This window comes from Paraburkholderia nemoris, assembly GCF_905221015.1.
Lineage (GTDB): Bacteria > Pseudomonadota > Gammaproteobacteria > Burkholderiales > Burkholderiaceae > Paraburkholderia > Paraburkholderia nemoris.
The window spans coordinates 1-105,857 of the sequence record NZ_CAJNBO010000030.1; the positions used below are offsets into that span (position 1 = coordinate 1).

The 105,857-nt window shown below is 62.1% G+C and carries 101 protein-coding genes; 45 read left to right on the forward strand and 56 right to left on the reverse strand.

Going from position 1 to position 105,857, the window contains the following annotated elements; translation table 11 throughout:
- Nucleotides 1-197: 197 nt before the first annotated feature.
- The 3 genes from KHO33_RS33635 to KHO33_RS33645 form a co-directional block, all read right to left on the reverse strand.
- On the reverse strand, nt 198-1,400 hold the full coding sequence (locus tag KHO33_RS33635; RefSeq protein ID WP_054041515.1) for a porin: 1,203 nt from the start codon (nt 1,398-1,400) through the stop codon (nt 198-200).
- Nucleotides 1,401-1,539: 139 nt separating this feature from the next.
- Entirely contained in the window at nt 1,540-3,003 is a 1,464-nt protein-coding gene (locus KHO33_RS33640; protein WP_200567116.1) for an amidase family protein, read from the reverse strand.
- A 43-nt stretch (nt 3,004-3,046) separates the two neighbouring features.
- Nucleotides 3,047-4,360 carry an MFS transporter gene (locus tag KHO33_RS33645; RefSeq protein ID WP_200567115.1) on the reverse strand — a complete coding sequence of 438 codons (1,314 nt, stop codon included), beginning with the start codon at nt 4,358-4,360 and terminating at the stop codon, nt 3,047-3,049.
- A gap of 364 nt (nt 4,361-4,724) precedes the next feature.
- On the opposite strand from KHO33_RS33645, the gene KHO33_RS33650 reads away from it, so the two are divergent.
- On the forward strand, nt 4,725-5,657 hold the full coding sequence (locus KHO33_RS33650) for a LysR substrate-binding domain-containing protein (protein ID WP_200567114.1): 933 nt from the start codon (nt 4,725-4,727) through the stop codon (nt 5,655-5,657).
- A 43-nt stretch (nt 5,658-5,700) separates the two neighbouring features.
- Here KHO33_RS33650 and hpaC read toward each other — a convergent pair whose 3' ends face one another.
- Nucleotides 5,701-6,249: a 4-hydroxyphenylacetate 3-monooxygenase, reductase component gene (gene hpaC, locus KHO33_RS33655; protein WP_200567113.1), complete on the reverse strand. Its 549-nt coding sequence runs from the start codon at nt 6,247-6,249 to the stop codon at nt 5,701-5,703.
- Between the two features lie 270 nt (nt 6,250-6,519).
- Between hpaC and KHO33_RS33660 the strand changes: the two genes are divergently transcribed.
- Entirely contained in the window at nt 6,520-7,182 is a 663-nt protein-coding gene (locus tag KHO33_RS33660; protein WP_200567112.1) for a response regulator transcription factor, read from the forward strand.
- On the opposite strand, the gene KHO33_RS33665 is transcribed toward KHO33_RS33660, so the two are convergent.
- Genes KHO33_RS33665 through KHO33_RS33685 form a run of 5 tightly spaced genes read right to left on the reverse strand, consistent with a single transcriptional unit; the run spans nt 7,172 to nt 11,192 of the window.
- The gene (locus tag KHO33_RS33665; RefSeq protein ID WP_200567111.1) at nt 7,172-7,915 is read right to left on the reverse strand and encodes an SDR family NAD(P)-dependent oxidoreductase; all 744 of its coding nucleotides are present in this window, start codon (nt 7,913-7,915) and stop codon (nt 7,172-7,174) included. The two genes, KHO33_RS33660 and KHO33_RS33665, sit on opposite strands and share 11 nt — an antisense overlap.
- A gap of 6 nt (nt 7,916-7,921) precedes the next feature.
- The gene (locus KHO33_RS33670) at nt 7,922-9,052 is read right to left on the reverse strand and encodes an amidase (protein WP_200567110.1); all 1,131 of its coding nucleotides are present in this window, start codon (nt 9,050-9,052) and stop codon (nt 7,922-7,924) included.
- A complete protein-coding gene (locus tag KHO33_RS33675; protein WP_200567109.1) occupies nt 9,049-9,564 on the reverse strand; it encodes a nuclear transport factor 2 family protein in 516 nt (171 codons plus the stop codon). The genes KHO33_RS33670 and KHO33_RS33675 overlap by 4 nt, the downstream gene beginning before the upstream one ends.
- A gap of 20 nt (nt 9,565-9,584) precedes the next feature.
- Nucleotides 9,585-9,962 carry a hypothetical protein gene (locus KHO33_RS33680; RefSeq protein WP_200567108.1) on the reverse strand — a complete coding sequence of 126 codons (378 nt, stop codon included), beginning with the start codon at nt 9,960-9,962 and terminating at the stop codon, nt 9,585-9,587.
- 48 nt (nt 9,963-10,010) lie between these two features.
- A complete protein-coding gene (locus KHO33_RS33685; RefSeq protein WP_200567107.1) occupies nt 10,011-11,192 on the reverse strand; it encodes an acyl-CoA dehydrogenase family protein in 1,182 nt (393 codons plus the stop codon).
- Nucleotides 11,193-11,444: 252 nt separating this feature from the next.
- On the opposite strand from KHO33_RS33685, the gene KHO33_RS33690 reads away from it, so the two are divergent.
- On the forward strand, nt 11,445-12,935 hold the full coding sequence (locus KHO33_RS33690; RefSeq protein WP_200567106.1) for a PAS domain-containing sensor histidine kinase: 1,491 nt from the start codon (nt 11,445-11,447) through the stop codon (nt 12,933-12,935).
- Nucleotides 12,936-12,942: 7 nt separating this feature from the next.
- On the opposite strand, the gene KHO33_RS33695 is transcribed toward KHO33_RS33690, so the two are convergent.
- The 4 genes from KHO33_RS33695 to KHO33_RS33710 are packed head-to-tail and all read right to left on the reverse strand — an operon-like array spanning nt 12,943 to nt 16,499.
- A complete protein-coding gene (locus KHO33_RS33695) occupies nt 12,943-14,259 on the reverse strand; it encodes an MFS transporter (protein WP_200567105.1) in 1,317 nt (438 codons plus the stop codon).
- A gap of 38 nt (nt 14,260-14,297) precedes the next feature.
- The gene (locus KHO33_RS33700; RefSeq protein ID WP_200567104.1) at nt 14,298-14,690 is read right to left on the reverse strand and encodes a tautomerase family protein; all 393 of its coding nucleotides are present in this window, start codon (nt 14,688-14,690) and stop codon (nt 14,298-14,300) included.
- Between the two features lie 28 nt (nt 14,691-14,718).
- On the reverse strand, nt 14,719-15,219 hold the full coding sequence (locus tag KHO33_RS33705) for an aromatic-ring-hydroxylating dioxygenase subunit beta (protein ID WP_054041500.1): 501 nt from the start codon (nt 15,217-15,219) through the stop codon (nt 14,719-14,721).
- Complete coding sequence (locus KHO33_RS33710) at nt 15,216-16,499, reverse strand: aromatic ring-hydroxylating oxygenase subunit alpha (protein ID WP_200567103.1); 1,284 nt, start codon at nt 16,497-16,499, stop codon at nt 15,216-15,218. Before KHO33_RS33710 ends, KHO33_RS33705 begins: the two co-directional genes overlap by 4 nt.
- Before the next feature lie 104 nt (nt 16,500-16,603).
- Between KHO33_RS33710 and KHO33_RS33715 the strand changes: the two genes are divergently transcribed.
- On the forward strand, nt 16,604-17,524 hold the full coding sequence (locus tag KHO33_RS33715; protein WP_054041527.1) for a LysR family transcriptional regulator: 921 nt from the start codon (nt 16,604-16,606) through the stop codon (nt 17,522-17,524).
- Nucleotides 17,525-17,552: 28 nt separating this feature from the next.
- On the opposite strand, the gene KHO33_RS33720 is transcribed toward KHO33_RS33715, so the two are convergent.
- The 3 genes from KHO33_RS33720 to KHO33_RS33730 form a co-directional block, all read right to left on the reverse strand.
- Complete coding sequence (locus KHO33_RS33720) at nt 17,553-19,043, reverse strand: MmgE/PrpD family protein (protein ID WP_200567102.1); 1,491 nt, start codon at nt 19,041-19,043, stop codon at nt 17,553-17,555.
- Between the two features lie 97 nt (nt 19,044-19,140).
- Complete coding sequence (locus KHO33_RS33725) at nt 19,141-19,707, reverse strand: MmgE/PrpD family protein (protein ID WP_200567101.1); 567 nt, start codon at nt 19,705-19,707, stop codon at nt 19,141-19,143.
- Nucleotides 19,604-20,620: an MmgE/PrpD family protein gene (locus KHO33_RS33730; RefSeq protein ID WP_200567100.1), complete on the reverse strand. Its 1,017-nt coding sequence runs from the start codon at nt 20,618-20,620 to the stop codon at nt 19,604-19,606. Before KHO33_RS33730 ends, KHO33_RS33725 begins: the two co-directional genes overlap by 104 nt.
- A 226-nt stretch (nt 20,621-20,846) precedes the next feature.
- On the opposite strand from KHO33_RS33730, the gene KHO33_RS33735 reads away from it, so the two are divergent.
- Nucleotides 20,847-21,554, forward strand: a complete 708-nt coding sequence (locus tag KHO33_RS33735) for a GntR family transcriptional regulator (protein WP_093642792.1) — start codon at nt 20,847-20,849, stop codon at nt 21,552-21,554.
- A 32-nt stretch (nt 21,555-21,586) separates the two neighbouring features.
- Here KHO33_RS33735 and KHO33_RS33740 read toward each other — a convergent pair whose 3' ends face one another.
- The gene (locus KHO33_RS33740; RefSeq protein WP_093642789.1) at nt 21,587-22,504 is read right to left on the reverse strand and encodes an AraC family transcriptional regulator; all 918 of its coding nucleotides are present in this window, start codon (nt 22,502-22,504) and stop codon (nt 21,587-21,589) included.
- Nucleotides 22,505-22,707: 203 nt separating this feature from the next.
- On the opposite strand from KHO33_RS33740, the gene KHO33_RS33745 reads away from it, so the two are divergent.
- On the forward strand, nt 22,708-23,550 hold the full coding sequence (locus KHO33_RS33745; RefSeq protein WP_200567099.1) for an SDR family oxidoreductase: 843 nt from the start codon (nt 22,708-22,710) through the stop codon (nt 23,548-23,550).
- Nucleotides 23,551-23,978: 428 nt separating this feature from the next.
- Nucleotides 23,979-24,671: a CBS domain-containing protein gene (locus tag KHO33_RS33750; protein ID WP_093642786.1), complete on the forward strand. Its 693-nt coding sequence runs from the start codon at nt 23,979-23,981 to the stop codon at nt 24,669-24,671.
- 54 nt (nt 24,672-24,725) lie between these two features.
- Here KHO33_RS33750 and KHO33_RS33755 read toward each other — a convergent pair whose 3' ends face one another.
- The gene (locus tag KHO33_RS33755) at nt 24,726-25,613 is read right to left on the reverse strand and encodes a LysR family transcriptional regulator (RefSeq protein WP_093642783.1); all 888 of its coding nucleotides are present in this window, start codon (nt 25,611-25,613) and stop codon (nt 24,726-24,728) included.
- A gap of 102 nt (nt 25,614-25,715) precedes the next feature.
- On the opposite strand from KHO33_RS33755, the gene catB2 reads away from it, so the two are divergent.
- The 3 genes from catB2 to catC all read left to right on the forward strand — a co-directional run bounded on the left by catB2 (nt 25,716) and on the right by catC (nt 28,265).
- On the forward strand, nt 25,716-26,873 hold the full coding sequence (gene catB2 / locus KHO33_RS33760; RefSeq protein WP_200567098.1) for a muconate cycloisomerase CatB2: 1,158 nt from the start codon (nt 25,716-25,718) through the stop codon (nt 26,871-26,873).
- A 47-nt stretch (nt 26,874-26,920) separates the two neighbouring features.
- Nucleotides 26,921-27,829 (forward strand): catechol 1,2-dioxygenase, encoded by a 909-nt coding sequence (gene catA, locus KHO33_RS33765; protein ID WP_175052487.1) that lies wholly within the window; start codon nt 26,921-26,923, stop codon nt 27,827-27,829.
- 145 nt (nt 27,830-27,974) lie between these two features.
- Complete coding sequence (catC, locus tag KHO33_RS33770; protein ID WP_200567097.1) at nt 27,975-28,265, forward strand: muconolactone Delta-isomerase; 291 nt, start codon at nt 27,975-27,977, stop codon at nt 28,263-28,265.
- 54 nt (nt 28,266-28,319) lie between these two features.
- Here catC and KHO33_RS33775 read toward each other — a convergent pair whose 3' ends face one another.
- Nucleotides 28,320-29,297 (reverse strand): PDR/VanB family oxidoreductase, encoded by a 978-nt coding sequence (locus tag KHO33_RS33775; RefSeq protein ID WP_200567096.1) that lies wholly within the window; start codon nt 29,295-29,297, stop codon nt 28,320-28,322.
- Between the two features lie 167 nt (nt 29,298-29,464).
- A complete protein-coding gene (locus tag KHO33_RS33780) occupies nt 29,465-30,355 on the reverse strand; it encodes a LysR family transcriptional regulator (RefSeq protein WP_200567095.1) in 891 nt (296 codons plus the stop codon).
- Nucleotides 30,356-30,522: 167 nt separating this feature from the next.
- Here KHO33_RS33780 and KHO33_RS33785 point away from each other — a divergent pair, with 167 nt between their 5' ends.
- On the forward strand, nt 30,523-31,272 hold the full coding sequence (locus KHO33_RS33785) for a sulfite exporter TauE/SafE family protein (RefSeq protein WP_200567094.1): 750 nt from the start codon (nt 30,523-30,525) through the stop codon (nt 31,270-31,272).
- A gap of 153 nt (nt 31,273-31,425) precedes the next feature.
- On the opposite strand, the gene KHO33_RS33790 is transcribed toward KHO33_RS33785, so the two are convergent.
- Nucleotides 31,426-32,385: a LysR family transcriptional regulator gene (locus tag KHO33_RS33790; RefSeq protein WP_054041525.1), complete on the reverse strand. Its 960-nt coding sequence runs from the start codon at nt 32,383-32,385 to the stop codon at nt 31,426-31,428.
- Nucleotides 32,386-32,511: 126 nt separating this feature from the next.
- Here KHO33_RS33790 and KHO33_RS33795 point away from each other — a divergent pair, with 126 nt between their 5' ends.
- From KHO33_RS33795 to KHO33_RS33805, 3 genes are all read left to right on the forward strand, one after another.
- Nucleotides 32,512-33,828 carry an MFS transporter gene (locus KHO33_RS33795; protein WP_234480754.1) on the forward strand — a complete coding sequence of 439 codons (1,317 nt, stop codon included), beginning with the start codon at nt 32,512-32,514 and terminating at the stop codon, nt 33,826-33,828.
- Between the two features lie 79 nt (nt 33,829-33,907).
- Nucleotides 33,908-34,930: a histone deacetylase family protein gene (locus tag KHO33_RS33800; protein WP_128576746.1), complete on the forward strand. Its 1,023-nt coding sequence runs from the start codon at nt 33,908-33,910 to the stop codon at nt 34,928-34,930.
- A gap of 252 nt (nt 34,931-35,182) precedes the next feature.
- On the forward strand, nt 35,183-35,929 hold the full coding sequence (locus KHO33_RS33805) for a glucose 1-dehydrogenase (protein WP_200567092.1): 747 nt from the start codon (nt 35,183-35,185) through the stop codon (nt 35,927-35,929).
- A gap of 133 nt (nt 35,930-36,062) precedes the next feature.
- On the opposite strand, the gene KHO33_RS33810 is transcribed toward KHO33_RS33805, so the two are convergent.
- Complete coding sequence (locus KHO33_RS33810; RefSeq protein ID WP_200567091.1) at nt 36,063-36,944, reverse strand: LysR substrate-binding domain-containing protein; 882 nt, start codon at nt 36,942-36,944, stop codon at nt 36,063-36,065.
- A 118-nt stretch (nt 36,945-37,062) separates the two neighbouring features.
- On the opposite strand from KHO33_RS33810, the gene KHO33_RS33815 reads away from it, so the two are divergent.
- Entirely contained in the window at nt 37,063-38,292 is a 1,230-nt protein-coding gene (locus tag KHO33_RS33815; RefSeq protein ID WP_200567090.1) for a 2-aminoethylphosphonate--pyruvate transaminase, read from the forward strand.
- A 76-nt stretch (nt 38,293-38,368) separates the two neighbouring features.
- On the forward strand, nt 38,369-39,172 hold the full coding sequence (phnX, locus tag KHO33_RS33820; RefSeq protein ID WP_200567089.1) for a phosphonoacetaldehyde hydrolase: 804 nt from the start codon (nt 38,369-38,371) through the stop codon (nt 39,170-39,172).
- 18 nt (nt 39,173-39,190) lie between these two features.
- Here the strand turns inward: phnX and KHO33_RS33825 are convergent, their stop codons facing one another.
- From KHO33_RS33825 to KHO33_RS33835, 3 genes are all read right to left on the reverse strand, one after another.
- The gene (locus KHO33_RS33825; RefSeq protein WP_200567088.1) at nt 39,191-39,550 is read right to left on the reverse strand and encodes a type II toxin-antitoxin system HicB family antitoxin; all 360 of its coding nucleotides are present in this window, start codon (nt 39,548-39,550) and stop codon (nt 39,191-39,193) included.
- A 110-nt stretch (nt 39,551-39,660) separates the two neighbouring features.
- Complete coding sequence (locus KHO33_RS33830) at nt 39,661-39,969, reverse strand: hypothetical protein (protein ID WP_200567087.1); 309 nt, start codon at nt 39,967-39,969, stop codon at nt 39,661-39,663.
- A gap of 74 nt (nt 39,970-40,043) precedes the next feature.
- A complete protein-coding gene (locus KHO33_RS33835; RefSeq protein ID WP_200567086.1) occupies nt 40,044-40,430 on the reverse strand; it encodes a helix-turn-helix domain-containing protein in 387 nt (128 codons plus the stop codon).
- 432 nt (nt 40,431-40,862) lie between these two features.
- Here KHO33_RS33835 and KHO33_RS33840 point away from each other — a divergent pair, with 432 nt between their 5' ends.
- Nucleotides 40,863-41,894, forward strand: a complete 1,032-nt coding sequence (locus KHO33_RS33840) for a diguanylate cyclase (protein WP_236074749.1) — start codon at nt 40,863-40,865, stop codon at nt 41,892-41,894.
- 14 nt (nt 41,895-41,908) lie between these two features.
- Here KHO33_RS33840 and KHO33_RS33845 read toward each other — a convergent pair whose 3' ends face one another.
- The 4 genes from KHO33_RS33845 to KHO33_RS33860 all read right to left on the reverse strand — a co-directional run bounded on the left by KHO33_RS33845 (nt 41,909) and on the right by KHO33_RS33860 (nt 48,420).
- The gene (locus KHO33_RS33845; RefSeq protein ID WP_200567085.1) at nt 41,909-44,797 is read right to left on the reverse strand and encodes an Hsp70 family protein; all 2,889 of its coding nucleotides are present in this window, start codon (nt 44,795-44,797) and stop codon (nt 41,909-41,911) included.
- The gene (locus KHO33_RS33850; RefSeq protein ID WP_093642727.1) at nt 44,794-46,644 is read right to left on the reverse strand and encodes an Hsp70 family protein; all 1,851 of its coding nucleotides are present in this window, start codon (nt 46,642-46,644) and stop codon (nt 44,794-44,796) included. The genes KHO33_RS33845 and KHO33_RS33850 overlap by 4 nt, the downstream gene beginning before the upstream one ends.
- A complete protein-coding gene (locus tag KHO33_RS33855; protein ID WP_200567084.1) occupies nt 46,641-47,228 on the reverse strand; it encodes a DUF2760 domain-containing protein in 588 nt (195 codons plus the stop codon). The genes KHO33_RS33850 and KHO33_RS33855 overlap by 4 nt, the downstream gene beginning before the upstream one ends.
- 295 nt (nt 47,229-47,523) lie before the next feature.
- Nucleotides 47,524-48,420 (reverse strand): LysR family transcriptional regulator, encoded by an 897-nt coding sequence (locus KHO33_RS33860; RefSeq protein WP_200567083.1) that lies wholly within the window; start codon nt 48,418-48,420, stop codon nt 47,524-47,526.
- A gap of 133 nt (nt 48,421-48,553) precedes the next feature.
- Here KHO33_RS33860 and KHO33_RS33865 point away from each other — a divergent pair, with 133 nt between their 5' ends.
- Nucleotides 48,554-49,213, forward strand: a complete 660-nt coding sequence (locus tag KHO33_RS33865; protein ID WP_200567082.1) for an NADPH-dependent F420 reductase — start codon at nt 48,554-48,556, stop codon at nt 49,211-49,213.
- 285 nt (nt 49,214-49,498) lie between these two features.
- A complete protein-coding gene (locus KHO33_RS33870; protein WP_236074750.1) occupies nt 49,499-50,086 on the forward strand; it encodes an ATP phosphoribosyltransferase regulatory subunit in 588 nt (195 codons plus the stop codon).
- Nucleotides 50,087-50,100: 14 nt separating this feature from the next.
- Here KHO33_RS33870 and KHO33_RS33875 read toward each other — a convergent pair whose 3' ends face one another.
- Genes KHO33_RS33875 through KHO33_RS33890 form a run of 4 tightly spaced genes read right to left on the reverse strand, consistent with a single transcriptional unit; the run spans nt 50,101 to nt 53,586 of the window.
- Nucleotides 50,101-51,393 carry an NAD(P)/FAD-dependent oxidoreductase gene (locus KHO33_RS33875; protein ID WP_200567081.1) on the reverse strand — a complete coding sequence of 431 codons (1,293 nt, stop codon included), beginning with the start codon at nt 51,391-51,393 and terminating at the stop codon, nt 50,101-50,103.
- A complete protein-coding gene (locus tag KHO33_RS33880; protein WP_200567080.1) occupies nt 51,390-52,139 on the reverse strand; it encodes an amino acid ABC transporter ATP-binding protein in 750 nt (249 codons plus the stop codon). The genes KHO33_RS33875 and KHO33_RS33880 overlap by 4 nt, the downstream gene beginning before the upstream one ends.
- The gene (locus tag KHO33_RS33885) at nt 52,136-52,792 is read right to left on the reverse strand and encodes an amino acid ABC transporter permease (protein ID WP_200567079.1); all 657 of its coding nucleotides are present in this window, start codon (nt 52,790-52,792) and stop codon (nt 52,136-52,138) included. The genes KHO33_RS33880 and KHO33_RS33885 overlap by 4 nt, the downstream gene beginning before the upstream one ends.
- 29 nt (nt 52,793-52,821) lie before the next feature.
- Complete coding sequence (locus KHO33_RS33890; RefSeq protein ID WP_054041519.1) at nt 52,822-53,586, reverse strand: substrate-binding periplasmic protein; 765 nt, start codon at nt 53,584-53,586, stop codon at nt 52,822-52,824.
- A gap of 153 nt (nt 53,587-53,739) precedes the next feature.
- On the opposite strand from KHO33_RS33890, the gene KHO33_RS33895 reads away from it, so the two are divergent.
- Nucleotides 53,740-54,561, forward strand: a complete 822-nt coding sequence (locus KHO33_RS33895) for an IclR family transcriptional regulator (RefSeq protein WP_200567078.1) — start codon at nt 53,740-53,742, stop codon at nt 54,559-54,561.
- Nucleotides 54,562-55,784: 1,223 nt separating this feature from the next.
- Here KHO33_RS33895 and KHO33_RS33900 read toward each other — a convergent pair.
- The 4 genes from KHO33_RS33900 to KHO33_RS33915 all read right to left on the reverse strand — a co-directional run bounded on the left by KHO33_RS33900 (nt 55,785) and on the right by KHO33_RS33915 (nt 61,123).
- On the reverse strand, nt 55,785-56,510 hold the full coding sequence (locus KHO33_RS33900; protein WP_093642981.1) for an aspartate/glutamate racemase family protein: 726 nt from the start codon (nt 56,508-56,510) through the stop codon (nt 55,785-55,787).
- An 8-nt stretch (nt 56,511-56,518) separates the two neighbouring features.
- Entirely contained in the window at nt 56,519-57,736 is a 1,218-nt protein-coding gene (locus KHO33_RS33905) for a DUF917 domain-containing protein (protein ID WP_200567077.1), read from the reverse strand.
- Nucleotides 57,726-60,044, reverse strand: a complete 2,319-nt coding sequence (locus KHO33_RS33910) for a sigma-54 interaction domain-containing protein (protein WP_200567076.1) — start codon at nt 60,042-60,044, stop codon at nt 57,726-57,728. Before KHO33_RS33910 ends, KHO33_RS33905 begins: the two co-directional genes overlap by 11 nt.
- Before the next feature lie 386 nt (nt 60,045-60,430).
- Nucleotides 60,431-61,123 carry an NnrU family protein gene (locus tag KHO33_RS33915; protein ID WP_054041464.1) on the reverse strand — a complete coding sequence of 231 codons (693 nt, stop codon included), beginning with the start codon at nt 61,121-61,123 and terminating at the stop codon, nt 60,431-60,433.
- Nucleotides 61,124-61,295: 172 nt separating this feature from the next.
- On the opposite strand from KHO33_RS33915, the gene KHO33_RS33920 reads away from it, so the two are divergent.
- Nucleotides 61,296-61,670, forward strand: coding sequence for a VOC family protein (locus KHO33_RS33920; protein WP_054041462.1), 375 nt, complete (start codon nt 61,296-61,298; stop codon nt 61,668-61,670).
- Nucleotides 61,671-61,755: 85 nt separating this feature from the next.
- Here the strand turns inward: KHO33_RS33920 and KHO33_RS33925 are convergent, their stop codons facing one another.
- The 3 genes from KHO33_RS33925 to KHO33_RS33935 all read right to left on the reverse strand — a co-directional run bounded on the left by KHO33_RS33925 (nt 61,756) and on the right by KHO33_RS33935 (nt 64,250).
- Nucleotides 61,756-62,526 carry an SDR family oxidoreductase gene (locus tag KHO33_RS33925; RefSeq protein ID WP_200567075.1) on the reverse strand — a complete coding sequence of 257 codons (771 nt, stop codon included), beginning with the start codon at nt 62,524-62,526 and terminating at the stop codon, nt 61,756-61,758.
- A 90-nt stretch (nt 62,527-62,616) separates the two neighbouring features.
- Nucleotides 62,617-63,471 (reverse strand): alpha/beta fold hydrolase, encoded by an 855-nt coding sequence (locus tag KHO33_RS33930; RefSeq protein ID WP_054041460.1) that lies wholly within the window; start codon nt 63,469-63,471, stop codon nt 62,617-62,619.
- 83 nt (nt 63,472-63,554) lie between these two features.
- On the reverse strand, nt 63,555-64,250 hold the full coding sequence (locus tag KHO33_RS33935; RefSeq protein WP_200567074.1) for an alpha/beta fold hydrolase: 696 nt from the start codon (nt 64,248-64,250) through the stop codon (nt 63,555-63,557).
- Between the two features lie 178 nt (nt 64,251-64,428).
- Here KHO33_RS33935 and KHO33_RS33940 point away from each other — a divergent pair, with 178 nt between their 5' ends.
- The 3 genes from KHO33_RS33940 (at nt 64,429) to KHO33_RS42835 (ending at nt 67,751) form a co-directional block, all read left to right on the forward strand.
- Nucleotides 64,429-65,076, forward strand: a complete 648-nt coding sequence (locus KHO33_RS33940; protein ID WP_200567073.1) for a CGNR zinc finger domain-containing protein — start codon at nt 64,429-64,431, stop codon at nt 65,074-65,076.
- Between the two features lie 187 nt (nt 65,077-65,263).
- Nucleotides 65,264-66,238 (forward strand): response regulator, encoded by a 975-nt coding sequence (locus tag KHO33_RS33945; protein WP_200567117.1) that lies wholly within the window; start codon nt 65,264-65,266, stop codon nt 66,236-66,238.
- Nucleotides 66,239-66,311: 73 nt separating this feature from the next.
- Complete coding sequence (locus KHO33_RS42835; protein WP_200567072.1) at nt 66,312-67,751, forward strand: sensor histidine kinase; 1,440 nt, start codon at nt 66,312-66,314, stop codon at nt 67,749-67,751.
- 81 nt (nt 67,752-67,832) lie between these two features.
- On the opposite strand, the gene KHO33_RS33955 is transcribed toward KHO33_RS42835, so the two are convergent.
- From KHO33_RS33955 to KHO33_RS33965, 3 genes are all read right to left on the reverse strand, one after another.
- A complete protein-coding gene (locus KHO33_RS33955) occupies nt 67,833-68,330 on the reverse strand; it encodes an acyl-CoA thioesterase (protein ID WP_054041457.1) in 498 nt (165 codons plus the stop codon).
- Between the two features lie 158 nt (nt 68,331-68,488).
- Nucleotides 68,489-69,052, reverse strand: a complete 564-nt coding sequence (locus KHO33_RS33960; RefSeq protein ID WP_200567071.1) for a LysR substrate-binding domain-containing protein — start codon at nt 69,050-69,052, stop codon at nt 68,489-68,491.
- A complete protein-coding gene (locus KHO33_RS33965) occupies nt 69,040-69,375 on the reverse strand; it encodes a LysR family transcriptional regulator (RefSeq protein WP_200567070.1) in 336 nt (111 codons plus the stop codon). The genes KHO33_RS33960 and KHO33_RS33965 overlap by 13 nt, the downstream gene beginning before the upstream one ends.
- A gap of 320 nt (nt 69,376-69,695) precedes the next feature.
- Between KHO33_RS33965 and KHO33_RS33970 the strand changes: the two genes are divergently transcribed.
- The 4 genes from KHO33_RS33970 (at nt 69,696) to KHO33_RS33985 (ending at nt 73,816) form a co-directional block, all read left to right on the forward strand.
- On the forward strand, nt 69,696-70,583 hold the full coding sequence (locus tag KHO33_RS33970) for a polysaccharide deacetylase family protein (protein WP_200567069.1): 888 nt from the start codon (nt 69,696-69,698) through the stop codon (nt 70,581-70,583).
- Nucleotides 70,580-71,500, forward strand: a complete 921-nt coding sequence (locus tag KHO33_RS33975; RefSeq protein WP_200567068.1) for a polysaccharide deacetylase family protein — start codon at nt 70,580-70,582, stop codon at nt 71,498-71,500. Before KHO33_RS33970 ends, KHO33_RS33975 begins: the two co-directional genes overlap by 4 nt.
- Complete coding sequence (locus tag KHO33_RS33980) at nt 71,497-72,891, forward strand: MmgE/PrpD family protein (protein ID WP_200567067.1); 1,395 nt, start codon at nt 71,497-71,499, stop codon at nt 72,889-72,891. Before KHO33_RS33975 ends, KHO33_RS33980 begins: the two co-directional genes overlap by 4 nt.
- Nucleotides 72,892-72,961: 70 nt before the next feature.
- A complete protein-coding gene (locus KHO33_RS33985; protein ID WP_200567066.1) occupies nt 72,962-73,816 on the forward strand; it encodes an ABC transporter substrate-binding protein in 855 nt (284 codons plus the stop codon).
- Nucleotides 73,817-73,826: 10 nt separating this feature from the next.
- Here KHO33_RS33985 and KHO33_RS33990 read toward each other — a convergent pair whose 3' ends face one another.
- Complete coding sequence (locus tag KHO33_RS33990; RefSeq protein WP_200567065.1) at nt 73,827-74,705, reverse strand: LysR substrate-binding domain-containing protein; 879 nt, start codon at nt 74,703-74,705, stop codon at nt 73,827-73,829.
- 112 nt (nt 74,706-74,817) lie between these two features.
- On the opposite strand from KHO33_RS33990, the gene argH reads away from it, so the two are divergent.
- The 4 genes from argH to KHO33_RS34010 are packed head-to-tail and all read left to right on the forward strand — an operon-like array spanning nt 74,818 to nt 78,850.
- Entirely contained in the window at nt 74,818-76,251 is a 1,434-nt protein-coding gene (gene argH / locus KHO33_RS33995) for an argininosuccinate lyase (RefSeq protein WP_200567064.1), read from the forward strand.
- Nucleotides 76,252-76,298: 47 nt separating this feature from the next.
- The gene (locus KHO33_RS34000) at nt 76,299-77,153 is read left to right on the forward strand and encodes an amino acid ABC transporter permease (RefSeq protein WP_054042937.1); all 855 of its coding nucleotides are present in this window, start codon (nt 76,299-76,301) and stop codon (nt 77,151-77,153) included.
- A 32-nt stretch (nt 77,154-77,185) separates the two neighbouring features.
- Nucleotides 77,186-77,950, forward strand: a complete 765-nt coding sequence (locus tag KHO33_RS34005) for an amino acid ABC transporter ATP-binding protein (RefSeq protein WP_054042948.1) — start codon at nt 77,186-77,188, stop codon at nt 77,948-77,950.
- A gap of 60 nt (nt 77,951-78,010) precedes the next feature.
- Entirely contained in the window at nt 78,011-78,850 is an 840-nt protein-coding gene (locus KHO33_RS34010; RefSeq protein WP_200567063.1) for an ABC transporter substrate-binding protein, read from the forward strand.
- A 136-nt stretch (nt 78,851-78,986) separates the two neighbouring features.
- On the opposite strand, the gene KHO33_RS34015 is transcribed toward KHO33_RS34010, so the two are convergent.
- Nucleotides 78,987-79,907 (reverse strand): LysR family transcriptional regulator, encoded by a 921-nt coding sequence (locus tag KHO33_RS34015; RefSeq protein WP_200567062.1) that lies wholly within the window; start codon nt 79,905-79,907, stop codon nt 78,987-78,989.
- A gap of 130 nt (nt 79,908-80,037) precedes the next feature.
- Here KHO33_RS34015 and KHO33_RS34020 point away from each other — a divergent pair, with 130 nt between their 5' ends.
- From KHO33_RS34020 to KHO33_RS34035, 4 genes are all read left to right on the forward strand, one after another.
- Nucleotides 80,038-80,787, forward strand: a complete 750-nt coding sequence (locus KHO33_RS34020) for an SDR family NAD(P)-dependent oxidoreductase (protein ID WP_200567061.1) — start codon at nt 80,038-80,040, stop codon at nt 80,785-80,787.
- A 52-nt stretch (nt 80,788-80,839) separates the two neighbouring features.
- Entirely contained in the window at nt 80,840-81,379 is a 540-nt protein-coding gene (locus KHO33_RS34025) for a carboxymuconolactone decarboxylase family protein (protein WP_200567060.1), read from the forward strand.
- Nucleotides 81,380-81,560: 181 nt separating this feature from the next.
- Complete coding sequence (locus tag KHO33_RS34030) at nt 81,561-81,896, forward strand: YbjQ family protein (RefSeq protein ID WP_054042930.1); 336 nt, start codon at nt 81,561-81,563, stop codon at nt 81,894-81,896.
- Nucleotides 81,897-82,088: 192 nt separating this feature from the next.
- Nucleotides 82,089-82,940 (forward strand): hypothetical protein, encoded by an 852-nt coding sequence (locus KHO33_RS34035; RefSeq protein WP_328822818.1) that lies wholly within the window; start codon nt 82,089-82,091, stop codon nt 82,938-82,940.
- Here KHO33_RS34035 and KHO33_RS34040 read toward each other — a convergent pair.
- Nucleotides 82,937-83,851, reverse strand: coding sequence for a LysR substrate-binding domain-containing protein (locus tag KHO33_RS34040; RefSeq protein WP_200567058.1), 915 nt, complete (start codon nt 83,849-83,851; stop codon nt 82,937-82,939). The genes KHO33_RS34035 and KHO33_RS34040 overlap by 4 nt on opposite strands.
- A 139-nt stretch (nt 83,852-83,990) precedes the next feature.
- Between KHO33_RS34040 and KHO33_RS34045 the strand changes: the two genes are divergently transcribed.
- The 4 genes from KHO33_RS34045 to KHO33_RS34060 all read left to right on the forward strand — a co-directional run bounded on the left by KHO33_RS34045 (nt 83,991) and on the right by KHO33_RS34060 (nt 88,407).
- A complete protein-coding gene (locus KHO33_RS34045; protein ID WP_200567057.1) occupies nt 83,991-85,313 on the forward strand; it encodes an NAD(P)/FAD-dependent oxidoreductase in 1,323 nt (440 codons plus the stop codon).
- Between the two features lie 40 nt (nt 85,314-85,353).
- Nucleotides 85,354-86,172, forward strand: coding sequence for an ABC transporter substrate-binding protein (locus tag KHO33_RS34050; protein ID WP_200567056.1), 819 nt, complete (start codon nt 85,354-85,356; stop codon nt 86,170-86,172).
- Between the two features lie 64 nt (nt 86,173-86,236).
- Nucleotides 86,237-87,043, forward strand: a complete 807-nt coding sequence (locus KHO33_RS34055) for an amino acid ABC transporter permease (protein ID WP_200567055.1) — start codon at nt 86,237-86,239, stop codon at nt 87,041-87,043.
- A gap of 26 nt (nt 87,044-87,069) precedes the next feature.
- Complete coding sequence (locus KHO33_RS34060; RefSeq protein WP_200567054.1) at nt 87,070-88,407, forward strand: NAD(P)/FAD-dependent oxidoreductase; 1,338 nt, start codon at nt 87,070-87,072, stop codon at nt 88,405-88,407.
- Nucleotides 88,408-88,456: 49 nt separating this feature from the next.
- Here the strand turns inward: KHO33_RS34060 and KHO33_RS34065 are convergent, their stop codons facing one another.
- Together KHO33_RS34065 and KHO33_RS34070 are read right to left on the reverse strand one after the other, a co-directional pair.
- A complete protein-coding gene (locus tag KHO33_RS34065; protein ID WP_200567053.1) occupies nt 88,457-89,230 on the reverse strand; it encodes a transporter substrate-binding domain-containing protein in 774 nt (257 codons plus the stop codon).
- A gap of 44 nt (nt 89,231-89,274) precedes the next feature.
- Nucleotides 89,275-90,048, reverse strand: coding sequence for a sulfite exporter TauE/SafE family protein (locus KHO33_RS34070; RefSeq protein ID WP_200567052.1), 774 nt, complete (start codon nt 90,046-90,048; stop codon nt 89,275-89,277).
- Nucleotides 90,049-90,408: 360 nt separating this feature from the next.
- On the opposite strand from KHO33_RS34070, the gene KHO33_RS34075 reads away from it, so the two are divergent.
- On the forward strand, nt 90,409-91,467 hold the full coding sequence (locus tag KHO33_RS34075; protein WP_093642607.1) for an ABC transporter substrate-binding protein: 1,059 nt from the start codon (nt 90,409-90,411) through the stop codon (nt 91,465-91,467).
- Between the two features lie 99 nt (nt 91,468-91,566).
- Nucleotides 91,567-93,264, forward strand: coding sequence for a GMC family oxidoreductase (locus KHO33_RS34080; protein WP_200567051.1), 1,698 nt, complete (start codon nt 91,567-91,569; stop codon nt 93,262-93,264).
- 51 nt (nt 93,265-93,315) lie between these two features.
- On the opposite strand, the gene KHO33_RS34085 is transcribed toward KHO33_RS34080, so the two are convergent.
- The 6 genes from KHO33_RS34085 to KHO33_RS34110 form a co-directional block, all read right to left on the reverse strand.
- The gene (locus KHO33_RS34085) at nt 93,316-94,743 is read right to left on the reverse strand and encodes an aldehyde dehydrogenase family protein (RefSeq protein WP_200567050.1); all 1,428 of its coding nucleotides are present in this window, start codon (nt 94,741-94,743) and stop codon (nt 93,316-93,318) included.
- Nucleotides 94,744-94,765: 22 nt separating this feature from the next.
- On the reverse strand, nt 94,766-95,560 hold the full coding sequence (locus tag KHO33_RS34090; protein WP_200567049.1) for an ABC transporter permease: 795 nt from the start codon (nt 95,558-95,560) through the stop codon (nt 94,766-94,768).
- Nucleotides 95,557-96,423: an ABC transporter permease gene (locus KHO33_RS34095; RefSeq protein ID WP_234475157.1), complete on the reverse strand. Its 867-nt coding sequence runs from the start codon at nt 96,421-96,423 to the stop codon at nt 95,557-95,559. Before KHO33_RS34095 ends, KHO33_RS34090 begins: the two co-directional genes overlap by 4 nt.
- 38 nt (nt 96,424-96,461) lie before the next feature.
- Nucleotides 96,462-97,799, reverse strand: a complete 1,338-nt coding sequence (locus KHO33_RS34100; protein ID WP_200567048.1) for an NAD(P)/FAD-dependent oxidoreductase — start codon at nt 97,797-97,799, stop codon at nt 96,462-96,464.
- A 4-nt stretch (nt 97,800-97,803) separates the two neighbouring features.
- Nucleotides 97,804-98,517, reverse strand: coding sequence for an HAD-IA family hydrolase (locus KHO33_RS34105; RefSeq protein ID WP_054042905.1), 714 nt, complete (start codon nt 98,515-98,517; stop codon nt 97,804-97,806).
- A 78-nt stretch (nt 98,518-98,595) separates the two neighbouring features.
- Nucleotides 98,596-99,672 carry an ABC transporter ATP-binding protein gene (locus tag KHO33_RS34110; RefSeq protein WP_200567047.1) on the reverse strand — a complete coding sequence of 359 codons (1,077 nt, stop codon included), beginning with the start codon at nt 99,670-99,672 and terminating at the stop codon, nt 98,596-98,598.
- Between the two features lie 101 nt (nt 99,673-99,773).
- On the opposite strand from KHO33_RS34110, the gene KHO33_RS34115 reads away from it, so the two are divergent.
- A complete protein-coding gene (locus KHO33_RS34115; RefSeq protein ID WP_200567046.1) occupies nt 99,774-100,787 on the forward strand; it encodes a LysR family transcriptional regulator in 1,014 nt (337 codons plus the stop codon).
- Nucleotides 100,788-100,859: 72 nt separating this feature from the next.
- On the opposite strand, the gene KHO33_RS34120 is transcribed toward KHO33_RS34115, so the two are convergent.
- Nucleotides 100,860-102,134, reverse strand: coding sequence for an MFS transporter (locus tag KHO33_RS34120; protein WP_200567045.1), 1,275 nt, complete (start codon nt 102,132-102,134; stop codon nt 100,860-100,862).
- 61 nt (nt 102,135-102,195) lie between these two features.
- A complete protein-coding gene (locus tag KHO33_RS34125) occupies nt 102,196-103,386 on the reverse strand; it encodes a M20 aminoacylase family protein (protein WP_200567044.1) in 1,191 nt (396 codons plus the stop codon).
- Between the two features lie 113 nt (nt 103,387-103,499).
- On the opposite strand from KHO33_RS34125, the gene KHO33_RS34130 reads away from it, so the two are divergent.
- On the forward strand, nt 103,500-104,450 hold the full coding sequence (locus tag KHO33_RS34130; protein WP_200567043.1) for a LysR family transcriptional regulator: 951 nt from the start codon (nt 103,500-103,502) through the stop codon (nt 104,448-104,450).
- A 212-nt stretch (nt 104,451-104,662) separates the two neighbouring features.
- The gene (locus KHO33_RS34135) at nt 104,663-105,538 is read left to right on the forward strand and encodes a VOC family protein (protein ID WP_200567042.1); all 876 of its coding nucleotides are present in this window, start codon (nt 104,663-104,665) and stop codon (nt 105,536-105,538) included.
- Nucleotides 105,539-105,857: the final 319 nt, after the last annotated feature.

Genomic DNA, 105,857 nt, shown 5'->3' on the forward strand with positions numbered 1-105,857 from the left:
CCTTGAGCCGTTGTTCGCCGCTTGACTTCCAATACGGTTGCTTTTCTTTGCGGCGGCAAAGAAAAGTAGGTGCCGCCCCGCACAGGGGCAACGCTAATAGACCACTAACAATGCAAGGAAAGGCACCAAAGCCAGAACAAGGAAAGCCCAAAGCCCCAAGAACAAATACAAACAAGCGCCGCGCAGGCAAAAAAAACTCAAAACTTATGCCGCATCCCAACCCTCACAACAGCCTGTTTATCATCAGCCGCCGCCGAAGGCCCATTAACAGCAGCCACGGCCTGCCTGCCAGTCGAGTCCACCCCTGAGGCCTTCTGATAAACCCCAATCAGATACACATCAGTACGCTTCGACACGAAATAATCGATCCCTGAAGCGACCTGCTGATAGGTCGCCCCTGTCATGCCTCTAACCGAACTCCCCTTCGTATAGTCATACGCAACCCCACACAACAAATCAGCCGTGATCTGATACTTGAAGTTCACTTCAGCATTATTCAACGTAGCGTTGCCGCTCAGCCCAGCAGGATTCGGCCCCGACGACAGATCCCCAAGATCACGAAAACTCGTATTCGAATACGTCGCGCCGAACGTCGCCGCTCCGAAAAGATACGACGCTCCAGCCCCAATCACGTGCAGCGATTTTGCCGACGCATACCCGGAATACACAGGCGACACCATATTGCTGCCAGGCACGCCATTCACAGTAGCTGCCGGACTACCGGTACTGCCAAAGAACGAAGTGTTCGGATTGGCGACATCGAGATACCCCACACCAAGCGCCAACGGCCCATTCACATACCCCGCCGACACCGACCAGATCCGGTTGCGCGAGAAATTGCCCGCGACGCCGCCCAAGCTAACCATGCCTTCCACCGTCAAACCACCATACGTATTGCTGGTGAACTTGATCGCGTTGTTGGTGGAGTTGGTGTTGTTGATGTTGTCGAGATCGCCAGGATGCGCCGCCATATACCCACCCCATTGGTCGCCGACTTCGAAGGGGCCGAGGATATCGACGTTCGTGTCGTACTGGCGGCCAAGCGTCACCGTGCCGAACGGACCCGACACGCCCACCCAGGCTTTCTTGCCGAACAGCAGCCCGCCTTGCCCCAGCTTGCCAGTGCTGGCGTCGAAACCGTTCTCCAGCATGAAGATCGCCTTCATGCCGCCACCGAGATCCTCCGCGCCGCGCATGCCCCACCGGCTTTGCTGCATCACGCCGCTCAGCAGACGAACCGCGCTATGGCCCGAGACGCCGCCGTTAGCGTTGGCCGTCGCCGCATTGCTCGTGTAACTCAAACCTTCATCGATAATGCCGTATAGCGTGACGGCACTCTGTGCATGCACCACGGCCGGAGCGAGTGCGGCAAGGCTTACTGCCAGTAGCGTTTTTTTCATGTGGTTTGACGCTCAATTTGAAGAAAGTGGAAAGTGCGAAAAGTGACGGACGTGTTCGCTCCCGCGAGCCACGCGTTGCTTGTCTGCAAGCAGCCGGTGGCGAAACCGGCTACTGGAAGAACCTCGGAATTAGCGGTGTCTAACGGCGCCCGCTGATCAGCGGCGGCCGTATCGTGCGGCGGGCCGCGGCGGTCTCATAGGCGTGGCCGAACTGGAGCAGACTCCATTCGTCGCGAAAGCGTCCGGCGATCTGCAAGCCGATCGGCAAGCCGGAGTCGCTAAAGCCGCATGGCATAGCGAGCACCGGCGATTCAGTGGAAGACAGATACCAGCAGATGCGCATCCAGTCGATGTACGAGTCGTAGCGCGTACCCATGAATTCAGTGGGCCAGCGCAAATCGGCGTCGAAGGGCAGCATCTGCGTGGCGGGCAGCACGTAGTACGCGTGGTTGTCCATGAAGCGGCGCATGCGCTCGAACAAGGCCGTCTTGCGCGCGAACATATCGCCCAGGTCCGCCGCGGATAGCGAGCGATGCAGGCGGCACTCCGCTTCGATTTCCGGCTTCAGTTGCGCGCGTGCCTCGGCATCGAGCCGATCAACCAGGCTGCCGATCATCCAGGCGCGCTCGATGCGGAACACATCCTCGGCATCGCCGAGATCGGGGTCGGCGAATTCGACCTCGCAGCCCATCGACTCGAACACCGCCGCTTGGGCGTGCACGATCCGCTGAATCTCGGGGTCGACAGCAAGACCGGCAAGCTGGATCGACATGGCGACGCGTGTGCCACGAAAATCGCGTTGCAACGGTTGCGCGAAGCGCGATCCTGGTTCGGTGATTTCGGTCGCGGTTTCGCCTGAGGGGCCGGAGATCGCGCTGAGCAGCAAGGCGGTATCGGCGACGTTACGCGCCATCGGCCCATCTACGCCGAGTGTCCCCCAGCCGTTCGAATCCGGCGCGCGCGGCACGCGTCCCGGCGACGGACGCAAACCCACCACCGCATTCCACGCGGCCGGATTGCGCAGCGAACCGCCCATGTCGCTGCCGCACGCTAGCGGATTCATCCCGCACGCAACGGATGCCGCGGCGCCGCCGCTGCTCCCGCCAGCGGACTTGCTCAGGTCCCACGGATTGCGGGTCACGCCAAATACGTCGTTGAACGTGTGCGAACCGGCGCCGAATTCAGGGGTGTTCGATTTGCCGATCATCAGCGCACCTGCAGCGTCACAGCGGCGCGCGATCAGTGCGCTGTGCTCGGGTACGTGATGTTCGAAGGCCTTTGAGCCGAACGTCGTGCGCACGCCGCGCGTCGCGGTCAGGTCCTTCTGCGAAACGGGCAGGCCATGCAGAGGACCTTGCCAGACGCCGCGCGCCCATTGCGCATCGATTTCGGCGGCACGGTTGCGCAAGGCGGATTCATCGGCGATCGTCACCAGTGCGTTGACTTGCGGGTTGACGGCTTCGATGCGTGAGAGGTGGGCGTTCAGAATGTCGACGGCGCTCACTTCTTTCTTGCGTTGCAGATCAAGCAAGGTAAGGGCGGACAGATCGCAAAGATCGCTGCTCACAGCGAGCGGTGTATCGGCGTGAAGAGTATCTGACATGAGAATTTCGCGGTGTTGGAGAACGAATGATGTGTGTGACGGCCTAGATTTCCCGACGCGTGCGGTCTACCACGAACAGGAGCGCGATCAGCGAGAGCACCCCGCAAACGATCACGTACCAGGCGGGGGCGGCCGGATTGCCGGTTGCCTGAATCAGCCAGGTCACGATGAATTGCGCAAAGCCGCCGAAAATCGACACGCCCGCTGCATAGGCAAGGGAAAGTCCCGTTGCACGTGTGCTGCGCGGGAACATCTCCGGCAGCATTGAACCGGTCGCACCTGCGTTGATGGAGTGCAGCGCTGCGAGTGCGCAAACCACCAGATATAAAGTGCTGACCGAAGGCGAGTGCTGGATCAGGTAGAAGCCCGGCAGAATGAGCACGGTCAGCAGCACGCGCGAGATGAAGGTAACGCGTTTGCGGCCGAACGTATCGGACCAGATGCCGCCCACCGGCGACATCACCAGCATTACCGCGCCTGCGAGAATCCCGCACCAGAGGGCGGTATCCATTGGCAGATGCAATACCTTGATCGCATACGTCGACATGTAATAGATCACGATGAAATGCGCCGACGTACCGCCGACCACCAGAAAAAGAGCCACCAGCACGAGGCGCCAGTCGCGTTGCAGAACAGTCTTCAGCACGCCGGCAGAGTCCGGCGCGGAGTCGGCCGGCGCATCCGCTTCGCCGCCCAGCCGCGAACGCAGATAAAGGCCGAGCGGCGCGATCAGCACGCCCGCGAGAAATGGAATACGCCAACCCCAGGCTTCGAGCGAAGCCTTGTCGAGGTAATGCGACAGTAGAAAGCCCACCAGCGAACCGGCCAGCGCTGCCGCGCCCTGGCTCGCAAACTGCCAGCTCGTGATGTAGCCACGCCGCGAAGAAGACGCGCGTTCCGCGAGCAGTGTGGTTGCGACGCCGACTTCGCCGCCGGCGGAAAAGCCTTGCAGCAAGCGCGCAGCGACGATCGCGAGCGGTGCGGCGATGCCGATTTGCGCGTAGGTGGGCATCACACCGATCAGACCGGTGCCGACCGCCATCGTCACGAGCGTGAGATTCATCGCGGCGATACGGCCGAAGCGGTCCGCCAGCACGCCGAACAGCACGCCGCCGAGCGGACGCGCGATAAAACCAATGCCGAACGTGCCGACCGAGAGCAGGAGTTGCTGTTGCGACGAAGCGAGTGGGAAGAACAGTTTGCCGAGCAACACGGCAAAGAAACTGTAGACGGTGAGATCGAAGAATTCGAATGCGTTGCCGATCGTCGTCGCGACGATCAGCCCACGCGTCGATGGACCATGCCTTACGCTTTGACTGACATCGTTGAGCGATGAACTGAGTGAAGGTGACTTCATGAACGGGATCCCTCTGGAGGTGAATCAAGCCGTGATGCTTCGATATCGTTTCGAGCGCGCTTCACTATCGGTTTGAGCGCTTTGGTCGGGCAGAGCGCCTTCAATGAAGGCGACAGGAAAAGTCTAGGGAGTCAAAAAAGCATTCTGGATTTGCTTTTTCTTATTGTGATAACGCTGGGTTATCGCGCCCGGCCGGGCCGGGTTCGGGCGAGGGGCAGGGCTTATGCGGGCCGCACGGCAATGGGTATTTGGGAGCATGGCCAGGGGTTTTCCTGCGGTGTACCATCGATTCAAGCCATCAGCCGCCGGTTGATGCCGAGCGTGACTCCTCTTGCTCCAACGGTTCATCCGACCGCTCTAACCCGTGAAATACAACCAGTTGCGCGCTCTAGTGGCGATTGCCCAGCACGGCAGCATTCGCGCTGCGGCCAAAACGGTGTGTCTGTCCCAGCCCGCGTTGACCAAGGCGATTCGTGAGCTTGAGCAGGAGTTGGGCGTGCCGCTGGTGTCGCGCAGCGCGCGTGGCGCGCAACTCACGCAGTTCGGCCAGGCGGTGTGTGCACGCGCGAGGCTCATCCTGGCCGAGATGCAGCACGCGAAAGACGACGTGGTCCATCTATCCGGCCAGGCAGGCGGCACAGTGTCATGTGCGGTCACGCCGCTGGTGTCGCTGAAGTTTCTGTCGCGCGCCATTCACTCGTTCCGGCAGCGCATGCCGAAGACGCGGCTCTCGGTTCAGGAAGGCTTTCTGACGGCAGCATTGGCACGGCTGCGTGATGGCTCGCTCGACTTCGTGATCGCGATCGTCGACGAAAAGAAGCTGGCGCCGGAATTCATGTTCCGCTCGTTGCTCGAAGGGGAGTTGATCATTTCCGCACGCAAAGGGCACCCATTGGCTAATGCTGAATCGATTGCGGATCTGGAAGGCGCGGAATGGATGCTGAACACCACGCCCGAAAGCATCGGCCAGTCGTTACAGGATTTTTTCGTGCAGCATGGGGCGAGCGCGCCGAACGTGGTGGTGGAGTGCAGCTCGTTCAGTGCGAGCTTTTCGCTATCGGTGAATAGCAATCTGCTGTCGTGCTGTCCGAAGAGCTTTCTGGAAGCAGACTGGATTCGCGAGCGGCTCGTTTCAGTGCCGGTGCGTGAACCATTGCCGCGCGTGTCAGTAGGCATCATCTCGCGGCGTGACGCATTGAATACCTCGGCCTGCGATTATTTGATCGACTGTTTCGTTGAAGCGGTCGCGGCGGTGCCGCAGTTTCAGTTCGACACCGATAGCGCGGGCGTGGTTTAAGGGGCCACGCGTCGCTGCTGGTTTCAATTGCGCCCGTCGCGCGTCAATGCGACGCCGAGCGCTTGATGCGGTGGAAATTCCGATCGAAATAGATCAAGCCATCACCGTCCGTGCGCACGCTGATGCAGGTGGTTTTGACGAACATGACGGAGTGCGAACCCACTTCCTTCAGATCGACGATCTCGCCCTGCAGACTCGCGAGTGCGTCGCGCAAGACCGGCACGCCGTGCGTGCCGTCGTCCCAGATCGGCCAGCCGAAGCGTTCCTCCATCGGCACCTGCGTCATGCCGGCGAAGTGACGCGCGAGCAGTTCATGCTCGCCGGGCAGTACGTTGATGCAGACATGCCGGTTGCGTTCGAAAGTAGCGTGCATCGCGCTCGAACGGTTCAGGCAGACGAGCAGCGTGGGCGGCGTATCGGTAACGGAGCATACGGCGCTCGCCGTGACGCCGCAGCGTCCATGCGGACCGGCGGTCGTGATGACGTTCACGGCCGCGGATAGATGCGCCATGGCCTGACGGAATTGCTGCCTGGCTGTGAGCTCGGGGTCGACGGCGGGAGTCGCTTGCGTTACTTGTGAGGTCGGCGTCATGTTCTGGGCTCCTGGGGGCGCGGTAGGGATCTGGATTCAAGCGTAATCAATCCACGCGCGGAAAAAAATCAGCGCGAGCGGTGCGCGTAGAGGCCTCTTTCCCAGTCCGTCTAAAGGTTTCCCCAATGCCTGTCTGCATGGTGCATGCGTATGAGCGATGTTTATCTCCGCTACAGGGTAATTATCGCTTTGCAGCGCTTTTTCCACTGGTTATCATGAACCCGCAAGACGCTTCGAATTGCATCCATCCCGAACCGTTCCACAGACTCCATGTCCCAGCAGCCCCAGTCCGCTTTGTCCCTCGCACCGATCGTCTATATCGTCGACGACGACAACGGCATGCGTACCTCGCTCGCATGGCTGCTCGAGTCGGTCGGCGTGAAGTCGGCGGGCTTCGCCAACGCTAGTGAATTTCTGAGCGCGTTTGATCCGAATGTGCCGGCGTGTCTCGTGCTCGATGTGCGCATGCCGGAGCAAAGCGGCTTCGACGTGCAAGCCGAGTTGAACCGTCGAGGTGCGACGCTGCCGATCATTTTCGTCAGCGGTCATGGCGACATTCCGATGTCGGTGCGTGCTTTGCAGAACGGCGCGATCGATTTCGTCGAGAAGCCGTATAACTCGCAGCAGATGCTCGATCGCGTGCAGCGTGCGTTGAAACTTGCTTCGCAACGTCACGCCGCTGATCAGAAGCAGCGCGAGTTACGCAAGCGCCTGGCGTCGCTAACGGCGCGCGAGAAAGAAGTGCTGCGCGGTGTGATCGACGGCAAAGGCAGCAAGCGTATCGCCTCCGATCTGTCCATCAGTGTGAAGACCGTCGACGTGCATCGCGCAAGCATCAAAGACAAACTTGGCGCGGCGTCTATCGCGATGCTGGTGCGCGACGTAATGGCGGTGTGGGATCAGGAGGCGGCCGCGTCGGGCACTAACGCATGAACAAGCCGCCGTTCACATCCCAGCATGCGCCGTTTGCAAAGTAAGCGTTCTCGGCGGCCAGCATAACCGCGACATCGGCGACATAGTCCGCTGAGCCCAGACGTCCCGCCGGAATGTTGGCGATCACCGCCTTCAGTTTGTCGGCTGCGACGCTCTCGTGCACGATCGGCAGATCCATCGGTCCAGGCGAAATTGCATTGACGGTCACGCCCGCTGCGCCGAGGTCACGTGCGAACACCTTGGTCAATGTAATGACACCGCCTTTTGCTGCCGCATAGTGCGCGCCGGTGGCCGATCCGCCGTTTTGTCCCGCCAGCGAGGCGATATTGACGATGCGGCCTGCGCCGGCGTCGGCGAAATGCTGGCCGAACACCTGACAGCCGAACAGCACGCTGCGCAGGTTCACGTTGATCACCTGATCGAACTGCTCGGCGGTGATCTCCATCACGGATACGACTTTGGATGCACCCGCGTTGTTGATCAATGCGTCGATGCGGCCCCAGCGTTGCAGGATCGCATCGCGTGCGGATTCGAATGCGCTCTTCGAGGTGACGTCGAGATTCAGTGCGAAGGCGCTCGAGCCGTCCGCGCTCAGATCGCGGGCGAGGGCCTGTGCGGCATCGAACGCAATGTCGCCGATGGCGACCGCATAACCCGCTGCATGAAAGCGTGTGGCAATCGCGGCGCCAAGACCACGCGCGGCGCCGGTGACGAGTACGACTCTTTTCTGCATTGCTTTTTACTCCGAGATAAGAGCGGCTTCAAATCGCGCCGCAATCGCGCACACCTGCTCATCCGCCCCTTTGCGTCCGACGATCTGCAAGCCGGCCTTGAGCGGCGAGCCATCGATAGGCAAGGGCAAGCTCAGTGCCGGATGGCCACTCAGATTGAACGGCCGGATCAACGACGACATGGCGATGACGGAGGTGCCGCCGCGTGCCTCGTCGAGCGTGATCGGCAGCGCGGGAAGTGTGGGCAGAATCAACACATCGACGCTCTCAAGCGCGTGATCGACGGCGGCTGTGAATTGCCGACGCACCGACTCTGCCGCCTCGCATTGCGCCGCGGTTGTATTCGCAGCGGCGCGCAGCCGTGCGTCGAGATCGGCGCCGAGCTTGCCGCTTGCCACGAGGTGACCGAACGCATGAAAAGTTTCTACGTTGATGATCGCGAGGCCCGCTTTGAAGGCGGCGGCAAGCCCTGCGAGTTCCATCGTGCGAGCGGTGCAATCGGCCTGGTCCGCGGCGCGCGTGACGGCTTTAAGGATTTCCGGCGCTGCGTCGACCTGCACGATACCAACGTTCCATGCGCCGCTTCGTGCCGCCTGGGCCGCATGTGTGTCGAAATCGGCGGTGATCGCCTGCATCGCGGCGACGATCATTTGCATCTCGCGCGCGAACGGCCCGACGCAATCGAGCGTCGATTCACGCGGTGCGACGCCGCGTCGCGAGACGCGTCCAAAAGTCGGCTTCAAACCGATTACGCCGCAACACGCGGCGGGGCCGCGAATCGAACCACCGGTGTCCGTGCCAAGCGCGGCATCCGCAAGCTTCAAACCAACGGCCGCCGCCGATCCACTCGACGAGCCGCCAGGAATGCGCGAGGCGTCCTGGGGATTTTGCGGTGTGCCGGTGTAATCGTTGATACCCGTCATGCCGAACGCGAGCTCGTGCATATTCGCCTTGCCGACGATGTGCCAGCCGGCACCGAGCAAGCGCTCCACGACTTCCGCGTGCTGCTGCGCGGGTGGTGCGTCGGCCAACGCACGGCTCGCCGCCGTGGTCGCATAGCCGGCGATATCGATCGTGTCCTTGATCGCGATGCTGGGGCCTGTGCCGCCTAACGACAAAGTCTGGATAAACTCATTCATGGGTTCGGTTTCCTTGCGTTGACTTGCCAGGGCGCATCGAAAAGACGTTCGGTGCGAAAGTGCGTGATGAGCCAGTCGCGGCCATTGTCGGCGGGCGCGAAATCCACTTCGAGGCGCGCCGAGATCAATTCGGCTTGCGCGTCGACATAGCCGGACGCTTGCAGCATGATCCACCGGCCTTTCGCGCTTGCGCCCCGCACCTCGATAGTTTCCGACGTGAGGAAATGCACATTGACCGAGAAATGCGGTGACGGCGGCAAGTAGCGCGTGAGCATCGCGAGAATTTCCGCGTGACCTGTGAGGTGGCCGAACTTGCTCGCGTACTGCGGGCCGATGCCTTCCCAGATCGCGTCGGCAGCGAAGAGGGCCGCAAGCGTCTCGCCCTCGAGCGCCCCCGAGGGCACGTCGCAGAGCGCCATATAGCGCGCCATCGTGCGGCGCACGGCGGATTCGGCTTCGAGCGCGGCAAGCCGTTCGGTCAACTTGGCAAGCGTATCCGGGTTCTCGTTCATCGCATCGTGCTCCGGCGCGTTCAAGCCGCGTTGGCGTGTTGCGGCGGCACTTGCAGCGCGCGGCCAACGCGCGCTTCGATCTTGCCGTACCGCCACAGGTTGTATTCGCCGACCGGCGTGGTGCGATACAGATTGCACACCGCCACGGCGGTATCGAAGTCGCGCACGTCGGCCATGATGTAGAAGGTCCACGGCGAGTTGTCGGCATTGCCGACGGTCAGGCGGTCGTCGTCCATGATGCCGAGCACGTTGACGCTGTCCATCGATTCGACGGCAGCCAGCATCTTGCCGTAAGCCTGCCAGACTTCGCCGATTTTCTCGCGCGGCAAGTCGAAGAAATTCTGCGTCACGCCGCAGCAGAACAGAACGCGCAAGGGCAGCTTCGGGTTATCGGACATTGTGTGGTTCTCCATGAAATTGTTTGAACGGCAAAATCAGAAAATGGCTTACAGGTAGCCCGGAATCGGCGGCACGCCGACGAACACCGCACCGGCGCCGTCGAAGTTGCCTTCGCCGAGGAACGCGTGCTGGGTGACCACCATCGCGTCGCGCACCAGGCGCTGCAGCGGATGCGAGCGGTAGATCGCCATCGTGCCACCGAGCCGGTAAGCGCGCTGCACGACGTCGGCGCCTTCGCGGGCGATCTGCGTTGCGGCGAGCCGCAGCAGGCTGGTTTGCTCGGGTGTAACGGGGTTGCCGGCGAGGATCGATTGCCAGACGTCGTCGGTGGTGTCGTAGAAGAATGCGCGGGCCGAACGCAATTGCGCTTCGGCTTTCGCCAGTTCGATCCGGTAGTACGCGCGGTCGGCGAGTTGCGGCGCGCCGGTTGTCGTTTTGCGGCCGCCGGCCATGTGGTTGGCGACATCGAGCGCTGCACGTGCGAGGCCGAGGTTGACCACGGCCAGCACTTGCGCCGCGTAGGCGATGGTCGGATAGCGATACAGCGGTTCGTCCACGCACGGTTCGCCGCCGCGCACGAAGGTCCAGTCGTCAGTGACGAACTGATCGGTGACGCGCAGGTCGTGACTGCCGGTGCCTTGCATGCCGACCACATCCCAGTTCTCGACGATCTCGACCTGATGCGGACGGAACACGGCGGTGCGCGGTTTGCCGGGCGCGCCAGCGCTTGGGCCGGCCGCGCCAATCCCCACGCCAAGCCAATCCGCGCCCTTGCAGCCGCTCGCGAATTTCCACGTGCCGTTCACACGCCAGCCACCGTCGGCAGGCTGAGCGGCTTGCACCGGGAAGAGACCGCCAGCGAACACCTGATCTGGACCATCGGCGTAGATCTGCGCCTGAGTGGCCAGCGGCAAGGCCGCGAGATACACGTTCGCCGAGCCGAAGCTCGCGACCCAGGCGGCTGAGCCGTCCGCGACCGCGATACGTTCGATCATGTCGAGAAACGCGGTAGGCGCGAGCGCATCGCCACCGAAACGCTTAGGCGTTGCCGCACGATACACACCCGCGCGTTTGAGTTTGGCGATGACATCGCGCGGCACATGCGAGAGGCGATCGAACTCTTCTCGACGTGCGGCGATTTCGACGATGACGTCGGCGAGCGGCAAACGCGCTGCATCGCGACTGGCTTCTGCGACGGCGGCAACAGTGTCGATGGCGGTGTCTGACATGGCGGGGGCATCTCCTTGATTCGTTATCGGCTGGAATACGAGGCACGTTTCGGTCGCGGGCAAAGACGCCGGCGACGGCGCGTGCAGGGTGAAGCCAGTCTAGAAATGCAAAAAGAACGCTTCAATTGGGACGCAAGACGTGTTTTTAGGTACGGCGCCGGGGGTATCTAAAGAAATCTTCAGACGCGAATCATGCCGACTGGTGTTATGTTCCTCCACGTACGCGATCGAACTTTTGTGCAGCCTCGCCCGATGAATTTCCCCGCCGAAGAAGATTTCCACCGCCTGCTCGACGCGCTGACGCTGTGCGTGCTGCTGCACGACGCCGAAACGAAGGCGATCGTGTGGGCCAATCGCGCGGCTTGCGAGGCGCTCGGTTTCACGCTTGAGGAAATGCTGCCGCTCAAGGCGAAAGACATGACCCGCCCGGTGCCGAAGTACCGGCGCGAGATCGGCGTCGGGGCCATGGACCGTGCGATCACCGAGGGCCCGCAGGTCTACGAGTGGTGTTACCGTTCGCGCACGGGCGCCGATATGCTGTCCGAAGCCATTGCAACCTACGTGCCTTTGCAGGAGCGCGCGGTGGTGATGGTGCAATTCCGCGACATCAGCGTCGAGGACACGCTCAAGCAAACGCTTCGGCGCTACGAGTCGCGGCTGCGCGAGTTCATGCAGGACCTCGGTGAAGGCGTGGCCGTGCTGACGCCCGCTGGCGAAGTGGAATTCGTCAGCGAATCCGGACGGCGTGTGCTGGGCCTGGAAGAGGGCGCGCCGATGGGCGACGTGCTCGACTATTGCAGCGAGCCGGATCGCGACCGCCTGCTCGAACAGCTCGCCGCCGCACCGCGCATCCAGCCTTCGCCACCTCAGCGTTATCGCATCACGCGCCGCGACGGCACGCCGGGCTGGTTGCGCATCACGTGCAGACGAATCGAGATCGAAGACGACCTCAACGGCCGCCTGCTGCACTTTCGCGACATCACGGACGAAGTGGCTGTCGAAGAGGCGCGCCGTAACGAGGCGCGGCTGCTTGAATACGCGGGGCGCTACAACGCGATGGGCGAAATGGCGACCGCCATCGCGCACGAATTGAGTCAGCCGCTCGCCGCGGTGCGCAATTTCATCGAGGGCGCGATTCTGCGGCTCGGCCAACCCGGTCCCATCGACGATGCGTTGTGGGGCCTGCGCAGCGCCGATCGCCAAGCCGAGCATGCGGCGGTGATCATCAAGAGCGTGCGCGATTACATCGTCAAGCGGGAGCCGAGCGAGACCTATGCGGACTTGCGTGACGTTATCGCGGACGTCGCGTACTTCATCGAATTGCGCGCGAGAGACGCGGGGGTTGCGGTCACGATCGAGCAGGCACCCGAAGCCTTGCCGGTGTATTGCGAGCGCGTGCTGATCGGCCAGGTGGTGCTGAATCTGGCCTTCAATGCCATCGAGGCGCTGACGGAATGCACGAATGCCGCTGCACGACGCGGTGAATTGTGCCTTGTCACCAGCCTGCGCGGGAAATACGCGCTCGTGCAGGTCATCGACAACGGCCCGGGCGTGCCCGCCGAAGCGCACGGCCGCCTGTTCGACGGGTTCTCTTCGTCGAAGGCGGGCGGCAACGGCATTGGTTTGTCGCTGTGCAAAAACATCGTCACGCGGCACGGTGGCGAAATCTGGGCCAAACCGGCACGGCAGGGCGGCCTTCAATGCAGCTTTACGCTGCCGATTGTGGCCGTTGCCGCCGGCTGATCGCGTTTCAGTCATGCGCCGTGTTGATGTTCTTCGGAATGGTCACGAGCGTAATCGCGGTGATGAGACCGAAACCGATCAGCATCAATGCGACCGGCCACGGCGCATGGAACTTCGAATACAGCGCGATAGCAACTAGGGGCGCGAGTCCGCCGGAAAACACCGAAGCGATTTCATGGCCTAGCGCCATGCCCGAATAGCGGACCTCGGTGGGAAAGAGTTCACCCATCAGCGCAGGCTGTGTGCCGATCATCGCGGCGTGGCAGAACGGCAAACCTAATGCGAGCGACAGGAACACGAGCAGCGGTTCATGCGTATCGATCAGCCAGAACGCGGGAAACGCGATCACGACGAGGCCGAGCGCGCCGATCATATACACCGGCCGCCGTCCGATCACATCCGATAGCCGGCCCCACAGCACGATCGTGGCGAGTTCGAGCAGCATCGCGAGCATCACGCCGCCGAGCATCACCGAGACCGGCACACCGATCGTTTTGCCGTACACCAGCACGAACGAGAGGAAGATATACGTGCCGCCGTTTTCAGCGATACGCAGCCCCATGGCCTGCAATACCTGCTTCGGATGATTGCGCAGCACGGTCAGCACGGGCATGTGCTTCGGTTTGGCGGCGGTAAAGTCGCGGCTCTCAGGCAGGCTTCGGCGAATATAGACACCGACTCCGAAGATCAGCACGCTCGCGAGAAACGGCAGGCGCCAGCCCCAAGACATGAAGCTTTCCGTCGGCAGACGCTGCACCAGATAGAACGCGGCCGCCGACAGCACGAAGCCGCCCGCCACGCCCAACTGACTGAACGATGCGTAGTAACCACGGCGATTCGCCGGCGCGCTCTCGCTGATGAGCAGCACGCCACCGCCCCATTCGCCGCCGGATGCGATGCCTTGCACGACCCGCAAACAGATGAGCGCGATAGGCGCGAGGAAGCCGATCTGCGAGAACGTCGGCAACAGGCCGATGCCGAAGGTCGCCACGCCCATCATCATCAGCGTTACGACGAGCGCGCGTTTGCGGCCATGCCGGTCGCCGATGTGGCCGAATACGATACCGCCCAGCGGCCGCGCCAGGAAGCCGATCGCGAAGCCCGCAAACGCGGCGAGCGTGCCCATCAGCGGGTCGCCGTGCAGCGGGAAGAACAACGGCCCGAAGATCAGGGCCGCAGCCGTGCCATACAGAAAAAAGTCGTACCACTCGAGCGCATTGCCAATCACGGAGGCGACGATGATCCGCCGCAGTGTCCGCGAGGTCGCAGGCGCCGCCGGCGTGGCGGCTGATACGGCCGAGGGAGAAAGCGTGTCGTTTGGCATCGTCGTGCTCGCAGGTTCGCTTGTGGAGGGAAGGGAGGCTAGCGCCCGAGTGACTTCGCGGTCTGGCCGCCGATACCGAAGTCGGTATTCGGAATGTCTTTGATCATCACGCGGGCGGCGTCGAGCGGCGAGTCGAGCACAGAAGCACTCGTTTCACTGAGCATGGCGATCAGCGCGGTCTTTTGCGCGGGCGTGCGGCCTGCAATCAGGATCGCGACGATCACGAGCAGCGATGCGCGGCTGCCTGCACGATCCGCTGCGCTCGAGCCGCCGATGCCGAAATCGTGCGGCGGCAATTCGCTCAGCAGAATCCGCACCGATTCAGCGGGTGCGCCGATCGCGTCGACGGTGGCCTGCGTGAGGCCGGCAATCAGTTGCGCTTTACGCGCTTCTGCGTGACCGGCCGGTAGGTAAACCTCTAGTGTGGGCATTGTTTTGCTTCGCTTGCGTTTCCAGAGATCAAAGCAGGAACCCGATCGCGCTGAGCGCCTCGGTCGAATCGATCAGGCGGATCACCTTCTGCACGATGCGCGGCTCGCCGCTCGCGAAACTGATGCGATGCGTGAGATCGGCCGCGAACAGGGTTGACTTGCCGCGTTTGTACGCGACGATGACCTGCGCCGAACTCACCTCGACCTCGTCGCTCGCATCGCTCGTCAACGTGAAACGCGAGACCGTGCGCACTGTGCGGGCGGCGTCGCTCGCCGAGGCCGAATAGCCGGACGTCATGCGTTGCACGCGTTTTTCGCGCATGTCCTGATCGTCGTACGCGTAATTCAGCGTGGCGGCGAAGTCGGTGGTGTCGTGATCGATTGGTACCACGTAGAAGCCTGCCGGGTCCCACAGCGAAAGCCACGCGTGATAGTCCTTGCGGTCCAGCAATTCGGCTTCCCGCCAGATGAGTTCGATCGCGCCGGCAAAGGTCTTCTGCGAGAACAGCGTGTTCCTGTCATCCATCATGCTTGCTCCATCATCGTGCGCCATTGCGCGTACGCTTCGCGCATTCCGGTTTCGTCGGTAGCGTGTGCGGTCTTTTCGCCGTTCGGCGCGGTGCTCTCGCGATTCAGACCGCGGTTCACGAGGATCGGCAGATCGGGACCGGCATGCGAGCCGCGTTGCACGCGTTCCCATGCTTCGGCGTCGTCCGGGCTGCCGAAACCGAATGGGCCCTGGAAGTGTTCGTGAATGCGCAGACGCACGCGGTTCGCTTCGTCGGGGCCGCCGTCCATGGCCAGAGCGACGTGACGGATTTCCGTCTCGTTTGCGGAGATGGGCCGCAGCACGCGGAAAAACGCCATCGAGAGTGCGAGGTTCGGAAACAGATTCAGGTTGAAGCCGACGCCCATCAGCGAGCGCACGATGCGGCGCACTTCGTCGGGCGTATGCTTTTCGCCTAGCGTGGCGGCGAGTTCCTGGAAGCGCTCAGGAATCGGTGCGCCGTCGTCCTTGTCGAGATCGACGAGCTCCGGCACCAGCACGGCGAGGCTATGGCCGTTGCCGAGCGAGCGGCAGAAGGCATCGTCGCTCGTCATGAAGCTCGTGATTGCCGCGGCGGTTTCCTCGTCGATCGATTTCATCCACGACTTGTGGACGACCGGGAAGTGATACAGGTCGGTGGTGTTTTCGAGCTGGATCTTCCAGTTGCCGTTAAAGCGGAAGCGATGTTCGCCGTTGGCTTTGATCGGATAGCCTGCGCCTTGCTTCATGAACAGGTCGATCCACGGCTTGGCGCCGCCGAGGAAATCTTCGAGCGGCTCGATCTCCTGATTGAAGCTCGCGAAGATCAGACCTTGATAGATGCCCACGCGCAAACTGGCGAGCGGCAACTCGGTCTTGTCGATCACGCCTTCGTAGCCGTCGCCGTAGGGCAGTGCGCGCAATGCGCCGTCGAGGCCATACGTCCAGCTGTGATACGGGCAGGTGAAGCCTTTCGCGTTGCCCTTGTGCTGCTCGCAGACCGTCGCGCCGCGATGGCGGCAGCGGTTCTGCAGCACGTTGACGGCGCCGCTTTTGTCGCGCACCACGATCACCGGCTGGCGGCCGATCGTGGTGGTGCGGAAGTCGCCCGGATTCGGCAGTTCGCTTTCGTGTGCGACCCAGATCCACGTCTTGTAGAAAATGCGCTCAAGTTCGGTTTCGAAAACCGCCGGGTCGTAGTACAGCGAGGGGGCGACGCGGTCGGACTGCGCGCGCTGATACAAGGCGCTCGCGTCGACGGTCTGATATGAGGAATCGCTCATCGTGGTGTAGGTGGGGTGGTCGATGGAGCAAAGTCTCGCTGAGCGACTGATATGCGTCAAATTGATCTAAAATAAAATATAAAATCAATCTCATGGATATCTCGATGAATTCGCTAGACCACGTCGACCTTAATTTGCTGCGCGTTTTCCAGGCGATCGTCGAGGAGCGCAGCCTCACGCGGGCCGGTCAGCGGCTTGCGCTGTCGCAGCCGGCAATCAGTTACTCGCTGGGGCGTTTGCGAACCCTGTTCGACGATCCGCTGTTTATTCGCACGCGCGCCGGTATGCAGCCCACGCCGATCGCGCTCGAACTGTCGGGCATCGTCGCGCGGGCGCTGGATACGGTGCGTGAAGCGCTGCGTTATGCGGAGCACTTCGATCCCGCGGTGAGCACGCGCACGTTCCGCTTATCGCTGTCCGATGCGGGGGAGTTGGCGTATTTGCCGCCGATTTGCGAGGCGTTGCATCAGCAGGCGCCACGCGTGAAATTGCGCATCGAGCCGCTGCCGGTGGAAGAAATTGAAGATGCATTGCGCGGCAGCCGGCTCGATTTTGCAATCGGCAATCTGCCGACCTTGACCGCGCGCACGCGTCATCAGGCCTTGTTCGAAGAGACTTACGTTTGCATGACACGCAAACGGCGCGGCCTGCCACGCACGAAAGAACTGGCCATGAAGGCGTTTCTGGACGCGTCGCATGTGCAGATCACGTCGGTTGAGCACAGCCACTATGCACTCGACGATGCGTTTCGTGCCCAAGGTGTGGGTCGGCATATTGCGTTGGAGCTACCGCATTTCGTGGCCTTGCCGAGCGTGCTGGCCGTGACCGACCTGTTCGCAACGCTGCCGCGGCGTCTTGCGCAGATTTTCAATCGTGATGGCGGGTTTCAGCTCTACGAGTTGCCGGTTACGTTGCCGATGGCGGCCGTCACGATGCATTGGCACGAGCATTTCGATCAGGACGAAGGCAACGTGTGGTTGCGCAATCTGATGGGCGATATCGTGCGGCGTTTTGATGAGCGGTGAGACGGGCGCTTTTTGGCTGCCTTTTCAGCTACTGCGGTAGCGCGGACAGGGCGATTTCTCCGGCGCTGTTCAGCTGCTCGACTTGCCAGCACGTGTCGATCAGCTTGCGTGTTCGATCCGGCGAAAGAATGCCTTCGGTCAGATCCGAGAATTTCTTCTCGAGTTGCTGATCGGTCATCGGCACTTCGGTGCTGCCGATCGCGTGCTGGATGAATTTATGCAGCTTGCGCCCGTCTTTTAGCGTGATGGTCATGTCGACCTGCTCCGGTTTGACCGACGGGTCGATGATGGTATTTACCTTCTGACGCAGTGCCACCGTCATCGGGTCACGTACTTTCGCGTCGCTGAACTGCTTTTCACCCGCTGCTCCGTCGATCACGGCGATCGCCACCGCGTGATAGATGCTGAACTTGCCCTCGAGGCCGATCTGCGGGGTCTTCTTGCCGGTTAGTTCGATGACGAGAGGATTCACGCGCAAATCGATACGGTCGATCTGCTCAGCTTTCAGATGGTATTGATTGCGAAGCTGGATTGCTGCGTCGATCGCCGGGTGGATCACGATGCCGCACGCAAAAGGCTTGTAAGTGTTTAACGTCGACTCGTAATGGGAGCCTAAGCCCTCGGTGATTTCGCGGTAGTCCTGTTTGGTGCTGATGGTGTTCGCCCATCCCCGTTTCGCTTCGATCATGCCGTCCGAACTGGTGTAATCCTTGCCTGCCAGCAGCGCGGCGAAAATACCATCGGCGGCCGCGCGCCCTGGGTTGAAGCTCTTGTTCATCGAGCCGAAAGATTCCCGCAGCCCGACCGGCTGCGACGCGGCGAGGCCCAGTGCCCAGATCATTTGCTGAACGCTCAAGCCCATGAGTTTGCCGGTCGCCGCCGCCGCACCGAATACACCGCACGTGCCCGTGATATGCCAGCCGACATCGTAGTGGTTCGGATATACGGCATTGCCGATGCGCAATTCCGTTTCCACGCCGAGCACGAGCGCATTCAGAAAGTCTTTGCCCGACACCGGGCGATACTGTGAGTACGCCAGAATGGCGGATACGACTGGACCGGCCGGATGAATAATCGTCTTCAGATGGGTATCGTCATAATCGAAAATGTGACTGCTGACGCCGTTGATAAACGCCGCGTTCATGATGTCGAAGCGCTCGGTACGGCCAAGCAGGTTTGCCTGCGGCGGCCCGGAAAACGGTGTGAGCGCCGCCACCGCGCGATCCACGGTTTCGTCATGCGAACCACCGACAGCGACTCCGACCCAGTTCATCAATGTCCGCACGCCCTCCTTACGGACCTGAGCGGGCAGGTCCTGATAACCAGTCTTGACAATAAACTCCGCGAGGATGCGCGTGACTTTCGGCGGGTGTGCGGCGTCACCGTTGGTGGGCGCAGGCACGGGGGTCGCACTGGCTGCGTCCGGCGCTTGAGCGAATACCGCCTTGCTGGCGGCCGCCGATGCCAAGGCGCCCACAGCACCTGTTTTCAGAAAATGACGCCGGTCGATCGTAGACATGAAAATTGTCTCCTTCAGGTTCGATATTCGATAGCCTGGACGGCAGTTTTCACCTTCAAGGCTTGCTGGATGCTGGATGACCTCGCGCACGGACACGTCATGTCGTGATCAACGGCCTGAGTTCGCGAATGTCCTTAAGCGTCTCTAGGTGGTTGATCCTCTCGATCAGCCTGGCGGTTTTCGCCGCGCCGAGCACGGGCGCCATCAGATCGCGCGCTTTCGCGTTGACGGCCTCGGTGGACAGCGGGTTCTCCTTCGTGCCGGGCGGAAAGCGCGTGAAGTGGTCTACGGTGCGGCCATCCGTGAGCGTGACTTCTACTTTGGCGCCGCGCGGCGCGGCGGGGTCCATCAACGACTGGTCAGGTTGCACGGTGACTTTCGCGCGCTGCGCGACGATCACTGGATCGTGCATCAACGCGACATCGTGACTGTCGCGAAACGACACCGCGCCTTTGACCAGTGCGAGCGCCACCAGGTGCTGACAGTTGACGTCGGGCATCGCACTGTCGCCGACGATGCCTTCCGCGTCCGACGGAATCCGGACGACGATGCTGCGCACGTTATCCGGCGTCAGGCAGTACTGCTTGCGCAGGCTCAGCAACGCGTCGAGGGGCGACTGGATCGGATAACCGACCGAGTAAGTCTTGATGGCCGTTTCGGTCACATAGGGTGCCGAGTCCGTCGAGCATGGCTTGCGGGTTCGGCTTCGTCGATAGCGCGATGAACAGGTTGTGCGTGCCATCAAGCACATCGTAGACGCCGGTCATACCCGACCGAACCATGCCGACTGCCGTCACGCCGTTGCGTGCACCCATGCCGGCAAAATCGAAGGCCTTTTCGATGTGGTCCTTGTCCTTGACCCAGCTCCATAGTCCCGACACCTGTTGCGCCGAGTAGGAAAGTGCATAGCGCATCTGGGTTTCGTCGAGCCTCGCCATCGATGCCGCTGCACCGAGCGAGCCGAACGTCGAAGCGGTGCCCTCGGCACTCCGATGCGAGCCTCTCACGAGATCGGGCCCGAGTGCCATCAACAGCCGACAGGCGAGATCGTATCCGAGTGCCACAGCCCGGATCATTGCCTCGCCGCTTTGTGCCTGATGTTCGCCGACCGCGAGGGCCGCCGGCACCACCGAACTGCCGGGATGCGCCTTTGTCACCGGCTCGAAGTCATCGGTTTCGTCGGAGTGTGCGCACATGGCGTTGGCCAGCGCTGCGTTGACGGTCGTCGTGCGAAACGACGATCCAATCACCGATGCCTGCGGTTCGCCACCCAATTCGTGCACGTAGTTCGAGGCCATCATGCCGGGCCGCATCCGCGCGCCCGAAACCATTGCGCCGAACGTATCGAGGATGCGCTGCTTGCAGGCGACCATCGCCGGCTCGGGCAGCGGCGTATCGCGCGCCGACACCATGTAACGCGCGAGCTGGCCGGTGATATCGGCGCCTTTCGCGGCCTCATTGCCGTCCTCGTTTGCCGCGCTGGCGACGCGCAGCGGCATGATCGACAGCGCCGCCAGCGCGCCCGCCGATCGCAGCAGCCGGCGACGTGCCGATATGAAGTCTCCATCCATGAACATGGCGTCTCCGGGGCTTTTTATGGCATTGTGTCGAAACCTTAGTGTCGACACTTTTGGTGGTCTAGTCAAATATTACGCTGAATTTTGGCGAAACGTACGCCAACTGTGCTCACTTTGATGGAGATGAGAAAGACCTGCCGTCCTTGAGGCAGGGGGGCGAGTCAGCGCCGTTTGGTAGAGTTGGTTTGGTGGCACGGGAGCCATACCGATCGAATGAGGAATTGCGATGAGCCAGAATGTCGACAGAAGCAAGATCGAAGGGGACACCGAATCGCCGCCGGTCACGGAGATCGTCGACTGGGTGGCGCGCGGAATCATCGAGGGGCGATTGTTGCCCGGCGACGATCTGAACTCTGTCGATCTCGCGAAACGGTTCAACGTCAGTCGCACACCGGTGCGCGAGGCGCTGTTCGTCTTGAGCCGCGAAGGACTGGTCGACTGGTCGCCGCGCCACCGCCCGCGCGTGTCGGCAGTCAAGCTGAAGGACGTGCGCGAGATCTATCAATTGCGTGCGATTCTTTACGCACAGGTGTCGGCCGCGATTGTCGAACACGCGGCCGACGCCGACATCCAATCGCTCTGGGACGCTCATCGCCGTCTCGCCGAAGTTGCCGCGCGAGGCGATGTCGACGGCTATTTCTGGGCGAACGTCGCGTTTCGCGACGAGGAACTCCGGGTGTGCGGTAACGGCATTTTCAAGGAAGTACTGGACTCGATGCGCATGCGCACCAACCGGTTGCGTCGTTTGAGTACGTCGTTGCCGGGACGTTTGCAGCGCTCATGCGCCGATCATCAGCGACTTTGCGAGGCGTATTCGGAGCGCGATGGGGTGCTTGCAGCAGCGCTGAACCGGTCGATCGTGTTGAGCGCGCTCCAGGCAATCGAGCAGGCATGGGATCACGTGCCTGAAAGCGGCAATATCGCGACTCCGTAGACCGTATTAAAGCTGTCGCCGTTACGTGCGCATCACGACAGCCGCAGCCGCCTCACGTCCTGCTGGGGAGGCGCGCCGAACAGACGGCTGTACTCGCGGCTGAACTGCGAGGCGCTTTCGTAGCCGACCTGGATCGCGGCACTACCCGCGTCGATGCCAAGGTTGAGCATCAACTGCCGCGCCTCTTGCAGGCGCAACTGCTTCTGATATTGCAGAGGACTTGTTCCGGTGATGTTGCGGAAATGCTGACGGAACGTTGACGGACTCATGTGCGCGTGCGCGGCCAGGTCATCCACCCGGAGTCCCTTCGAGAAATTCTGCTTGAGCCATCTCACGGCCCTGGCAATCTGTTGGCTCGGCGATCCGTTGGCCGCAAGGTGCTGCAACTGCGGACTGTGGGGGCCAGCGAGAAGCCGCACGATGATTTCCTGCTGAAAGAGCGGCGCCAATTGCGGAGCCAATGCCGGTTGGTCCAGCAATTCGATCAGCCGGATCAGGACGCCGATCAGGGCATCGTCAAGGGTTTCGATCGTGATGGGCGTGAAGGCAGGTGTTCGAGGCGGAGCCGGCAACTGCATCTCCGCAGCTGTCTTCACGATGTCACGGCTGTCCAGTGTCAGCATCAGGCCCAGCATCGGTTCCTCAATACTCGCGCGCGTGACGTGCGAGATCACAGGCAGGTCGATGCTTGCCAGCATCGATTGGCCGGGGCCGTAGTTCACCACCTCTTTTCCTACCAACGCCTGCTTATGGCCCTGGGCAACGACGCCCAGCCCGAGGCTAAAGATGCAGTGCAACGGCTCGGTTGGCCCTTTCCGGCGATGAAGGGAAAGGGCTGGTATGGCTGTGGTGTAGTCGCCGTCAGACTGGGCAAAGCGGGCGATGGCTCGCGCGAGGCCGTGCGTGCGTGTGGCAGTCGTACTCATTGGCTCGGAAACCCGGTATTTCATGCGTAATCTCTAATGCCAGGACGGCGGAAACACTTTACTCCGGCAGAAGACCATTCGCGTGGTTTTAAGCACGCCTCGTCAGTTTAGGCAAGAAGTTCGGCGCTTTCGGCAACCTCCCCGGTGCCAATCGCGCGACACTGAAGCCAGTTAATTCATATCCGATGCTCGAATTTTGGGGCGTCAAGAACAGAGAGGACCCACGTATGAATAGCAAGAAAGTGTGGCTGATTACCGGCGCCGGCCGCGGCATGGGCGTGGATATCGCCAAGGCAGCATTGGCGGCCGGCCACGATGTTGTGGCGACCGGGCGTAATTCTGAAAAGGTCAGGAACGCCATCGGCGATCACGATAATCTTCTGGTCGTCCAGTTGGACGTGACCAGTCCCGCAGATGCCGAGGCCGCCGTCGAAACTGCCGTCCAGAGGTTTGGTCGCATTGACGTGCTGGTCAACAACGCGGGCAACTTCTATGGGGGCTTCTTCGAGGAGCTTAGCCCCGCCCAGGTGCGTAGCCAGCTCGAAACGCTTCTGTTCGGCCCGATGAATGTTGCCCGGGCTGTATTGCCGGTGATGCGCAAGCAGCACTCTGGCCTGTTAGTCACAATCTCATCGACGGCTGGCATTACTGCCGGTGTGTTTTGCAGTGCATATGCCGCTGCAAAGTTTGGCGTCGAAGGATGGATGGAGTCGCTTGCCCAGGAAATTGCTCCCTTTGGCATTCGCACCATGCTGGTAGAACCAGGTTTTTTCCGAACAGACCTTCTCAGCGCAGACTCAACGACCTACGCCGAACTATCCATTGATGACTATGCGTCCCGCACTCAGGAGACCGTGACTGCGTGGAAAGGTATGAACGGCAAGCAGGGTGGCGATCCGGCCAAACTTGCCGCCGCGCTAGTGGAGTTGACGGCACAGGAAGAGCCGCCCGCTCGCTTCGCCGCCGGCGCGGATGCAGTTGAGGCTTTTGAATCCAAAGCGAACACCTTGCTCGCTCAGGCGAATGCCCACCGCGAGTTGTCTTCGTCGCTTTCATACGCCCCAGAATAAAGACGGGCGCCGCCGGACAAGTGGCGACGCCCGCAAGTCGACTTAATAGGGCACTCCAAGAAGCAACGGCTGGGTTTTCTACGGAACCGCAGTCAGAATTCGCCTCGCTTTTGTCGGATATTTCTCTAGATGCAGCCTATGATCGTTGTCTCGACTGTGTTACCTCGATCGAGTCACCGACGATATTGCCTTTCATTCCCGAATAGACGGCCGTGTTGGTGGCCTTCCGTCTTTTTATCCATCAGAACCGCGAGAGTCCGAACAGCGTGCAGTCATCGCCGCATGCGCGACACTGGCGCGAGCGGCCGTTTGTTAAGCACTGGATTCAGGCGCCTCAGCACCGCGCGGCCCGCCGCCGGTGCGTCTGCTGAAATCGTGCGACGAGTGCAACAGATGGGGACCCGTCGCGACACGCTGAGGGAGCGACCATGCGCGCACTCGACATCATGACGCCGTCCGTCGTCACAGCCACACCGGACATGACAATCCACGACGCGGCACGACTGTTCGTCGATAATCGTATCAGCGGCATGCCGGTCGTCGACGCGAACGGACAGGTCGTCGGCATCGTTAGCCAGGGCGATCTGCTGCATCGCGTGGAGACTGGCACCTGCCACGGAAAGCGCTCGTGGTGGCTCGAACTGCTGTCGTCTTCGCCCCGCGGGGAGGCTGCGAGGTATGTGAAGGAGCACGGACATGTCGTCGGCGACGTGATGTGCGACCGGGTGATTTCGATTCCCGAGGACATGCCGTTCCAGCAGATCGCGGACCTCATGGAGCGCCGGCATCTCAAACGCGTGCCGGTACTGAAGGACGGCAAGCTGGTCGGAATCGTGAGCCGTTCGAACCTGATTCGCGCACTCGCGAGCGTCGCACCGGCCGTGGACTCGGCTTCGCACGACGATGTGAGCCTGCGCGAGGCAATAGTCATGGAAATGCACGGGCAGCGCTGGGGGTTGCCGAAACAAGGCGTGCTCGTCACGGACGGCGTCGCGCATCTGTGGGGCGTGATCGAGTCCGAGGAGGAAAAGCGCGCGATCCGAATCGCGGCCGAGGGCGTGCCCGGCGTCAAGCGCGTAGAGAGTCACCTGGTGTTTCCGAGCGTGATGCCGTCGCTATAGCGCAGCGCCGATCAAGAGGCGCTTGGAGCCCGCTTCAAGCGTCCTTCCGCGCCTTCAACCTCGCTTGAACAACTCCCGCGCCAGCGAACAGAGCAACGTGGTTGTCGGCGACTCATCCTGCAATCGTCGGCTCATGATGATCGGCGACGAGATATTGGCCGCCGGAACCGGCCGGTACACCACGCCATGCGCGCGCAAACCTTCGACGCTTTCCGGCACGAGACACACGCCAACCTGCGCCGCAACCAGCCCCAGCGCGGTTTGCAACTCCCTCACTTCATGAACCGCTTTCGGCTCCAACGCATGGTCGTGCATTGCCGATAGCTGCTGGTCCGCATAGCTCGGCCGCGGTGTGCTCGGATAAACGATCAGCGTTTCCTCAGCAAGCGCGGCAAGCGTCAGCGCCTTCTTCTGCCGCGCGAGCGGGTGATTTTGCGGCAATGCGGCAATCATCCGTTCTTCGACGAGCACTTCGCGCGCCAGTTGCGCATCGTCGAAGCGCAAGCGGCCGAAACCCACGTCGATACGGCCGCCTTTGAGGGCGCCGAGTTGCTCGATCGTGAACATTTCGATCAGCGACAACTCGATATGCGGCGCCGCCTCGCGAAACGCGCGGATCACCGCGGGCAGGGCACCATAGAGCGTGGACGGCACGAAGCCGATCACGATGCGCTCGGCCAGCTGCGCGAGGCGCCGCGTGAGCGGGGCGAGTTCGTCGGCATCGTCGACCAGACGCTTGGCCTGCGCATAGAAAATGCGGCCCGCTTCGGTCAGCCGCAGCGGCCGCGAGCCGCGCTCGAATAGCGCGAGGCCAACGCTTTCCTCGATCTGCTGGATCTGGCGGCTGAGCGGCGGCTGCGTCATATGCAGGCGATTGGCGGCCCGCGTGATGTTCATTTCTTCGGCGACCGCGATGAAATAGCGGAGTTGGCGAAGTTCCATGCATACCCCTAAGGTATGGAAGTAGTCGGAATCGGTGTTGGACTGCTTCGCGGGTTGTTTCTACTATGGGGCTCTCATGAAAGCAGTTCAGGAGAGCACCGAATGATAGCAACACCCGTGAAGATCGAGAGCGTGGAGACGATTCTCGTCGACGTACCGACGATTCGTCCGCACCGGCTTTCGGTTGCAACGATGAATTGCCAGACGCTCGTGCTGGTGCGCATCCGCTGCGCCGACGGCGTGGTCGGCGTGGGCGAGGGCACGACCATCGGCGGTCTCGCATACGGCGAGGAAAGCCCGGAAAGCATCAAGGTCAACATCGATACGTACTTCGCGCCGCTGCTCAAAGGCATGGACGCAACCCGTCCGGGCGCAGCGATGGCGAAGCTGCGCGCGCTGTTTCAGGGCAACCGTTTTGCGAAGTCCGCAGTTGAAACCGCTTTGTTCGATGCCCAGGCGCAGCGTCTCGGCGTGCCGCTGTCGGAGCTGTTCGGCGGCCGTGTACGCGATTCGGTGGATGTGGCGTGGACCCTTGCAAGCGGCGATACCACCCGCGATATCGACGAAGCCGAGCGCGTTTTCGAAACGAAGCGGCATCGCGTGTTCAAGCTGAAGATCGGCTCGCGTGCGTTGGCCGACGACGTCGCGCACGTCGTGGCAATTCAGAAAGCACTGGAAGGCCGGGGCGAAGTGCGTGTCGACGTGAACCAGGCATGGACCGAATCCGAAGCGATCTGGGCCGGCAAGCGCTTCGCCGATGCCGGCGTTGCGCTGATCGAGCAGCCGATTGCCGCGGAGAACCGTGCGGGCCTCAAACGCCTGACGGATCTCGCTCAGGTCCCGATCATGGCGGACGAAGCGCTGCACGGCCCGGCGGACGCATTCGCCATCGCCAGTGCGCGTGCGGCTGACGTCTTCGCCGTCAAGATCGCGCAATCGGGTGGTCTGACTGGCGCCGCACAGGTGGCGGCGATTGCGCTCGCCGCGAATATCGACCTGTACGGCGGGACGATGCTCGAAGGCGCGGTGGGCACGATCGCCTCGGCACAACTCTTCAGCACCTTCGCCGAACTGAAGTGGGGCACTGAACTCTTCGGGCCGCTGCTGCTGACCGAAGAGATTCTCACCGAGCCGCTGCGCTACGAAAACTTTGCGTTGCATCTTCCACAAGGACCCGGTCTCGGCATCACGCTCGACTGGGACAAGATCGACCGCCTCCGGCGCGATACGCGCAAAGGCGCAAGCGTTACCACGAACTGACGGTTCATCCGCTAACCGCCGAGAACATTAAACGAAGGAGATACCCCATGAACAAGCAAGCTATCGACGCACTGCTGCAGAAATTCAACGACAGCGCCACCAGCGAAGGCAATCCGCGCACAAAGCAGATTGTCCAACGCATCATCCAGGATCTGTTCTATACGATCGAAGACCTCGACGTGCAGCCGGCCGAGTTCTGGACCGCGCTGAATTATCTCGGCGACGCAGGCAAGAGCGGCGAGCTCGGTCTGCTGGCCGCGGGCCTCGGCTTCGAGCATTTTCTCGATCTGCGTATGGACGAAGCGGAAGCCAAGGCAGGTATTGAAGGCGGCACGCCGCGCACCATCGAAGGACCGCTGTATGTGGCGGGCGCACCGGTGTCCGACGGCCATGCACGGCTCGATGACGGCACCGATCCCGGTCAGACGTTGGTGATGCGTGGCCGCGTATTCGCTGAAGACGGCAAGCCGCTCGCGAACGCGCTGGTTGAAGTGTGGCACGCGAACCATCTGGGCAACTACTCGTACTTCGACAAGTCGCAGCCGGCGTTCAATCTGCGCCGCTCGATTCGCACGGATGCCGAAGGCAAGTACAGCTTCCGCAGTGTGGTGCCGGTCGGTTACTCGGTGCCGCCGCAAGGGCAGACGCAGTTGTTGCTCGATCAGCTGGGCCGTCATGGGCATCGTCCGGCGCATATCCACTTCTTCGTGTCGGCGCCGGGCTGCCGCAAGCTGACCACGCAGATCAACATCGACGGCGATCCGTATCTGTGGGATGACTTTGCGTTCGCCACGCGCGACGGTCTCGTGCCGGCGGTCAAGCAGGCCGAGGGCGCGGAAGGCAAGCCTTATGGCGTGGAAGGCCAGTTTGCGCTGATCGACTTCGACTTCACGCTGTTCAAGGAGCGCGACAACCTGCCGGGCGCCGAAATCGACCGGCTGCGCGCCGAAGCCTGAGGCTGCAACTGCGGCTGTGGCGCTCTAGCGCGCCGTTGCCTGAAAACGCATACACGTACCGCATGAATCAATCGACCCTGGCTGCGCGGCGGAGTATTCCGCGTAGTCGGGGTTTTTCATTACCGATCAGAGAAGGAGAGCCAGCATGCTGTTTCACGTTGAGATGACCGTCAACCTGCCGCCCGATATGGACGCCGAGCGCGCCGCGCGCTTGAAAGCCGATGAGAAAGCCATGTCGCAGAAGCTGCAGGAAGAGGGCGTATGGCGGCACTTGTGGCGCATCGCCGGGCGCTACGCCAACATCAGCGTGTTCGATGTGGAAAGCCCCGCGCATCTGCACGACGTGCTGAGCCAGTTGCCGCTGTTTCCGTACATGGATATCGAAGTGCGCGCACTGTGCCGGCATGCATCGTCGATTCGCGACGACGACCGGTAAGGGCGGAAGAAAGAAGGTGCTGCGAATGCAGCACCTGGCCTGCATCCAAGAGTCTTAAAGATCGAGCACCAGCAGCGGTGAAGTGGCGCGCGAGACGCAGCAGCAGATCACTTTGCCGCTTGCCCTTTCAGCTTTGCTCAGGCAATGGTCGCGATGCTCGGGCGTGCCGCTCACCACATCGACCATACAGGTCCCGCATACACCTTCGCCGCACGAGGTATCGACTTCGATACCGATCGACGCCAGCGCCGCGACGATGGTCGTATTTTTATCGACGTGGACGGTCGCGCCGCTGCTGGCGATCTGCACGTCGAATGCGTCGAGCACGTTCGCTTCGCTGCTAGCCGCCGAAACGGGCTCGGCGGCGAAGCGTTCAAGGTGAATTGCCTCCGAAGTCACGCGCGTTTCGCCGATCGCCACCACGCGCTCCATGAAGGGCCCCGGGCCGCAGGTATAAATGTGCGAACCCTCGCTCGCACTTGCTACGCAATCGGCCAGCACCGCATCGAGCTGTTCTTTTTCGACGCCGAAATGAGGCCGCACGAAATCACTGAACGGTGCGCGTGAGAGTAATGGTAAGAACGCCGCATGCTCCGCGCTGCGCGCGAAATAATGCAACACGAAGCGCTCGTTCCGCTTGAGCAGGCGATAGGCCATGCTCAACAGCGGCGTGACGCCAATGCCCGCCGCAATCAGAATGTGCTCGCTCGCGCCGGACGCGAGCTGGAACAGATTGCGCGGCGCGCCGATCGTCAATTCGCAACCGACCGTCACGTCGTCATGCAGCGAGCGCGAACCGCCACGCGACGCGTCTTCACGTTTGACGGCAAACAGATGCGCTTCACGATGATCGGGGTCGCCGCACAGGGAATATTGCCGCGTGATACCTGAGGGCACGGTGACGTCGATATGCGCGCCGGGCTCGTAATGGTCGAACGGTTGTCCGTCCAGACGCGAGACACTGAACGAGCGCACGCCGTGCGCTTCGTCACGCACGCTGTCGACGCGTACGCTAAAGGTGGTTCTTTCCATGATCTTGCTGGCCAAAGGACAGAGAGGGGCAGAGCGGACGCCGCATGCAATGCGCAGCGCCCAGTTGTGCGTCAAGGATAAGAAGTCGCCAACAATCAGGCAAATCGATTAAAAATCGGTTATGAAATAAATCCCATTGATAATATGGTGTCAGCCATGCATCCCCGTCATCCTTCGACACCCGCAAGATGCCGGACCAGCGCCTTTTCCGGCCGTTTCAGCGCGTTCAGGTCGCGCATGCAGATCAGCAACTGACGCGTGGCCCAACTGTCCGTCAGTTCGATCGTGCGAATGCCCGGCTTGCCGCGATAGCGTTTCGCGGCGGTGGCCGGCACGATGGCGATGCCCGCGCCCTGTTCGACCATGCAGCAGATGCTGTCGAAGGTTCGCATGTGCGCCCGGACGCTGAGCGGCTGTCCGGATAGCAGGGCGCGTTCGCCGAGGTACGCGTGCAATGCGCTGCTCGTACTCAAGCCGATAAATTCACGGTCGGCCACTTCCGCAAGCGTTACGCGGCGCCGCGCGCCCAGCGGGTCATTACGGCTCGTGACCAGCACGAGTTTGTCGACGGCGAAGGGCAGTGTTTGCAACGCGCCGTGTTCGACGGCATCGGAAATGATGCCGATCTCGGCCGCGCCGGTCAGCACCGCTTTCACGGTTTCGCTACTTTGCCGTTCCTTGAGATCGATCTGCACGTTGGGGTGATCGCGCAAAAAGAGCCCAACCGGGGCAGGCAAAAACTCGGTGATCGCAGCGGTATTGGTCCACAAGCGGATAAACGCTTTGCTCCCGGCCTGATGTTCGCCGAGCTCGCCTTGCATCCGGTCGATCTGGCCGAGCACGAGTCGCGCGTGATGCGCGAGCGTATCGCCCGTTGCCGTGGACTCCACGCCGCGCCGGCCGCGCTCCAGCAAGGGCACGCCCAATGCGTCTTCCATGCCGCGCAAACGCGCGCTGGCCGACGGCAGCGACATGTTCGCGCGCGCCGCGCCGTGCGTGATGCTGCCGGTGTCGAGAATGTTCAGGAAAAGGCGGAGATCGATCAGGTCGAAGCGCATGGGGTCGGATTTGAGTGGGTGTCGCAACTGTGACTGGCGTTGCGGTTGCAGGTGCAGTTGCGGTTTTAGCCTTAGCCCTAGCCTAAGTCACAGTACGTATCTTACGCATTGTGGACGGCGCTGCGGCAATCGAAAATCGCGGACATGACATCCAGAACCTCATCCCCATGACCTCTTCTTTTGCGCTGCATGCAAGCGTGATTGCCGTGACCTTCGTGCTGGCCGGCTTCGTCAAGGGCGTGACCGGCATGGGCCTGCCGACCGTCGCGATGGGCGTGCTCGGCACGCTGATGCTGCCGGCGCAGGCGGCCGCGATGCTGTTGCTGCCGTCGTTCGTCACGAACGTCTGGCAACTGTTCGCGGGGCCCAGCGTGCGGGAATTGCTCAGACGTTTGTGGCCGATGATGGTGGGCATCGTCGCGGGCACGCTCGCGGCTGCGTCCTTCATTGCCGGCGGCGGTGGCGAATGGGCCGTGGCCGGATTGGGCGCCGCGTTGACGCTCTATGCCGCGGCCGGGCTGATGGCGTGGCGCTTCGCGGTGCCGGCACGCCACGAGCGCTGGCTGTCGCCGACGGTCGGCGTGGTCACCGGCGCGATCACCGGAGGGACCGGCGTGTTCGTCGTGCCGGCGGTGCCTTATCTTCAGGGCTTAACGTTGAAGAAAGAGGATCTGGTTCAGGCGCTCGGTCTGTCGTTCACCGTTTCCACCATCGCGCTCGCTATCGGACTGACACGGGAGCATGCATTTGCGGTCGACGACCTGGGCACGTCGCTTTGCGCCGTAGTACCTGCCTTGCTCGGCATGTGGATCGGCCAGCGGGTGCGCGGCCACATTAGTCCGGCGAGCTTCCGCCGCTGGTTTTTTATTTGTCTGCTCTGCTTGGGTATTCAGTTACTGGCGCGGGCGTTCGTTTGATCAGGAAGTGAGGAGCGTGAAGCAGGAGGGCTGGATTGTGTGGTCGACTATTCTGGATACGTTAGGCGCGTTAGCTGTACTGGCAAGTGTGGCGGTGCAGATCGCGTTTATCCGCAAATGCGGAAATCGGTGAGCCATCAGACTTATCTTCGGTTAGCGCGGCGCAAGCCGCTCAGGTAGCGCATAGCGTTGCATCGTGCGCTCCATTCCATCGAGAAACGCCTGCTCGGCGGCATTCATCTTGCGTGCGCGCAGCCACAGCAGATCGATGTCGACATCGACCAGACCCTCTTCGGGTGGCAGACGCCACAAGCGTTGCTGTGCGAGATCGTCGCGCACGATGTGCTCCGGCAGACAGCCGATCCCATAACCCGCGAAGATCAGTCGCCGCACTTCGTCGAGGCTCGGCGAGGCCGCCACGATGCGTCCGGTAAAGCCGCGCTGATCGCGAAACACGGTTAGCGGCGAGAGGCTGTCGCCGATCTGGTCGCTGGTGAACGATACGAAGTTTTCCGCCAGCAATTGATCGATCGACAATGCATGCCGCCCGAACAACCGATGATGCCGCCCGCAGAAAAGCGCATACCGTTGCCGCAGAAAGCAGCGCTGCTCGAGTTTGTCGACGGGCGTGCGACACAAGCCGAGCCCGGCCGTGGCCGTCTTTTGCAGCAGCGACGAGATGATGTCCGACGAGCGCATCACTTCGATCTGCAAATCCACGCGCGGATAGGTCTTGTGGAATTCCGCGAGGAATTCGTCGTAGACGCCGGAGTCGATCCGGCTCACCGACAAGAGCCGGATCGACCCGGTGATGTCATCGCTGCGGTCGTCGAGTTCGGTTTCCAGCCGCGACATGTGGCCGTAAATATCGCTGGCGATGCGGTAAACCTCCTCGCCGGCGCGAGTCGGTTCGAAGTGCGGGCCGCGGCGCTGGATCAGATTGCGCCCGAGCGTGTCTTCGAGCCGTTTAAGCGCTTGGCTAACCGCCGGTTGCGTCAGATGCAAACGGGCTGCGGCACGGCTGACGCTGCGCTCCTGCATGATCACGAGGAAGGTGCGCAGCAAGTTCCAGTCGAGCCGGTCATTCAAAAACCGCGTGACGTCCGCGCGCAACTGAGTCATGGAATCACCTTCGACATTAGCCAGATTTATAGCCGGGATAATAAACCGAAATTTGACTAATATTTTATGGCTGGCGATAAAACACCTCACAAGATGGCCTGATATCAGGCATCGCGACTGAGGAGCCGCCATGAACGCTTCACCCCAAGCCACCCGTCAGCCTGTGCGAGCGCCGCTTTCATCGGCACGATGATCGAGTGGTATGACTTCTACATCTACGCCACGGCCGCCGCGCTCGTGTTCGGCGAGTTGTATTTCCCCTCGCATGATCCGTTTGTCAGCACGATGGCGTCGTTTGCGACCTTCGCGGTCGGCTTCTTTGCGCGGCCGTTGGGCGGCGTGATCTTCGGCCACCTGGGCGATCGCATCGGCCGCAAGAAGGCGCTGATGACCACGCTGATGATGATGGGGGTCGCCACCGTGTGCGTCGGCTTGCTGCCGGCTTATACGAAAGTGGGTGTGCTCGCGCCTGTGCTGCTCGTGTTGCTGCGCGTGGTGCAAGGCGTGGCGGTGGGCGGCGAGTGGGGCGGCGCCGTGCTGATGGCCGGCGAACATGCGCCGAAAGGGCGGCGCACATTCTTCGCTTCGTTCGCGCAACTGGGCAGCCCGGCCGGGCTGATTCTCTCGCTGATCGCATTTCGCGCGGTCACGTCGATGCCGCACGACGATTTCATCGCGTATGGCTGGCGTCTGCCGTTTCTGGCGAGCGCGGTGTTGCTCGTGGTGGGTATTTTCATTCGCCTCGGTGTGAACGAGTCGCCGGAATTCCAGCGCGAGAAAGAAGCGAAGCGTACTGTCGAGTTGCCGATTGCCGAAGTGTTCCGTTCTTCCGGTGCGCTCGTTGCGCTGTGCATCGGCGCGAACACGATCGGCATTGCGGGGGTGTACTTCACCAACACCTTCATGATTTCGTACACCACGCAAAACATCGGTGTGTCGAAATCGCTGATTCTCGATTGCCTGTTCGCGGTCGCAATCATCCAGTTTGTGTCGCAACCGCTCGCCGCATGGCTCGCTGAAAAGATCGGCGGTGCGCGCTTCCTCAAGCTGGCCGCGTTCGCCGCGATGCTCTCGCCGTATCCGATGTTCACGCTCGTGCAAAGCGGCAGCCGGCTGTCGATGATTGTCGGCATCGCGCTTGCCGTGGTGTGCATGGCGAGTTTCTATTCGGTGATCGCGGGCTTTGTCAGCGGCGTGTTTCCGGTGCGCGTGCGTTATTCGGCGATCTCGCTGTCGTACCAGGTGTGTGGCGCAATTGCAGGTGGTTTGACGCCGCTGGCGGGGACATGGCTCGCGCACAAATTCACCGGGCAATGGTGGCCGCTTGCTGTGTTTTACACGTGCCTCGCGGGCATCTCGTTGTCGTGCATCGTTGCACTAGATGCGCTGAAACACCGTCGTGCCGACGCACCCGAAGCACTGCCGGCACGCTGAATCAAATGAAATCGAAGACGTTGCCGGCGCGTGCGATGATGGCCGCACCGGCCTACGCCCGAAGCAAAGGAACTGGAATATGCAGACGTTTTTTCATCCGGCGCAGTTGAAGCATCATCCGCGCAGCTATCTGTCGCGTGGCCAGATGCGCACGCCGCAGGAAGTGCCCGAACGTGCGTTGCGACTCGTCGAGGCCGTGAAGAAGCTCGGTTTCGACGTGCAGGAACCGGGGGATTTCGGCGCCGCGCCGCTCGCCGCGGTGCATGGCATGAACTATCTGCGCTTCCTCGAAGAAGCGCATCGTGAATGGAAAAAGATTCCCGCGGAGTGGGGCGACGAAGTGATGTCGAACGTGTATATCCGCGAGAACAATCCGTTGCGCGGCGTGCTTGCACAAGCGGCACGCTATCTCGCCGATGGCAGTTGTCCGGTTGGCGCGGATACCTACGAATCCGCTTACTGGTCGGCACAGAGCGCGCTGGCCGGCGCGCACGCGATTCTCGACGGTGCGGGTGAGGCGTACGCGTTATGCCGTCCACCGGGTCATCACGCGCGTGCCGAAGCGGCAGGCGGTTTCTGCTATCTGAACAATGCGGCGGTTGCAGCGCAAGCGTTGCGGCAGAAGTACGGGCGTGTGGCGATTCTCGATACCGACATGCATCACGGCCAAGGCATTCAGGAGATTTTCTACGGCCGTGACGACGTGTTGTACGTGTCGATCCATGGCGATCCGACGAATTTCTATCCGGTAGTGGCCGGTTTCGAAGACGAACGCGGCGCAGAGAAAGGCGAGGGCTATAACGTCAATCTGCCGATGCCGCATGGTTCGTCGGAAGCCGTGTTCTTCGAGCAACTCGACGCGGCGCTGCGTGTTCTCGCGCGTTTTCAGCCGGACGTGCTGGTCGTTGCACTCGGCTTCGACATCTACAAGGACGATCCGCAATCGATGGTGGCGGTGACGACCGAAGGCTTCGGCCAACTCGGCGGCCAAATCGGTGCGCTGAAACTGCCGACATTGATCGTGCAGGAAGGCGGGTATCACATCGAAACACTCGATGCGAACGCACGGTCGTTCTTCGGCGGGTTTGCATCGAAGCGATGATGCCAGGCGGGTGTCGCGCCGGCGCCCGCCGCGCCTGTGTTTGACCTTACCTCGTGCGTTCCGCCCCCAACGTCTTTCCGATTGTTCGGCTCATCCGACGTATCTATTCGTTTCCAGCCGCTTTATCCATGCGGCCAGTGTGCCTACATTGTGTCCAGTGACAGCGCCACTGCATGTCTCGCTTCATCGGCGTCAGCCCGCGAATCTTCGCGGCAGCGACGCCGGCGCGAACTCCATCCAAAGGAAACGATCATGAGCAAACTCACAGGTAAGGTTGCGGTTGTAACGGGCGCATCGAAAGGTATCGGCGCAGCGATTGCGAAGGCATTGGCTGCACAAGGCGCGTCGGTAGTGGTGAACTATGCGTCCAGCAAGGCCGGCGCGGATGAGGTGGTCGCCGCAATCACCGCGGCGGGCGGCAAGGCTGTCGCCGTTGGCGGCGATGTGTCCAAGGCAGCGGACGCGAAGGGCATTATCGATTCGGCAGTTGAGACCTATGGCCGCCTCGACATTCTGGTCAACAATTCCGGCGTGTATGACTTGCTGCCGATCGACGACATCACCGAAGCGCACTTCCATAAGCACTTCAACGTGAACGTACTGGGTCTGCTGTTGGTCACGCAAGCAGCGGTGAAGCATCTGGGCGAAGGCGGCAGCGTTGTGAATGTCAGCTCGGTCGTCAGCCGCATCACGCCGCCGGGCAGCGCTGTCTACACCGCCACCAAGGGCGCGGTGGACGCCATCACCGGCGTGCTCGCACGTGAACTCGGCCCGCGCAAGATTCGTGTCAACTCCGTGAATCCCGGCATGGTGGAAACTGAAGGCACGCATACCGCCGGCTTCATCGGCTCGGACTTCCAGGCCTGGGCGGTGAGCACAACGCCGCTTGGCCGTATCGGTCAGCCTGACGATATCGCCGACGTCGCCGTGTTCCTCGCTTCCGACGATTCGCGCTGGTTGACCGGCGAAAGCCTGATTGCTAGCGGTGGTATGCGGTAACAGGATTGGCTGGCAGCGCGTTGTGATGGGTTCGTGTGGCGATGCCATGCATTGCCACGACACGCGACGCGCCCGCTGCGCCATGACCGCATGAAAACGCCGCCGGGCAATCGTTGCCCGGCGGCTTATTGTTTCATTGCGCCACTACAGTAGCGGCGCTTGTCAGCTCCACCGCAAACAACGCGTCCAGCAGATTCGACCCCGGCCTTTCAGCAAGCCGTGTGAGCGATTCGATCATCCGCACCTGGCAATCCTGGAGCGGAATCATCCTGATTCGCCGCGATTCCTTGAATTCTGCGCGCGCGATCACACCCACCCCCATGCCTTGCGCGACCGCTTCCTCCAACGCTTCACGCCCGTCCACATACATCACCGGTTCAACCTGCAACGACTCGCGCACCAGTTCGATCTCCAGCAACTGCTGTGTAACCGATTGCCGCTCGCGAAAAATCATCGGCTGTTGCACCAGTTCCGCGTAACTCAGCTTGCGTTTCTTTGCTACCGGATAGCTCGCCGGCACCATGGCCACCAGCGGATCGCGTCGCAGCACGCGCGACTCGAGCCGGCTATGCACCTGTGGAGCGGCGGTAATGGCGGCGTCGACCGCGCTCGACAACACGCGCTGCATGCAATCCGCGGCATTGGCGATCGAGAGCGTTACGACGATGCCCGGATGCAGCTTGCGAAACGCGCCGATCAACGCGACGGCCAGATCGGGCGCGTCCGCCGCCAGCGAGAGCGAGCCGGACTCGAGCCCACCCGCCGATTCGAGCAGTTGCCGCGCGTCGCGCTCGCAACTGAGCATCTGCCGCGTCACGGTGAAAAGACGCAGACCGAGTTCAGTGGTTTCGACGCCGCGCGGGCCGCGCTCGAACAATTTGACACCGTAATCCTGCTCGAGCCGTTTCACGTGGTCCGACACCGCCGGCTGGGTGAGCGACAGCGCCTGCGCCGCTTTGGAAAACCCGCCGTGTTCCGCGACCGCATGAAAGGCCCGCAATTGCGCGTATTGCACGTCTGCCTCGCCGATAGATAAGTTTTTGCGATACCTGCATCGATTATATCGATTTTACCGATGGACAGCCTTTCTGTACTGTGTCATGACCGCAACAGCGATATCGGAGATTCCGACCATGGAAAGCGTCATCGACAGCGCCCCGACAGTGTCCGCACTGCCTTCAACCGTGATGTGCGCCGCGCCGGCCCAGGGCGAGCCGTATCTGTTGACGCCGGGACCGCTGACCACGGCGTTCTCGACCAAGGAAGCGATGCTGCGCGACTGGGGTTCGTGGGACGGCGATTTCCGCGCAATGACCGCTCAACTGCGCCGCAGCTTGCTTGACATTGCCGGCGACACCGACGGCGAGTACGACTGCGTGCCGCTTCAGGGCAGCGGCAGCTATTGCGTCGAAGCCATGCTCGGCAGCCTGATTCCGCGCGACGGCCATGCATTGGTACTGGCTAACGGCGCCTACGGCAAGCGCATTGCGACCACCCTCGGTTATCTCGGCCGCGCCTGCACGGTGCTCGACAAGGGCGACTACCTGCCGCCGCGCGGCGCCGAAGTCGAAAGCATGCTGGACGCCGATCCGCGCATCACGCACGTGGTCGCGGTGCATTGTGAAACGAGTTCCGGGATTCTCAATCCGATCGAAGAAATCGCCACTGCCACCGCCAAAAAAGGCCGCAAGCTGCTGATCGACTCGATGAGCGCATTCGGCGCGGTGCCGCTCGATGTGCGTCAGATTCCGTGCGAGGCGTTTGTCTCGTCGGCGAACAAATGCATCGAGGGCGTGCCGGGTTTCGGTTTCGTGATCGCTCGCAAGAGTGCGTTGCAGGAGGCCAAGGGCCGCAGCCATTCGCTCTCGCTCGACGTGTACGACCAGTGGGACGTGATGAACCGCACGGGGCAATGGCGGTTCACGCCGCCGACGCATACCGTGGCCGCGTTTATCGAAGCATTGCGTCTGCACAAGCTCGAAGGCGGCCAGCCCGGGCGTCTCGCGCGTTACGCGAACAATCGCGACGTGCTGGTCGCGGGCATGCAGGAACTCGGCTTCGAGCCGTTGCTGAACGCGCGTTGGCGCTCGCCGATCATCGTGACGTTTTTTGCGCCGGCGCATCCGTCGTTCAAGTTCGAGCACTTCTATGAATTGATGAAGAAGCAGGGTTTCATCATCTATCCGGGCAAGCTGACGGTGGTGGACAGCTTCCGCATCGGTTGCATCGGCCAGGTGGATGAGCGTGTGATGCACCGCGTGGTGCGAGCCTGCGCGCAGTCGCTGCAAGCGATGGGCGTCGCGCATGCCGCACCGCCGGCGGCCGCGCTCGAAGAGCGCAAGACGCTCGCCGAAGCGGCCTGATCAACGCAGCTTGAATGCGGAATACAAATGCGCGGCACGTCGCGCGAGCCTTACAACCTCCAGAGAATCGAAGTACATGAAACACGTCAAAGCAGTGATTTTCGACTGGGCCGGCACGGTGGTCGATTATGGTTCGTTGGCCCCGATGGGCGCGTTTGTCGAGACGTTCGAGCAGTTCGGCGTGCCGATCACGATCGACGAAGCACGCGGCCCGATGGGCATGGCCAAGCGTCCGCATATCGCGGCGCTGATGGCCTTGCCGCGCGTGTCGCAAGCATGGGCCGACAAGTACGGCCACAAGCCGGGCGAAGCGGACATCGACGCCGTGTACGACGTCTTCGTGCCGAAGAACATCGCGGTGGCCGCGAGCTACAGTTCGGTGATTCCGGGCGTGGCGGAAGTGGCGAGCGCGCTGCGCAGCGACGACATCAGGATCGGTACGACCACCGGCTATACGCGCGAAATCATGGCCGAGATTGTGCCCGGTGCGGCGGCCCAGGGGTTTTCGCCGGATAGTATCGTGTGTACGGGCGACACGCCGGAAGGGCGTCCGTCGCCGTACATGATCTACAAGACGTTGCCGGAATTGGGCGTGTGGCGCGCGAAGGATGCGATCAAGGTCGACGACACGGAAGTCGGTATCGAGGAAGGGATCAACGGCGGCACGTGGGCGGTGGGTGTTGCCGTGAGCGGCAACGCTTTCGGCATGGCAGAGGACGATGTCAAGGCGCTGGCGCCGGATGAATTTGCATGGCGGCGCAAGGTGGCGATCCAGAAGTTGCAGGCCGCCGGCGCGCATTATGTGATCGATAGCGTGGCGGATCTGATGCCCGTGGTGCGTGATATCGATGCGCGGTTGGCGCGAGGTGAGCGGCCTTAAATTGTCGAAGCGCGGACGTTATGTCATGACTTCGTGCTTGATAGCCCGTTCGATGAGTTGGTTGAGACTGATCCCTTCGGCCGCAGCAGTTTCGACCGCGCGGGCATGAAGCTCGGGGTTGATGCGCACATTGAAGCGGCCGGAGAAGTGGCGAAGCGGATCAATGCCGTTCTCCTTGCAGACATCAAGGAAAGCCGCCAGGGACCTGGAGCCCTCGGCCTTGAGGGTGGGGATATCGCTGGCGTAGAATTCTGCGCTGCCGCTCAGGCCGAGGAATTCGCCGCGCAGCATGTCGGTGTCGGGGTCATAGCTGATGACCGCGCGATGGTTGTCGATGGTGAGGATGTTTATGGTTTGACTCCGTTCAATTTGAGCCATTTGCAACGCTGGTGACCGCGCCCTTGTCGGTCGGCAGGCCTTGAGGGACCTGCCTGGCCGAATAGCACAACTGCGATTCGAGACACCACGCGTATTTGGGGTGGACCGGCTCAGTCGATACGAAGGCCGCTGCGCTGTCTGATCTGCTTCTGCGTCATGGATCTTCCTGCGATCGTATAGTCGTGATCGAGAGAAATGGTGATCTTGCCGTACCGGTGGTCGACGCTGAGCATGACCTGCTGTCCGGGGCGGAAGCCGATGCGTTCGAGCAACGCATCAGTGACAAGCATCCACGGAAAGGCGATGCGCCTGGCCTGTTGCTGAGGGCTGTCTGTGGCAGGTGCCCGTTCAAGTGTTGCAGAAATGTTCGTTGGTGGTTCGGCGCCGGTGCGGCGTGGTTTAAGATTGGCAGTAGCCATGATCAACTCCTGTTCTGAGTTGGTTGTGGTCAGCGGGCCGTGAGTGTTGGTAGCACTCATGGCCCGCGCTTCGTTTACGGCAATACATCTCCTGCATTAGCCGTCCATCGGCGGCGGTTAACAACTTTCTGAACCTGCGCCTTCCGGACGAAGCTGTCGATCACCAGAATCAGCGCCTGCTGTTCGGCATCGGGCAGGCTGTCAACCTGTTGGTACAGATTCAATAACTTTTGATTGTGAATTCTGGGTTCGGCCGACATGGGTGCACGTCCGGCGAGTTCGTCAAGCGTGACCTGAAGAATATCGGCGATGCGCACGACGGTATCGAGCTGCGGCGTTGCGATGCCTCGTTCCCAGCGGTTATAGACGCGAGGGTTGATCTCAAGCAATTCAGCGAGGCGCACCTGAGTGATCTTTCTCGCAGAGCGCAGCAGGCGAAGCCGTCCGGCAAAGACTGACATATCGGAGCTTCTCAACATAAAAGAGGTGCCGTAATTTTAAATCTCCCGGTATCTCAGATTGCTGTTTATCCATCGTACAGTTGAGTTGACTATCCCGCGCTCAGACGCTGGAGTATGCGGATCAAACGCTTCGAAGGATTTACGACGATGGCCAGGGTCTACGCTGCTGTGTGAGAGCAGGGCAGGCGGTTAGCACGCACACAAGATTTATTTTGTCTGCGCCCCTGCCGAAGATATGCTCGATTCGTTCTAACAGAACAATTCCCCATTCAGATCGTTCGTGGAGCGCCAACCGATGACCTGCATCGCCCAGAGGATCGGGATTAAGCCAGGACGGGTTGCAATCATCTGTTGAATGAACCCGCTGCCCGCCGCTCAAGTTTCAGATGCAGATGCCGTTGACACGAGCTAGTCACTTCCGGGAACCCAGCCGTGCAACTCGCTTACAGTAACGACCGTCTGTCCAGCAGGATGTTGGTTGATTCGTCCGCCGTCGGCGAACCCGAGGTGGAATCGTCGGTCATCGAATGGTTGTTGCACGACGATCAGGTGATGCGCGAGTGCTTCACGCACGCGGCGGAAATTCTGAAGAGCGTGACCGGCGCGGCGATCACCGCGATCACGCTGCTCGACGAGGAGCATCAGCACTACCGGGCCGAAATCGGCATGGCGATGCCGCTCGTGACCCGCGCGCGCTCGCTGGCCGACTATGCAGTGCGCGACGCGGACCTGTTCGTCATCGAGGATGCCCACGACGACACCCGTTTCGGCGAATGCATGCTGGTGCAACGCCATCCCTTCGTGCGCTTTTACGCGGCGATTGCACTGCGCGCGCCGAACGGCGAGATCGTCGGCGCGCTCTGCGCGATGGACCCGGCGCCCGGCCGCCTCGATGCGTCGCAACGTGGCGTGTTTTACCACCTGCGCGCGATGATCGAAAATGATCTGAAAATGCGCACGGCCACCGCGATCGATCCGCTCACCCAGTTGTACAACCGCCGCTTCCTGCTGGAAAGCATCGCGCGCAAATGGAAAGACGCACGCGAGGGCGACGTGATGGGCTCGGTGGTGGTCGACGTCGACTGGTTCAAGCAGTACAACGACACCTACGGCCACCAGGCGGGCGACCATTGTTTGCGCAAGGTGGCTTCGGTGATGCAGGCGGCGTCCGACGGTGAGCGCATCATCGCCGGGCGCATGGGGGGCGAGGAGTTCGGCCTGCTGGTGCTGCGAGCAGAGCCGGTGACGCTTGAACGCACGCTCGAAGCGCTACGGCAGGGTGTCGAAGATCTGGCGATCGAACATCGCGCCTCACCGCTCGGCATGGTGACGGTGAGCGTCGGCGCCTCGCTGACGCGTATGACCGAGGGATCGCGGCTGGCGCATCGCGAGGGCTTCGCGAGCGCGGACCGGGCGCTGTACCGCTCGAAACACGAAGGCAGGAATCTGGTGACGATGGCCTAGGGTAGGCTGCGTCGCTACAGCGCTGCCGTTATCAGCTTCAACCCCGCAGGCAGCGATTCGCCGAACACACGGCCTTCGTCGGCGTCATCGAGTTCCACGGTCTCGCCGACCATCGTGATCCACGCGCGCGGCGCATTGGCTGCTTCGAGTTTGCGCACCACGGCCTGGCGCACGTCTTCGGGCAGGTCGCGCGAGCGGTCACCGGTCATGCGGGCAATCTGCACGGCGGCGAACGCTGCGGGTTCGACCTTCTTCCAGTCGAGCGCGAGGATCGTGTTCAGCCAAAGCGCCGCGACGTCCGGCGGCACGACGCTATGCGCGCTGCCATAGAACGGCCGCCGCGCACCGATGCGTCCGACCGCCCACCAACTTTGATGATTCTCCGCAGGCTTCTTCAAGCGCGTGAGCACGGACTCGCCGAGCTCGATCTTGCGTTCGACCGGAATGCGTTCGAGCGACGCGCTCAGCCGGACCATGTCGGTGAAGCCGGTTTTCGACACGTCGAAGGGCAGCTTGTGACGCGATTGCGCGGCCGTTTGCAGATAGGCCATCGCGTCGAGCACGCGCAGTTGCGCGCTTTCGTCGAGGCCGCCCGCCGCGCGGCGCCATAGCGTCCACCATTCCGACCAGACCTGGCCTTCGTTGACGTACTGGATGCCGTCGTCGAAGAGCGACCAGAGTTGCTCCACGCGCCATTCGTCGAGCGGATAGCCGAAGCCAGGCCGCACGCAATAGCCAGCAAGATTCAGCCACGAGCGTTCGTGATCCGCCGAGCGCCGCCGACGGCGCGCGCGTTCCCATAGCGCGCCGAACAGTTCGCGCAGCAGCGCGCTGTTCCACCCATCGCGCGGGCCGAGCAGCTGTTCGAGTTGCGAGCGCAGGCGTTTGATTTCTTTCGGGTCGACGTTTTGCGCGCGCGTGCCGAAGCAGCGGTCGATATGGTCGATTGCCTGGTCGAGCGCGGGGTGCCGGGCTTGTGCCGGGTCCGGCGCCAGGTTCACCTGGGCGTCTTCGCGGCGCAACTGGAATTCGAGCAGCCAGCGCTGCGCCGGATTGTCGAGCTCGATGCAGTGCACTTCCAGCGTGCCGACTTCGGTCAGCGAGGTTGCGATCTGTACCGCGGTTTCGCCGCGCGCCGTGCTTGCGCCGCGCGGTTGCACGATCGTTGCAATGGGTGGCAACCGAACGAAATCGCCTTGTGCGAGGTCGGCCATCTCGCCAGGTTGATAGATCGTATCCGCGCTTGAAGAGGCTAGGTGAAAGCGCACAGGGTGGCCGAGGCGCAGCGCGAATGTACGGTCTTCGATCCGGATTTCGTGACCTTCTTCGGTGCCGCGCGGCAGCAGACAGATACCGCGTTGCGTGGGTTCGGCGTCGCGTGCGCCATCGCCGGTTTCGTCCAGCACGAGGAAGTAACTGCGCGCCGAGCCGCCACCGATTTTCGGCGCCTGGCCCGCGCGCGCGAGGGCATAAGCGACCGCGCCGCGCGCCACGGCGACGTCGGGATTGTCGTTGTGCAGAACGTTGAGCGCTTCGCCGCGCCACGTGCCCAAAGTGCTGGACAGACGTTGCGCCAGCGCTTCAGCGCGGAATACGCCGCCGTTCAGTAACAGCGTGTCGGGCACCGGCAAAGGCTCGTCCTGAGCTTCGCCCGCATCGGAAGAAGGCGCGGCGGAATCAGGAGCGGAACCTAACGCCCTAAGCGACTGCGCCGCGAAGCGGTTCAGAAACGCCGCGATATGACGCGTGACCGCTGCGTCGGTGGCATAGGGCAGGCCGAACTCGACGATCGCGCCGCGCGGCCTGCCGGGCCGTTCGTTCGATGCCACCGCCGGAAAGAAGCCGTCGACGATGATCTGCTCGACTTCCTCGCGCGTGACCTGCGCCGTGCGTGCGCCGCCGATCAGTTTCGAGCCCGCGCCGAGCAGTGTGATCGAAGCTGACTCCGGCGCGTCCGGGCCGAGTAGTTGCTCTTTCGCGCCACGGCACCGCTCAACCAGTTGCGACAAGCTCGCCGCCGACAGACGCGTGCGCTCGTTGCCCGCTTGAGGCAAACGTGCCTCGACGCGATGCGCGAGTGCGAGATCCATGTTGTCGCCGCCGAGCATCAGATGGTTGCCCACGCCGATCCGCGTCAGCTCCGGCTCGCCGTCACGCATGCGGACTTCGATCAGCGTGAGGTCGGTGGTGCCGCCGCCCACGTCGCAGATCAGCACGAGTCGCGTGTCCGACAGTTCGGTCGCAAGGCTGTCGCGATGATGAAACAGCCAGTCGTAGAACGCGGCCTGCGGCTCTTCGAGCAGCCTTAATGTGGGCAGGCCCGCCATACGCGCTGCTTCCACCGTCAGCGCTCGCGCGCCTTCGTCGAAAGAAGCGGGCACCGTCAGCACGACGTCCTGCGCTTCGAGTGGCGCGTCGGGAAAGCGTTGATTCCAGGCCGCCCGCACGTGCGCCAGATAGCTCGCGCTGGCTTCGACCGGTGAGACCTTGCGGACATCGTCCGCGGCGCCCCACGGCAGGATCGGCGCGACCCGGTCCACCGACGCGTGCGACAGCCAGCTTTTCGCACTCGCCACCAGGCGCCCAGGAACCTGGCCGCCGAGCGCACGCGCGAGCCTGCCGATTACTACGGGTGGATCCTGCTGACTTTCGCCAGCACGATCGACCGCGTTGTCAGGCGTGCGCCACGGCAACTGCAAATCGCCCGCGCTCAGCTCACCCGGCGCCGCGTGATACCTCACTGAAGGCAGCAACGGCCGCGCCGCGACTTCGCCGAGACTCACCAACTGATCGATCTCGAAGACGCGAATTTCCTGCGAGCCCACCGCGGCATACGCCAGCACCGTGTTGCTGGTGCCGAGATCGATGCCGACGCTGTAGCGCTTCTGCTTCACTTCAGTCATGCATTGGCGTTGCCGCGCACGTCGAACTCGACCTTCCAACGTTCGTCGGTGCCGCGCGGCACGGCTTCGAGTTCGAGCGTGCCGGCTTCCGTCACGCGCGCATGCAGTTTCACCGGCACGACTTCACCGGCAGTGCGGCCGGCGGACGGCAACGTCGCCTGGATTTCCTCCAGTTCCTGCAACTCCTCGGGACCCCAGAAGTCGAGCAGCGTGCCGACCTGATCCTGACGACGCACCGACGATCCGAAGAAACGGAAGTGCACCGGCTCGCCCACGACCAGCCCGAATTCCTGCGCCGGCAATTCGGCGTCCGTGCCTTCCTCCATGCCGAACGGCGCGACGCACAGCGCCTGCACCGGCGGCTCGAGACCGGGGACGGCGGGCATCGCCGATTCGATCGCGATGTAGTACGCGCGTGCGGTGCCGCCACGAATACGCACGCCCTGGCCGCGTCGCACATAACCGTAATAAGCCGCGCCGCGCGCGACGGCGAGATCGAGATCCGCGCCTTCGAGCAGGCGTGCTTGCGGCGCACCTTCGGCACCGAGCCAGCCATTGAGCGTGCCCATGATCCGCTCGACCAGCAGCGGCGACTTGAACACACCGCCGTTGAAGAGCACCGCAGTGGGGTGCAGAAAAGTCGCGCCTTCCGTCGTGGCGATATCGCGCAAGCCTTCGAGTTCGGCCAGCGCGCCCACCTGCCGGCCAAGGAAGGCCGCCAGATGCCGCGTGATGCCCGCATCCTGCGCATACGGCAGGCCGAGTTGCGTCAGACCGGCACGCGCGCGGCTCACTGGACGCGCCGCGCTATCCACCTGCGGGAAGAAGCCTTCGAGGATCGTCTGGGTCAACTCCGCACGCGTGAGTTCGGTGCGGATCGAACCGCCGATCAGCTTCGAACCGCGGCTCGGCACGACGAGCGGCACGGTATCCGTCGACGGATCGCTGAGCAGCGTTTCCTTCGCCGAGCGGCACGCATAGGTGAGGGCGCGCAGTTGCCACGCGTCGGCCTGGGTACCCTGCGCGGCAAGTTTGCGCGCGACCACGTGGGCAAGCGCGAGGTCCATGTTGTCGCCGCCGAGCAGAATGTGTTCGCCGACCGCGACGCGATGCAGTTCGAGATTGCCTTCACGCTCGATCACCGCGATCAGCGAGAGGTCGGTCGTACCGCCGCCCACGTCGACCACGAGAATGATGTCGCCGACCTTGACCTGCTTGCGCCACTGGCCGCCGCTTTTTTGAATCCAGCTATACAGCGCGGCTTGCGGTTCTTCGAGCAGTGTCATGCGTCCATAGCCGGCGGCTTCCGCTGCTTCGGCGGTCAACTCGCGCGCGGCCGGATCGAACGACGCGGGAATCGTCACCGTAATGTCCTGCTGGCTGAACGGCGCGTCCGGATGCGCGTGGTCCCATGCTTCGCGGAGATGCGTCAGGTAGCGCACCGAGCTTTCGAGCGGCGACACGCGCGCGACTTCGGGCGGCGCGTCGTTCGGCAGAATCGCCGCGCGACGATCGACGCCCGGATGACACAGCCAGCTCTTGGCGCTCGACACGAGCCGGATCGGTGTGGCCGCGCCGCGACTGCGAGCGAACTCGCCGACCGCGAATTCGCGCTGGCCGGTCCACGGCAGGTACAGGTCGCCCGAGGCGAGTTCGTCCGGATGCGGCAGGTAGAGGAACGAGGGCAGCAGATCGAGATTATCGATCGCGCCGGGTCCGGTAAGTTGTGCGACCGGCAGCACGCCTTGAGTGGTCTTTTCACCATCGCTGGCCGTGGTGTCCACGTAGGACAGTGCGCAGTGCGTGGTGCCCAGATCGATACCGATTGAGAAGCGTGCGTCGCTCATAGCTCCACCTCGGCCGGTGCGATGACTTTGGCGTTGTGGCTGTCGGTCAGCTTCGGCAGACGCACGTCGTCGACGCGCCAGCCGCGGTGGCTGATGCTGCCGTTAAACGGCGCCTTGCCGACCACATTGCCGGTCAGGCGAATCGAGGTGGCGTCGAAACCTTCGGCCAGCGTCACGCGGCTGCCTTCGGCCTCGTCGCGTACCGGACGGATCGTGAAATGCTCGCGCAGCGTCGTGCGGCAGCCGTCGTGCACGAGGCGGGCGGCGGCGCCGATGTCGGCGTCGCTATAGGCCTTGATGTCTTCTTCGACGAAATCGATGAAGCGCGCGTCGCGTTGCAGCAGGCCGAGCAGTTGGAGGGCAGCGTCCGGGCTCGCTTCTTTCAGCGTGGGCGCCGGTTGCGGGGCGGGGGCCGGAGCCGCGGCGGGAGCGGGCGTGGGGGCAGGTGCAGGGCTCGCGGCAGCGGCGCCACCGTTACGCAGACGCAGCACGCCGGCGGCGAATTCACCATCGCCGAGGATGCTAAAAAACGTACTGACGGCAAGTGAAATCCTGCCGAGGAAAGACGGGTTCGAATCGGTCATGAATGCTCCTGAGGGGCTCTGTTAAAGGACGAGCTGTCCTGGCTGCGCCGCACGCGACGGGCCCGATGTGCCTGATTGGCGTGCTGGGCCGTCGTCATGCGTCATGGCGAGGGTCGGCGGCAAGCCTGCCGCCGAGGTCTGATTCATCCGGATTCGCGGCGCGTTTTGCGCGCGCAAAACCAGTATTTTGCCTTGTCGCGCGCCCGACGCGGGCAAAGGCGGCAATTCTAGCGGCTAATGGGTGGAGATTGGCGGGTGGCGGGGGCCGTCCTCCGGATGTGCGCGGCGGCCCATTTCACGCGGCGTGCGGCCCGAATTCGGCCACCACCTGATCGATAAACGCGCGCAATTTCGGGGTGGCGCGGCTCGCCGGAAACACCAGATGCATGGGTCGCGCGGGCGCTTCATAGCCGTTCAGCAGACGCACCAGCCGGCCCGCGGCGAGTTCGTCCTTCACCGCCACTTCGGGCGCGAGGATCACGCCGCCGCCATTGAGGGCCGCGGCCAGCAGCGCTTTCACGTCGTTGGCCTGAAAGCGACCTGAGATCGGCGCCACGTGTTCGCCCTGGGCATCGGCGAAACGCCATGCGGTGTCAACCGGCAGGCTCGTATAGACGAAGCTCAGGCACTCGTGCTGCGCCAGCGCTTGCGGCGTCTGCGGCTCGCCGCGCTCGGCCAGGTAGCCGGGCGACGCGCAGGCGACCAGCCGGTACGGCATCAACTGCCGCGCGATCAACGACGAATCCGACAGCGAGCCGAGACGGATCGCGGCTTCATAACCTTCGTCGATCAGATCGACGAAGCGGTCCGTCAGCGCCAGCTCGACCCGTACCTCGGGATTGGCCTTCAGGTAACGCGTGATCATCGGTGCGAGACAGCAGGCGCCGAAGGTCACCGGCGCCGTGATGCGCAAACGCCCGCGCGGCGAGGCAGACAGATCCTGCGCGACCGATTCGGCCGCGTCGGCATCCGCCAGCAGCGCCTTGCAGCGTTCGTAGAAAATCTGGCCGATCTCCGTGAGGCTCTGGCGGCGTGTGGTCCGGTTGAGCAAACGCGCGCCGACGCGTTCCTCCAGCGTGCTGACATGCTTGCCGGCCATCTGCGCGGAGATGCCGAAGGCGAGCGCGGCTGCAGCGAACGAGCCGCTGTCGGCCGTTTTCACGAACACGGCCATGCTGGTCAAACGATCCATGATTCACCACTACTGGTTTCGACAGCCATCAAACTACGCCCGTTTATCCGATTGAAGTTTTGAATCATAGTGCTTCTCACCGATGGACGGGCGCTCAGCCGAGCGATCCGCGGATAAACATGGAGTGTGAAACATGAAGATAGGCATTCTCGGCGCCGGTTTTCTCGGCCGCGCGATGGCGATCGTCGCGAAGAACCATGGTCACGAAGTGATGATCAGCAATTCCCGTGATCGGCGGACCTTGATCAGTACGGCCGCGGTGCTTGGCTGTGCGCTCGGCACGGCCGAAGAGGCGGCGAAGTTCGGCGATGTGGCGGTGGTGACCGTGCCCTTCAGCAACATTGGCGCGCTGCCGGTTGCGGCACTCGATGGCAAGATTGTGATCGACACGTGCAACTACTATCCCGACCGCGACGGCCACATCGAGGCGCTCGACAGTCGCTCGACAACCACTAGCCAGATGCTGGCCGCCGCGTTGCCCGGCGCGAAGGTGGTCAAAGCCTTCAACGCGATTCTGGCGAGGGACCTGGAAACGGACGGCAAGCCTGCGGATGCGCCGAACCGCCGGGCTTTGCCGTTCGCGAGCGATGACGAGCGGGCCAAACATGTCGTGCGTGAACTTGTCGATCAGTTCGGCTTCGATCCAGTCGATGCCGGCGCGCTCACCGACAGTTGGCGCTTCGAGCGTGCGAAGCCGGTCTATTGCATTCCTCTGGATCGCGCGGGCATCGTCGAAGGATTGGCGGCGGCGCAGCGGGACGTCGAGTTGGCGCATGGATCGTGGCGGCATTGAGTGGAGCGCGGCGATGTGTTCCCAAAATTAAATCGATATGCGACTATGCCCTCCATGGAATCCCGTAACGTACTGTTCAATGCTCACCACCATCACGGCCGCATGCTGTTGCGCCGTGGTTCGTTACGTCCATAGCAGGGAATCGGGACTTTACTGATCCCGTTTCATGCACCAACGACCAAGGCGCCCCCAGGGCGCCTTTTTTTATTTCTACGCACAAGAGACCAGATATGACCATGATCCGTGGAACCCGTTTTATCGTCGGAACTGAAGCCGCACAGATTCGTGCACTCGAAAACCGCTTCCGGAGCTACCTTCATTGAAGCCGGGGCAGAGGAGGCGATCGTTCCTGCGCTGTGGGGACAAGACACCTTCATCCAGAAAGCCGGTGGCAGTGAGGTCATCGGGCAGATGTGGGCTTTCCCGGACAAGAAAGGCAGACCTTGCTGTCTGATCCCGGAAGCGACAGCGCTTTTTCAGGAGCGCTGCAAGGAATTACTGGGACTGCAGACGGAGCGCATGCTGTTCTATGTCGCGCGGTGCTATCGGTATGAGCGGCCTCAGGCCGGCCGTTACCGCGAATTCTCGCAACTCGGTTTCGAATATCTTTGCCCGGATCCTCAACGGGCCAACCTGCGCAGCCAGGAGATCGTGACGGGCTTTCTGGATTCGATCGGACTGAGTTACGAGATCGACAGTTCGGCGCGACGCGGTCTTAGCTATTACCTGAACGGCATGGGCTTCGAGATGCGCTGCACCGAACTTGGCGCGCAACAACAGATCGTCGGTGGTGGGGCGTATCGCGAAGGCGCGGGGTTCGGCATCGGCGCAGAGCGGTTGCTGTTGGCGATGGTGGCTCAAGGTGTCGTGTAGAAGACACTTTGGATTCAACTCATCGCATCGAGCAATCCATACCACGCAACCCCAGCGCTGATATAAAAGCGCTGAAGCGCGTGCAGCGGGATCCGCCGGATCGATGTCGGCGGCAACGGCAGTCCACGCGCCGCGCCTGCCAGATGCGCGGCGAGGTGCTTGCCGAGCGTCGTGGCCATCGCGATCCCGCGGCCGTTGTAGCCTAACGCGATCGTCAATCCGGGTGCGGGCAGATGAACATGCGGCAGGAAATCCCGTGTGATGGCGATGCGTCCGGCCCAGCGATACTCGTACTCGACGTCCAACAGTTGCGGGTACAACAATCTGGCGGCGCGTTCGAGGTGCGCCCAGTCCGCCGCACCGCGTGGTTCGCGAAAAGGTCCGCGGCCGCCAATCAACAGGCGGCCTTCGCTGTCGCGCCGGAAGTACAGCAGCAAGCGCCGCGAATCGGACGCCACTTCACGCCCGGGCAGTATGCTTTCGCTGATCTTCGCGGCGAGCGGCTTCGTCGCCACGATGAAGCTGTTCGCCGCGATCACCGACTGCGCGATCCCCGGCCACAGCGAATCGCTGTATCCATTGGTTGCAAGCAGGACCTGACGCGCATCGATGGTCGGTCCGTGAGCCGTGTGAATGCGCCATCCATCGGCGCATTGTTCGAGGCGCCTCGCGACCGTCGCGCCGTGAATCGCCACGCCACGCGCGAGGGCAGCGCGCGCAAGTCCCCGCGCGTAGCTGAGCGGTTGCACGCTGCCCGCGCGGCGGTCCACCCAGCCCCCGACAAACGCCTCCGTGCCGAGCCGCTGCGCAATCTGCGCGCGATCAAGTAACTCGACGCGCGCGCCACGCGATTCCCACTGGCGCGCCCGCGCATGCAGCGTATCGAGCAGTCTGGTCGAATGCGTGGGCTGAATCCAGCCGGCGCGTGTCGCATCGCATGCGATGCTGTGGCGCTCGATCAGATCGAACACCGTGTCGGCTGCGCCGCCCGTCATCCTGACGAGCGCGTCGCCATCCTCCGGGCCAAACCGGCGCAAGAGTTCGTCGGGGTCGTACTTGAGACCCGGGATCACCTGTCCGCCATTGCGTCCCGATGCGCCCCAGCCCGGCTCGTTCGCATCGATCACGCAGACGTCCACACCGAGTTCGCTCAAATGCAGCGCCGTGGATAAGCCCGTGTAACCCGCGCCCACAATCGCCACCTGAACACGCTTCGATACATCGAGCGGCGGCGTGCGCACCGTGGCCTCAGCGGTGGTAGCCCAGAGCGACGGCGGCAACGGCTGACCGGCTTCTACTGACTTCATTGCGCGATTCCGTTCGACGTGGGCATGAGCATGCGGCGCAGAAAATCGCGCGTGCGTGGATGAGTCGGCCGCTCGAGCAGATCGGCTGTCGCGCCTTCCTCGCAAATGGTGCCGTCGTACAGAAAGCACACACGATCAGCCACTTCGCGCGCGAAGCCCATCTCGTGCGTGACGACGATCATCGTCATGCCGTCGTTCGCGAGTTGCCGCATCACGCCGAGCACTTCGCCGACGAGTTCCGGATCGAGCGCGGAAGTCGGTTCGTCAAACAGAATCGCTTTCGGCTCCATCGCAAGTGCACGCGCGATGGCGACGCGCTGTTGCTGGCCGCCCGAGAGCTCGGCTGGATACGCGTCCATCCGATGCGCGAGGCCGACCTTGTCGAGCAGATGCCGCGCTTTCTCGCGCGCCGCCTCACCCGCTTCCTGTTTCACATAGAGCGGCCCTTCGCAGACGTTCTCCAGTGCCGTGCGATGTGGAAACAGATTGAAGCGCTGAAACACCATGCCGACCTGCGTGCGCAACTCATGGATGTGCTTCGACCTGGCGTCGACGCGCGCGCCTTCGACGGTGATCGTGCCGGCGTCGTAGGTTTCGAGACCGTTGATGCAACGCAGGAGCGTCGATTTGCCCGAGCCCGACGGCCCGATCAGACAGACAACCTGGCCGGCTTCGACGTTGAGGCTCACGCCCTTGAGCACTTCCTGATCGTGGAAGCGCTTGTGAATGGATTGAACTTCGATCATCGCTTTCCCTTCTGACCGAGACGGCGCTCGAGGCGCCGCAAGCCGTAGACGAGCGGCAGGCTGAGCGCGAGATAGAGCAGCGCGACGAGCGTGAATACCGTCATGTTCTGGAACGTCGACGACGCAATCAGCTGGCCGGCGCGCGTCATTTCCGCGACGGTGATGGTCGAGGCCAGCGACGAGTCCTTCAGCATCATCACGAGCGTGTTGCCATACGGCGGCAGCGCGATTCGAAACGCTTGCGGCAGAATCACGCGACGCATGATCAACGCGTTACGCATGCCGATGGATTGCGCGGCTTCGATCTGGCCGTGGTCGATTGCCTGAATGCCGGCGCGGAAGTTCTCCGCCTGATACGCCGAGTAGGCAACGCCCAGCCCGATGAAACCCGCCTGGAACGCGCTCAACTGCACGCCGAGATCGGGCAGCACGAAGTAGATGTAGAACAGCTGCACGATGATCGGCAGGCCGCGAATCACGTTGATGAACGTGGCCGCTGCGTGCGAGAGCAGCTTGTTCGACGACACGCGCATCAGCGCCAGCACGAGGCCGAGGAGCGTGCTGAGAACGAACGCGCAGAAGGTGATCTCGACGGTGACGACCGCGCCTTTCAGCAGGATCGGCAGGAAGTCGAGCGCATTCTGGATGAACATGACGTGATCTCCTCAGGCAGCGAGCCGCGTCATTCCACCTGCCACTTCTTGATGATCTGCGTGAGCGTGCCGTCTGCCTTGATCTTGCGGATGCCGGCGTTCAGCTTCTCCAGCGTTGCGTTATCGCCCTTGCGCACCACGAAGCACAGTTGGCCCTTCACGCTCGGCTGATAACCGTCGACGAGCCGCAACTGCGGGTTCGGGTTCTTCTGCAACTGATACGCGATGATCGGATGGTCGCCGAAGCCCGCCTTGATGCGGCCGAGCGCGACGTCGCGCATGATGTCGGCGACCGAATCGTACGTGCGCACTTCCTTGAAGATGCCTTTCTTGTTCAGCGCGTCGACGAAGGCGGTGCCCACTTGCGCGCCGACCACTTCGCCCTTGAGATCGTCCATCGACGTGTACTTGCCCTTGTCGTCGGCGCGCACGATCAGACCTTCGCCGTACGAATAGACCGTGTCGGAGAAGTCGACGACCTGCTCGCGGGCCGGCGTCTTCAGCATGGCGGCGGAGATCACGTCGATCTTCTTCGTGGTGAGCGACGGGATCAGCGCGGAGAAGGTGGTCTGTTCCACCTTCACGTCGAAACCGGCGGCCTTGCCGGTTGCGGTGATCGCATCGACCAGCAGACCCTGGATCGAGTTGCTTTTCACGTCGAGGAAGGTGAACGGCACGCCGGTGGCCGTCGCGCCGACCGTGTACTCCGGCTCGGCGGCCGCCATGGCCGGCGTTGCTGCGAGGACCAACAGCGCGACGGCTGCGCCGGCGATGCGCTTGACTAACTGGATCATGAGATTCTCCACGACGGTGACGGACTACGATTGAGGAATCGGTGACTGGTTTGACTTCATCATATTCGAGTCAAAAATATCGAATAACATTATTTGCGTATCGATATTCGATATGCTAACGTCAATACATCACGATCACCATTGGGTATTTCCATGAGCGGCAAAGGGGTGGAGCAGGCAAGCGAGAGCGAAGCGCTAGGCGAAGTGCCGGACGCGCTCTTCAATCAATCGCTGGAAAAAGGCATCGCGGTGCTGCGCGCATTCAGCGCGCAACGCCGAACCATGAGCCTGCCGGAAGTGGCCGAGGCGACTTCGATCACGAAGAGTTCGGCGCAACGGATGATCTACACGCTGGAGAAGCTCGGCTACGTGCGCAAACATCCGCGCACGAAGCGCTATCAGCTTACTCCGCGTGTTGTGCAGATTGGCTTTAACTACCTCGCGGCGGATACGCTCATCGACGTGGCCAACCCGTTCCTCTCCGAGCTCACGAACGTGACCGGCGAGACGACCAGCCTGACCGAGCCGGACGGCGCCGAGATGCTGTACGTCGCGCGTTTTGTCTGCATGAAGTTCGTGCCGATTCACATGCCGATAGGCAGCCGCATTCCGATGTACTGCACGGCATCAGGCCGTGCTTATCTGAGCGCGCTGCCGGACGATGAAGTGCGCACGCTGCTCGAGGCGAACGACCGTGTTGCGCATACGCAGTACACGGTGACGGACATCGGCGAGATCGAAGCGTTGCTCGGGGCGGCGCGCCGCAGGGGCTATACGTCGAACCGTGAGGAACTGTTCATCGGCGACATGACGATTGCGGCGCCCGTGCTGGATGGTGAAAGAAGACCCGTGGCGTCGGTGCACGTGGTCGCGCCGACCAGCCGCTGGACGCTAGCCGATGCCGAGCAGCGCCTCGCACCCGCGGTGATCGATTGCGCGCGTGGCATCAGCAATTCGATCAGGACGCTGGGTTGACCTATCCGTGCAGTTCGCCAACAAGGCGGGAAAGGCGTGCAATACGATGGCGGTACATCGGCGCCTGCGGGGAATTTTTCAGATGTTCGACGCGATCGCGCCAGTAGGTTGGCGGAAAAGGCTTTTGCGGCGCGCATGCCACTACGCGTTCAAGATGAACGAGTTCGCTTTCGAAAAGATGGTGGTGCATTGTTCGATTTCCCCGTGGATGGCCAGTCTGGTCCGTTCGCGACGCCGCTAACTATCTGACGCCGCTCAGGGCTTCTAAAGCAGATTCTCGTCCGCGCGGTGGACTGCGCGGTAATGCAATGCAACGCAACGCAAAAAGACCGCTTACCTGGCTATCCGGAAAAACCTGTGGGGGTGGCCGGGTGCGTGAGTGCCGCAGCGTGCTTCACGCAGGATCGGTCGATGTGCCGCGATTGACGCGGACAAATTAAAAGGGCGGGCCGCCGTTGCTGGTCCCCGCAAAGGGAGGCAACGACGGCCGAACCTCGGAGCGGCCCGCCTGATGCATGGCCAGGCGGATTCCACCATGTCGGTTTTACGCATTGCAACGATCTTCTCTACGGAAGTATTCGGTTGCCGCGTGCCGACACACAACAGTTACAGCTACAACAACAGCACAGCCCTCTCTCAAACTGCCGCCAGCGACTTGATATCGCTGGCGTTGATCGCGCGTCAAACATGGTTCGGATCACTAATCGCAGGATCGTGACGATTCACGGCGATCCCTCGATCAGCGGCGTCGGCGATCCACGAACGGGATATCGCCAGACGTCGGTGCGTCGAACACATTGCAGCGCGCGATCTTTTTTGGTCCCTCAGGCTCCCCGGCTTGTCTGGCAGGTTTATTGCACGTTCTGGGTACTACTGCAGCCTTGGTGGTCGTTTTTATCGGTCGGTGGCGGCTATCAACCGTATATAAGCAATCACTGTGCCATGCTGCGAAGCCGCATGGCAGCGGGAATGTCGAAACTTTTCAGTCGCGGCATTGGACAGTCTCGTCCAGACGTACGCCAGGAAGTGGACGATTTCGTCCAATCGGCAAATCGTGGCGCATTGAAGGACTAATTCGTCCGTATGACGGCGAACCTGGCGATGAAGCAGGAAGGTGTGGGGGAGAGGCTGATTGAGGCGAGAACATCCGGCGCGGCAATCGCGCGCCGCGCCGGATGGATAGACAGGCAGGGAAGGCAGTGCTGGTTACGACTGGAGGCTGGCTACGACTGGAGGCTGACCTTGCTATAGGTCAATCGGCTAGGGCGCACCTGCATACGCACCAGTGACACGAGGAAGCTGAACCCGGCCTGATTCGGATCGATCACCGGCACATAGGCGCCCAGTTCCTTGGTGAGCAACTGGGAGACGCGGCTCGCGACGTCCACGAAACCTGTACACCCGAGCAGAATGGACTGCGCGCCGTCCTTCTTGATCGCCTTCAGCGCCGCTTCGAAGGTGCGAATGACCACCACATCGACGTCGTCGAGTTGCGCGACGGGGCAATTGATCGCACGGATCGACGCGAACGAGTCCTGGATGCCATAGGTCTGCGGATGACCGCGCTGCATCGCGAGCGTGCTTTGCAGGATCGTGACGATCGAGAAGCGCTGGCTGAGCGCGAGCGCCGTGAAGGCCGTAGCGGGAAAGCCGCCGATGATCGGAATATCGATCACCTCGCGCGCGGCTTCAACGCCGCACATGTCGAAGTCGGTCAGCCAGATGCCGTCGAATCCGTCGTTTGCGATTGCTTGCGCAAGCTCGACCACCGGCATGCCGTTCTGCAGCCAGTTCGTGCGGTTCTCGATATCGGGGTGCCCCTGCGTGATGTTGCGGATCTCGACCTGGACGTCCGGCGGCACGACCGGTGCGATCGCCTTCAGGATGCGCTCGTTGTATTGCGACGTGGCGACGGGCACGAGCACACAGATGCGCAGAGTGGGATTCAAAGGCGTGTTCAAGATAGGTTTCCCCTGGTCGTGGGGGGAAGCGATTCCAGCGGCACATACGGCCCGAGATAGCCGAGCGAGTTCAGCAACTGCATGAAGCTGTCGAGAATCAGACCAGGTTTGCGCAGTTCGGCTTCGGCACGCCAGGCAATCAGCGTGACGGGGCGCTTGCCGATCGCCGGATTCAGCGAACCGTCATCCTGTACAAGGTCGCCATTGCTATAGATCGACTGGCCTTCGCCGCCGACGAAATAGGCGACGCTATCCGGCGACAGCACGATCGGCTGCGGAGACGCGCTGTCCCACGCGAGCAGCGACTCGTTCTGGTACATCACGGTGTAGGTATGTTGACCGGCCTGAATCCGAATCTTGCCGACGTCGAAGCCGCCACTTGTATCGACTTCGGCCGAGACCAGTTCGCCCGGCTCCGAGATAGCGCGCGCGGCGAGCCCGCAACGCTCATTGAGATAGCCGATCATCTGCTGGGCGCTGCCGATCTGCCCGGCCTGCACCGCGCGCCCGAGGTCCAGCGCGCGTTTCAATGTGCCACGAATGGGTGTCGCGCGGCCGATATCGGCCGGCGTCATGACCCACATCGCGAGGCCGCCGAACTGGCCGAACTCGGGATCGGCGACGACCGGACGCATCATCTGCTCGACGATCGCCGACACGTCGCGTTGTTGAGTCGGACCACCGTGGTTGCTGTCGCGCGGCGTCACGTCGAGCTCGACGCTCAGGCCGCCCTGGCTCACGAGGAACGCCGGGCGCGGATCGATTTCGGCGGCCGCGAAAGTGAGCATCGGCAGCGAGGGAACGGCGCGGCCGGCTCCGTCAGCGTCGATGACCGCGAGGCCGAGCTTTGCCGCCACGAGCGCCGCCACCGTGAAGCCCAGCGCGCCGCTTTCCGGCGGCATCACATAGGCGAGCCTGGTGGACTGCGATGCGAGCCGGGCCTGGACATTCTGCACAGCCGTCACCGGCCCGAGCGGGTAGATGGCTGAATTGATCGCTTCGGGCGCACCGAGATAGGCGACCATGACCGCCGCGCCTTCGGTGGCTTCTTCGACGGACACAACCTTGATCGTGTCCGTCGAGTAGTAATCGCCGGGGACAAAATGCGCAGCCAGATGCCGCGCGGATTCGATTGTGCCGCCGCCACCGCTGCCAAAGAACGCGGCCCCTAGCAGCAGCGGTTCCAGGTCTTCCTTGCGTAACTCATAGGCCATTTGTTATTCCTTTCGTATAGACGTCGATAGAAACTTCGCGCTGGAGTTCGGCGAGCAAACTCATGGCGCTGGTGACACGCGTGGTCGAATCAGTCGTCAGCGAACGCAAACCGCGCTCGAGAATGTCGATTGCTTCGGCGATGCGTCCGGTGGCGCGCAACAAATCCGCGAGATAACGCGCGGCGTCCACGCGCGCCGGCACCGAACCAAACGCAAGCGCGGTGGACAACGCGGTACGCAGACCCAGTTCCGCCGCGTTCACCTCGCCGAGTGCCCACTGCGCGCGTGCCCGGGTAACCAGCAATTCGCCCAGGTAGACGCGTTCCTGACGCGCGAGGGTCTCGTCGATCGCGGCGGCGAGCATCGTCTCGCACGTTTTCGCGCGGCCGGCGCGCAGCAGCAGCTCGCCGTGCTGCCATGCCATGAAGGAATAGAACAGCGCACCGCCGTTGCAAACGACGTGGTTATCGTAGCCGTCGAGCATGACAGTTTCCGCTTCGTCGGAATGGCCGAGCGCACTGAGGTGGCAGGCGCGAAGGACCTGTCCGACGCCCCGGTAGAACGCGAAGCCGTTCGCGATCGAAACCGACTCGAGTTCGCTCGCGAGGTGCCCCAGCCGGTCCATGTCTTCGAACAGGCAGGCGAGCCAGGAGGCGCCCTGCAGGTTGACGGCATGAGCGAACGCGTGCGCGCCTGGCTCCGAGGCGCGCAGGATCAACATTTCCATGGCGCGGCGCGCTTGCACGAAGGCGCCGATCTGGTAGGCCGCGAGTCCTTCGAAAGTCAACGCGAGACTGGCGAGATCGATCCCTTGCGAGCCGGTGCGGGTGTCGTCGCGCGCCACGCCAAGCAGGTTGCCGCGCGCGAGACAGGCGAGGGCTTCTTCGCTGTCGCCGAGCCAGAAGAGGGTGTTCGTCATCGCGACGTGAGCTTCGTCGAGTGACACCCGATCACCGCCGTTCTGCGCGCGCTCCAGCATGTTCTGCGCGGTTGCACGAGCCTGCTTGAGTTGAAGCGTCGTCAGCTGCGTGGTCCAGACGCCGAACTGGATCGCTGCGATTTCGGCGGGGGTACAGACGCCTTCGCCGACGGCCAGCGCGGCGGCGTAACAGGCGGTGGCCTCCGCGTACAGCCAGCCGTGCACGCTGCGCAGGCTCATGCCGAGCAAGCGGTAGGCGTCGAACTGAAGACGGCGCGCGGCCTCCTGTTCGTGCGGCGTTTGCAGCAGGTCGAGGCAGCGCCGCAACGGCGGAATGGCTTCGGCGAACTTCGATTCCTCGATCAGCGCGCTCGCATGTTCGAGACACTTGCGCGCTTCACGGTGATGTTCCTCGCGCGACTTCAGACGCCGCTCGATTGTCTTGCGGCCAACGCCCAACAGGGTGGCTGCCGCACTCTTGTTGCGCCCGGTCCGCTCGAGCGCGCGGTCGATCAAAAGGTCTTCGGCGGCGGCGAGTTTGTCGCGTCCTTCGAGTTGCAGAAGCATGTCGGCGAGGCTGGCGCGCGACACCGGTCCGCCGGTTTCGTTGGCGAGAAACGGCTCGAGCGAGTCGACGTCGATGCTCGTGTTTTCGGCGAGCACGCTCAACTGACTGATCAGATTGCGCAACTGCCGGATGTGGCCCGGCCATGCGTGCTGGGCAAGCCGGCGAACGGCGGCCGGTGAAAACTCCAGACGGCGCGTGTGCTGCGACGCGAAGTGGGTGACAAGCGCGGGGATATCCTCGACGCGCTGTTCGAGTCCGGGCACGGCAAGCACGAAGACCGCGAGCCGGTAGAAGAGGTCCTCGCGGAAGAGCCCTTCGCGTGCGAGTTCGCGCAGGTCGCGGTGAGTCGAGGCAACCACGCGTCCTGCGAAGTGCAGACTGGTGGACGAACCAATCGGACGGAAAGTTCGCGTTTCAAGTACGCGCAGCAGTTTGGGTTGCAGCGCGAGCGGCAGTTCGCCGATTTCATCGAGCAGCAGCGTGCCCTTGCCGACCTGCTGGAAAAGTCCCTGGCGGTTTTCGCCCGCGCCGGTGAAGGCGCCTTTGACGTGGCCGAACAATTCGGCTTCGACGAGATTCTCTGGAATCGCGCCGCAGTTGACGTCGACGAAAGGTTGATCCTGGCGCAGGCTGTGCGCGTGCACACGACGAGCGACCAGTTCTTTGCCCGAACCAGTTGGTCCAAAAATGAGCAAAGGATGATCGGTGGGGGCAACGCGATCGATCATGCGGACCAGTTGACGAAACGCTGGCGCGCCGCCCACAAAGGCGCCGGAATCAGCCTTGTCGTGAGCGAACGGAACGTCAGGGGTGTAACTCATTACAAAATACGCTCCACTTGATCCGCGTTGCGCAACGCGGAAATTACCGTCGAAAAGACGGGGCGGACGGCGATGCAAATCGGTCTGGTGTCTGGCCAGTTCGTCCGATTGCGTGGTCGAAACCGTCCACCGCAATAAAGAGACAGAGTATGACGGCTTGTTGCCGATGTTGTCTTTTCGAAAATAACCCTCGCAACAACGCGATTGCGGATTGCATGGCAGTGTGCTGCGAGCGTGGGCGAGTCGATGACTTCTCTGCGGCGCCGGTGACCGTAGAAATGAAAGTATCAGCGGGGAATGTAAATATCAGCGGGGAATGAAACGTGTCCCGGGTGCCGTGCCGGGCTCATCGAATGAAAGGTGGGTGTCAAGATGGGTGACTGCGTTTACAGCCAGCGCCAGATGCCCGCGGCCCATCCGGTGAGCGGCATGTGAGCCCAGGTCGCGACGAGCCACACAACGAAACCGCCCAACAACGCATGCAAGCCGAACCCACCGAGCCGCGCACGGCCGGCCGCGATCGCCGCGAACGGCAGGTAGCTCGTCTTCGACTCCCATTCAGGCCAGAGCTCGGGCTGGAGCTGCTCTTTCTTCCGGTCCTGCAAGGCGGCGCCGACGAGCGCGAGAACGACGATAGCCGCTGCAACGATGTTGCTCTTGGCCACCGGGAACACAGCGATGTGACACAGCCCCCACAGTACGAACGACCACAACATCGGATGGCGCGTCACTGCGTACACGCCGAGCGCCGCTTGCGGGAACGCAGTGGGCCGGCCGCCGGTGGGCAGCGCCGGGTTGCGGATCAGGGAGCCCATCAGGAGGATGGATGCGATCAGCATCACTACCGTCGCAATCGCCCAGACCCCGTCTCCTGCCGGCCAGAGTGGTGCCGTCAAAGGCGCCTTCAGGTAGGCGGCGATCAACCAGCCGAGCGTCGCGAAGGCAACCAGCGAATAGACGCCCAGAAACCCCTTTTCGCCAATCGCGCTGACCAGCGGCCTGCGCAGCGGATGGGACAAGACAAAGTGACTACCCACAAAGGCGACTGCCGCCGCTGCAACTGCGCTGGTGCTTCCCATTGGCCCGGCTCCTCACGTTATATCGCTGGCTGACCGTATTGCGCGTGTTCCATTTCCAGTACCGAAGATTACTCCTTCGCGCTCTCCCTTCTTGTGACTGTGTGTGGCAACATCGCGGAAATCTCTAAATCACGTCAGGCCTCGCGCAGGCCCACACACTTCAGGAGAGTTCATGTTCGACCACGTCAAATTCGGAGTCAGCGACTATGCAGCGAGCAAAGCGTTCTTCGTCAAGGCACTCGAACCGATCGGCGTAGCGGTTGTCGGGGAGGGGCCGCCGACGTACGGCGTCGAGCTTAGCCCGCCAGGTAAGGCTTCACTGTGCCTGTACCAGACCGACGAGAAGCCGGCGCATCTTCACCTGGCGTTCACGGCAGACAATCGCCAGCAAGTCGAAGCTTTCTATCGCGCGGCTCTGGAGACGGGTGCCAAAGACAATGGTGCGCCGGGTCTGCGCCCGCACTACCACGCGAACTACTATGCAGCTTTCGTGATCGGTCCGGATGGGCACAACATCGAAGTGGTCTGCCACCAACCCGAGGCCTAAGCCTTCCATCGAGCGGACTCGCGAAGCCCGGCGCGCGTCCGCTTCGGGCCTCGCTGCGAACAGTCAGCTTGATGACGATGGCCGTTCAGATCGACTTGACCTCGCCGCCGTCCATCCTCAACGTCGAGCCCGTCATCCAGTGCGCCGCGGGCGACACGATGAACGCCATCAGCTCGGCAATTTCTTCGGGTGTGCCGTAGCGCGCGATGCCCGCTTCGACAGGAAAGCGCGCCGTCGCTTCTTCGACCGTCATGTTGTGGAGCGGCGCCCAATGTTCCAGATAGGATTGCCGCCGGCCGGTCATCACCGGGCCGGGCAGCACGCTGTTGACCTGCACGCCGTCTGCAATCCCACGGTCCGAAAAGGCTTTTGCCAGCGCCACAATCGCTGCGTTGATCGTGCCCACGGCGGCGTAGGGTGCTTTGGGAAACAGCGCCGAGTTACCTGACATCAGCACCACCGATCCCGAGGTTTTCTTCAACGACGGCCATGCCGCAATCGTCAATCGCCGCGCGCCGTGCAGCTTCAGCGCGAAGCCGCGGTCCCATTGATCGTCGCTCATCTCGAAGACATCGGTCTGCGGCACCGCGCCCGCGATGTTGAGTAAAGCGTCGATCTGGCCGAATGCCGACAGCGTCTGATCGACCACCTTCTGTGCGGCTTCTGGATCTGACAGGTCGAGGTCGATTGGAAGCGCTTTTGCACCGGCCTTTCTGACTTCGTCAGCGGTCTGAGTGAGGTTCTCACGATTGCGGGCAACCACCACGACCGACGCAAAGTCGCGCGCCAACCTGATGGCGGTTGAACGGCCGATACCCTGGCTCGCGCCTGTAACGATTGCTACCTTGTTCGACATTTCCTTTCTCCTTCATTGCTGAACTGGACTGGACTCGATGAGTTGCTAAACCAGCGACTCAATGGACAACCCCCACGCTGCGCTCGCCTGTTAGCGAATCAGAAATCCGGAAATAGCCGCGGCGATCTCCGCCGCATGCGTTTCCAGCGCGAAATGGCCGGTGTCGAAAAAGCGCACCTCGGCATTCGGGATGTCACGCTTGAACGCCTCGGCGCCGGGTGGCAGAAAAAACGGATCGTTCGCCCCCCACACGGCGAGCAAAGGGGGCTGGTGACTGCGGAAATACTGCTGAAATGCGGGATACAACGCGACATTGTTCCGGTAGTCGCCAAACAGATCGAGCTGGATCTCGTCCGCGCCCGGGCGGCTCAGATAGAAGTCGTCGAGTGAGTAGCCGTCTGGGGAGACTGACGCCGTGTCTTGCACGCCATGCGTGTACTGCCACACGGTCGTCTCGTGCGTCAACATGGCACGAAGCGCCTCGCGATTGGCCTGCGACGGATCCTGCCAGTAAGCCCGAATCGGATTCCAGCCCTCGCTCAGGCCTTCTTCGTATGCGTTGCCATTCTGCGAGATGATCGCGGCGATCCGCTCGGGGTGCCGGAGTGCAAGCCGAAAACCCGTCGGCGCGCCGTAGTCGAACACGTACATGGCAAAGCGGTCGAAACCGATCTGCTCGGTGAAGCGTTCGATCACGGCGGCGATGTTGTCGAACGTGTACGCGAAGGCATCGCGGCTTGGCATGTCCGACTGGCCGAAACCAGGCAGGTCGGGCGCGACGATATGGAAGTGCTCGGCCAGTAACGGGATCAGATCTCGAAACATGTGGCTCGAACTTGGGAAACCATGGAGAAGTAGCAGCTTCGGCGCGGTCGGACGACCCGCTTCGCGGTAGAACACCTTGACGTTGTTGACATCAGCGAAACGATAGGAAATGGCGGACATGGGTTGACTCCCGGTTGGGTAGAGGTACGTTCGAAATGGCAGGCGAGAACAGCGCCTGTCGGCATGACAGGTTTGAGTCATCCCTAACGAGCCGAGACGGTCTCAACCGCTTCGACGATCACGTCGGTGACGACATCAGGGGCGGTGACGATAGGCGTGTGATCGACCTGGTGTGAATGCACGCGCGCGTTCATGCGCTGTGCCATGAAATGTTGTGTGTCGGGACTGATCATGCGGTCCTGCTCCGCGGTCAGGAACCAGCTCGGCCGATCCGTCCAGAGTGTGCGCCCGACCGGCTCGCCAATGCACGACACCGAAATGGGACGTTGAACTGCACCGAGCACCGTCAACTCCTGCGCCGTGGCGTTCTGCGCGAACGCCGCTGCGAATGCCTCTTCGGGTAGCCAGATCAGGCCATGCTGATCCGGTGACAGTCTGGGTGCCAGCGGGTGCGCTTCGCCGCGGTAGAACACATCGCCCACCGTTTCGCCTTCGGCAGGCGCAAGCGCGGCGACATAAACCAGCGCCTTGACGGTGTCGGCGCGCGTCGATCCGATTACTGCACCGGCGTACGCATGCCCGGCAAGAACGACAGGACCGTCAATGCGTTCCAGCGTTCTGTTGAGGGCGGCCACGTCGTCATGCAACGAGGTCAGCGGCAACGGCGCCGCAACAGCGTTGATGCCGCGTGCCTTCAGGCGTTCGACGACCTTGCTCCAGCTTGAGCCATCTGCCCACGCGCCGTGCACAAGCACCGCGCTCACATTGCCAATAGACATTTCTCGCTCCTTTGAGGGAATGGGGTGCTGCTTGTGATGCACGGACATCGTGTCGATGTCGAGCGTTATGTAACCTCTAAAATGTGCATTTACAGGTTACAAACGATGCGTGTAACTTGTCAAGTGCATTTTTAGCGGTTACGATGCATCCATCGTCACTTCATATTCGTCACGAGAAATGGACTACCTTCAGATGCCCGCGATCCTGGTGGCCGATGCGCCTGGTCTGGATTTCCTGAACTCGATCGCGACGCCGGTGGATGAGGCTGTCGACTGGATCAGCGACGGAGAAGATCTGCTGGCCTGGCTGGAGCAGACCGGGTTCGTGCCGCGCGCGGCGCTCGAGGAAATACGGATCCGCTCGACGCCGGCCGAACTCAACGACGTTGCGGCACGTGCGCGTGAATTGCGCGAGTGGTTCAGGGGATTCGTGCGAAAGAGGAAAGGGCGGCCGCTCGTCGCCAAAGATTTACGCGAGCTCGAACCCTTGAATCAATTGCTCGAGCGCGACCAGCAACATGGCGAAATCGTTTCGAACACGTCGGGCGGCGTAGCGAGCTTTGAACTCCGGGCGAAGCGGCGCTGGCAGTCGGCGGAGTCGCTACTGATGCCGATCGCCGAGGCGTTGGCAAAGCTGGTGTGTGAAGAGGACTTCACGTACGTGAAAGCGTGCGAAGGCCCCAAATGCACGTTGCTGTTCGCGGATCACACGCGTGGCCACGCGCGCCGGTGGTGCAGCATGGCAATCTGCGGCAACCGCGCGAAGGTCGCGGCTCACCGCAAGCGGCTCAAGGAGCAGGAGAACGGCCAGGTTGCGGCAGAATAATCAGCTCGACCCGATTAAGACTAAATTATTCCATTCGCATACTCTGATGGGAAGGCCGCGCAAGTTTGCACTGTTCATGCAAAGACCCCGGTACTATATGCTTCAGCGGGAATCGGCCCGGGAGCCAGCGTGAGAGAAGCCGGCGTATAAGCCGGTGCGAAACGCGCCGCATATTCCACGTATAAACATGAACAATTTTATTCGCCCCCCTGTTTCCTATCCGGCATCCGTCGTTTTCGTGGACGACAGCGACAGCTACCTCGATGCATTGCGCCGATTCTTTCCGGATATTTCAACCAATCTGTTTTTCACGCGGCCTCAAACCGCACTCGCTTTCATCCGCAAACATGCCCGCGAGAATTCGCTGGTGTTTGCGCCGGCGTCGGCCGGTCTGAGCGAGGTCGGCCTCGAACGGTTCGTCGAAACCTCGGCCGAGCGCGACGTCCTGGCCCGCAATGCCCGATTTTCTGAGGTGGCCGCGGTGGTGGTCGATTACGACATGCCCGGATTGAGCGGCGTCGAATTCCTTTCGTCCATATCCAATCTGCGGTGTGCGAAGGTGCTCCTGACCGGCGTTGCCGATGAGACCGTCGCGGTAAAAGCCTTCAATGCCGGCATCGTCGATCTGTATCTGAGAAAGACGGATGCGGATTCGGCTAACCGACTGGTTCATTTTCTGAAAGATGCCAGAAACCGGCATTGTTCGGAGGCAGGCTGGTTGGGTCTGGGTGAAAACGGCATGACCTATTGCGATCCACGAACGAGGAATGTCATCGACGCGGTGGTCGCCGCCGAAAACATCGTCGAGTATTACTGGCGTCCCGAGCAGAATGCCATCCTGATGTTCGACCGGGCGGGCAACCCGAGCGTTTTCCTTGCCTGGGCTGAGAACGACTGGATCGCCCAGGCGGAAATTGTGGCGGATGAGAGCGGGCCGGCGGATCTGTTGAGGCGGATGGCGGTGCGCGAGTCGATGCCCGTTTTCTGGCCGCACCTGGCCTTTCGTCCCGGTACGAACTTCAAAACGGTCACGCCGCAATCCATCCCGGGTTGGGACGACGCGTTCTATTGCTGGACCAGAATAGACTCGGCCGACGTGGGTCTGAACACGCTGACATTCTCCCAATGGCGCAGTGACCGGAATCAACAGGTCCACACGTGAGAGATCGGCCCCTTGGCGTACTCTGCTATAAACATGCCGGAATAGACCAACGTTTTCCGCCCCATTGAGCCACATGTACGCCATTCCGACCGCCTTTGTCTCTGCGCTGTTCGTGGTGTTCGGACTCTATGTACTCATCACACAAGGCGTGACGCGCCTGTCCGCGCCATTCCTGTTGATGTGCGCGGCGACATTTGCATGGCAGGGCACATGGACCTTGCTGTTCCAGACGGAAGATCCCCACATTGCGAGCGTGCTGGTCCGGGTCGGCTATCTCTTCATTCTCTTTCTGCCCACCACGTTCTATCACTTCGTCACGGAGGTGGCGGCGCGGCGGCGCGAGCGGCCGGTATTGCTCGCGTCTTACGGTATGTGCGTTGTACTCGCCGTGCTGCTGCCTGGCGACGAAGTGGTCGCCGGCTACCGGCACTTTTTCTTTGGCTACTATCCCAGCGCCGGAACGCTGCATCCTTTGCATGTTCTGCAGACCGTGTTGCTCGCCTGCCGCAGCGGTCAGCTTCTGCTCGCCGCCCGCAAGCAGGCCGGCACTGAAGCACGCAGGCGTCTCGATCTGTGCTTTGCGAGCCTCTGCCTATACTCGTTCGCGGCAGTCGACTATGCGGTCAACTACGGTTATCCGTTCTATCCGCCGGGTGTGCTATTCATTGCCCTTAGTCTGGGCCTTCTCGCGATCACGATCGTTCGCTATCACCTGATTCACCCCTATGCGATCGCAGCGACAATCGCGCACGAAATCGCGACGCCGCTCGCGACGATCGCCATGCACGCCGACGAAATCGCCAGCGTATGGGCGCACGTGTTCAAAGGCTACAAGCTGGCGGTCACGCATGGGCTGTACGACGATCAGGAGGGGCATTCCGGGCAGTCCGAGCGCATCAGCCACCTCGCCACCGCGATCAGAAGGGAGGTGTCGGGCACCAGCGCGATGGTCGAGATGGCGCTCGCGTCGTTCACCCTGGATCGTCTGGACCGCACTCGCTTCAGTCCTCATTCCATGCAGCAATGTGTGACGTCGGCGCTGGAGCGCTATCCGTTCCGTAGCGACGAACGCGTACGCGTCACCGTGGCGCCGATCGACCCGGCGTTATGCTTTTCGGGTTCGGACACGCTGGCGGTTTTTGTGCTGTTCAATCTGCTGAAAAACGCGTTGCACGCGATTCACGTGAGCGGCGAGGGCGAGATTGCAATCAGCGCGGTTCAGGAAAACGGCTTCTGCGTACTGCGATTCCGTGATACGGGACCGGGCATCGCGCCCGACGTGCTGCCGCATATCTTCGACGCCTTCTTCTCGACCAAGCGGCATGGAAGCGGCGCGGGGATGGGGCTCGCCTTCTGCCGCCGCGCGGCGGAATTGCTGGGCGGCACGATCGAATGCATGTCGACGCGCGGTTCGCACACCACCTTCACCGTGCGCTTGCCGGTACCGGGTTCGCCGGCCGACCGTGCACTGAGTAAAGCGCCGGCGCGCTCCTTGCGCCGGCGTCCGCAGTGAAGGTTAAGAATGGAAGTTAGCGGTAAAACTCAAACATAAAACTCAGCGGAAATACTGAACGGCGAAAGTCAGCCGCTGAGATCAGGCGGCTAGTGCCGTCATCGGCAGCTCATATTCTTTGACCCGCTCGACGATGCCTTCCGGAAACCGCCTGATCTTCCGGTCCCGCCCGGCGTACAGGATCTGCTGGTAACCCTGCGAAACCTGGCGCCCATCCACGCAGAAGCGAAACAGCAGGTAGGCCGAGCATTGCTTGACCTGCACCGTGTTCAGATAGCAATCCACGTGCTGGAAGGGGAAGGTTTCGTGGACGTACTCCTGGTGCGCGCGTTTGGTCACGAACATGCCGTCCGATCCCAGCAGGTCATTGTGGATGCACTCATGAAACCACCGCTCGCGGCAAACACCTTGCCACTCGAAGTAACGTGAAAAGTACGTATTCATGAACGCGTTCGAGTCCTTTAGATAAATATCGAACGTGTGGTGGAAGGTCTTGAGCGAGCCCGTGGCGATCGGGTCTTCCGAAAGAAGGGCGGATCCTCGGTTGAGGGCGGTAGGGATATTGTCACGCATCAACATACGATTTTCCTTTCGCAGGAACGGCTGCTTGCGGCAACCACGCATGCCTCCCTGTACGGCAGGCACATCCCATTCTGTTGGGGATGTGGGTCGTATGGCTATTGGCTGACAAACATGTGACGAAGAAAACTGACGAATGCCCTTACCGTCGACGCGGATTACGCCGCGACGCTCGCTTGCAACCACCGCAGAAGCGGCTTCAACTTCTCGCGATATTCATTGCGTGGCGGATGCACCAGATAATATCCAGCCCCGGTCTCCACGACGCGCTTGAACGGCGTCACCAGTGAGCCGCTGGTGAGATTCTCTCCGACCAGGTTCAGATCCCCCAGCGCTACACCCAGGCCGCGTGCCGCGGCGCTGAATGCGAGGTCCAGCGTGTCGAACACCTGCTCCCGATAGGTATGCGCGGCAAGGTTGCCTTCCTGCTGCAGCCACAGAATCCAGCCGCGCCGGCCGAAGCTGGAATGCAGCAACGTGTGGTGTTTCAGATCTTCGGGTTCCACGAGCGGCGGTGTGCCGCTGGCGATCTGCGGTGAGCAGACCGGCGTCAATCTCTCGCGCATCAGGCAGGTCGCTTCCAATCCTTCCCAATTGCCAGTTCCGAACAGGATCGCCGCGTCGAGCGTGCCTTCGCCGAAATTGGTCGGCAGGAACCATGCGGTGTCGATATTCAACTGGGTGCCGGGCACTTCAGCGTAGAAGTCGGTCAGGCGCGGCAACAGCCAGCGCGCCGCCAGCGTGGGCGTGACAGCAGGGTAATGGTCTGGCCGCCGGAGTTGGTGATGTGCATCGAGCGGCGCGCGGTTGCCAGCAACTCTTCGACGATCGGCACCAGCCGTTGACACTCCGCGGTCTGCACAACCATGCGGGTGTGCCTGACGAACAGCGCGCAACCGAAATACTCCTCGATCTGTTGAATATGCCGGCTCACCGCGCTCTGGCTGAGAAACAGCTGCTGCGATGCCGCCGTGAAGTTGCCGCAACGGGCGACCACCAGCAGGGTTTGCAGCACGTTGAAGGGAGGATAGCGTTCGATCTTCATTTATGCACAACTCGCATGGTAACCATGAGATTTTACCGTTTGTGGCCGGAAAATTGGCGTTCTTAAATTCCTTCAACGAGTCCGGATTGCTATACCCGAAGCGGCCTCGCTGTGAGTACCGCAGCGCCAGCGCTGAGCAATGAGTTCGCCTTACCTGGCGGGTAGAGACACCGGATCGACAGCGTGTCGAACAATGCGTTTAAGGGAGTTTTCGTTTGGTCCGATCTACCGTTGCGTCGCCCCTGCAACAGGGTATGCCCGCCTCGCAAAGCCATGCACACCGTGCAAGTGCGTCTGGGGAGTTGGGCAACGTTTCTCAAATGGAATATGTCGAGCGCCAGCCGATTCAGACCGCGCCGCGCTGGCCGGAAGGACACCGTTCCTGCGTCGCGCTCGCGTTCGATCTCGACGGCCCGACCGGCGATGCGATGCTCAACGGTTCGATCTGGACCAACCCTTCATATTTCACCTTGGGCAGTTATGGCCCGTGGCGCGCGCTTGGCCGTCTGCTCGATATGCTCAACGAGCGACGCGTGCCGGCAACGTTTTTCGTGCCGGCCTGGGTGGTCGAAAACTGGCCGGATCAATGCGCGGCGATTATCGCGGGTGGCCATGAGATCGCTTACCACGGCTACCGGCACGAGGCTTTCTGGACTCTGGATCGCGACGGTCAACGCGCCGTGATGGAACGCTCCGCGGAAGTCTTCGCCAAGTATCTCGGCATGCAGCCGGTTGGTTTTCGCACGCCATCGGGCGACTGGGGGCCGGACACGATTCGCGTGCTGATGGAAGCCGGCGTGCGCTATTCGAGTTCGATGCGGGGCGACGATCGCCCTTATCTGCTGCACGCCGAGGGCATCGCCGAGCCCATGGTTGAAATTCCGGGCCGCTGGGAGCTCGACGATTATGCGTCGCTGGCCTATCACCGCAACCCGGATTTTCCGGCAAGCCTCGATCGCATTGCAAGCTATGACACGACGCTCGACAACTGGCGCCGTGAATTCGACGGCTCGCATCGCGACGGACTTTGCCTGACCACGCTGTTTCATCCGAAGGTGTCCGGCAAACCCGGCCGGATTGCGCTGCTGGAAAGACTAATCGATCACATGCACGCACAAGGCGACGTATGGTTCGCCACGTGCCGTGACGTCGCGCAATGGTGGCTCGATAACAATGCCTCGGAGCACGCGCAGGAGTTCAGCGCATGAATGCACTTCACTGGCCGCACAACGCGCGCTGCGCGGTGGTTGTCACGGTCGACTTCAACGACGAACACGGCATCCTGACTCAGGAGCCGCGTATCGCCGGCCGCGAGAAATCGCTTTCGGTCTGGCGCTATGGCGCGAAACGAGGCGTGGATCGCGTGCTCGACGCGTTTGATGAGTTCGATGTCCGCTCGAGCTGGTTCCTGCCCGGACGCGTTGCCCAAACCCACACGGACTTGCTGCGCCGTATCGACGCGCAGCAACACGAAATCGGCACGAGTGGATACCACTGCGAGAACTTCGACACACTAACGTTCGATGAGCAACGACAAGCGTTCCTTGCCGGCCAGCAAGCGCTCGTCGACACACTCGGTCGGCGCGTGCAGGGTTTTCGTTCTTTCTACGGCAATTGGGCGCCGGGCTTCGCGGACTTTCTTCGTAGCGAAGGGGTCACGTGGTCGTCTTCATGGCGCGGCGACGATCTGCCGTATTTTCATCTACCGGATGCGAACGCGAAAGCAGGGACGGTGGTGGCCGGCGACACGCCGCCGCTGGTCGAACTGCCGCTTCACTATGAACTCGAAGACGAACCGTACTTCGTCTATAACCTGTCGCCTGCAGTACCGGTTGGACAGCCACGGATTCCCTCGTATCGGGAAGTACTGGCGAACTGGAAGCAGGATTTCGCGGCGTTCCGTCGCTTCGGTTTGTGCTTTGTGCTGAGGCTGCATCCCGAGCTCATCGGTACGGCGGGACGTATCGACGTGTTGCGCGAGTTGCTGGCGGAGATGCGTTCGCATGACGACGTGTGGTTCGCGACGGGCGCGGAAGTGGCGGCATGGTGGCGGCAGAATGTCGACGGTAACGAACCCGGGCATCCGGTCGAGGTTTTTGCACGGCATCGCGAGGCTGCACGATGAGCGCGCGTGATCTGTCGCTGTCGGAGCAACTGGCGGCGTTCGTCGCCGGCGTACCCAACGACGCGCTGCCAGCGGCCGTCGTCCATAAGGCCAAGCGGCATATCCTCGACACGCTCGGCGCGTCGCTCGCCGGCGCCGCGGCCATGGAGTCGCGCAGCGCGCGGGCGGTCATGTCCGGCGACGGACCAGGCGTGGCGCAACTGTGGGGCACACGGCAGTCGCTCGGCCCGCGCAGCGCGGCCTTCGTCAACGGTGTCGCCGCCCATGCATTGGAACTCGACGACTCGGGCGGCTGCGATCATTCCGGCGCCGTCGTGCTGCCCGCCGCATTCGCGGCGCTTGCGTGCTCACCGCGGCCGGTGTCGGGGCGTGAATTTCTCGCGGCCGTGGTGCTCGGCTATGACGCCGGCCGGCGTGTGCTCGAAGCATGCGGCGGATATTCGCCGCACAACGCACGCGGCTGGCATTCGACGATGACCTGCGGCGTGTTCGGCGCGGCGGCGGCAAGCGCGCGCCTCCTCGGACTCGATGCCGCGCAAACCGGCGCGGCGTTCGGCCATGCGGGCAGTTTCAGCGGCGGCCTATGGGGTTTCATTCACGACGCGTCGCAAACGAAACGCATGCACACCGGCCGCGCGGCTGAAGGTGGACTGCTGGCGGCATTGCTGGCGAGGGAAAACGTCAGTGGCCCGACGCAGGTGTTCGCCGACGTATGGGGCGGCTTCTTCAACGCATTCGCTCCCGACACGCAGAAGCCCGAAGCCTTGCTGCATGAACTGGGCGACACGTGGAAGATCATGCGTTGCTCGATCAAGCCGCACGCGTCGTGCCGCAGTACGCATGCAGCAGTCGATGCCACGCTCGACCTGCTGCGTGACATCAAATGTGACCCGGACAGGGTGTCCAGCGTGCACGTCAGATTGAGCGCGTTCGTCGAGGGCATGTGCGGCGGCCGCGAATTGCGCAATCTGGCCTCGTCGCAAATGAGTTTGCCGTATGCGGTTGCTTCGGTGCTGGTCTATGGCCACGCGGGGATTGCCGCTTATCTCGAGGCTGCCCGAACCGATCCGCGCATGGCCGCAATGATGGAGCGCGTCACGCTCGAAGTCGATCTGACGATGTCCGATCTCGACGAGCCCATCGTCACGCTCACGATCGCCGATGCGATGCCGCGCTCGCGGCAGGTGCTCACGCCGCTCGGCGATCCGCGCAATCCATTGTCGGATTCAGACTTGCTGTCGAAGTACCACGCCCTGGCCACGATTGCTCTCGACGACGCATCGGCGAACGCGCTTGCCGATGCCGTACTCGATCTGGAGAATCTCGCCGACGCGCGGACGCTTCAAGCGTGGCTTGGCGGCGATGCCGAGGCCAAACCCGTGCTGCGATAGCACGACAGGCCGCGACGGAAGCTCAATCGTTTTGATGACAAGCGTTCAATTCTTTAAAGGTATGTCCTCCATGTCCAAGCTGAACCCGCTGCGCGTTGCGTCCCGTTTGATGACTGTCTGCCTGTCGACCTTTCTCTTCGGCGCTGCAGCCCATGCGCAAGCGTTGCCTGATTCGATCGCCAAGGTCAAAGTCATCAAGGTCGCGGTCAACTCGATCTACCCGCCGATGGAATACAAAGACCCGGAGAGCGGCGAATTGACCGGTTTCGATATCGACCTCGGCAATGCGATTGCCAAGCAACTCGGCGTCAAGCTGGACTGGCAGGAGTCAGCGTTTGAACAATTGCTGCCCTCGCTCGCTACCGGGCGTGTGGACATGGTGCTGAGCGGATTGAGCGATGTGCCGGGGCGCCGCGATACGGCGGACTTTCTCGACTATCTGAATTCAGGCGCGCAGTTCTACATCCTGACGGGCGCGCATGGCGGCGAGATCCGGCAGTCGGCGGATCTGTGCGGGAAGTCGGTCGGCACGAGCCGCAGCACGTCGTTCCCGGCGGACACCGCGGCATGGAGTACGAAGAACTGCGTCGGCAAGACGCCGATCACGGTAGTGGGTACGGAAGACACGTCATCCGCGCGTATGCAGTTGAAGCAGGGGCGAATCGTGGCGGGCGTGCAGGGCAGCGAAACCCTGCCGTACGCAATGAAGCTCGAACCGAACACCTACAAACCCATTGGCGAACCGTTCGCGGCCTCGCCCGAGGGTATCGCGTTTGCGAAATCCAACCCGAAGCTGCGCGATGCGGTGCGGGCCGCGCTCGACAAGCTGGTCGCCAACGGCACATACAGTGCGATCGTGGCGAAGTGGGGCCTGCAATCGAGCGCGGTTCAGCAGGTGACGATGAACGGCGCGAAGGACCATTGAAGCAGTTGGGTCACTCGACGTACTCGCTCAGCCACGTGGCGAATGCGGACACGAGTGGCGTATCGGACAACTCCTGCCGGGACACGAGGTAATACGCGTGTCTCGACGGCACGGTGATGTTGAACGGCCGAATTAGCGTGCCGTCCATCAGGTCGTCCCGCACCGAGAAACTGTCGCCAAGCGCCACACCCTGACCGTGAATCGCCGCTTCGATACCGATATGCGCATTGCCGATTTCCAGAATCCTGATGCCCTCGAGTTTGTCGGCCGACGCATGCGCGAGCCATCGCATCCACGATCCCGAGTGCTCGCAAAACAGCGCTTTGCCCGCGAGATCCTCGGTCTTGCGGATCGCGTTGGGACCGTTCATCAAGGCGGGACTGACCACCGGAAACAGAGAGGGATGCGTAATCAGCGTGACGTGGCGATCGCGCCAGCGGCCTTCTCCGTAGCGCACGCATACGTCGACATCGGGCGAATACACCTCGCGGTCGTCGTTGGACGGGATCACTTTCAGATTGATCGCCGGGTACTGGTCGAGAAACTCGCCGATGTGCCGGGCCATCCAGCGCGAGGTGAACAGCAGCGGCGTGGACACGACGAGATCGCCCGCCATCTCCGGTGAGTCTAGTTTGACCACGGCGTTGGCGATCATGTCGAACGCGTTTTTGACCGGCTGCAGCAGGGCCTCGCCTTCGCGCGTCAGTTTCACGCGTGCCTTTGATCTGACGAACAGCGTAACGCCGAGTGACTCTTCGAGAATGCGGATCTGATGGCTGACCGCGCTGGCGGTCACGTGCAACTCCTGCGCGGCGCCGGCCACGCTCGAGCGCCGCGCGGCGGCCTCGAACGCACGGAGCGGATTGAGCGGTGGCAGACGGTTTCGCATGAGGCGGGAAGAGATGCTGAGAAAAATTTCATTTGAACGGAATTTAATTCTCGCTACAAGAAGAAAAACTGGATACGTACAGTGGAGTCAACTTAACTGAGGGCTGGCAGCGATGAATATTTCTGAACCGATCGAGCGTTTGTGGGGTGGGCGTTTCAAGTCGGGGCCGTCGGCGGCGCTCAAGGCGCTGTCGCGTTCGGACCCGAGCTTCTTCCGGCTCGCGCCTTACGATCTGGCCGGTTCCCGCGCGCATGCTCAGGAACTACGCCGCGCGCAGATTCTGACCGAAGAAGAACTGCAGCAACTGCTGGCCGAAATGGACACGCTGCAAGCGCAGTACCTTGCCGGCGAGATCGGACCGTCGCAGGATGACGAGGACGTGCACACGTTCCTCGAACGCGAATTGACGCAGCGTTTGGGCGCCACCGGCGGCAAGCTGCGCGCGGGCCGCTCGCGCAACGACCAGGCGGCCAACGACCTGCGCCTTTTCTTGCGTGACAAGGCACGCACGCTGACGCACGCGGTGATCGATTTGCAGAACGCATTGATCGAACAGGCCGATGCGCACACCCGCAGCGTGACGGCGGGCTTTACCCATTTGCAGCCGGCGCAGCCGGTCGTGTTCGCGCATCATTTGCTGGCGCACGCGCAGTCCATTTACCGCGACGTCGATCGTCTGGTCGACTGGGACCGGCGCAGCGCGCGCTCGCCGCTGGGCGCGGCTGCGTTGGCGGGTTCGGCGATCTGCCTCAGCCCGGAGTTGTCAGCCGCCGAGCTCGGTTATGACGCGCCGTGCGAGAACTCGATCGACGCGGTCGCCTCACGCGATCACGTGGCGGAGTTCGTGTTCATTGCGAGCATGCTGTCGGTGAATCTGTCGCGACTGTCGGAGGAAGTGATCCTGTGGACGACGCGTCAGTTCGGCTGGGTCGTGCTGGACGACGGCTACGCCACTGGCAGCTCGATCATGCCGCAGAAGAAGAACTCGGATATCGCGGAACTCACGCGCGGCAAGGCAGGGCGATTGATCGGCAATCTTGCCGGCCTGCTGGCGACGCTGAAGTCGCTGCCGCTCGCGTACAACCGCGATCTGGCGGAAGACAAGATCGCCGCGTTCGACAGCATCGACACGTTGGAGTTGGTATTGCCCGCGATGGCTGGCATGATCCGCACGATGCAGGTGAACGTGGCCGAGATGCGCCGCCAGGCGCCGCTGGGCTTCACGCTGGCCACGGAGGTGGCCGACTGGCTCGCGCTGCGCGGTATTCCGTTCAGCGAGGCGCACGAGATCACGGGCGCGCTGGTGAGGGCGTGTGAAGAGCAGGGCATCGAGCTGGGTGAAGTATCCGTGGCGACGTTGGCCCAGGTGGATGCGCGGCTGGAAGCGTCGGTGCTGGAACACGTGACGCTCGAAGCGGCGGTGGCCGCGCGCAGCGGCTACGGCGGCACGGCGCCGGCTCGTGTGGAAGAGCAGATCACCCGGCTGCGTGCGGCGATCGACCGGCAGACTGCATGGGCGGCCGACTACAGGGGGCCATCATGGTAAGCGTTTCTAACGATAGGGCGGCACTGCCCGCGGAGGCTCAGGAGCAGATGACAGAGATGAGTGAGGACGTCACGGACATTTCGCATCTGGAGCATGTGCGGCGCCGCTACTGGGGTCGTTATGTGGCCTCGGCGGCGATCATCGCGTTGATCGGGTACGTGGTGCTGGCGTTCGCGCACGGCCAGATCGAATGGCGTTACGTCGCGCGCTTCCTGACGGCGCGGTCCATCCTGAACGGCCTCGTCAACACCATTGTGATGACGGTGCTGGCGATGGTGCTGGGCGTAGTGCTAGGTGTGATCACCGCGATCATGCGGCTGTCGCCCAATCCGGTGTTGCAAGCAGTCGCGCAAGGCTATGTGTGGCTGTTTCGCGGCACGCCGGTGATCCTGCAACTGCTGCTGTGGTTCAACCTCGCGCTGGTGTTTCCGTCGATGGGGATTCCGGGCCTGTTCGAATTTCGCACGGTGGATGTCATGACGCCGTTCCTCGCGGCGTTGCTGGGTCTCGGGATCAACCAGGGGGCGTACACGTCGGAAGTAGTGCGCGCGGGGCTGCTGTCGGTGGACACGGGTCAGTATGAAGCGGCCAAGTCGATCGGCATGCCGCGGCTGCAGGCGCTGCGCCGGGTGATTCTGCCGCAGGCGATGCGAGTGATCGTGCCGCCGATCGGCAACGAGCTGGTGGGAATGGTGAAGCTAACCTCGCTCGCGAGCGTGATCCAGTACGCGGAGATGCTGCACAACGCCGAGAACATCTACTACGCGAACGCACGGGTGATCGAGCTGCTGATGGTGGCCGGAGTCTGGTACCTGGTGGTGGTGACGGTGCTGTCGTTCGCGCAGTCGCGAGTGGAGCGGCATTACGCCCGCGGGGCGGGACGTGCATCGGGCCGGCAATGAAGGCGCCGGCGACGACAGGACAAGGAGCCGAAATGAATTCAATCGTTCGCGCGGTCGACGTGCGCAAGTCATATGGCGAGTTCAAGGCGCTGCAGGGCATCACACTGGATGTGGCCAAAGGCGAGGTGGTGTGCGTGATCGGGCCGTCGGGTTCGGGCAAGAGCACGTTCCTGCGGTGTATCAACCAGTTGGAGAAGATCAACGACGGCGCGCTGTGGGTGAACGGTGAACTGGTGGGCTACCGGCGAGTGGGCAACCGGCTGCACGAACTGTCGGAGCGGCAGGTGGCGCGCCAGCGTCTCGCGACCGGCATGGTGTTCCAGAAATTCCACCTGTTTCCGCACAAGACGGTGCTCGAGAACGTGATCGAAGGTCCGGTGCAGGTGCTCAAGCGGCGTCGCGCGGAGGCGGAAGAAGAGGCGCGTTCGTTGTTGAAGCGCGTAGGGCTCGCTCACAAGTGCGATGCGTTTCCGGTGGAACTGTCCGGCGGACAGCAGCAACGGGTGGCGATTGCACGTGCACTGGCGATGCATCCGCAACTGATGCTGTTCGACGAGCCGACCTCGGCGTTGGATCCCGAACTCGTGGGCGAGGTGCTGGCAGTGATGCGGGATCTCGCGCGAAGCGGCATGACGATGATCGTGGTGACGCATGAACTGGGCTTTGCACGCGAGGTAGCCAACCGGGTGGTCTTCATGGATCAGGGGCAGGTGGTGGAAACCGGCACCCCTGATCAGGTGCTCGGGCAGCCAAAACATAAACGCACGCAGGATTTCATCTCGGCGGTGCTTTCCTGATCACAAGCGCGGGTTCCGGCTGGGACCCGCATTTCAGATTCTTCTAACAAGCGAGTTTCTATGAACGCGTCCCTTCGTTTGCGTGAATGGTTCACCCTGGTGGTTGGCGTCGTGGCGCTGCATGCGCCGTTGCTTCACGCACAAACTGCACCGTCAATTGGCAAGAGCACGCTCGTCGCGGCGATCGTGCCGAACTACCCGCCGTTCGAATACAAGGACCCGGCCACCGACAAGTTGATGGGCTTCGACGTCGATCTCGGCGAAGCGCTCGCCGCAAAGCTCGGCGTCAAGCTCGAATGGCAGGAAACTAACTTCGACCAAATGATGAGCGCGCTGACGACGAAGCGCGTCGACGTGATCCTGTCAGGCATGACCGATCTGCCCGAGCGCCGCGGGGCGGTGAACTTCCTCGACTACATCACGACCGGTCCGCAGTTCTATACGGTGAAAGCGCGTGCGGGTGAGTTCGCGACGATGGATGCGTTGTGCGGGAAGACTGTCGGAACGAGCCGCCGTACATCGTTTGTGAACGATACGACGAAGTGGAGCGATGAGCATTGCGTGAAGGCAGGCAAGCCACCCATCAAGGTGGTCGGTACGGATGGCTCGTCGGACGCGCGCATGCAGTTGCGCCAGAACCGGATCGATGTGGCGGTGCAGGGCGGTGAAACTTTGCCGTACCAGAACTCGATTGAGCAGAACGCGTACGCGCCGATCGGCCAGCCATTCCTGTCGCAGTACACCGCGCTGGGCATGTCGAAGGACAACGCGGCGCTCAACACGGCCTTGACCAATGCGTTCAATCAACTGATTGCTGACGGCACCTATCAGAAGATCCTGGCGAAGTGGGGTTTGCAGCAACACGCTGTGCCGAAGGCGCTTGTTAACGCCGGGACGTGATACGGGCGGGCGAGAGCTTCGGCTAGGCCCTAGGCCGCGATCTCGCTCGACAGATAGTTTGCTCACGCCGCTGGCTTTCCGAGCCAGCGGCCCATGGTAGCGGGCTTGAGCGCTTCGAAGCCGCCGCTTAGCGTTTTCAGCCCCGCACCATCGCCTTGCCGACATGTTCGGCAAACGCTTTGACCTTCGCCGAATGCCGGCGCTCCAGCGGACTCACCAGATGGATCGGGATGGGGATCGTGTCCCAATCCGGCAACATCCGCTGCACTTCGCCACTGGCTAACTCGTCATCGAACAGCCACGTCGGCGAATAGCCGATCCCCATACCCGCGAGCACCGAGGCCCGCATGACCTCGCTGCTGTTGGTTTGCAGATTGCCTTCGACCCGCACGATGCGCGTGGTTCCCACCGGATCCGTCGCGCCAGGCCCTGCCGTAAAACGCCACGCGTTGCGCATCGCCAGTTCGGTGTAGACGATGCAGTTGTGCTCGACGAGATCCTCGGGAACGCGTGGCGCTTTCATTCCTTTGGGCAGTGAGCGCACATAGCTGCGATGCGCCATCAGCATCCGCTGTGCCGTTCCCACGCGACGCGCAATCAGGCTGCTGTCCGGCAGATCGCCGAGCCGCACCGCGACGTCGATTCCCTGTTCCACGAGATCGACAAAACCATCGCTCAGACGCAGGTCGATCTTCACGCCCCGATGCTCTGCAAGAAACGACTGAACCAGCGGCATGAGCTTAAGGCGCCCGAAGCCGACTGACGCCGCGATCCGCAGCCAGCCCGTCAGTTGCTGTTCGCCGCGCCGCAGCGCGCCTTCGGCCTCCGCGATCTCAGCGACCAGGCGCCGCGCCTGCTCGAAATAGTGTTCACCTTCTTCCGTTAGCGCGAGCGAACGCGTGGTTCGCGTCAGCAGCCGCGCGCCCAGCTCGCGTTCGAGTGCAGCGACCTGTTTGCTCACTGCGCTTTGCGTCGTGTCGGCCTCGTGCGCGACCGCGGAAAAACTGCCGGCCTCCACTACGCGCACGAACGTCTTCATAGCCTGCAGTTTGTCCATATTTGCTCAATATATTCCTGCATGGAATCAGTCATATGAGCATACACCACCTATATCCCCCATCTGGAATCAGTCAAAGTGCAGTCATCGCAAACGCGATTCGATGCAACCCAATCCAAGGAGTACGGACATGAACTCACCCGTCGTTCTTATCACTGGCGCGCTGACCGGTATCGGCCGCGCTACCGCTCTTGCTTTTGCTCGCGAAGGAAACCGCGTGGTCGTCAGCGGTCGTCGCGAAGAGGCAGGTCAGGCGCTTGCCGCCGAATTGCGCGCGCTCGGTGCTGAAGCTGAATTCCTGCGCGCCGATGTGCGCTTCGAAGCCGAAGTGCGCAGCGTAGTCGAGCAAACCGTGGCGCGTTTCGGGCGCCTCGACGTGGCGGTCAACAACGCCGGCACGGAAGGTCAACTGGCGCCGATCGTCGAACAGACGGCGACCAACTACGAAGACACGTTCTCGGTCAACGTGCTCGGCACGCTGCTGTCGCTCAAGCACGAAATGCGCGTGATGCTGGAGCAGGGCGCGGGTTCGATCATCAATCTCTCGTCGATCGCGGGCCAGGTGGGCATTGCGGGCGCGTCGGTCTACACGGCCAGCAAGCATGCGGTTGAAGGTCTCACGAAGAGCGCCGCGCTCGAAGGCGCTGCCGCAGGCGTGCGCGTCAACGCGGTGGCGCCGGGTCCTGTCGCGACCGAAATGCTCGACCGTTTTGTCGGCGGGAGCGAGGAGGGCAAGGCCGGTTTCCTCTCGACGATACCGGCACGACGCGCCGCAACTCCGGACGAGATCGCCCAGACCATCGTCTTCCTTGCGAGCGACAAGGCGCGCTACCTCACCGGACAGAACATTGCAGTCGACGGCGCCTATACCGCGCAATAACGCACGGTTTTCTTCACGCAACTTTATTCATTTTTTTCTCAGGAGCATCACCATGACTACCATCAACGTCCCGACGCGCGACGAAGTTTCCCCGGCTAACCAGGCTATCTTCGACAAGCTCAAGAGCAGTCTCGGCACAGTGCCCAACCTCTACGCGACGCTGGCCCATTCGGAGCACGCGCTCGGCAGCTACCTCGCGTTCCAGAACGCGAAGAGCAGTATCACCGGCAAGGCGCGTGAAATCGTGAACCTCGTCGTGAGTCAGGTCAACGGCTGTGAATACTGTCTGGCCGCCCACACCATGATCGGCAAGATGAACGGCTTCAGCGACGAACAGATTCTCGAAATCCGCAGTGGCAAGGCAAGTTTCGACGTGAAGTTCGACGCGCTCGCGCGCCTGGTGAAGAACATCACGGTCAACCGCGGGCACGCCGATCAGGCGCTTGTGGATGCGTTCTTCGCTGCGGGCTGGAGCAAGGCCAATCTGGTCGACACGATCGTCGTGATCGGTGACAAGACCGTCACTAACTACCTGCACTCGACGACGCATGTACCGGTGGACTTCCCTGCGGCGCCGCAACTTACTGCATGATGGTTGCAGCCGGGCAAGGCACGGTGTTCATGAGATGCCCGCATTGCCCGGCTGACTGGAGCGTTACCTGTATCTATCCAGTCAGCGGTCCCGGCAAGTCAGCCAGGTGCCTGGCTACAATGAAGAGCCTTGAAAGCACTCCCGATGAAACGCAAGTGATCAATTGAACACGGAGAAGACGATGATAGAACGACACATGGTGACGACAGCGTTTGACCTTCCGGGACACAGGATAGAGCGCTCATTCGGCGTCACTCGCGGGATCATCGTTCGGTCCCGGTCCATCGTTGGCGCACTTGGCGCATCGCTGCAGACAATTTTCGGAGGCAACATCACGCTTTACACGTCGCTGTGTGAGCGAGCGCGGCAGGATGCATACGAGCGCATGATTGCGCAGGCTGCAGACCTGGGCGCAAACGGCATCATCGGCGTGCGGTATGACGCAACCGAGATAGCGAGGGGTATCACAGAGGTGTTGTGTTACGGGACGGCGGTCCGCGCGACGTTGCTGGCTTGAAGAGCGCATGCCGAGCAGGGCTGAGAACATGACCACATGGTCATGTAATGCTTTGCGAGTGAAATGAGTTTGTATGGCTACACGAATCGTGGCACGATGGTTTTTTGACCGGGCGTGATTCTGCGCGATCCGCGCCAGTAGTGGCGAACCGCACATGTGTCGAAGATACCTATGCATCGCAGGCGTTTTGTATTGGCTGCACTGAGTGCGGCAGGCGTGACGCTCCGTGCGCATGCAGCATCCGCAGACCCATTCGCTATCGTATACCCGCATTACCGCCCCGAAGATCGGGCACGTGCGGTCTTCCCCCTGGCGGTGCTCGACCTCGCAATGAAAGCGGCCGGCGCTGATTACGTGGCGCGGCAGGCTGACGTCCTGATGGAACGGGGGCGTGCGCTGGCAGAACTGGCGGGCGGGAGCAACGCCATCAATCTGCTCTGGACGAGCACGGACGCCGAGGCGGAACGCGGCTTGAACGTGGTACGGATTCCTATCAATCGCGGGCTGATCGGCCACCGGATTTTTGTCATACGAAAAGATCGTCAGGCTGATTTTGACAGGGTGGGGAGCCTGGCCGATCTGAAGGCATTGACGGGCGGTCAGGGGCTTGGCTGGATCGATACAAAGATTATGAGAGCAGCCGGTCTGAACATCGAGACGGTTCCCTATGAGACGGTGTTCGACATGGTCCAAGGTGGCCGGCTCGACTATTTTCCGCGCGGTGCGATTGAAGCTTTCGCGGAACTTGATGAGCCGCGGCACAGAGATCGGAATCTGGTCGTCGAGAAACGCCTGCTTCTGAAATACCGGTCGGACTTCATTTTCTACGTCTCCACGAAGCACGCAAGCCTGGCCCAAACCATTGACAAGGGGCTGGAGAAGGCCTATCTCGACGGATCGTTTATGCGGCTGTTCAACTCCCATCCCTACATTCAGGATGGGCTGGTCCGTTCCGATATCGCAAACCGCAAGGTCTTCGTCCTCGACAATCCGTTCCTTTCCGAAGAGGACCGCAGGATTCCGGACAAGTACTGGATGAGCTAACGTCGCGCGGATTTGGAGGCGTGCTTTGCTTCAAGAACCATCGTGTCGCCGGCCATCTTAAGAAAACTATCAACGATTGGATTTGTGTACTGAAGCTGCGGACATACGGTGAACCCCCGAAACATGACGTCCGGTGAAAACGGCCGAAACTGGATCTTCGCGGGATTGGCATCGAAAGTCGCAAGCGGATTCACAATGCCGATTCCCAACCCGCGCGACACCATCGCGCAAATCGTCGCGCCGTATGGCGTTTCGATAGTCGGCACCTGATTGACTTCCGCCTGACGCAACACGCGATCCAGCGCCGACCGCGTGTCGTCCGCATACGAAGCCAGAATCAACCTTTCGTTACGCAAATCGCGTGCGTGGACACGTTTGCGCGCGGTCAGCGGATGCCCCGCCGGTAGCGCACACACGCCGGGTAGTCGGTATAACTCGGCGCTCGTCACACCGAATGCTTCGGGTGTAGTCGTAGCAAAACCGATATCGCAATAGGCCGACGACGCCCAACGCTGGATCGTGCCTTCGCTGCGCATTTCCAGCGATATCGCGATGCGTGGATAGACGGCGAGAAAACGCTCGATCACCATCGGGATGAACGACAACGCAAGCACCGGCGCCGCGACGAGCCTTAGACGGCCACTGCCGAACTGGCGGATTTCACGCGCGGAATGCGCCAGTTTCTCGATACCCACAAAACTCCGGTCCACTTCGCGATAGAACGCGCTCCCCGCATCCGTGGCCTGAATCCGTCCGCCGTTGCGCGTGAACAGCGCCAAGCCCGTCGATGCTTCCAGTTCCGCAATCAACCGGCTGATGCTCGGCTGCGACGTGCCGAGCTCCTCGGCGGCGGCGGTCATCGAACCGCGCAACATGACCAGCCTGAACGCATCGATCTGCCGCTGATTCATCGTTTTGCCTCGTCTGCCTTCGTTAATCCGGCTCCCAGCTTGCCATATCAAATTTGAATGGCGGACGTTTTTGGTCGTATTTGACCGGATGATCGACGAAATCCTAGACTGGCTTGCATCTTCTTACCGGCCATAGACGATGCGCTCCGATGCCCTGCTGCTTCACGACGATTTTCGCGTGGCCCCGTACTGGTGGGACGCCGCGCCGCCCGAGACGGCCCGTGACGCGTTGCCGGTCGGCGTCGACGTGGTGATCGTCGGCAGTGGCTATTGCGGCTTGTCGGCGGCTGTGGAAGCGGCGCGCCTCGGCGCCAGCGTCGCCGTGCTCGACGCTGCGGAGATCGGGGCGGGCGGCAGCACGCGCAGCGGCGGCATGGTGTCGAGCGGACAGAAGCTCGCGCTAACCAATGCGATTCGTGGTGTATCGGCAGAGCGGCTGGGACGGCTGATGCGCGAGTCGATGGCGAGCTTCGACTACCTGAAGCGCCTTGTCGCCGAGGAGTCGCTCGACGCCGATCTGCAGATCACGGGGCGTTTCTTCGGCGCATTCACGCCGGGCCACTTCGATCGCTTGCGGCGCCAGGGCGATCTGTTGCGCGAGAAGACCGGCGTGACGGTACACGTCGTGCCGCGCGCGGAGCAGCACACGGTGATCGGCTCCGACTACTACTACGGCGGGATTCTCGTCGATGAATACGGCGGTCTGCATACGGGCAAATATCATCGCGCGCTGCGCGATCTCGCGCGGCGTTGCGGCGCGACTTTGCATTCGCATGCGGGTGTGGAACGAATCGAACGCAATGGTGCGGGTTTTCGGGTTCACGCAACGCGAGGCAAAATCGACACGAAGCATGTGCTGGTCGCGACCAACGGTTACACCGGACGGCTGTTGCCGTTCTTCGCGCGGCGCGTGCTGCCGGTCGCGAGTTACCAGATCGCGACGGAGCCGCTGCCGCCCGGGCTGATGGCCGTGCTGAATCCGGGGCGGCGCATGATCAGCGATTCGAAACGCAATCTGTTCTACACAAGACCATCGCCCGACGGCACGCGAATGCTGTTCGGTTCGCGTCCCGCCATCCGCGAGGTGAGCGAACGTGAAGCGGCGAGGATGCTGCACGCGAAGATGATCGAGTTGTGGCCCGCACTGCGCGACGTGCGCATCACGCACGCGTGGAAGGGCTACGTCGCGATGACGGGCGACAAGCTCGCGCATATCGGTGAACAGGACGGCATTCACTACGCGCTCGGCTGCAACGGCAACGGTGTCGCGCTGATGAGCTATCTGGGCTCGCGAGTTGCGAGATCCATGCTCGGACTCGATGCACAGGCGGGCGCGTTCGGTGAGGGCACGTTTCCCGTCAGCCCGGCCGGCATGGCAAGCCGCCTGAGCGTGCCGGTCGGCACGGCGCTCTATGCGTTCGACGATTTCTGGAGCGGCCGCGCGCGCGCCGCGCTTTCTTGACAGACTTCCCATCGCAGGTCCTTTCGACGGAGCAAACATCATGCGTTTTCGCCATCTTCTCAGCCTCTTTGCGGTTGTCGTGCCGCTATCGCTCGCGTTGCACGGCAACGCCCGTGCCGACGACATCGGCACGCTGACGCCCGGCAAGCTGGTCGCCGGCGTGGATGCGAACAACAAGCCGTATTCGTATATCGACAACGGCAAGATGACGGGTTTCGACGTCGAACTGCTGCGCGCCGTCGCGGCGAAGCTCGGCCTGAGTGCGGAGTTCCGCGCGCAGGATTTCAGCGGACTGCTGCCGAGCGTTGCGAACCAGCAGATCGATCTGGCCGCCGGGTCGATTTCGATCACGAAGGAACGCCTGAAGATGGTCGATTTCTCAGAGGGCTATCTAACGGGTCTTCTGAGCGTAGCAACCTTGCCCGACAGCACGATCACGAGCGATCCGTCATCGGTGAAGGGCAAACGGATCGGCGTCGTGCAGGGCACCATCGAGGACACGTATTCGGACAGCTACCTGCCAGGCGCGCAGATCGTGCGGTTTCCGAACCTGAACGCGGGATTCCTTGCGATGCGCTCGAAATACATCGACGGCTACTTCGTGGATAAAACGCTCGTAGAGGGCCTGCAGGGCAAGTATCCGCAAATGAACATCGCGGACAAGCTCGACATCTCCGCCGTCAATCTGCCCGCCGGTTTCCCGGTGCACAAGGGCAACACCAAGCTCGAGGCGGCGCTGAACAAGTGCATCGGCGAACTGGTCGCGGACGGAACCTGGCTGAAGCTGTACCTGCAGTTCCACCCGGGTTATTCGAAGCCCGCGAGCCTGCCGCCGTACGCGATGAAGACCGACAACTGATTGAGTTCGGCCGACTGCGGACCGGCGGCTGAACCCGCCGCCGACGCTCAACAGGGAGCGCACCATGAATGCTTTCTTGCAGAACTTTCTCGACTGGCCGTTGCTGATCTCGTCGATACCGTCGTTGCTGTGCACGGGCCTTGTCAACACGCTGGTGCTATCGGTGTTTTCGACCGTGCTGGGGATCGTCGCGGGCATGATGCTCGCGTTGATGACGGTGTCGCATACGCGCTGGTTGATGCTGCCCGCACAGGTGTTCATCGATGTCTTTCGCGGCCTGCCGGCCGCGCTCGTGATCCTGCTGGTCGGCCAGGGACTCGCGCCCGTGGGGCTCGCGATCTTCGGACCCAATCCGTATCCGCTTGCGATCGTCGCACTTGGGCTGATCTCGTCCGCGTATATCGCGGAGATTTTCCGCTCCGGAATTCAAAGCGTGGGGCGCGGACAACTGTCCGCGTGTCAGGCGCTCGGCATGACATACTGGAGCAGCATGCGCCACGTGATCGTGCCGCAAGGCGTGCGGCGCATCTTGCCGGCGCTTGCGAACCAGTTCATTTCGATCGTCAAGGATTCGAGTCTGGTCTATTTTCTCGGCCTGCTGACTTCGCAACGCGATCTGTTTACGATCGGCCAGAACACGTCGGTGAATACCGCGAACCTGTCGCCGCTGGTGGCCGCGGGTGCGGTGTATCTGCTTGTGACCGTGCCGCTCACGCACGCGATCAATCACATCGACCGCTGGACCAACCGTCATGCGAATCCGGCGCGCGGTCATTCGAGCACACGATTGTCACGCCGGCAGCGCAAGGCGCAGGCTTCGGCCAGTTCGACTGTGCCGGTCACGGCCGGCATCGCCGATCAACATAATTAGTCTTTACAGGCAGGACACCAGCCACAATGGGACCCAAAGTAGAAACGGTCGCTGACGACACCACCTTGCCCGCGCAAGTCGATGTCGTCGTCATCGGCGGCGGCATTATCGGCGTGAGCACGGCCCTTTATCTGAGCGAGAAAGGATTGCAGGTCGCGCTATGTGAGAAAGGCCATATTGCGGGCGAGCAATCGAGTCGCAACTGGGGGTGGGTGCGCGTCACGCATCGCGACATGCGCGAGTTCACGTTGAGCATCGAAAGCCTTAAGCTGTGGCGGAAAATGGATGCGACGCTCGGCATCGACACGGGCTTCAACCAATGCGGCATCCTCTACATGACCGACGAAGACGCCGTGATGGACAGTCATCACGTGTGGCTCGACAAGGCGCGCCACGTAGCAGGCGACACGTTCGACACGCGCGTGGTGGACGGGCGTGCCGTTGCCGAACTCTTGCCCGGAGCGACGAAAGCGTTCAAAGGCGGACTCTACACATCCGGAGACGGCCGTGCCGAACCGCAAAAGGCCGCACCCGCGATCGCGAATGCGTTGCGCAAACGCGGCGTCAAGATTCTGACGCCATGCGCCGCCCGTGGCATCGAAACAAGCGCAGGGCGCGTCAGTGCGGTCGTCACTGAGCATGGCACGATTCGTTGCAACAGCGTGGTCGTCGCGGGTGGCGCGTGGTCGCGGTTGTTCTGCGGCAACCTGGATGTCGATGTCCCGCAACTGCTGGTAAAAGCATCTGTGCTTCGCACCGAGCCGCTCGACGGCGGCCCGACCTGTAGCGCGAGCGACAAGAAATTCGCGTTTCGCAAGCGCGCCGACGGCGGCTATACGATCGCTTTTGGCTTCCGCACCTACAGCGATCTCACGCCCGATTCCTTTCGCCTGTTCTTCAAATATGTCGAAGCCTTGAAGAGCCAGCTGGGCTCGTTGCGCATCGGCATCGGCGCTCGCTTCTTCGATGAATTGCGCCGTCCGCGTCATTGGGCGCTCGACCGTCCCACAGCGTTCGAAGCGGTCCGCACGCTCGATCCCGAACCGATCACCCGCTACACCGACGCCGGCTTGCGCGAGTTCACCAAGGTCTTCCCGCATTTGGCGCACGCGCGAATCGCGCAGCGCTGGGCGGGCTACATGGACGTGACGCCGGACGCGATTCCAGTGATCTCCGGTGTCGATACCGTGCCGGGCCTCTTTATCGGCACGGGGTTTTCGGGGCATGGATTCGGCATCGGCCCGGCGGCCGGAAAGCTGATGGCGGATCTCGTGACGAACGACACGCCGCTTGTCGACCCGCATGCGTTCCGCCTCAACCGGTTCAGCGACGGAACAAAGATCGTGATCGACGCGGGCTTCTAAGGTGGTTTTTCTACGCTTTCTACGGAGCTATCCGTGCAAAGAGTAGCGATTATTTGCCGAGCCACTTCGCGCTCATTTGCGCATACTCACCATTCGCCTGGCTCAGATGCAGCCACTGGTCGACAAAGTGTTTGAATACGTCGTCGCCGTTCGGCAGCAGATAGCCCATCTCGGCATATTGCAGCGGCTTGTCGGGATTGACGGCACATAACTCGGGATGTGCCTTGCTCTGCACGATTGCCTCCGCAGCTTCGGTAACGAAGACATCCGCGTGGCCCTTGATGATCTCATCGAAGATCGTGAGGTTGTCCGAGTGCATGGTCAACTGGGCGTGACTCAGTTTGGTCCTGGCAAACTTTTCGTTGCTGCCGCCCGGATTCGCGATCACGCGGACGGATGGTTGGTCGATCGCTTCGATGGACTGATATTTGGCGACGTTTTCGCAGCGTGTAAGCGGCGTTTTGCCGTTGACCATATACGGCGTGCTGAAGTACGCCTGTTTCTGGCGCTCAAGCGAAACTGAAATGCCGCCGGCCGCGATGTCGCATTTACCTGCGACGAAATCCGGCAGCAGGTTCGCCCAGGTGGTCTTGACGAATTGTGGTTTCGCGTTGAGGGCCGTGGCAAGCGATCCCATCAGGTCTACATCAAGTCCTTCGAATTCACCCGGTGCGCGCTGGAAGCTGAACGGCTTGTAATCGCCCGGCGTGCACACCCGCAGAATGCCGCTCTGCGTGACACGCGCGAGCGTAGACGGCGGCGGCGTCTGTGCAAATGCAAAAGACTGCGCGAGTAGCAAGGTCAACGCGACAACGAATTTCATAGTCCAACTCCGTCAAGAATCAATTGAAAAGATCAGAAGGATTATCACAGCCAGAATTTCCAGAAAAAATATCCGGTCATCACAAAGCTGAAGATCAGAATCAACACACGCAGCAGGTTTGCGTCGATGCGCTGGGCAACACGCGCGCCCCACAGGCCGCCGATCAGCGAACCGGCCATCATCAGCGCGGCTGAAGCCCACGCGACCTGCCCGCCCACGGCGAGCGCTGCGATCGACGCACCCGCCGCCACCGCGCCGAGCAGGTTCTTGAAACCGTTCAGCAGTTGCGTCTCGCGCATACCCGACATGCTCAGGCCTGCCATGACGATGATCCCGCTGCCTGCATTGAAGTAGCCGACCATCAGGCTCGCGAAGAATTGGATCGTCGTATGAAGCCGCGTGGCTTTCCCGCCAGAGGCCGCCGCCACATCCGTGGACCGGCGCGCCGCTGCCACCACGCGCGGCGCCAGCAGGAACATCAGCGTAGCCAGCAACATCAGGAGGGGAATGGCACGCGTGAACGTTGCGGCCGGTGTCATGAGGAGGAGTGCGCCGCCCGTTACGCCACCGGCGAGACTCGCTGCCGCATAGCGCAGTAGCCGGCGGGAGTCGCCGGAGAGACGATGCCGATAACCATAGGCGGCTGTTATCAGGCCGGGCCACGCGGCAACGGCGCTGGTCGCATTCGCAACCGTCGGCGGTACGTTAAAGAACAGCAGTGCCGGCAGCGTGATGAAACTGCCGCCGCCCGCGATCGCGTTGATCACACCGCCGCACAGACTGGCGAGGAAGAGAAAGGGATATTCGTAGGGATGCACGTCGGACCTCGCAAGAAGGCCCTCAGTGTCAGGGTTATCCCGGGGCAGAATTTATTCTTATCGGAGCGCTTCCGCCGCATCAAAAAAAGGAAATCTTTTGGATCATCCGCATCGCGAGCGTTTTTTACTTTTGAAAAACGCCCAGTCGTCCAAGTCCTGGTGGCGGACAGTCGGGATGCTCTATCAACGACAATGTTCCGCATGTCTCGCCTGTGCGTGGCGCGACTTGCTTGCCATAACATGATGTCATGGGCACCACAACAATTGCGGCGTTGTCGCCATTAAATAGACTCACTATATTGGGCTCAATGCGCATTACATCTACGATCTCTTTCGCTTAACCCTTTCGAGGACAAAGTCGTGATCAAGAAGCCCATGTTGCGCCCGCTTGCGGCGGTTCTGATTCTTGGTGTCGCGGGTCTGGTGCCTGCGTGTCTCACGCCTGCTTTTGCTGCGGGGAAGATTACCTTTGTTTCTCAAGGCGGCACGTATCAGGAAGCGCAGACCAAGGCGATCCTCGATCCTGCGGCGAAACTGCTGAACATTACCGTCAACCAGGACAGCATCCCGGACGCGTGGCCGCAGATCAAGGCGCAGGCCGCAACCGGCAAGCCGATCTGGGACGTGGTCGATACGCCGACGTCCAACTGTCTGCGCGGCGGTCACGAAGGTCTGCTTGAGAAGCTGGATTTCTCGAAGATTCCGAACGGGGCCGCGATGCCCGAGAAATATCGCACGCCGTATTCAGTCGCCTATGAGTTCTATTCGACGGTCATCGGCTACAACAAGAAGTCGTTGAAGAAAGTGCCGCAGAGCTGGGCCGATTTCTGGAATGTGAAGGGATTCCCCGGCACGCGCGCGTTGCGCAACGATCCGCAGACGGTGCTCGAAGCCGCGCTTCTGGCAGACGGCGTGCCGCGCGACAAGCTTTATCCGCTCGACGTCGATCGTGCGTTTAAAAAGCTTCAACAGATCAAGCCGGACGTGACCGTCTGGTGGACTTCGGGCGGGCAGTCGGCACAATTGCTGCACGACGGCGAAGTCGACATGACGATGATCTGGAACGGCCGCGCGAGCGCCGTGCGTAAAGACAACCCCGATATCGACTTCACGTTCAACGACGGCATTCTGCAGAACACCCAGTTGTGCGTGCTGAAGAACGCACCGAACCTGGCCGACGCGATCAAATTCGTCAACGCCGCTGTCTCGCCCGAATTGCAGGCGAACCTGCCGCTTTACATCGACTACGGCCCGGGCAATCCGGCGGCCTTCAAGACCGGCAAGATCGACGCGAAACGCGCGAGCGAGCTGCCGAGCTCGCCGGACAACGCGGCGAAGCAGGCGCTCATGTCGGAGGAGTGGTGGGCCTCTGACGCCGGCATTCAGGCGAAGGCGCGCTGGCTCAAGTTTATGCAATAACGAAGGCGCAGGCCGGTCCAGACGCGCGAGCTCAGAGGCTCGCGCGCCCGTTTTTCCCACCCGTTCCGCACGTTTCAATTGCCCGCGTAATCATCGAATGTGATCGACTATCTGATTCTCGGCGGCGGTTCGGCGGGCTGTGTGCTCGCCGCGCGCTTGTCCGAAGACGCCGGCAAGACCGTCTGTCTCGTCGAGGCTGGCCGCAATATCTCCCAGACGGACATGCCTGCTGCCGTGCGCAGCCGGTACCCTGGCCGCGCCTATCTCGACACCGCGAACATCTGGCAGCGTCTGATGGCGCGCATGAGCGTGTCGGCAACGACACGATGCTACGAGCAGGCGCGCCTGCTCGGCGGCGGCTCGGCGATCAATGCGCTAATGGCGAATCGCGGCGCGCCCGCCGATTACGATGAATGGCACGCGCTCGGCGCCCACGGCTGGAACTGGAGCGCCTGCCTGCCGTACTTCCGCAAACTCGAATCCGATTGCGACTTCGACGGCGAGCTGCATGGCAAGAGCGGCCCGGTCCGCATCCAGCGCGCGAACTGGGCACGCATCTCGCCCTTCGTACGCGCGGTACTCAGCACGCTCGCCGCGCGCGGCCATGCGCGGCGCGACGATCAGAACGGCGCATGGGAGGACGGTACGTTCATTGGCTCGATTGCGGTGAGCGAGGCCGGCGAGCGAATCCCGACGTCGGTCTGTTATCTCGACGATGCTGTGCGTGCCCGTCCGAACCTCCAGATTCGCACCGGAATGCTCGTCGAGCGCGTGCTGTTCGACGGCTCGTGCGCAGTCGGTGCGCGCATCGTCGGCAGCGAGGGTGGCGAGGGCAGGGATGGCGCCAGCGAAGAATTGCGCGCCGCGCATGTAATCGTCTGCGCCGGCGCAATCCACAGCCCTGCGCTGCTGATGCGAAGTGGCATCGGACCGGCCGCTGAACTCGCCGCGCTCGATATCGAAGTGCGCGCGGACCGGGCCGGGGTCGGCGGCAATCTGATGGAGCATCCGTCGATCGCTGTTTCCGCGGTTTTGCCGCGGACCTCCCGCACGCCGTTTCCCGACGAGCATCACGAGCAGGCTATCGTGCGCTTTTCGTCAGGCATGAACGGCACTGTACCCGGCGACATGCACGGTGCGATCCTATCGCGTTCGGGCTGGCATTCGGTCGGCTACCGGCTCGGCACGATCTTCTTCTGGGTGAACAAATCGTACTCGCGCGGCCGGGTGACGCTCACTTCAGCGAGTCCGCTTAGCGAACCCGCTGTCGATTTCAACATGCTGTCCGATGCTCGCGATCTCGAACGGCTGAAGGACGCGCTGCGCTTCGGCGCTGAAACGCTGGCCGATCCGATGATGGCGAAGCATCGCGCAACGCTTCTGCCTTCGAGCTATTCGCCGCGTGTCGCGAGTGTGGCGGTGCCGGGTGCGTGGAATGCGTTGCAACGCGGCATGCTGAGCGCGCTGCTGGACATCGCGGGTCCGTTTCGCGCGTGGCTCGTGCGACGCGTGGTCACTCAAGGCGTGACGCTCAACGACCTGCTCGCCGATGATCGTGCCTTGACGGAGTTCGTCACGCGCTCGGTGGGCGGCACCTGGCATCCGTCGGGAACCTGCCGGATGGGCGTGGCCGACGATCCGCTCGCTGTCTGCGATGCGCGTGGCGCCGTGTATGGTGTGGACGGGCTTTACGTATGCGATGCGTCGCTGATGCCGTCGATACCGTGCGCCAACACGAATATCCCGACCATCATGATCGCGGAGCGCATCGCGGATATGCTGCGTGGCCGCGCCTAAGTGGCGTGCCGGGTCGAGAAAGGGAAGGCGGCCCGTCACCCCCCCCGACGCTCAGTCCCCATACCCCACGATGCCTTTCACCTCGAGAAACGCCTCGAGGCCCCACTCGGCGTATTCGCGTCCATTGCCTGACTGTTTATAGCCGCCGAAAGGCGAGCCGGCGTCCCACGACGGGTAGTTCAGGTACACGCTGCCCGCGCGCAACCTGAACGCTACGCGTCGCGCACGCTCGTGATCGGCGGATTGCACATAGGCTGCGAGGCCGAAGGGACTGTCATTCGCAATCGCGATCGCATCGTCTTCGTCGCGATACGGCATGATGGCGAGCACGGGTCCGAAGATCTCTTCGCGCGCGATCGTCATGGACGGACGCACGTTCGCGAACACAGTAGGTTGCACGTAATAGCCGCGTTCGAGGCCGTGCGGACGGCCGAGGCCACCGGCCACGACTTGCGCGCCCTCGTCGATGCCGGCCGCTATCAAGCGTTCCACGCGCTCGAATTGCACGCTGCTGACAACCGGCCCCATGGTCGTGCGTTCGTGGTCGGCGGGGCCGACGCGATGTGCCTCTGCCGCCCGCCGGGCAATCGCCACCGCCTCGTCATGGCGCGCCTCCGGCACCAGCATGCGCGTCGGTGCATTGCACGACTGGCCGCTGTTGTTGAAACACGAGTTGACGCCCGCCGTCACGGCGGCTTCAAAGTCGACGTCGTCCAGCAGAATGTTGGCCGACTTGCCACCCAGCTCCTGATGTACGCGCTTGACGGTCGGCGCCGCGAGCTTCGCGATCTCGATGCCCGCGCGCGTCGAGCCGGTGAACGACACCATGTCGACATCGGGATGCGCTGCAAGCGCCGCACCGACGGTCGGTCCATCGCCGTTCACGAGATTGAAGACTCCCGGCGGCACGCCCGCCGCGTCCAGAATCTCCGCGAACAGCAGCGCGTTAAGCGGCGTCACTTCGCTGGGCTTCAGCACCACCGTGCAGCCGGCCGCAATCGCGGGCGCAGCCTTGCAGACGATCTGATTGATCGGCCAGTTCCACGGCGTGATGAGCGCGACCACGCCCACCGGTTCGTGATTAACGAGCGTGGTGCCCTTTTTGCGTTGCCACGCGAACGTTTCGCACGTGCGGATCAATTCGTCGAGATGCCGCCGTCCGATTCCCGCCTGCCATGCGTGCGCCATCGCGCGAGGGGCGCCCAGTTCACGCGAGATCGTGTCGCCCATCTCGTCGTGACGCTCGAGAAAAACCTCGAGAATGCGGCGGATCAGCGCGAGACGCTCGGCGGGCGTGGTCTGCGAGAACGACGTGAACGCACGTTTTGCCGCAGCAACCGCGCGATCGATATCGGCGGGTGTGCCCATTGCCACTTCAGCGAACGCTTCTTCGGTGCAGGGATCGATGACGGGCAGGCGTGCCGTGCCCGACGGTTCGACCCACGCGCCGTCGATATAGAACTTCAGTGCATTGATCATGTGAGAGCTGTGTAGAAGGAGTTCAGGCGCGCGCCGCGCTGGAGCGCCGGCTCACCACGACGATCATCACGAGGCACAGCGTCAGCGCCGTAAGCATCGTGCTGATCGCGGCGATGGTCGGATCGATCTCGTCACGCAGCGTGACGAACATGCGGCGCGTCAGCGTCTGGTTCGAGCCGCCCGACACGAAGAGTGCGACCACTGTTTCGTCGAGCGCCTGAATGAACACGAACACGGCGCCCGAGATCACGCTCGCCTTGATCTGCGGCAGCGTCACCGTCATGAAGCTGCGAAAGCGATTCATGCCGAGGCTGCGGGCGACCATCTCCTGGGTGCGGTCGAAGGTGCGGAGATCGGCACCGACCGAGATCAGCACATACGGCAGCCCGAGCATCGTATCCGCGAGAATCAGTCCGCCGAGCGTATTCACGTAGCCGGCCTGCGAGTAGACGAAAAACACCCCCACCGCAACGATGATGATCGGCACCATCAACGGCAGCATCAGCAACGTGCGCAGATAGCGCATGATCCAATGCGTGCCGTTCTGAATCGCATAGGCGGCGCACACACCGAGCGGTGTGGCGAGAAGTGCGGCGCAGATCGAGGCGGTCAGCGTAGTGCGCGCGGCGTCGATCCATGCGGGATTGTCGAAGAACGAGTGATACCAGCGGAGCGAATAGGCGGGCGGCGGGAAGGTCATGAATCGCGTGTCGGAGAACGACAGCGGCACGACGATCAGCACCGGCACCATGAGGAACAGGAGGATCAGCACGACCGCCGCGCCGAGAACGATCCGTCCGAACGAGAGCTTTGTCATTTCGCGCCCAGGGTCTTTTCGAGTGGCACCACGCGGCTCGCGGCGTAGAAAATCGCGAACACGCAGATCAGCAGCACGACGCTCACCGCGCTCGCCGCGCCCCAACTGTTGTAGATCTCGACGTTGCGGCTCACCACCATCGACACCATGATCGACTTGCCGCCGCCCATCAACTCGGGCGTGATGTAGAAGCCGAGGCACAGCACGAACACGAGGGTGACGCCGGCGAACACGCCGCTCATCGAAAGTGGCAGGAACACGCGCATGAACACATGCAGCGGCGAGCCGCCGAGACTCGCGCCCGCCTGAGAGAGATTCGGCGGAATCTTCTGCATGGCCGAATAGAGCGGCAGCACCATGAACGGCAGCAGGATATGAACCATCGCGATGATCGTGCCGAACTGGTTATAGGCGAGCTGCACCGGCCGGTCGATCAGCCCCGAAGCGATCAAGGCTTTGTTGACGAGGCCCGTGCGCTGGAGCAACACCAGCCACGCGTAAGTGCGCACGAGCACGCTGGTCCAGAACGGCAGGATGACCATGCCGAGCACAAGCGCGCTCAGCTTCGGTGACACCGAGGCCGCGAAGTAGGCCACCGGATAGCCGAGCACCAGCGTGATGACGGTCACGATAATGCTCAGTTTGAACGTGAGCAGGAAGGTTTCGAGGTAGGCGCCCGAGAACATGCGCCGATAGTTCTCGAGCGTGAAACCGTCGTGATAGATGGACTGCCACGACAACCAGGCGAGCGGCACGACGAGCAGCACGACGATCACGAGGAGCGCCGGCGCCATCAGGAGAAGCATCGTGCGATCTTCGCGCCGCTGGTAGCGCGCGGCAGGATCGGACTCGGTGGCCTGCATCAATGAGTGTCCTTGGAGCATCCGTTTGGCGGTCGTCATCATGCACCTACGGCGTCGAGAAACTGATACCACGCGGCGACGAGCCTCACACCCGGCGCGCGCAGCGAATGAAAAGGCACGGGCCGCAGACCGGGCGCGCCGAGCAGCGAAAGCTCGGGCGTCTCGCCGAGAGCGAGCGCGGCGGCATGCTGTCCAAGCAAACTGGCCATCGCGACGCCTGCTCCGTTATACCCCAGACAGAAGGTGGTGGCATCGTCGCTGCGCCCGACATGGGGCAGCGAATTGAACGTCATGCCGACATAGCCCGACCAGCGATACGCCACGGGCACGTCGGCGAGATCGGGAAAGAGCGCGACCATCGCTCGTTGAAGCCCATCGAAGCCGGTCGTCTGGCCTTCCTTGCCGAACGCGTCGCGGCCGCCGAACAGCATGCGGCCGTCCACCTTTCGGAACCACTTCATCATGCGCCGCGTTTCCGTGTAACTGCGGCGTTCGACCATCAGGCGTGCGTCGAGATCGGCGGGCAAGCGTTCGGTGGCGATCATCGCGCTGCGGAACGGCACGAGTTCGCGCTGATACGGCGAGGTGGCCGGCGTGAGGTCCGAGTAGGCATTGGTCGCAACGATCACCTGCTTCGCACGCACCGTACCGCCTGGCGTGCGCAAGGTCACGTGCGTATCGCCGCGCGCGCGGTGCATCTGCAGTACCGGCGTCGATTCGTAAATCGGCACGCCGCGCAACGTCATGCCGTGCGCGAGTCCGCGCACATATTCGAGCGGCAGGATCGTGCCGGCATCGGCGCTTAGCACGCCACCGACAAAACCCTTCGACCCGGTCTCGCGCTCGACTTCGGCGCGCGATTGCGCGCTCATCGACGTATCGCCGAGCTTCGTGCGCACCCAGTCGGCTTCGGCGCAGATCGCCGCGAGCGCGCGCTCGGTGTGCGCGCAGCGCAGGCTGCCCGTATGCTCGAAGCGGGCCTGCGTGAGCCCGAATTCGTCGACCAGCGATTCGACGACCCGCACGCCTTCATGCGCGAGCCGGTGCATACGCTTCGCGGTATCGAGGCCATGCAACTGGTCGATCGTGGGAAACGATAGCCTGAATTTCGACGACACCACGCCGCCATTGCGCCCGCTCGCGCCCCAGCCAACCACGTTCGCTTCGAGTACGGCGCAACCGACGCCGCGTTTTTGCAGCGCATAGGCTGCGGCGAGGCCCGAGCAGCCCGCGCCGATCACCGCGACTTCGACGTCGAGATCGCGCGCGAGCGGCGCGCCGGTGCTGACCGCCGCGCCCGCATCGGGCGATGCGGCAGCGAGCGCTTGCCAGAGCGAGTCGGGCAGGGGCGAGGGGCGTGCCGTCGGCGCGAGCATCGGCTTAGGCGGCGAGACGCGCTTCGGCTTCGACGGCGTCCGCGAGCTCGGCGAGCGTCGGGAACGTGAACGTCGGCGTCGTGACAGCCTCAGGCACCGGCGTGGCGCCGAAGCCCTTCTTGCCCTGACGGCGCTCGATCCAGCAGGTCGCATAGCCGAGTTCCGTGGCGACGCCGATGTCGTGGTACTGGCTTTGCGCGGTGTGCAGGATCTCGCCGAACTTGTAGCCGAATGCCGCCTGACGGCCGCGGTTGTACGCGAAGAATTGCGGATCGGGCTTGGCGACGCCGGTTTCGTCGCAGCAGACCGTGTCGTCGAACGGGTCGCCAAGCGTGTGCGCGTAGGCCGACAGCGCGACGCGGTCCGCATTGGTCATGGCGACCAGGCGGAAGTGTTTGCGCAGACGCTTGAGCGCGGCGACCGAATCCGCGAACGCGGGCCATTCGAGCACGTCGCGCTGGAAGGCGGCGGCCGATTGCGCGTCGTCGGGCAGACCGAGTTCCTTCGCCAGCGACAGGTAGACGTTGGCCATTTCGTGGCTCGAGCGACCCGGATGAGTCGCACGGCCGCGCATGTACGGCTCGAAAATCTGGTCGTCGGTCAGATCCTTCGCGGCCGGCCCGCCGAGGCGCCGCACGGAGGCGAGCACGCCGCGCTCGAAGTCGATGAGTGTGCCGACGACGTCGAACGTCAGGACCTTGAAATCGGTGAGCTTCATGAAATCATCCTTTTGCAGTTTGCTGTGAAAACGGGAGAGGGAGTGCCCCAAGCGTGGGCAGATAAAAAATGAATGAGATCAGGCGGGCACGACGATCGTGTCCTGCGGATCGAGAACGACGCTCATGGGCGCGCCCGGTTCCGGGATGCGCCGGCGCGCGTCGTGGCCGCCGGGCTGCCTGAGGCTGATGGCGGTGCCGTCGGCGAGCGTGGCGAACACGCGCAGGCTTTCGCCCTGGTACAGCACCTCGGTGACGTGGCACGACAGACGATTCACGCCTTCGCGCCGATCGCCGCCGTCGATCACGAGTTTTTCGGTCTGCACCGCGAGCAGCAGCTTGTCGCCGCGCGGCAGCGGATGCGCGGTGCGCAGAACCGTATCGCCGAGGCGCACGGCATCGTCGCCGGCGCGTGTTACGGCGAGCAGCGTTGCCTCACCGATGAAGCTCGCCACGAACGCGTCGCACGGACGGTCGTAGAGCCGCTCAGGCGTATCGATCTGCACGAGCCGGCCGTTCTTCAGCACGGCCACGCGGTCGCTCATGGTGAGCGCCTCGCGCTGATCGTGCGTCACATAGACGATCGTCGCGCCGAGCTTGCGATGCAACCGCCGCAGCTCGATCTGCATGGTTTCGCGCAGTTGCTTGTCGAGCGCGGAGAGCGGCTCGTCCATCAGGATCAGTTGCGGTTCGAAGACCATCGCACGAGCGAGCGCCACCCGCTGGCGCTGGCCGCCGGATAGTTGACCGATGCCGCGGTTTTCGTAGCCCGAGAGTTCGACCATCGCGAGCGCATCGGCAACCTTCTTCGCCCACGTCGCTTTGGGCTGACGGCGCGCGCGCAGCGGAAACGCCACGTTCTCGCCGACGCTCATGTGCGGAAAGAGCGCGTAGTTCTGAAAGACGATACCGATGTCCCGTTTGTGCGGCGGCGCAAATGTAATGTCGCGCTCGCCGACCCAGACCGCACCCGAACTCGGCTGCACGAAGCCGCCGAGAATGCCGAGCAAGGTGGTCTTGCCCGACCCCGACGGACCGAGCAGCGAGACGAATTCGCCCGGGGCGATGTCGAGCGACACGTCGTCGAGAGCCACGACCGGGCCATAACGTTTCGCTGCCGATCGGATCGAAACACCTGTTTTCGCTCGTGCGTCCATTGCGTCCTGTCTCGCTGTAGAGGCCTGCGTTAGGGAAAATATAGGCCGCGTCATTATTGACGGCAATTCCCAAATTGTTGGATAAGGCATAACATCAGGTCATGCCTAACCTTCGCAAAAAACTGCCGAGCGCCAATGCGCTGTTCGTGTTCGAAGCTGCCGCGCGCTGCGGCAACTTCACGCGCGCGGCGCAGGAGTTATATGTGAGTCAGCCTGCGGTGAGCCGCATGCTGGCGCGCATGGAAGACCATCTCGGCGTGCGCCTTTTCGAGCGCGTGCGTGGTGGGATCGAGCTGACCGAGAACGGCAAGATCCTCTACCGGAAAATCTCGGAAGGCTTCAATGGCATAGAAGGCGCGATACGTGAGATCGAGGCGCGGGCGACGGGCGTCGAGTCCGTCACGCTCTCGGTGTCCACCGCGTTTACTACGCACTGGCTAATGCCGCGCATGAGCCGGCTGAACCAGGCGTTTCCGAATGTCGACTTACGGTTTCAGCTGATCTCAGGGCGAATCGGCGGGCCGCTCGTCGATGTCGATCTCGGCATGCGCTTTTTGCGCGAGGACGAGATTGGTGAGAACAGTGTGCTCGTCATGCCGGAGACGCTACTGCCGGTGTGCAACCGGCGTTATCACGAGACGGCCGCGACGCAAACGGGCCGCGAGCACGGCGACACCGTGATCGTGATGGACGACGGCGAGCGCGGCTGGCATGAGCGCTTCGCCACGTTCGCGGCACACGGGCGGCACGTAGCGAGCATGCTGAGCTTCAACGACTACGCGATCGTCGTGCAGGCGGCGCTGTTGGGGCAGGGTGTCGCGCTTGGCTGGCTCAATGTGGTGTCGCATTGGCTTCTCGAAGGCGCGCTGCTTCCGGCTGAAGAGGAACTGATCGTGACGAACCGGCGCTGCTGTCTGGTGTGGCCGGAGAATCGGCCGTTGCGACCGGTTGCAGCGGATGTGCGCGACTGGATCATCGAGGAGACGCGTGCCGATATGCGGGCCGTCGACCGCAATTATCCGAAGCTGGGACTGCGGCGTTTGCTCGCGGAGGCGGGGCTCGTGATCGGGCCGGGCCAGGATGAGGGGCGAAGGGTCAAGGCAGCTACTCCCTGATCGCGTTGTGGAAACTCCGCCACTCGTTGTTCCTGCCGGCCCTGATTTCCAGGCCCGCACTCCTCGACACAATCAGGCCAGATCGCGGCCCCCGGTTTCTTCGAGCATCGTCACGGCGCAGAGCGAAATGATGACGCACGCGATCATGTACCAGGCCGGCGCCATCGTATTGCCCGTCACCTTGATAAGCCACGCGACGACGAGTTGCGCCGTGCCGCCGAACACCGACACCGCCACGGCATACGCGCTTGCCAAATAGCCTGCGCGCACATGTTTCGGAAAGTTCTCCGGCATGAGCGCATACGCAGGCGCCGATCCCATCGTGTAGAAGAACATCAGAAGGACGATCAGGCCGGTGACGACCGGCAGCGTCGGAAACTGGTTCATCAGCCAGAACGCGGGATACAGCAGCGCGATTAGCACCACGCGTCCCAGCACGGTCAGCGGTTTTCTACGGCCCATGCGGTCCGACAGCGCGCCCCAGATCGGGCACATGAGCAGCGAGACACAGGCGGCGCCAATCGAGACCAGCATCGACAGCTTGGGCGGCATCTTCAGATACTGGATCGAGTAGGTCGGGATGTAGTACATCAGCACGTAGGTCGCGACCGTCATGCCCATAATCGCGAAGACCGTCAAAAACCATTTGCGCACGAGGGCCGGTTCGAAGCGCGAGTGCTCCGTTTTGACGGGCTCGTCGTCCACGATATGCCGGCGCAGGTACACGCCCACGGGCATGATCAGCGTGCCGGCCAGAAACGGAACGCGCCAGCCCCAATCGAGCAGTTGCGGACCGGTCAAATGGTAGGTGAGCAACGCAGCCATGCCCGAGCCGAGCAGCGCGGCCGCGCCCTGGCTCGCCAGTTGCCAGCTTGCGCGAAAGCCACGCCCTTTTGCCGAACCCGTTTCCAGCAGCGTCGCGGTGGCCGCGCCAAACTCGCCGCCCTGCGCAAAACCCTGCACGAGGCGCGCTATTACGATCAACGCGGGCGCGGCAATGCCGATGGTTTCGTAGGTCGGCGCGAGACCGATCGCTGCGGAGCCGACCGCCATCAGGAAGATCGTCAGCGTGAGCGCGGCCCGGCGCCCGCGCTTGTCCGCGTAGTGGCCGAGCACGAAGCCGCCGACCGGCCTCGCCACGAAACCGATTGCGAACGCCGACAACGCCAGCAGCGTCGACACAACGGGATCCTGCGACGGAAAGAACAGCTTTGCGATGGTCAGCGCAAAAAAGCTGTAGACCGTGAAATCGAAGAACTCGAGCAGATTGCCGATGACGGCCGCCACGACAATGCGGGTCTGCGAAACCGCAATCGTGCCGGACGACGTAAGAGGCTGGGTTGACATGGTTTAGGTCCTCACCGTAGGTGTATTTATGATGGTTCCGTCTGCGCGTTCTGAGGCGCGCTTAGACTTTCGACGCAAGAAACCGCTGGACCAGCCGCGTCCAGAATGCGGCGCCGACGGTCAGGTTGTCGTCGTTGAAGTCGTACTTCGCGTTGTGCAGCATGGGCGTGTCCTTGCCATTGCCCACGCGCAGGAAGCAGCCCGGCTTCTTTTGCAGGTAATAGGCGAAGTCCTCGCTGCCCGCGATCGGACCAAAGCCGTCGACCACACGTTCGTCGCCCACCAGTTCTCGGGCGACCTGTAACGCGAATTCAGTCTCCTGCGTGCTGTTGACGAGCACCGGGTAGCCCGGCACATAGTCGATATCGACGCTGGCGCCGTGCGCTTGCGCATGCGCGTTGGCGAGCGCACGGATGCGTGTTTCGAGCAGCTTGCGTACGTCGGGATCGAACGAGCGCACGCTCAGTTGAAGACGCGCCGTTTCGGGGATCACATTGGGCGCGTGTCCCGCATTGAACGCACCGATCGTGATCACGGCGGGCTGCATGGGATCAATGTTGCGCGACACGACGGTTTGCAGCGCGGTCACGAGCGCTGCGCCGATCACGAGCGGATCGGTGGCGAGATGGGGGCGGGCAGCGTGACCGCCGCGGCCGTGGATTGTGATGTCGACGGTATCGCATGCGGCCATGAACGGACCGCTGCGGAACATGAACGTGCCAGCCGGTGCGCCCGGATGGTTGTGCAGGCCGAAGATGGCCTCGCAGGGGAAGCGCTCGAACAGACCGTCGGCGATCATGCGTTGCGCGCCGCTATCCGAGCCGATTTCCTCGGCGGGCTGGAAGACGAGATGGACGGTTCCGTCAAAGCGGCGCGTGCGCGCCAGATGCCGCGCTGCGCCAAGGACCATGGCCGTGTGACCGTCGTGACCGCATGCGTGCATCTTGCCCGGGTGAACGCTGGAATAGGGCAGGCCCGTGGCCTCGATGATGGGCAGGGCGTCCATATCGGCGCGTACCGCAACGGCCCGCGACCCCGTTCCCGACTTGAGCGATGCGACCATGCCCGTTCCGCCCAGGCCACGTGTCACTTCGTAGCCCCAACTTTCGAGCGCTTCGGCGACAAGATCCGATGTCTGGAACTCCTGGTAAGCCAGCTCAGGATGCTGGTGCAAACGGTGGCGAATGCCACGCAGTTCATCGTTCAGATCGCTGGTTTCGTCGAGCGTACAAAAGTGCTGGGTATTGGGCATTTGGAGTGACGTGCATATAGAAAGCGAAGCGTCAGTATTTCGCTGCAAAAACGTGCGATCAATGACGTCTTTCGGTCGATAATGTTGACTTGAATGTCAACAGTCAAGAAAGCATGTCAACCGACACCGATATCCCTCAGACAGGCGCCCTCAATCCACGGAGCCTGCGCTATCTGCATGAAATCGCTGTGCATGGTGGTGTGCGGGCGGCAGCGGACGCGCTCGGCATCAATGCGTCTGTGATCAGCCGGCAGGTGACGCAGTTGGAGCGCGCGCACGGTGTAGCGCTGCTCGAGCGGCAGGGCCGGCGCGTGACGCTCACGGAAATCGGCCTGAGTCTCGTCGATCACTTTCGTGAAAGCCGGCGCCGCGACGCGGAGATGCTGGTGCAACTGGAGGATTATCGGGGGCTGCGGCGCGGACGGATCGGCATCGGGTGCGGCGAGGGGTTTGTCGGCAATCTGATGGCGATCGTACTCGAGCGGTTTAGCGCGCAGTTTCCGGATATCGTCGTCGATCTGCATACGGGCGCGACGTCCGAAATCATCGCGATGGTTCGCAACGACGAGGTCGATCTTGGGCTATGCGCGGGCGGGGCGCGGGACCCGGCGATACGCTCGCGCACGTTTCGCGCCGCGCCGTTCTGCGCGTTCGTGAGCCCGCAGCATCCGTTGGCGGGACTGCAGCGTATCCGCTTCGAGCAGCTTGCCGATGCTCGCCTGATCTTCATGCCGCCGCGTTTCGGCGTTCAGCAGTATGTCGATTCGATCATTCGTGCGGAGCGGCTCAGCCTGACGCCGGCTTACCGGTGCGATATGTTCGCCGCGGCGCAGGCGATTGCGGCGGCGGGGCTTGGCGTCGCGTTCATGTCGACCGATGCGGCGCGGCAATATCTCGACGCGGGCAAGCTTGTTGCGCTTGAGATCGATCATCCGATTGCACGCGACTTCAGCAGCCAGGTGATACGCCGGGTTGGGCGGCGTTTGTCGCCGGCGGCGGAGTTTTTGTGGAAGCAGTTGGTGGGGGCGATGCAGAGGGGGTGGGCGGCGGCTGGGAAAGATTAATGCTGTGCACACACCGGGACGGCTTGCGATGAAAACCTGTCTGACAACGGTGCGCTGGCCTCGTGTTTATCGGAGCGGTTGCGTTGCTCAGTGCGGAGTCTTACATTTTCGTACTGGGTAACATCAAACTTAGCGATGGGTAGCGCGGGCCATCCAGATGCTTTCCCAATCCTTGCGTCGCTTAACTTGTAAAAACCTTCGAAGGCGATCAGATGCAACCTTCCGACTACGCACACGAAGACATAGGCAATCTGGTGCTGCTCGAGCATATCAACCTCACGATACCGGACCAGAGTCTCGCGACTGCGTTCTATGTCAGCGGACTTGGACTCACGCGAGATCCCTATCTGATGACCGGCCCGAACAATATGTGGATCAACATCGGTCGTTCACAGATTCACTTGCCGCACGGCGACGCGCAGAGGCTGCGAGGACACGTGGCACTGATCGTGGGCAAGCGCGAATCGCTGGTCGCACGGCTGCGCGCAGTTCGGCCCGTGCTCGATAGAACCGCGTTCGGATGGACCGAGCGGGCCGACCGCGTAGAGATCACCTGTCCGTGGGGAAACCGCTACGACTGCCTTGATCCGAATCCGGATCAGTCGAACGCTCCGTGGTCGCGCATCGATCTCGGCATTGCTTATGTGCAACTTGATGTGCCGCTCGGCTGCGCGGCGTCGATTGCCGCTTTTTACCGCGAGGTATTCAATGCGTCCGTCGAGGTCCGCGACCACAACGGTTCGCAGCAGACGGCAATTGCGGTCGGAACGCATCAGCAGCTTATCTATACAGAAACGCCCGCTGCCAACCTGGAATACGATGGACATCATATCCAGATCTATGTCGCAAACTTCTCCGAACCCTACGCACGGCTCGCTGCGCGCGGGCTGGTTTATGACGAGGAGCCTCATCAATATCGCTTCGCCGACGTCATCGATCCCGTGAGCGGCGCGCACTGCTTCAAGCTCGAGCATGAGGTACGTAGTCTGCGTCATCCGCTCTATGCGCGACCTCTGGTGAATCGAAATCCGGATCAAAGTAACAGGAACTACCGTATGGGTGGTGACGCGCGCAGAGGCGTGTTCTAGTCGGCGTGTACAACTTCGCCGGTGCGACCAGCAACACGTTTGGCTTTCTGAGGGTCGAGCTGCATGTAGCCTTGCGTCCCGATGCGCTAAAGTCGACTGTGCCGGAGTGACATGCCAGGCAGGGCCAGCGCGAAATCTGGTGATCGGTGATGAACAAACTGAAAGGCGTGGACGAGAGTGTTTTCTGATATCAATAATTTTACATAATATAAATTATCAACATCAGTGGTACCTAATGAGGTGTTGCACGGTTTGCCTTCATAGCCTAGATCGAACGCAACGGTCATGTATCATCTGGCACCTTTTTACCGTTGCGTCG

Excerpts from the sequence above, each read along its gene's own strand:
- KHO33_RS33635 (WP_054041515.1), bottom strand. The coding sequence starts at position 1,400 with ATGAAAAAAACGCTACTGGCAGTAAGCCTTGCCGCACTCGCTCCGGCC.
- KHO33_RS33640 (WP_200567116.1), bottom strand. The coding sequence starts at position 3,003 with ATGTCAGATACTCTTCACGCCGATACACCGCTCGCTGTGAGCAGCGAT.
- KHO33_RS33645 (WP_200567115.1), bottom strand. The coding sequence starts at position 4,360 with ATGAAGTCACCTTCACTCAGTTCATCGCTCAACGATGTCAGTCAAAGC.
- hpaC (WP_200567113.1), bottom strand. The coding sequence starts at position 6,249 with ATGACGCCGACCTCACAAGTAACGCAAGCGACTCCCGCCGTCGACCCC.
- KHO33_RS33660 (WP_200567112.1), top strand. The coding sequence starts at position 6,520 with ATGTCCCAGCAGCCCCAGTCCGCTTTGTCCCTCGCACCGATCGTCTAT.
- KHO33_RS33665 (WP_200567111.1), bottom strand. The coding sequence starts at position 7,915 with ATGCAGAAAAGAGTCGTACTCGTCACCGGCGCCGCGCGTGGTCTTGGC.
- KHO33_RS33670 (WP_200567110.1), bottom strand. The coding sequence starts at position 9,052 with ATGAATGAGTTTATCCAGACTTTGTCGTTAGGCGGCACAGGCCCCAGC.
- KHO33_RS33675 (WP_200567109.1), bottom strand. The coding sequence starts at position 9,564 with ATGAACGAGAACCCGGATACGCTTGCCAAGTTGACCGAACGGCTTGCC.
- KHO33_RS33680 (WP_200567108.1), bottom strand. The coding sequence starts at position 9,962 with ATGTCCGATAACCCGAAGCTGCCCTTGCGCGTTCTGTTCTGCTGCGGC.
- KHO33_RS33685 (WP_200567107.1), bottom strand. The coding sequence starts at position 11,192 with ATGTCAGACACCGCCATCGACACTGTTGCCGCCGTCGCAGAAGCCAGT.
- KHO33_RS33690 (WP_200567106.1), top strand. The coding sequence starts at position 11,445 with ATGAATTTCCCCGCCGAAGAAGATTTCCACCGCCTGCTCGACGCGCTG.
- KHO33_RS33695 (WP_200567105.1), bottom strand. The coding sequence starts at position 14,259 with ATGCCAAACGACACGCTTTCTCCCTCGGCCGTATCAGCCGCCACGCCG.
- KHO33_RS33700 (WP_200567104.1), bottom strand. The coding sequence starts at position 14,690 with ATGCCCACACTAGAGGTTTACCTACCGGCCGGTCACGCAGAAGCGCGT.
- KHO33_RS33705 (WP_054041500.1), bottom strand. The coding sequence starts at position 15,219 with ATGATGGATGACAGGAACACGCTGTTCTCGCAGAAGACCTTTGCCGGC.
- KHO33_RS33710 (WP_200567103.1), bottom strand. The coding sequence starts at position 16,499 with ATGAGCGATTCCTCATATCAGACCGTCGACGCGAGCGCCTTGTATCAG.
- KHO33_RS33715 (WP_054041527.1), top strand. The coding sequence starts at position 16,604 with ATGAATTCGCTAGACCACGTCGACCTTAATTTGCTGCGCGTTTTCCAG.
- KHO33_RS33720 (WP_200567102.1), bottom strand. The coding sequence starts at position 19,043 with ATGTCTACGATCGACCGGCGTCATTTTCTGAAAACAGGTGCTGTGGGC.
- KHO33_RS33730 (WP_200567100.1), bottom strand. The coding sequence starts at position 20,620 with ATGTTCATGGATGGAGACTTCATATCGGCACGTCGCCGGCTGCTGCGA.
- KHO33_RS33735 (WP_093642792.1), top strand. The coding sequence starts at position 20,847 with ATGAGCCAGAATGTCGACAGAAGCAAGATCGAAGGGGACACCGAATCG.
- KHO33_RS33740 (WP_093642789.1), bottom strand. The coding sequence starts at position 22,504 with ATGAAATACCGGGTTTCCGAGCCAATGAGTACGACTGCCACACGCACG.
- KHO33_RS33745 (WP_200567099.1), top strand. The coding sequence starts at position 22,708 with ATGAATAGCAAGAAAGTGTGGCTGATTACCGGCGCCGGCCGCGGCATG.
- KHO33_RS33750 (WP_093642786.1), top strand. The coding sequence starts at position 23,979 with ATGCGCGCACTCGACATCATGACGCCGTCCGTCGTCACAGCCACACCG.
- KHO33_RS33755 (WP_093642783.1), bottom strand. The coding sequence starts at position 25,613 with ATGGAACTTCGCCAACTCCGCTATTTCATCGCGGTCGCCGAAGAAATG.
- catB2 (WP_200567098.1), top strand. The coding sequence starts at position 25,716 with ATGATAGCAACACCCGTGAAGATCGAGAGCGTGGAGACGATTCTCGTC.
- catA (WP_175052487.1), top strand. The coding sequence starts at position 26,921 with ATGAACAAGCAAGCTATCGACGCACTGCTGCAGAAATTCAACGACAGC.
- catC (WP_200567097.1), top strand. The coding sequence starts at position 27,975 with ATGCTGTTTCACGTTGAGATGACCGTCAACCTGCCGCCCGATATGGAC.
- KHO33_RS33775 (WP_200567096.1), bottom strand. The coding sequence starts at position 29,297 with ATGGAAAGAACCACCTTTAGCGTACGCGTCGACAGCGTGCGTGACGAA.
- KHO33_RS33780 (WP_200567095.1), bottom strand. The coding sequence starts at position 30,355 with ATGCGCTTCGACCTGATCGATCTCCGCCTTTTCCTGAACATTCTCGAC.
- KHO33_RS33785 (WP_200567094.1), top strand. The coding sequence starts at position 30,523 with ATGACCTCTTCTTTTGCGCTGCATGCAAGCGTGATTGCCGTGACCTTC.
- KHO33_RS33800 (WP_128576746.1), top strand. The coding sequence starts at position 33,908 with ATGCAGACGTTTTTTCATCCGGCGCAGTTGAAGCATCATCCGCGCAGC.
- KHO33_RS33805 (WP_200567092.1), top strand. The coding sequence starts at position 35,183 with ATGAGCAAACTCACAGGTAAGGTTGCGGTTGTAACGGGCGCATCGAAA.
- KHO33_RS33815 (WP_200567090.1), top strand. The coding sequence starts at position 37,063 with ATGGAAAGCGTCATCGACAGCGCCCCGACAGTGTCCGCACTGCCTTCA.
- phnX (WP_200567089.1), top strand. The coding sequence starts at position 38,369 with ATGAAACACGTCAAAGCAGTGATTTTCGACTGGGCCGGCACGGTGGTC.
- KHO33_RS33825 (WP_200567088.1), bottom strand. The coding sequence starts at position 39,550 with ATGGCTCAAATTGAACGGAGTCAAACCATAAACATCCTCACCATCGAC.
- KHO33_RS33830 (WP_200567087.1), bottom strand. The coding sequence starts at position 39,969 with ATGGCTACTGCCAATCTTAAACCACGCCGCACCGGCGCCGAACCACCA.
- KHO33_RS33835 (WP_200567086.1), bottom strand. The coding sequence starts at position 40,430 with ATGTCAGTCTTTGCCGGACGGCTTCGCCTGCTGCGCTCTGCGAGAAAG.
- KHO33_RS33845 (WP_200567085.1), bottom strand. The coding sequence starts at position 44,797 with ATGACTGAAGTGAAGCAGAAGCGCTACAGCGTCGGCATCGATCTCGGC.
- KHO33_RS33850 (WP_093642727.1), bottom strand. The coding sequence starts at position 46,644 with ATGAGCGACGCACGCTTCTCAATCGGTATCGATCTGGGCACCACGCAC.
- KHO33_RS33855 (WP_200567084.1), bottom strand. The coding sequence starts at position 47,228 with ATGACCGATTCGAACCCGTCTTTCCTCGGCAGGATTTCACTTGCCGTC.
- KHO33_RS33860 (WP_200567083.1), bottom strand. The coding sequence starts at position 48,420 with ATGGATCGTTTGACCAGCATGGCCGTGTTCGTGAAAACGGCCGACAGC.
- KHO33_RS33865 (WP_200567082.1), top strand. The coding sequence starts at position 48,554 with ATGAAGATAGGCATTCTCGGCGCCGGTTTTCTCGGCCGCGCGATGGCG.
- KHO33_RS33875 (WP_200567081.1), bottom strand. The coding sequence starts at position 51,393 with ATGAAGTCAGTAGAAGCCGGTCAGCCGTTGCCGCCGTCGCTCTGGGCT.
- KHO33_RS33880 (WP_200567080.1), bottom strand. The coding sequence starts at position 52,139 with ATGATCGAAGTTCAATCCATTCACAAGCGCTTCCACGATCAGGAAGTG.
- KHO33_RS33885 (WP_200567079.1), bottom strand. The coding sequence starts at position 52,792 with ATGTTCATCCAGAATGCGCTCGACTTCCTGCCGATCCTGCTGAAAGGC.
- KHO33_RS33890 (WP_054041519.1), bottom strand. The coding sequence starts at position 53,586 with ATGATCCAGTTAGTCAAGCGCATCGCCGGCGCAGCCGTCGCGCTGTTG.
- KHO33_RS33895 (WP_200567078.1), top strand. The coding sequence starts at position 53,740 with ATGAGCGGCAAAGGGGTGGAGCAGGCAAGCGAGAGCGAAGCGCTAGGC.
- KHO33_RS33905 (WP_200567077.1), bottom strand. The coding sequence starts at position 57,736 with ATGGCCTATGAGTTACGCAAGGAAGACCTGGAACCGCTGCTGCTAGGG.
- KHO33_RS33910 (WP_200567076.1), bottom strand. The coding sequence starts at position 60,044 with ATGAGTTACACCCCTGACGTTCCGTTCGCTCACGACAAGGCTGATTCC.
- KHO33_RS33915 (WP_054041464.1), bottom strand. The coding sequence starts at position 61,123 with ATGGGAAGCACCAGCGCAGTTGCAGCGGCGGCAGTCGCCTTTGTGGGT.
- KHO33_RS33920 (WP_054041462.1), top strand. The coding sequence starts at position 61,296 with ATGTTCGACCACGTCAAATTCGGAGTCAGCGACTATGCAGCGAGCAAA.
- KHO33_RS33925 (WP_200567075.1), bottom strand. The coding sequence starts at position 62,526 with ATGTCGAACAAGGTAGCAATCGTTACAGGCGCGAGCCAGGGTATCGGC.
- KHO33_RS33930 (WP_054041460.1), bottom strand. The coding sequence starts at position 63,471 with ATGTCCGCCATTTCCTATCGTTTCGCTGATGTCAACAACGTCAAGGTG.
- KHO33_RS33935 (WP_200567074.1), bottom strand. The coding sequence starts at position 64,250 with ATGTCTATTGGCAATGTGAGCGCGGTGCTTGTGCACGGCGCGTGGGCA.
- KHO33_RS33940 (WP_200567073.1), top strand. The coding sequence starts at position 64,429 with ATGGACTACCTTCAGATGCCCGCGATCCTGGTGGCCGATGCGCCTGGT.
- KHO33_RS33945 (WP_200567117.1), top strand. The coding sequence starts at position 65,264 with ATGAACAATTTTATTCGCCCCCCTGTTTCCTATCCGGCATCCGTCGTT.
- KHO33_RS42835 (WP_200567072.1), top strand. The coding sequence starts at position 66,312 with ATGTACGCCATTCCGACCGCCTTTGTCTCTGCGCTGTTCGTGGTGTTC.
- KHO33_RS33955 (WP_054041457.1), bottom strand. The coding sequence starts at position 68,330 with ATGTTGATGCGTGACAATATCCCTACCGCCCTCAACCGAGGATCCGCC.
- KHO33_RS33965 (WP_200567070.1), bottom strand. The coding sequence starts at position 69,375 with ATGAAGATCGAACGCTATCCTCCCTTCAACGTGCTGCAAACCCTGCTG.
- KHO33_RS33970 (WP_200567069.1), top strand. The coding sequence starts at position 69,696 with ATGGAATATGTCGAGCGCCAGCCGATTCAGACCGCGCCGCGCTGGCCG.
- KHO33_RS33975 (WP_200567068.1), top strand. The coding sequence starts at position 70,580 with ATGAATGCACTTCACTGGCCGCACAACGCGCGCTGCGCGGTGGTTGTC.
- KHO33_RS33980 (WP_200567067.1), top strand. The coding sequence starts at position 71,497 with ATGAGCGCGCGTGATCTGTCGCTGTCGGAGCAACTGGCGGCGTTCGTC.
- KHO33_RS33985 (WP_200567066.1), top strand. The coding sequence starts at position 72,962 with ATGTCCAAGCTGAACCCGCTGCGCGTTGCGTCCCGTTTGATGACTGTC.
- KHO33_RS33990 (WP_200567065.1), bottom strand. The coding sequence starts at position 74,705 with ATGCGAAACCGTCTGCCACCGCTCAATCCGCTCCGTGCGTTCGAGGCC.
- argH (WP_200567064.1), top strand. The coding sequence starts at position 74,818 with ATGAATATTTCTGAACCGATCGAGCGTTTGTGGGGTGGGCGTTTCAAG.
- KHO33_RS34000 (WP_054042937.1), top strand. The coding sequence starts at position 76,299 with ATGACAGAGATGAGTGAGGACGTCACGGACATTTCGCATCTGGAGCAT.
- KHO33_RS34005 (WP_054042948.1), top strand. The coding sequence starts at position 77,186 with ATGAATTCAATCGTTCGCGCGGTCGACGTGCGCAAGTCATATGGCGAG.
- KHO33_RS34010 (WP_200567063.1), top strand. The coding sequence starts at position 78,011 with ATGAACGCGTCCCTTCGTTTGCGTGAATGGTTCACCCTGGTGGTTGGC.
- KHO33_RS34015 (WP_200567062.1), bottom strand. The coding sequence starts at position 79,907 with ATGGACAAACTGCAGGCTATGAAGACGTTCGTGCGCGTAGTGGAGGCC.
- KHO33_RS34020 (WP_200567061.1), top strand. The coding sequence starts at position 80,038 with ATGAACTCACCCGTCGTTCTTATCACTGGCGCGCTGACCGGTATCGGC.
- KHO33_RS34025 (WP_200567060.1), top strand. The coding sequence starts at position 80,840 with ATGACTACCATCAACGTCCCGACGCGCGACGAAGTTTCCCCGGCTAAC.
- KHO33_RS34030 (WP_054042930.1), top strand. The coding sequence starts at position 81,561 with ATGATAGAACGACACATGGTGACGACAGCGTTTGACCTTCCGGGACAC.
- KHO33_RS34040 (WP_200567058.1), bottom strand. The coding sequence starts at position 83,851 with ATGAATCAGCGGCAGATCGATGCGTTCAGGCTGGTCATGTTGCGCGGT.
- KHO33_RS34045 (WP_200567057.1), top strand. The coding sequence starts at position 83,991 with ATGCGCTCCGATGCCCTGCTGCTTCACGACGATTTTCGCGTGGCCCCG.
- KHO33_RS34050 (WP_200567056.1), top strand. The coding sequence starts at position 85,354 with ATGCGTTTTCGCCATCTTCTCAGCCTCTTTGCGGTTGTCGTGCCGCTA.
- KHO33_RS34055 (WP_200567055.1), top strand. The coding sequence starts at position 86,237 with ATGAATGCTTTCTTGCAGAACTTTCTCGACTGGCCGTTGCTGATCTCG.
- KHO33_RS34060 (WP_200567054.1), top strand. The coding sequence starts at position 87,070 with ATGGGACCCAAAGTAGAAACGGTCGCTGACGACACCACCTTGCCCGCG.
- KHO33_RS34065 (WP_200567053.1), bottom strand. The coding sequence starts at position 89,230 with ATGAAATTCGTTGTCGCGTTGACCTTGCTACTCGCGCAGTCTTTTGCA.
- KHO33_RS34085 (WP_200567050.1), bottom strand. The coding sequence starts at position 94,743 with ATGATCAATGCACTGAAGTTCTATATCGACGGCGCGTGGGTCGAACCG.
- KHO33_RS34090 (WP_200567049.1), bottom strand. The coding sequence starts at position 95,560 with ATGACAAAGCTCTCGTTCGGACGGATCGTTCTCGGCGCGGCGGTCGTG.
- KHO33_RS34095 (WP_234475157.1), bottom strand. The coding sequence starts at position 96,423 with ATGCAGGCCACCGAGTCCGATCCTGCCGCGCGCTACCAGCGGCGCGAA.
- KHO33_RS34100 (WP_200567048.1), bottom strand. The coding sequence starts at position 97,799 with ATGCTCGCGCCGACGGCACGCCCCTCGCCCCTGCCCGACTCGCTCTGG.
- KHO33_RS34105 (WP_054042905.1), bottom strand. The coding sequence starts at position 98,517 with ATGAAGCTCACCGATTTCAAGGTCCTGACGTTCGACGTCGTCGGCACA.
- KHO33_RS34110 (WP_200567047.1), bottom strand. The coding sequence starts at position 99,672 with ATGGACGCACGAGCGAAAACAGGTGTTTCGATCCGATCGGCAGCGAAA.
- KHO33_RS34115 (WP_200567046.1), top strand. The coding sequence starts at position 99,774 with ATGCCTAACCTTCGCAAAAAACTGCCGAGCGCCAATGCGCTGTTCGTG.
- KHO33_RS34120 (WP_200567045.1), bottom strand. The coding sequence starts at position 102,134 with ATGTCAACCCAGCCTCTTACGTCGTCCGGCACGATTGCGGTTTCGCAG.
- KHO33_RS34125 (WP_200567044.1), bottom strand. The coding sequence starts at position 103,386 with ATGCCCAATACCCAGCACTTTTGTACGCTCGACGAAACCAGCGATCTG.
- KHO33_RS34130 (WP_200567043.1), top strand. The coding sequence starts at position 103,500 with ATGTCAACCGACACCGATATCCCTCAGACAGGCGCCCTCAATCCACGG.
- KHO33_RS34135 (WP_200567042.1), top strand. The coding sequence starts at position 104,663 with ATGCAACCTTCCGACTACGCACACGAAGACATAGGCAATCTGGTGCTG.